This is a genomic window from Pseudomonas sp. GW822-FHT02E03 (assembly GCF_058802325.1).
Genome location: NZ_JBXAOA010000003.1, coordinates 115,344 through 230,686, shown reverse-complemented (window position 1 = coordinate 230,686; position 115,343 = coordinate 115,344). Strand labels below are relative to the sequence as shown.

Genomic DNA, 115,343 nt, shown 5'->3' with positions numbered 1-115,343 from the left:
GAAAACACCACTGCGCAGAACCGCATCATTCTGTTCTGTGACATCGAGCGGCCGATGAAGTATCGCTGGGCGGCGGCGTTCAACCGTTGGTTCAGCCATACGGCTATGGCAGCGGCGGGCGCGCCGAACGATGCGGGTGACAAGACCGGTGCTATCAACCGTTTGTTTGCCAAAATCTACAAGATTCGCCTGCGCGGCAAAGCGCTCAAAAAGCGTAACCGCACTCGCTATTACCTGGAGAAATGGGTGGTTTTTGCTGGGTTGCTGGCGATTTTTGTTTTGATCTGAGTTTTGCGTTGTGGCGCATGACGCCATCGCGGGCAAGCCCGCTCCCACAGTGTCCGCGTCGAATACAAATTTTGCGAACGCCGCCGAACCTGTGGGAGCGGGCTTGCCCGCGAAGAGGCCGGTATTTTCACCGCATAATTTATGAGTGCTATTGTGACCCGTCAGCCACGAGAATGCTTCGTGGCTTTTTTGTCTGCGCTCGTTTTGGCTTTTGCCGCGGGTTTACCGCTGCCCTTGCCACCAAGACTGCGTTTGAGCAGTTCGGTCAGATCGATAACATCGGCGGTTTTACGCACCTCTTCACCCGTCACGGTTTCGACATCTTCGATCTTGCCTTCATTCGCCTTCTTCTCGACCAGCGCCATGATCTTGTCTTCGAAACTGTCGCGGTACTCTTCGGGCGTCCAGTCGGCACTCATGTCTTCCACCAGCCGTTTGGCCATCTCCAACTCACCTTTGGCCAGATCCGGCTTGGTCACTTCACTGCCCAGTTCCAGTTGATCCAGGCTGCGCACTTCGGCGGGCCATCGCAGCATCACCAGCACCATGGCTGACTCCAGCGGCATGAGGGCCGCCAGGTGCTGGCGCGAGTGCAACACCACGCGGGCCAGGGCGACCTTGTCGGTTTTGCTGAGGGTTTCGCGCAACAGCGCATAGACCTTGCCGCCGCGTTTGTCCGGCGCCAGGTAGTAGGGCGTGTCGATGTTCTGCAGGGGGATCTGCTCGCTGCCGACAAAGGCAAAAATGTCGATGGTTTGGGTCGACAGTGGATGAGCCGAGCGAATCTCCTCTTCACTGAGCACCACGTAACGTCCTTTTTCGTACTCGATCCCTTTGACGATGTGCTCTTGGGTGACTTCCTTGCCGGTGGCCTTGTTGATGCGCTTGTAGCCGACCGGGTCCATGCTGCGGCTGTCGAGCCAGTTGAAATCGATCCCGTGCGAAGACGTCGCCGAAACCAGCGCCACGGGAATGTGCACCAGACCGAAACTGATTGCGCCTTTCCAGATTGCCCGTGCCATCGTCGTGACCTCGTCGTTGATGTACTGGTGACCTGTGGCCAAGGGCAAAAGTTTCAGTCGGCGGCGGCCCGGTCCAGCGGGCGGATCGGCGGTGCGGTTAACTCGTGTTACATGTTGTGGGGGAGGTTTTAGTTAACAAATCCGAACCCTGGGCGTAGCGTGGCTCTATTCATCCATGAAGCATGGCACGCTCATTTAGAGAGGTCCCCCATGAACCGATGTGTGCTCGGCGTCATCGCGCTGGCATTGAGTGGCGTGCTAAGCCCTTTGGCTCTGGCAGACGCCGCATCGTCTTCTTCGCCCTTGCTGCTGACGCAGAACCTGCCGGGAAGCAACAACAATCCCTACAACAGCCCGATTCGCCGGGCCAATCCCAACAGCATGCAAGGCACGCAACCCAATATCCCGGTAATCCGCGGGCCCAACACGGTGCCTGTGCCACGATCGCCAACGCTCGATAACGGCGGTATTGGCAACCGCTATCCGCAAGATCGGCAGGCTCCCACCAGCCAACCGAAATTCATTCCCAATCCACCCCCCCGGGGCTCGGACCGTAACTACCGTTGAACGGCAAGACAGAAGTCTTGCCAGCGCTATTGACGACAAAAGGAATCGTGCATGTTGCGTAAAACCCTCTTGGCCACTTTCTGTACCAGCGCGTTATTAACCGTCACGGCACCCGCCTTTGCAGCGCCAACACAGGATTTTAAAAGCGAGCAGGGCACCCTTGAGCTCACGCCGATCGTTAAAGGCCTGGACCACCCTTGGTCGCTGGCGTTTCTGCCTGACCGCCAAGGGATGCTGGTGACCGAACGGCCCGGCAACCTGCGGCTGGTCAGTGCCGACGGCAAACTCTCGGGTCCGCTCAATGGTGTGCCTCAGGTCTGGGCCAAGGGGCAGGGCGGATTGCTCGATGTGGTGTTGTCGCCCGATTTCAAGCAAGACCGCATGGTCTATCTGTCTTACGCCGAAGGGGGCGGTGAGGGCGGCAAGGCCGGCACGGCGGTCGGTCGCGGACGGTTGTCGGAAGACCTGACGGCGATCAAGGATTTCAGGGTGATTTTCCGTCAGGAACCCAAGCTCTCGGTCGGCAATCATTTCGGCTCACGACTGGTATTCGACCGTGACGGTTATCTGTTCATCACCTTGGGCGAGAATAACGACCGGCCCACGGCGCAAGATCTCGACAAGCTGCAAGGCAAGATCGTGCGGCTCTATCCGGATGGCAAGGTGCCGGAAGACAATCCCTTTGTCGGGCAAAAAGGCGTTCGCCCGGAAATCTGGTCTTACGGCCAACGCAACCCGCAAGGCGCGGCACTCAATCCCTGGAGCGGCACGCTCTGGGAAAACGAGCACGGCCCACGGGGCGGCGACGAGATCAACATCATCGAGCGTGGCAAAAATTATGGCTGGCCGATGGCAACCCACGGCATCAACTATACCGGCCTGCCGATCCCGGAAGCCAAGGGCGAAACCGCCGAAGGTACCGTGGGCCCGCACCATGTCTGGGAAAAATCCCCCGGCCTAAGCGGCATGGCCTTCTATGACGGCGATCGCTTCAAGGCCTGGCAGCACAACGTGTTTATCGGGGCGCTGGTGAGTCAGGAGCTGATTCGCCTGCAGTTCGAAGGCGACAAGGTTGTTCACGAAGAGCGGTTGTTGGGTGAGCTCAACAAACGGATTCGTGATGTACGGCAGGGGCCGGATGGTTATCTGTATTTGCTGACCGATGAAGATGACGGGGGGCTGTACAAGCTTGGCCTGAAGTAGCGCACAAGTCCTGTGGCGAGGGAGCTTGCTCCCGCCGGGGTGCGAAGCGCCCCCATGCAATCGACTGCTTCGCACTCGAACGGGAGCAAGCTCCCTCGCCACAGGTTTACTCACGCCGGTAGAGAATCACCGCAGCCCGCAGCTTGCCTCGTCCGAAACTGCACATCTTGTCGAATTCCCCATGGCTGACCGGCAAGTGCTGGCAGTCCATCGGCTGACGATGCTGGCTGTGATCCACATCCGGATCGTGCAGGTAGACGAACTCTTCGTCGCAATCGGTGACGATCACCCAGTGCGGCGCCTTGGAACGGGTCAGGCGATAGCTGCTGATCAATACCAGCGGCTGTCCGCCATCGTGCAGTAACCGTGGCAGATCCAGTGGTCCGCCGATCATTCGTTCCACGTCGGTGGCTTGCAACTGCGCTGTGAACGCCTCGTGTACCAGGCGCATTACGTCTTTTTTATGCGCATCGCGCACGCCGTCAAGAAACAGCGGCCCGGCCATGCTCAGTTGTAGCTGCACTCGAAAGCCACGCCGCCACGCTGCCAGCGCCAGACCTTGAGGGCTGCAGCCACCGTGGCCAGACGTCATGAACACCGTGGTCGCCTCGCGCCAGATTTGCAGTTCTTCGCCGCGCTCCAGCGTTCGATCGTCTTGCAGCGCGCCCATGGCCATCAGCAGGCAGGCCGGGCCGCAGGTGAACTCGGTGGTCTGCGGGTAGTAAGGCACCTTGATGTTGCGTGAATCGCGGTGCTGGAGGATACGTTTTTCCAGGCGCAGCGCGTCGGCATGGTCCTGGTAATAGTCGTGAATCAGCGCAAAACGCCGGTAGCCGTTACGCTCATACAGAGCAATCGCCGTTGGATTGTCGATGCGCACTTCCAGCCGCAGGTAGGCGCAGTCATGCTCAATAGCGCAGGCCTCGACACGTTCGAGCAATTGCTTGCCCAGTCCACTGCCGCGAGCATCAAGGGCTATCGCAATCGAGTACAGGCGCGCCAATGAAGTGCCCCGGTGAAACAGCACCACCGCATAGCCCACCAATTGCTCGCCTCGTTGGGCCACCAGCAGTTGCCCGTGAGCCCGAGTAATCATCCATTGAAAACTGCGACTGTTGAGCCGGTCCGTGGTGAAACATTGCTGTTCGAGTGCCAGCAGTGACGGTATATCTTCAACTACCGCCAAGCGAAAAACAGGATTCATATAACCGCCGTAAAAGTTGCGTAACGAAACGGGACTTTAAAAAAAGTTCGTGCTTAATAGGAAAGGTCTTGTTCTTCAAATGGATCAATCACTATGTCAGCGGTACAAGGTCATTGGCGCGAAGTATCTGAGCAAACGTTACCAACAGCAATAACCTCTACAAACTATTTAAATGGCTCGATCAGAACTTCCAGCCAGTTGATGATCATCGTTGAACGTAAGGAAGACTGGGCCTCCTATTTCCCCAGTGAAGACATCGTCACTGCTCAGGAATACCTCGAACAGACCCGCGATAACGAGCAGGGCAAGCGGGTTCAGGTGATTAACCTGTGCCGCAGCTACAAGTACCTCGGGCACGGCTATTACTGCTCGCTGCTGGCCGAAGCACGGGGGCACAAGGTTATTCCGTCGGTACGGACCATCAGTGAATTGACCCGAAAATCCCTGTATGGGCTGGCCCTGGATGATCTGGATAAAACCCTGGATAAGGCCCTCAGCAATCATCTTTACAGCGATACCGAAGGATTTACCCTGACACTGTATTTCGGCAAAACCGCTATCGAGCCATTACAGGATCTGGCTCGACAGTTGTTCGAGGTTTTTTCATGTCCGATATTGCTGGTTGAGTTTCGTCGAACTAACGGTTGGCACATCGAAGGTGTAAAGTCTGGCGCCTTGCATAAGTTGCGTGAAGATCAGGAAGATCAATTCGCTAATGCGCTTGACAGTTTCAGTCGCAAGATCTGGCGCATGCCGCGCTCCAGGCGATTGGCCCGTTATGACCTGGCCATTCTGCACGATCCGCAAGAAGCATTGCCGCCCTCCAATCCCAAGGCTTTGGACAACTTCGTCAGGGTTGGCAAGACGCTAGGCATCGACGTCGAGCTGATTGAACGCAAGGACTACGCCCGAATCGCCGAATACGACGGGCTCCTGATCCGCGAGACAACGAGCGTTGACAACCACACCTACCGCTTCGCCAAAAAAGCCGAGAGCGAAGGTTTGGTGGTGATGGATGACCCGGCGTCGATCCTGCGCTGCACCAACAAGGTTTACCTGACTGATTTGCTCAAGAGCCATCAGCTGGGCATGCCCGCCACTGAAATCCTCTACAAGGAACGACCGGAAGATTTCGAGCGGGTAGGCGAGCGTCTGGGGTTTCCACTGGTGTTGAAGATACCCGACGGTTGTTTCTCAAAGGGCGTTATCAAGGTCGAAAGCCAGCAAGCCTTGCTTGAAGCCACCGCCGAACTGTTCGAACACTCGGTGTTGCTGCTGGCTCAGGAATTTTTCTACACCGAATACGACTGGCGCATTGGCGTACTCAACCGCAAGCCGATCTTTGCCTGTCAGTACTTCATGTCCAAGGGCCATTGGCAGATCTACAACCACAAAGCCAAAGGCCAGGACATCAACGGCGAATGCCGCACCCTGGCGGTTCACGAAGCGCCGCGAGCGGTGGTTGAACTGGCGGTGAAAACCGCGAATCTCATCGGCGACGGCCTCTACGGCGTCGACCTCAAACAGTCCGGCGACAAAGTGGTGGTGATCGAGGTCAACGACAACCCGAACATGGACGCAGGCATCGAAGACGCCTACTTGCAGGACGATTTGTATTCCTTGGTGCTGGAAGAGTTTGTCCGTCGGCTGGAGCTCAAGCGCCGCGGTCAGGCTTGGTGAGCGGCCGATGATCAAGAGCTTTGAACTGAGCCACGGCGCCCTGCACGCGGTCGAACGGCTGGACGCCGACGTGATGCTGTTCAGCAACCCTGATGCAGCTGAACGGGACCTGTTGCACAGCCATTTCAAGCTCGATGAACACGCTCTGGCCTCGGCCCTGGACCCCGACGAGGTGTCGCGCATCGAGTTCCACCCCGACAACCTGTTCCTGATCTGGAAACGCCCGGAAAACTACTCCGGCGGCGGCAGCCTGGCCTTCGAAGTGTCATCCTGCGGCTTGCTGTTTTCCCCGGGGCGTCTGCTGGTGATCGCCACCGACGACTCTCCGCTCAGCGGCCTCGGCACGCGGCAGTCACTGAAGACGCCACTGGATGTGTTGCTCGACCTGTTGTTCAACAATATTCATCACTATCTGGGGCACCTCAAGGTGATCAAGATGGTTGCCCGGGAATTGCAGCAAAAATTCAATGCCTCGATGCAGAACCAGCATCTAGTCCAGATGTTCAACCTCAGCGAAAGCCTCATCTATTACATCAACGCCATTCACAGCAACGGCGCGGTCCTGACCCGGCTGCGTAATCATGCGGCGAAGGAACACTTCAGCCCTGAAGCCATTGGTTTGATCGACGATCTGATTATCGAGAACAACCAGTGCTACAAGCAGGCGGAAATCTACTCCACCGTGTTCTCCGGGCTGATCGACGCGCGCGGCAACCTGATGAACAACAGCATGAACAACCTGCTGCGCAAACTGACGTTGATCAACGTGGTGTTTCTGCCGTTGAACCTGGTTGCGAGCATTGGCGGCATGTCCGAGTTCAGCATGATGACCGCTGGTACGCCGTGGTGGATTTCCTATCCGTTGTTTCTGATGGCGATGATGTTGGGGGCGGGGGGGATGGTGATTGGCCTCAAGCGCCTGGCGAAGTGATTTCGGCGGCTGTCAGATCGCCTTCGCGAGCAAGCCCGCTCCCACATTAGATCTTCTGTGAACACATCATTTGTGAACACCAGAGATTAAATGTGGGAGCGGGCTTGCTCGCGAAAGCAATCTCAACTGCACAACAACGTCTGGATCAGGCCTCTTGCGCTGCCTCGCCAGAGTTTTTCCGCTCCTGAAGCCCCCGCACCACCAGGTACAACAACGGCCCGAGCGATACAAAAATCGCCGTCACCACCAGATAGGGAGCCACCGACAACCCCGACTGCCCCCGCTGGCGCGCATCCTTGTACATCCAGATACCGGCAAGCGTCGCCAACAGGTATAGATCAATCACCACCTGCGCGGTATCGGGCCGCGACATCAGGCTGATGCCGAAGTCGAGCAACGACTGTTCCGCTTGCAGCATCACCGAAACGGTGTAGCCGGCGAAGGCGATCAAGGCAATGAGGGGCAGGGCGACAGACTTCATGGTTTCCTTCCTTGGGACAATGAGCAGAATCGCCAGCCTACAGCGGCCCTTGAAAATTGGCCATTGACTTGCCATCAGCCTCCGGCTAATTTCCAGCCATGACTTCCACCGTATTGCGCTGCCAGCCAAGCATTATTACCGCCATTCCTTATTTGGCGGGCTAGCTCACGACTGCAGCACCCAACCCGCCCTAGAGGCGGGTTTTTACTTTCTGTCTCTTGGGTTTTGAGCTTACCGGGCGCATGCAGCTCCTACGCCGACCGCGTAAACCCGGATACCAAGGAGACGACCATGAACAGTACCCCCGCCCAGCAGAGTTTGCTTGAGCACTACGTGAAAAAAATCCTTGCCGCGCCGGTTTACGAACTCGCCGTGCGCACACCGTTGCAAGCGGCACCAGCCTTGTCTGAGGCGTTGGGCAATCAGATCCTGCTCAAGCGCGAAGACTTGCAACCGACCTTTTCTTTCAAGATCCGTGGCGCCTACAACAAACTGGTGAACCTGAGCGATGAACACAAGGCCCGTGGCGTAATCACGGCCTCGGCGGGCAATCATGCCCAAGGCGTAGCGTTGGCGGCCCGCGAGCTGGGGATCGGCGCAACCATCGTCATGCCCTGCACGACGCCAGAATTGAAGGTACACGGGGTTCGCAGTCGAGGCGCCGAAGCGCTGCTGCACGGCGAGAGTTTTCCGTTTGCCCTGGAATACGCGCTGAGCCTGGCGCAGCAAACCGGTCGCACCTTTGTCTCGCCCTTCGACGACCCGGACGTGATCGCGGGGCAGGGCACCGTCGCCATGGAAATCCTGCGCCAGCACCAGGGGCCGCTGGACGCGATCTTCGTTCCGGTGGGCGGCGGTGGCTTGATCGCCGGCATCGCCGCGTACGCCAAATACCTGCGCCCTGAAATCCGCATCATCGGCGTCGAGTCGGAACATTCCGCTTGCTTGCAGGCCGCATTGCGGGCCGGCGAACGGGTGGTGCTGCCAACCGTCGGCACCTTCGCCGATGGCGTGGCCGTCGCTCAGATCGGCGCCTATGGTTTCGAGATCTGCCGGTTTTGCGTCGATGAGGTACTGACCGTCAGCAACGACGAACTCTGCGCCGCGATCAAGAACATCTACGACGATACCCGCTCGATCACCGAACCTTCCGGCGCCCTGGCCGTGGCCGGGATCAAGCAGTACGTGGCGCGAACCGGCGCGCGAGGGCAAACCCTGGTGGCCATCGATTCCGGAGCGAACATCAATTTCGACAGTTTGCGGCATGTGGCCGAGCGCGCCGCGTTGAGCGGCGTGTTGGCGTGAGGGCTGGTCCGATTATTCCTGAACGGCTTTCTCGACATGACTCGACGCCGACCAGATCCGGTAGCGCACTTCGACATCCTTGGGCACGTAGAGCACGATTGGCAGCTTGCTGTTGTAACGCAGCCTGAAACCGTCACCGACCACCGGTACGAAGTCCTTTTTGCGCTTGCCATCCGGGCAGGCCATTAGCGTGCTCATTGGGCCGGTGACTTTCTCCAGCCGGTAAAACGGGTAACCCCAGCCCTCAAGGTTCTTTTCTTCAAGCGTGCCGCCCAAGCGCTGACGGTTGCAGTCCACGGTCAGGATCTTGCCGGCAAGAATTTCGACCTGATAACCGTCTTCCTGTTGTTGCGGGGCGAGGTGAATGACCTGGCGGGTAAAACCGCTCTCAGGCTTGGGATACGGCGCGACGTCTTCGAGGGTTGCGGCGTGGGCTACGGACGACAAAATGGCAACTATCAGCCCGACGGTCGTGTTAAGCGGCAAAGCACCCATGATGCCTCCTTGCGTGTGTGTGGGGTCAGCGGATACTGAAGGGATGGGCCGCATTCTCACTGCCGTCCTCAGCCAATGCAAACCCGCCATCGGGGCGTTTGCAAAATGCAGGTCTTGAAACAGACCTTTCTTGCATTTTGCATGACGCGAAGTGTTGCCATTTCTCCCAAACCCTTGATTTGCCGACGAGGCGCAGGGCGAAATCTCGGGCATGTTTTATGCTGAAGCTGTCTTGAGCTGACCACGATCGTTACTGAGTCAGCGCTGAAACAAGAAGACGGTTGGGACGTTGGAACAATGAGGTTCCCCAAGGAAGACAAACAACGGGCGATTTGAGCTCCGACCGACATTGATTTTTGATTGGCAATCTCACAATACCGAGAGGGTGGCCATGTTTCTTTCTGCCTTGGAACTACGCAATATCGTTGAAAGCAGTTTTCTCCCGAAACGCTGCCAATGCACGCTGTCGCCGGACCTGTCGATGACCGTCAAGGTGTATTCGGACGTCGAGACTGACCATCTCGACCTGTTCGTCACCGGCATAGACGCCCATCGCCTCAACGGGTGCCGGGAAATCAATAATCTGATCGCCGAGTTACGCACCGACCTTGAGCACAACAGGCACAGTGAGCTGTTGCACCCGACGTCAAAAGCCCATTAACCGGCCGCTTCACCCATTTCGACCGACACGCGCCGGGTCTGGATAAACCCCAGACCCAGTGCAAACTCAACCAGGATCGCCAGCAAAATGCCCGGCCCGGCATGTCCATTGAGCCATTCGCCGAAGCCCAGTGCCGCCAAACCGAAACACCCCACCATAAAACCGCTGCACATCGCGCTTCGCGCTGCCGAGGGCGGGGCCTGCCGCACCAGATAAAACATCACCCCCAATGCGCCGAACAGCACTGCACTGCGCCTGGCGATAAAGCCCGCCGCGGACGAGTACTCGATACTCCAGATCGCCAGCAACCCTTGCGGCATCAAACCCCAGACCAGCGCCAGCAGAAAACAAAGTGCGGCGGTGAACGTCGACAGCGTGCGAAACGAGAACTGCATGGCGAATCCTGCGGCAGTGAGGGAAGCGCCAGAGCTTAGCGCCAGAACCCTCACAGGCCTACTGTCAGTTCTGATAGCTACACGCCTCAGACAGTTTTTGGTACGTAATCTGCGCAGGCTTACCCGACTTGTCGATGTACTTCATGTTGGCCGTCACCACTTGGCAGTCCTGCGTTTGCGGTTCAGTCAGGGAAATGACCTTGGCCACCCGCAGTTGCATGCCGTAGTGATAAGGCACGGCCTGGGAGGACGACGTTTCGTTGGCCTGAGCAAGCCCGGCGAACGCGGTGCAGGCGAGGGCGGTGGTTATCAGCAGTGTTCGCGTGTTCATGGTGAATCTCCAGTGCAGAGGGGAAATCAGTTCGACTGAAGAACGTCGAACCTGCCGCACTGGGCGTCAGAGGAGCTGAGGGCGTGCGGTCCAGTAAAGTTTTGGACCATGGGGTTAAGCGATGGTTAACCGGGTTGTATGCCGCCTGTCGTGAGAACGGGCTTCGGCTCTTCCTGACCGCCCCACGCCCCGGCATTCACCAGATTAGCCGGCCGCTCCCCAGCCAAAGCCGCCAACAGATTATCCACTGCACAACGGGCCATCGCCTCCCGGGTCTCATGCGTCGCCGACCCGATGTGCGGCGTCGCCACCACGTTGTTCAACTGCAATAACGGCGAGTCATTGCCCAGCGGCTCACGCTCAAACACATCCAGCCCTGCCGCGCGAATCCGCTTGTGCCGCAGCGCCTCGATCAGCGCCGGCTCATCCACCACCTTGCCCCGGGAAATGTTGATGAAGATCGTTTCGGGGCGCATCAGGGCGAACTGTTCAGCACCGATCAACCCTTCGGTTGCAGCGGTCAACGGCAACGTCAGGCAAACGAAATCGGCCTGCTGCAGCAGATCGCTCAAGCTGCGGTATTGCGCATTGAATCGCTGCTCCACCGCCGGTTTCGGCGAATGGCTGTGATACACAACCGGCATGCCAAAACCGAAATGCCCACGTTGCGCCAGTGCCTCACCGATCCGCCCCATGCCAATAATGCCCAGCGTCTTGCCGTGTACATCGCTGCCGAAATGCGTCGGGCCAATGTTTCGGTTCCACTGGCCGGCGCGAACCATGTTAGCCAGCTCCACCACGCGTCGGGCGGTGGCCAGGATCAGCGCGAAACCGGTGTCGGCAGTAGTTTCGGTCAACACGTCAGGGGTATTGCTGAGCAGGATCCGCCGCTCGGTCAGGTAATCGATGTCGTAGTTGTCGACGCCGACGGACACGCTGGCAATGGCTTCCAGGTTCGGCGCCAGATCCAGTAACCCGGCGTCCAGTTTGAGACTGGCGCCGAGCAATCCTTGGGCACGGGGCAGGGCCCGGCGCAGTTGCGCCAAGCCCTCGGCGTCGAGGCTGTCGATCAGCGTCACTTCGGTCTGCTCATGCAAGCGAGCCATCAGCAACGGCGAGAGTTTCTTGTACAGCACAACCTGCTTTTTCATCGTTGTCATCTCTATATCAAATCAAGAATGAGCCGCCATCGGCCGGGGCACAGCGATCCGGTCACTGGCGCCGGGCTTGAGGAAAATCGTCAGCACCACCGACAGCAGCAACGCGCCGCTCATCAGCAGATAAGAGGCACCGGGCGATCCGGTGGAGCTGTTCAGATAACCGACCAGATAAGAGCCGCCAAACGAGCCGAGCGCGCCCATGCTGTTGATCAATGCCATGGCTCCGCCTGCAACGTTGGCCGGAAGAATCTCCGGGACGATGGCGAAAAACGGCCCGTACGGGGCGTACATGCAGGCGCCGGCAATCACCAGCAGCGTGTAGGACCACCAGAAATGTTCAGCACCCAAGGCGTACGAGCCATAGAACGCAATCGAGGCGATCAACAGCGGTGGCCACACGAAGCGTTTGCGTTTTTGCAGTTTGTCCGAGCCCCAGGACACCAGCAGCATGGCGATCACTGCGGCCAGGTAGGGCAACGCCGACAGCCAACCGGCTTCGATCATGTCCATTTTCGCCCCAGCCTTGAGGATCGACGGCAGCCACAGCACGAAACCGTAGACGCCGATGCTCCAGCAGAAAAACTGCAAGGCGAGGATGATCACTTTTGGCGAGCGGAAGGCTTCGGCGTAGTTTTTCACCGCTTTGATGCCGACCTGTTCGGCGGCCAGGGCGCTTTCCAGATCCTGCTTTTCCTGGTCGCTCAGCCACTTGGCCTGAGCCGGACGGTCATCGGCCAGCCGCCACCAGATAAACGCCCACAGCACCGCCGGCAAGCCTTCGATAATGAACATCCAGCGCCAGCTGAAATGCTCGATCAGGTAGCCCGACACCACCGACATCCAGAGCATGGTCACTGGGTTGCCGAGGATCAGGAAAGTGTTGGCGCGCGAACGTTCGGCACGGGTGAACCAGTGGCACAGGTACACCAGCATCGCCGGCATCACCGCGGCTTCGACCACCCCGAGCATGAAGCGAATCACGATCAGCCAGTAGGCGTTGGAGACGATCCCGGTCAAGGTTGCCAGGCCACCCCAGAGGATAAGGCTGACGAAAATCAGCTTCTTGACGCTGTGCTTCTGGGCGTAGATCGCGCCCGGAATCTGGAAGAAGAAATAACCAAGGAAGAACAGCGCGCCGAGCAGGGACGACAACCCGGGGGTAATCATCAGGTCCGCCGCCATTCCGGAGGCGGCGGCGAACCCATAGTTGGCGCGGTCCAGATACGCCAGGCTGTAGGTGATGAACACGATCGGCATGATGTACCACCAGCGGCGGGTGGCCAGTGTTGCGGTTTTCATAGTGATGCTCCTGAGCTTGTTGTTTTTGTCGCAGCAGGTAACGGTTTTGAATCTTCAGTGACTATGCGGGCCTCATCGCGGGCAAGCCCTCTCCCACAGGATTTGCGCGAATCCCTGTGGGAGCGGGCTTGCCCGCGATGGCGCCCTCAAACTCGGCGAACATTTCGAGCCGAGTGGGCAACCCCTCCATATCCCCACGGCTCTGCACCGCGCGGCTACCGATCCAGTTGGCACGCTGCACCGCTTGGGCAACGCTGTGGTTTTCCAGCAAGGCGCTGATCAGGCCGACGGCAAACCCGTCACCGGCACCGACCGTATCGACCACCGTTTCCACCGGCACGCCTGCAACGAAACCTTCATCCAGATGGGTTCGGTAATACGCACCGGCCGGCCCGAGCTTGATCGCTACGGCTTCAGCGCCCTGGTCGAGATAAAACGCCGCGATGTCGGCGGGGTCTTCGAAACCGGTCAGCAAACGCCCTTCGCTCAAACCCGGCAGCACCCAATGGGCGAGGGCGGCCAGACGGTTGATCTCGCGGATCATCTGTTGCTCGCTGGTCCACAGACTCGGGCGCAGGTTGGGGTCAAACGACACGCTGCGCCCGGCATTACGCATGCGGGTCATCAGCTCGAAAGACATTTCCCGGGCCGCTGCCGACAGCGCCGGGGGGATGCCCGTGGCGTGCAAGTGCCGAGCCTCGAGCAGTTGCGGGGCAATGGATTGCACCGACAAATGACTGGCGGCCGAGCCACGACGGAAGTACTCGACAGCCGGATCGCTGCCATCGTCAGTGCGGGACTTGAGTTGAAACCCGGTGGGGTGCGCCGGGTCGATGTCGACATGGCTGCAATCCAGGCCTTGTTTTTCCAGCGTATCGATCACGAACCGACCCAAAGAGTCAGCACCCACCCGGCTCAGCCAGGCGACGTTAAACCCCAACCGCGACAAGCCAATGGCGACATTACTGTCGGCCCCGGCAATGCGCTTGTGGAAGTGGTCGACGTCAGCCAGTTCACCGTTCTGCTCGGCGACGAACATCGCCATGGTTTCACCGAACGACAGAATATCGATCTCAGACATGAGCAGGCTCCTGGCGGGGTTGACCGAGGCGGGCGAGGACGGCCACATGCTCGGAGGTCAACTGCACCAGGTCATCGCCTTGCAGTGGATACTCCGCCGCGCGCATCACGCCCTGGGGCATGTGCCGCAGCAGTTGCCCCCACAGATGCAGGTCGCTGGCGGCCGGTGGCACCGCCACCAACTTGCCGTCGGCCCGGCGCGCCACCGCTTTGCAGTGCACGTAACCGACGTGTCGGCCGAGCAACCGCGCGGCACTGGCGGCGGACTGGTCCTGCCATTGCCAGTTACCAATGTCGAAGGTCATTTTGATCGGCAGGTTGTGCTGCTCCACTTCGGCGAAGAAACGCTGGAAGGGTTCGATTCGGCCGCCGTGCAAGGTCTGGTCGTTTTCCACCAGCAGCTGCACCGGGCTCTGTTGCAACGCAAGCACCAGCGTTTGCAGATCGTTGTTGTCGGTGAAATAGCCCAGGGAGACTTTCAGCCATTGGGCGCCGAATGCCTTGGCACGCTTCAGGGTCGGGAGCAGTTCAGGATTGGGGGTCGACTGCCCGGCCAACCACAATTCCATCGGTGAGGAATACACACTTTCCAGACCCCGGGATTGCGTGGCGCTGGCCAATTGCGTGGGGTCTTCGAGTGTCAGCAGCTCTTCGCGCCATTCAATGTGCGTGGCGCCGGCAGCGGACAGCACCTCGACAAAACTGCCTTGGCCACGTTGGCGGACGAGGTCGGCGCCGTAGCTGGACAGGCTGATGGAAACGGGTGGTTTGTTCATTGTTATTCACCTCTGAAACCGGTTTCATTTTTGGTCAAAAAAATATCGATGTGAGCTGTGGGGTGGTCTTTGTGGCCTCTTCGCGGGCAATCCTCGCTCCTACAGGTTTTGTGAACACCACAGATCCCTGTGGGAGCGGGCTTGCCCGCGATGGGGCCCGAATATTCACCGAAGATTCCCCAGGGTCGACCCCCGAACAATCAACCGCGCCGGAAAATCCAGGTTCCGCACCGGCCCGTCATCCCCACGCAGTCGCTTGAGCAAACACTCGAACGCACTCGCACCCATCTCCGCCGTCGGCTGGGCGAGGGCGGTAATCCCGCTCCCCACCAGCGGATACCAATCCAGATCATCAAGTGCAATCAGGCCGACATCCTCAAACAGGTTGCACTTCAACTCACGCAACGAATGAGTACTGGCGAGCGCGGCGATACCGTTGGCGCAAAACAGCGCTTTCGGGCCAGGGCCAGGCGTTTGCAGAAAGTTTTTCAAATGAGCGGTCAGATCGCCGCCGGTTTCAACCACCGCGCCCGAGAGCTTCGGACGCCGCTCGATCTGTGCCTTGAAACTGCTGACCCGCTCGATCCGCGAACTGGTGCCGTCATACGGCTCGGTGACCATCAGCACATCGCGATAACCGCGTTCTTCAAGGTGGGCAACGGCCATCTCGACAGCGGCCGGATTATCCAGCCCCACCAGATCGCTCTCGAGCTGATCGACCTTGCGATCCACCAGCACCATGGGCATTTCCTGATGCAGTTCGCGCAGCTCATCGCGGTGATGACCGAGGGTGTTCACGATCAAGCCTTCGATGTTGTACGAGCGCAGCAACGCCAGGTGTTGACGCTCTTGCTCATCATCGCGATCGGTGTTGCACACCACCAGGCTGTAGCCGTGCTGACGGCAAGCGGTTTCCACCCCGTGCATCACGGCAATCGAATAAGGGTTACGGATATCGGCCACCAGCATGCCGATCAGACGAGTGCGCCCACGTTTCAGGCCGCGGGCCATCTGGTTTGGGCGATAGCCTAATTCGCTGATCGCCTGCTCGATGCGCAGGGCGATGGCATCGGAGAGCAGGGCGCGGTCATCGCCGATGAAGCGCGAGACGCTGGCTTTGGACACGCCTGCATGTTCGGCGACGTCGAGCATGGTCACGCGGCTGCGTTGGGCGGCGGAGAAATCGTTCACAGTCTGAGTCTTCTTGTTGTCTGAAACCGGTTTCAGATAACACCAGTCTCTTTGGTCACGTCAAGTGAAGATGCTTCCGGCAGTCGGGTAAAAAGTCGCTGTATCCGACAGACGGTAGCAAAACCTGTCAGATCTGACAGTTGGAAATGGCCACGTTGAAGCGCCTAATTTCCTCGCCTGGACAGTAAACAAAAAGACAAAGCCTTTCGAATGTTCCGTATGAGTCGGTGATAGAAAAATGACCTCGATGACATTTAATCAGCCACGAAATGCTGGTGTATTGGCAAAGCCGCTTTCAGTGGAGGGCGTCGCTGACGAGGATCCGGATGGGCATATCCCACGCAAGCTTCTGATTAGCGGGACTCGTATCGTTATTCCATATTGGATTGATCCGGTACCAAACGATGAATTGTGGGTGGTATTGCGTCAGAACGGCGTGGAACGCAGGCTCTACACGGAATTTTATCCAACGCCTCTGACCGTCCCTTTCTTGTATTTCGATTTGACGGCGCAAGACTTGGCAACTGACGGCATCGCATTCCTGTATTACAAAATCTGGAAAGGTTCGGGCGGTACCGATGACCCTTCACCGGAAAGACAACTGACCATCGATCACACGCCACTTTTAACTTCGGCAGAACCCTGGTTTCGGCATGCCAACCGTTGGGGTTATCTGAATAACAATACGAATCCTCCTCTGACAAGTGGCGCCACGGTTGTAATTCCCGATTTTATAAACATCGCTGAGCCCGGCGATGTTGCAAAAATCCACTGGCGGGGATACAGCAGTCTCAACGGCAGTGGACCAGAAGTGCCGGGGACTTACGGTGTTTGGGAAAAAATACTCTCCGCAGCAGATATAGCAAACGGATTTGATCTTGTAGTGCCATTTCGGTCACACATAAGCTTGTTATTTGATGACGACTCGGCCGTTGTAGATTGCGAATTATTCAGGGGCAGGAAACCTATTGCGGAATCAAAAAAAGGATTGGTGAAAATTGACAGAGTAACACCCGGTGAAATTGGCCCTTCCGGCCTAAATACGCAAGGAGAGACGACAATGGCAGTTGAATTGGTAGACAAAAAACAAAGACCCGCTTCTACTCGTACCTCAGGGGTAGGCCCTTTTGCGGATATTTCGGTTGATACATTGACGGATGGTTATATCGCAAAAAGTGTACTGGATTCCGGCACCCTTACTATCAATCTTACTCGTACGCCTGATGAGCTGGATGAAGATGAAGTCGATGTTAAGTACAGGGTGAAAGGGGGGACTTTCACGGACTATGATAAAACTATCAAACTTGGCCCGGTTGCTGATCGGCCCGTGGGCACTATTCCATTGCCCTTGCCCGCAAGCCTGTTTCCGGAGTTGCCTACACCAGAGGCCCCGACTGTTTATGAGCTGATGATCCAGCTTTTCAAAGGCGGTGGCGGTAACAACGAGGACTCCAATACTTTGGAGTTTGTAATCGACAGAACCGCGCCGGTCAATGAAAAGAACCCTCCCAAACTCGTAAAACCGACGCCGGCGCCATCGTTTATCAATCAGCCCGTAGATACACAGCGAACTGTCAATGAGACCTGGATGACAGCGAACCCAATTGCTAACTTTACGGTGGGTGTCACCTATAATCTGCGTCGTGCTGATGACCCACTCAGCGCCTGGCTTTTGGCCGGCGCACAAAAAGTTCGAGTTTGGAACGCTGTCGTCCCTGCTAGCGGTGCATTCTCTTTTCCTAGTAGTGTGCTTCGACAATTTCCGAATGGACGCATCAATATTTCTTATCAGTGGGCAGACCATGTCGGAAACATAGGCGAGGAGTCTGCACCAACTCCCGTTCTGATACTGGCACTCGCGCAACCGCCATTGGCCAAAAAAGCACCTTTGGTGCCAAAAACCGATCCGGATTACAGCACAGCGCTTTACCTGGATGATTTTGTTAGCGGGATCACGGCCATTGTCGAAAATGCCTATATCGAACACGCGGAGACGGGAGATAAAGTTTATATCGAAGTTGAAGATCCCGAGGACGCAGCAAACCTTGTCGAAATTGGCCCACAACCTTGGGCTAACGCTGATTTGACTTTTGATCTTCCCTATGAGGATCTTGCGAAAATATTTGGCGACGCCGATGAACCGAAAGACGCTTGGATTCGATATCGAATAGAGCGCACTGGCACCACAGCAGCTACTTCACCCTCCAGAATTATTTCGCTGGCATTCGATATCGTTGGTACGCCACTTCCAGTTCCCCCTGATCTGGAAAACCGGGATATGCAACTACCGGTTGTTACGGGCGCCTCCAACACTCCGAACAGCCTGCTGCCCGGTGACCGCGACAAACCGGGTAAATTCAAAGTGACGCTTGCTCTTACAGATCCAGACATTACTCCGGAACACACAGTCAAATGTTACCTGAATAACGCTACAACACCGTTTGCAGACTTTACTCCGTTCGGGCCTGTGACAGAGTTTGAGGTTCCGATCCCGGCAAGCGTTATCGCCGCATTACCTACTCCCAGCGTTGAAGCTCGGTGGACGATTCAGAAATCAGGGGTTGATAAAAACGTCAATAAATCCTTTCCGCAGGCGGTACTGGTAGGCGGAATTCCGATCAACTTGCCGCTGCCGACGATTAGAATCCGCAATCAGGCAATTCGCGACTTCATTGAGTGCTATGCGATGACCAGTCCTACCAGCGGTTACGTACTGGGGTTGCAGATTCCGAAGGGTCCGCTGTTACCGCAGGGAAAAGCTATCACGGCGCATTTTGAAGCTCATAGAAATGCCGCGGGTACAGATTTGATTCCGGGTACGGCGGCCTCGGCGCCTTATACTATTAAAGACCCCGCTACGCCTGACGTTGCACCAGTAGGTGGGCCTGCGAACTTCAAGGCAGCACAACCGATACGAGGTGCAGTTGCCTATGGCAAGTACTGGTATACAACTGATATCAATGGCCAACAATCGTCAGTTCCGGTCGTCAAGCGGTTGGATACAATCAATACCAGCTTCGAGTATTGCGATCGGGCAGCTGCTCCAGGAGCGTAATTAATGTCATAGGTTCTATCCGTGTCGCGAGGGGGAGTTGATTGTCTCTCTCGCGATTTTTTACCGTTTGAAAGGAGGGGCGTCGAAGATGTCTGCACTCTGGAAAGATAATTCGCTGTGCATATAAGGATTATTCCTACATCAAGCATTCAGCTTTCTCATTAGGCTGTCGGACGTTTTTTGGGTGGAGTTTCAGCACTGCCAAAAAACATCTTCTGTAATTGTGCAGGTTTTAGGAACTACCCATGTCCATTTATTCTCTTTGCAAATACCCGAACTCCATCAGATTGATGATGGCGGCGACATTGATCACAGCTCCCGAGGCATACAGTCGAACCCTATTGCCAGGCGAAAGCGCAGTGGTCACCAATCCACCTGCACCGGAAGCATGGGGGGTGTCCCAAGGCGGAACACTGACCATCAATAACGCGAATACGCTGACCATCAGCTCACAAAATGCCGCTGTCGTTTTCAACGGCGGCCAGAGCCAGCGAATTGATGCCAACACGTCCGCGCTTAACCTGTCCCGGGCTACGGTCAATAGCGCAACGGGCCGGGGGGCCATGCAATTGATCGACAGCAGCGCCACTATCGACAACTCGAGCATCACCAGTACCAACAGTTTTGGTCTTTTGCTGGGACGTAATGTCAATACACCGGCGTCCTCGAGCGCGACGGTCAAGGGGCGAAGCACCATCACCGGTCTTGTCGGGGGGGCGAATGCCGTGGGTTTCGCGGTGTTGAATGTCGAGGACTCGATTATTCAAGGCACAGGGGCGAACAGCTACGGCGTGCAACTGGGCGGCGCAACACTTTCAGCGACGGGCAGCACGATTACCGGCGCACAAGACGGCCTGCAAATTATGACCGACACGGTAGGTGTCAACGCCAGCACTGTGACGCTCAACAATACCCGCGTTACAGGCGGAACCGGGTCGGCCATCGTACTCGGATCTTCCGGCAGTGCCGGGACTGTCGCCACCATCAATGTCAACGGCAATTCCGAACTGGTCGGCGGCAATGGCTCGGTGTTGCAAGCGATCAACCGGTCCACCGCCAACTTCAATGTCAACGGCAGTACCTTGACCGGCGATGTGGTTGCCGAGACCGGCAGCACAGTTGCACTGCTGATGCAGAACGCTGCCACGCTTAACGGCAATCTGCAGAACGTCACCCAGTCCGGATTCGACACCGGTAGTACCTTGAACGGTAATGTACAAGCGGTCGCGGGAACGGCGGCCACGGTCAGCCTGGCCAACGGCTCTGCCATCAATGGCAATGTCGAAAATGTCTCCAGCCTTTCGTTGAATAATGGCAGCAGCATGACCGGTGACGTGATCACCGACACCAATGGCAGCGTGCTGCTGGACAACGGCTCGGTGCTGACCGGTCAAATCAACAATTCAGGCAACCTGAATATCAACAACGCAGCCCAATGGGTGATGACCGCAGACAGCAACGTGCAGCGTCTTGCCCTGAATGGCGGCGTGGTTCAAATGGGCACCAACGAACAGTTCCAGCAACTGAATGTGGGCGATCTTTCCGGTAACGGTACCTTTGTAATGGGCACCGACCTGGGCAACGGCAACACCGACTTCCTCAACGTGACTGGCAATGCCAGCGGACAACATCAACTGCAAATTTCCGCAACGGGTACCAATCCGGTAACTGCCGAGGCGGTGAAGGTCGGTAATATCGCCGCTGGCGATGCGAGCTTCTCGCTGGGCGGTCGTGAAACCGTGGACGCAGGTACGTTTGTGTACCGATTGGCCAAGGAAGGCCAGGGTTTGTACTTGAATCCAGACAAAGAAACGGTCAGCACCTCAACCAATACCGCACTGGCGTTGGCAGGCAGCGCACGCAGCGTGCTGAATGCTGAAGCGGCCATGCTTAGCGATCAATTGGGCGATCGTAGTCTGAGCGTCCGACCCGAGGCAGCGATGCGCTCGATGGACGACAGTTCGGTAAAACTCAGCAACAGTGTCTGGGTTCGCACTTACGGCAACCAGTACAACGTCGATAACGCCTACGGTGATGGGTACACCCAAAATCAGACCGGTATCACCGGTGGTGCCGACACAACAGTGGACCTGGGCGGCAGGTCGTGGGTGTTGGGTGGATTCGTCGGGACCAGCCACACCAAAATGGATCTCAAGTACGGCTCCAGCGCCACTGTCGACAGTGTGAATGCCGGTGTTTACGGCAGCACATTCGATGTTGAAAGCGGCGTGTTCGTCAATGTCATGGCCAAGATCAATCAGTTCGATAACAAGGCAAAAGTCACCATGAGTGACGGTACACGGGCCAAGGGTGATTACAAGACCTTGGGCGCCAGTGGGTCGGTAGCCATCGGCAAGCATATTCGCTTGAAGGACGACTACTTCGTCGAACCTCAAGTACAAGTATCGACCGGCGTCATTCAAAGCGACAAGTACCGGCTCGACAATGGCCTGGAAGTGAAAAGCGACACCATGCGTTCAGTGCAGGGCAAGGTCGGTGTTCGCGGTGGGCGTGTCATCATCCTCGACAACGGCAGCTTGCTGGAGCCGAGCCTGATGACAGCGGTCAATCACGAGTTTGTGAAAAACAATGAGGTCAAGATCAATGACGACAGTTTCGATGATGACCGCGCCAGTAGCTCCATCGAGTATGGAGCGGGCTTGAAGTGGACCCCGGCTCAACGTAACTGGCAGGTTTCCGGTCAGGTGGGTGGCAGCAAAGGCACGACGGTCAGTCAGGATTGGAGCGGTAGCGTAAGAGTGAGCTATTTCTTCTGATAAAGCTTTTTCAATGAAATGACTTATAAAAATGCCCCTACAGTGTCGGGGCATTTTTGTATCTGTCTGATGGGTTTGTGGCTGGAACGTTTGTGAAGCGATCAGCCGAACAACCCCGCGGCAATATTGATCGAGAACCCCAAAATCGCTGTATTGAACACAAACCCGATCAACGACTGCGCCAGCACGATCTTGCGCAGATCCCGCGTAGCGACGCCCACATCTGCGGTCTGTACCGCCACACCGATGGTGAATGAGAAGTAAAGAAAATCCCAATAATCGGGGGTTTTCAAATTTTCGGCAAAACGCAGCGCCGGCTCCTTGCCGTTCCAGGTGTAATACAACCTTGCATAGTGCACGCTGAAGATCACCCCGATCAGCAGCCATGAGCCGATTACTGTCAGCGCGGTAAAACCGTAGCGCAGCAGTTTGCGGGTGGTTTCCAGATCCCGGCTGCCGGCGAGTTCGAAGGTGATGGTGCCGAGGCTGGCCAGCGCCGCGATGCATACCAGCAGCAATACCAGACCGGCATTTTCATCTTCGACCTCGGCAATGCGTTTCACATCCGGGGCCTTGGCCCGCATGGTGAGCCAGAGCATCAGCACCAGATAGGTCCAGACCCCGGTGTTCCAGCCGATGAGGATTTTGCTGATGATCGAGTCGGCGGGGGCCAGAATGCCTACCGCGATGCCGAGTGTGGCAGCGGCGGACAAGCGAGGGTGGGTGCGGGCGAGTAGGGGCATGGGAACTCGATGGGCCTGGGTGTCTAAACACCTTAGCCCAGCGCAATCCGTTGTGACCACAAAGCTGAGTCCAATGGGGTCGAATGTGGGAGCGGGCTTGCTCGCGAAGGCGGCGTGTCAGCCAACATCAATGTTGAATGTGACGGCCCTTTCGCGAGCAAGCCCGCTCCCACAGGGATTAATGTTGGGTTTAGATGCGTTTGTGCCGTTTGCGCACCAGTTTCATCACCACTACAAAAAACACCGGTACAAACACCACCGCCAAAGTCGCGGTGATCATCCCGCCAATCACCCCGGTGCCGATGGCTTGCTGGCTCGCCGAGCTGGCCCCGGTGGCGATCGCCAATGGCACCACGCCAAGGATGAATGCCAGTGACGTCATGACAATCGGCCGTAGGCGCAGGCGCGCTGCTTGCAGGGTGGCGTCGATCAGGTCGTGACCTTCGTCGTACAGGCTCTTGGCGAATTCGATGATCAGGATCGCGTTCTTCGCCGAGAGGCCAATGATGGTGATCAGCCCGACCTTGAAGAACACATCGTTGGGCATCCCGCGCAACGTCACGGCCAGTACCGCACCGAGCACACCCAGCGGCACCACCAGCAGCACCGAGGTTGGAATCGACCAACTCTCGTACAGCGCCGCCAGGCACAGGAACACGATCAGCAGCGACAGCCCGAGCAGAATGGGGGCCTGGCTGCCGGACAAACGTTCCTGCAACGACAGCCCGGTCCATTCTTGCCCTAATCCCGCCGGCCCTTGCGCCACCAGCCGTTCGATTTCCGCCATGGCTTCGCCGGTGCTGTAGCCGGGTGCCGGTTCGCCGGAAATGCTGATGGCCGGGTAGCCGTTGTAACGGGTTAATTGCGCCGGTCCCTGGGTCCAGTTGGCCCGAACGAAAGCCGACAACGGCACCATGTTCTCGCCGTTGTTACGTACGTGAATCTTCAGCAGGTCGTCGACCTGACTGCGCTGATCGCCTTCAGCCTGGACCACCACTCGCTGCATCCGTCCCTGATTGGGAAAGTCGTTGATGTAGGCCGACCCGACGGCGGTGGACAGCACGTTGCCGATGTCGGCAAACGAAATGCCCAAGGCGTTGGCTTGCTTGCGGTCGACTTCCAGTTGCACCTGCGGCGCTTCGGCCAGGGCGCTTTCGCGCACGTTCATCAAGACCGGACTCTTCTCGGCGGCGGCCAGCAATTGGCTGCGCGCCTGCATCAGCGTGGCATGGCCGAGGCCGCCACGGTCTTGCAGGCGGAACTCGAAACCGCTGGAAGTGCCGAGGCCATCGACCGGCGGCGGCAGGACCGCAAAGGCCATGGCATCCTTGATCTGACTGAGCGCGATGTTGGCGCGGTCGGCAATCGAACTCGCCGAGTCGTCGCTGCCCCGATCCGACCAATCCTTGAGCGTGGTAAACGCCAGTGCGGCGTTCTGCCCGCTGCCGGAGAAGCTGAAGCCGAGAATCACCGTGCTGTCGCCGACGCCCGGTTCGGTGGCGTTGTGCGCTTCGATCTGCTCGACCACCTGCACCGTGCGATTCTTGCTCGCGCCCGGTGGAAGCTGGATGTCGGTGATGGTGTAACCCTGGTCTTCCACCGGCAGGAACGAGGAGGGCAGACGACTGAAGCACAGCCCCAGACCGATCAGCAGCACGCCGTAGATCAACAGGTAACGCCCGGTGCGTTTCAGTGCATAGGCGACCCAGCCCTGATAACGCTCGGTCAGTTGTTCGAAGCGCCGGTTGAACCAGCCGAAGAAGCCGCCCTTGGCGTGATGTTCGCCCTTGGCAATCGGCTTGAGCAGGGTCGCGCAAAGGGCCGGAGTCAAGGTCAGGGCGAGGAATGCCGAGAACAGGATCGACGTGGCCATCGACAGCGAGAACTGTTGGTAAATTACCCCGACCGAGCCCTGCATGAACGCCATCGGAATAAACACCGCCACCAGCACCAGGGTAATGCCGATGATCGCTCCGGTGATCTGTTTCATCGCCTTGCGCGTCGCTTCCTTGGGCGACAGGCCTTCGGTGGCCATGATCCGTTCGACGTTCTCCACCACCACAATCGCGTCGTCCACCAGAATGCCGATGGCCAGCACCATGCCGAACATGGTCAGCACGTTGATCGAGAAGCCCAGTGCGAGCATGGTCGCGAAAGTGCCCATCAGCGCCACCGGCACCACCAGGGTCGGGATCAGCGTGTAGCGGATGTTTTGCAGGAACAGGAACATCACCGCAAACACCAGCACCATTGCCTCGATGAGGGTGTAGACCACCTTGGTAATCGAGACTTTGACGAAGGGCGAGGTGTCGTACGGAATCTTGTATTCAACGCCGGCCGGGAAGTAGCGCGCCAGTTCATCCATCTTCGCCCGCACCAGCGTCGCGGTGCTCAGGGCATTGGCGCCTGGCGACAGTTGCACGCTGACGGCGGTCGACGGTTTGCCGTTCAGGCGCGTGGAGAATTGATATTCCTGACTGCCGATCTCGACCCGCGCCACATCGCCGATGCGCACCGTGGAGCCGTCAGGGTCGGCCTTCAGGACAATGTCGGCGAATTCTTCAGGTGTCGACAGCTGGCCTTTGACCAGAATAGTCGCAGTGATTTCCTGGGTGGTGCGGGTCGGCAAGTCGCCGATGCTGCCCGCGGAAACCTGGGCATTTTGCGCAACGATGGCGGCGTTGACGTCGGCCGGGGTCAGGTTGAATCCGATCAACTTGCGCGGGTCGATCCAGATCCGCATCGCTCGTTCGGCACCGTACAACTGGGCCTTGCCGACGCCGTCCAGACGCTTGATCTCATTCATCACGTTGCGCGCCAGGTAGTCGCTGAGCGCTACGTCGTCGAGCTTGCCGTCACTGGAGGTGAGGGTGATCAGCAACAGGAAACCGGCGGAGACTTTCTCAACCTGCAAGCCTTGCTGAGTGACCGCTTGCGGCAAGCGCGACTCGACCACCTTGAGGCGGTTTTGCACGTCGACCTGCGCCATTTCCGGGTCAGTGCCTGGTTGGAAAGTCGCGGTGATGGTGGCGCTGCCGAGGCTGCTCTGGGATTCGAAATACAGCAGATGGTCGGCGCCGTTGAGCTCTTCCTCAATCAGGCTGACAACGCTTTCGTCCACGGTCTGCGCCGATGCGCCGGGGTAGGTGGCATAGATTTCGACTTTCGGCGGCGCAACGTTCGGGTACTGCGCCACCGGCAATTGCACAATGGCCAATGCACCGGCCAGCAGGATGAACAAGGCGATCACCCAGGCGAACACCGGGCGGTCGATAAAGAACTGCGGCATAAAAAAGCGTCCTGCTTACTGACCAGAAACCTGGGCAAGTGGAAGAGGGGTGTCATCGATCTGGACTTTTTCACCGGGGCGCGCGTGTTGCAGGCCTTCAGTGACAATGCGGTCGCCGGGCTTGAGACCGTTGGTGACGATCCAGCGATCGTTCTGCACCGCGCCCAGTTCGACCGGTTGCTGGCCGACGCGCTGTTCGGCGTCGAGCACCAGCACTTGGGCGATGCCGGCACTGTCACGCTGGATGGCCCGTTGCGGCACGCTGATGCCTTGCTGATTGAACGCTTGCTCCAGACGCACGCGAACGAAGCTGCCCGGCAGCAAGTCGAGGTCCGGGTTGGGGAATTCGCTGCGCAGAATGATCTGACCAGTGCCCGGGTCGACGGTGATGTCGGTGAACAGCAACTTGCCCGGCAGCGGATAGAGGCTGCCGTCGTCCTGAATCAATGTGGCTTTGGCCTGGCCCTGGCCCACTTCCTTTAACTGGCCGGAACGGAACGCGCGGCGCAGGTCGTTGAGTTCACGGGTCGATTGCGTCAGGTCAGCGTGGATCGGGTTCAACTGCTGAATCAGTGCCAGCGGCGTGGTTTCGTTCTGCCCGACCAGCGCGCCTTCGGTCACCAGTGCGCGGCCGATACGTCCGGAAATCGGCGCGGTGACGGTGGCGTAACCCAGGTTCAGTTTCGCCCGCTCCACGGCGGCTTTGTTGGCGGCGACATCGGCGGCGGTCTGCCGGGCATTGGCCCGGGCGTTGTCATAATCCTGACCGCTGATGGCGTTGCCTTCGATCAACTGGGCGTAGCGCTGTTCTTGCAATCTGGCCTGGAATGCATTGGCCTCGGCCTTGCGCAATGCGGCTTCGGCGCTGTCCAGGTCGGCCTTGAACGGCGCCGGGTCGATACGGAAGAGAACGTCACCTTTTTTTACGTCGCTGCCTTCACGGAAGGCCTGCTGCAACACCACGCCGGCCACACGGGCGCGCACTTCGGCGATGCGTGGCGCGACAATCCGCCCGCTCAGCTCGCTGCTGATCGACAGCGGCCGGGCTTCGACGGTTTCAACCCGCACGGTGGCGAGCGGCGCCTGTTCTTCGGCGGTCGAGGACTGATCACAAGCACTCAGCGTCAATGCCAGTGCAATCAGGCTGAGCCGGGCAAGCAGATTCTTTGACATGTAAATACCCCAATATTGACCCCCGTATCCTACGGGGGGCCGACGAGGGTAGCGGTGAAGCTTTGTAGGCGCTGTGTGAAATTGTGTAAGGGTTTTGCTCGCGCGGGCGTGAGGGCGTATATCCTTGGCACCTTGAAATTTATTGCGACAGATGTACCGCTATCGCGGGCAAGCCCGCTCCCACAGTGGTCGGGGATGTACACAAAATCTGTGTCCACATCAAATCCCTGTGGGAGCGGGCTTGCCCGCGATGAGGCCTCGCCAGTCACCACAGCACTTTCTGGAAACACCCATGCCCAACATCCTCCTGGTCGAAGACGACTCCGCGCTCTCCGAACTGATTGCCAGCTACCTGGAACGCAACGGCTATTGCGTCAGCGTGATCAGCCGTGGCGATCATGTGCGCGAACGGGCGCGGCTCAATCCTCCGGACCTGGTGATTCTCGACCTGATGCTGCCGGGGCTCGACGGTTTGCAGGTCTGCCGCTTGCTGCGAGCCGATTCGGCGACTTTGCCGATCCTGATGCTCACCGCCCGCGACGACAGCCACGATCAAGTGTTGGGCCTGGAAATGGGGGCCGACGACTACGTCACCAAACCTTGCGAACCACGCGTCTTGCTGGCCCGGGTGCGCACCTTGCTGCGCCGCAGCAGCCTCAGCGAACCGATGACCGCCAACGATCGCATTCTCATGGGCAACCTGTGCATCGACCTGTCCGAGCGCACCGTGACCTGGCGCGAGCAACTGGTCGAGCTGTCCAGCGGTGAATACAACCTGCTGGTAGTGCTGGCCCGGCATGCCGGCGAAGTACTGAGCCGCGACCAGATTCTGCAACGTTTGCGCGGTATCGAATTCAACGGCACCGACCGCTCGGTGGACGTCGCGATCTCCAAGTTGCGGCGCAAGTTCGACGACCATGCTGGCGAGGCACGCAAGATCAAGACCGTGTGGGGCAAGGGCTACCTGTTCAGCCGCTCCGAGTGGGAATGCTGAGTCGATGTTCAGAATCCTGTTTCGCCTCTATCTGGTGACTATCGTCTCGTTCAGCGCGGCGATCTACCTAGTGCCGGACCTGGTGATCCAGGTTTTCCATGAGCGCTTCGTGACCTATAACCTCGATTATTCCCGAGGCTTGCAAACGCTGATTGCCAAACAGTTTCGCGCCGTGCCGTCAGAGCAGTGGCCGGCGCTGGCAGCTGAGATGGACAAGGAATTCCAGCCGCTGGACATTGTGCTGGCCCGTAACGATGACGCCGAATTTACTCTGGATGAACGTGCGCGCTTACAGCGCGGGGAAAACGTCGTGCGCATCGGCGATTGGGGCTGGCGCACCTTGGCCGTGGCGCCGTTGAACGAGCAACTGGTCGTGAAGATGGTCGTGCCGCCGGACCCGACGGACGTCAGTTGGTTGTACTGGAGCATCAACGTGCTGATCGGCGCGACCATGCTCGCCTGTCTGTTGCTGTGGTTGCGCCCGCACTGGCGCGATCTGGAACGCCTCAAAGGCACCGCCGAACGCTTCGGCAAGGGCCACTTGAGCGAGCGCACACAGATTTCCCCCAGCTCCAACATCGGCAGCCTGGCCAATGTTTTCGACACCATGGCCGGCGACATCGAAAACTTGCTCAACCAACAGCGCGATCTGCTCAACGCCGTGTCCCATGAGTTGCGCACGCCACTGACGCGGCTGGATTTCGGCCTGGCCCTGGCGCTGTCGGACGACTTGCCGGCCACCAGCCGCGAACGTCTGCAAGGCTTGGTCGCGCACATTCGTGAACTGGATGAGCTGGTGCTGGAGTTGCTGTCTTACAGCCGTTTGCAAAACCCGGGGCGGCTGCCGGAACAGGTCGATGTGTCGCTGGATGAGTTCATCGACAGCATTTTGGGCAGCGTCGATGAAGAACTTGAGTCACCGCAAATCGTCATCGATGTACTGCTCAACGGCCAGCTCGAACGCTTCTCACTGGACCCGCGACTGACCGCCCGGGCGATCCAGAACCTGCTGCGCAACGCCATGCGGTACTGCGAAAAACGGATTCAGATCGGCGTGCAGGTGTGCCCCAAGGGCTGTGAGATCTGGGTGGATGACGATGGCATCGGCATTCCGGAAGAAGAGCGGGAGCGGATTTTCGAGCCGTTTTATCGGCTGGACCGCAGCCGGGATCGCGCCACAGGCGGGTTTGGTCTGGGCCTGGCAATCAGCCGTCGGGCGCTGGAAGCGCAGGGCGGCACACTCACCGCGCAAGCTTCGCCGCTGGGGGGAGCGCGGTTTCGACTTTGGTTGCCGACCCCGGTCTGATGCTGGTCAACCAAGCCGAAATCCGACCGTAGCAGCTGCCGAGCTCGCGAGGCTGCGTTCGGCTGCGTAGCAGTCGTAGAATCAGGCAACCGGTTCTTTCAGGAAGAACGTGTTCGCCGGGATTGCGAGGACTTCGTCCTCGAACGCAGCCTCGCAGGCTCGGCAGCTGCTACAACTGTGGCGAGGGGGCATCACTAGCCGCAAGTGCCGAGTATTTCGGTTGATGGAATCAACCCGACCCCAGCCACCTGCATCCGGTCAATTGCCGCCGCCAGCGATCCATCCAGATCAATCGCCCGACACGCATCCATCACCACAAACGCATTGAACCCCGCCGCCCGCGCGTCCAGCGCAGAAAACATCACGCAGAAATCCAGTGCCAGCCCGACCATGTAGACCGTGTCGATGCCGCGCTCTTTAAGATACCCGGCCAAGCCTGTGGTCGTGGTTCGATCCGCTTCCAGAAACGCCGAATAGCTGTCGATGTCCGGATTGCAGCCCTTGCGGATGATCAGTTGGGCGTGGGGCAGGTCCAGTTCCCCGTGGAACTCGGCGCCGGATGTAGCCCGTACGCAATGCTCAGGCCAGAGCGTTTGCTCGCCATAAGGCAACTGAATCACATCGTAAGGTTTGCGCCCCGGGTGGCTGGAAGCGAATGAGGCATGGCCGGGCGGGTGCCAGTCCTGGGCAATGATGACCTGCTTGAACTGGCGCCCGAGTCGGTTAATCAAGGGCACGATCAGGTCGCCCTCCGGCACCGGCAGTTGACCACCGGGAATGAAGTCGTTCTGTACGTCGATAACCAGCAAGGCTGCACGTGAAGAGATTGGCATGGGCGGATTCCTCCTTGGAAAGTCCGGTGCAAGCATAGTGATAACTTTGCTGGTGCGCTAAGTCGGGTTCATGAAATGGCTGCGTTTGTGGCGGTGAAGGGCAGTTGGATCGGCGGTGTGGCCTTCGCGGGCAAGCCTCGCTCCTACGGGGTTATGTATCCGACACCATTCCCCTGTAGGAGCGAGGCTTGCCCGCGAAGAGGCCCGTCCAGACACCACAAAACCCGGAGTAGTCCCGCATTTGGCCGAACCGCTGCCTTACTGCCGGCACGGATGCCTTGTTATAGTTCGGGCCTCATATTCTGCCCGGTAAAGGATCACTGCCATGTCTCAATACACCGCCTTCAGCGTCGAATTGGCCGATAACATCGCCCATGTGCAGATCAATCGCCCGGAAAAGATCAATTCGATGAACGCCGCGTTCTGGAGCGAGATCATCGAGATTTTCCAGTGGATCGACGATACCGATGAAGTCCGGGTGGTGGTGCTCAGTGGTGCCGGCAAGCATTTTTCTTCGGGCATCGACCTGATGATGATGGCCGGTATGCTCAATGAGTTGGGCAAGGACGTCAGCCGCAATGCACGGCTGCTACGACGAACGATCCTCACGCTGCAAGCGTCCTTCAATGCCGTCGACAACTGCCGCAAACCTGTACTGGCGGCGATTCAGGGTTATTGCCTGGGCGGCGCCATCGACCTGATCTCGGCCTGCGACATGCGTTACGCCGCCGAGGACGCGCAATTTTCCATCAAGGAAATCGACATCGGCATGGCAGCCGATGTAGGCACTTTGCAACGCTTGCCACGGATAATCGGTGACGGCATGCTGCGTGAACTGGCTTACACTGGTCGCACCTTTGGCGCCGACGAAGCGCGGTCCATCGGCCTGGTCAATCGCGTCTACAGCGATGCCGCCAGCCTGCTTGAAGGCGTGATGGGCATTGCCCGCGAGATCGCCGGCAAGTCGCCGATTGCGGTCACCGGTACCAAAGAGATGATCAGCTACATGCGCGACCATCGCATCGACGACGGCCTCGAATACGTCGCCACCTGGAACGCCGCCATGCTGCAATCCACCGATCTGCGCGTGGCCATGGCCGCCCATATGAGCAAACAGAAACCCGAATTTCTGGATTGATTAACCATGACTTCACGCTGGACCACCGCAGTACTGGACACCGATCAACCCGGCGGCTGGGCCGTGGCGCGCAGCCCCGAAGGCTTTTTGTTCGATGACAATGGCGCGCTGTTTCCACGCGAATGGCTCAAGCGTCAGGACCTGTCGATTCTCGCCGAGCATGGCATCGGTCACCTGGATGGCGAACCGGTCTACTTGCTGGAGTTGCGCAGTCACAGCGATGTGCCAGGCTGCAACTGGAAAGGCCTGCGAGCGTTCATGCTCGAGGGCGATCACACCGTCTACAAGGTGCTCGGCTACGCCGCGCAAATCGGCACCTGGGCCCGTGAACACCGTTTTTGCGGCAATTGCGGGCAGGTGATGAGCCAGGTGCCGCGTGAGCGGGCGATGTACTGTGAGCCGTGCGATATACGCCACTATCCGCGCATTTCACCGAGCATGATCGTGCTGGTGACCCGTGGCGACGAGGTTCTGCTGGCTCGTTCGCCGCGTTTTGTCGCCGGGGTCTACAGTACGTTGGCGGGGTTTGCCGAGCCGGGTGAGTCGGCCGAGGACTGCCTGATTCGCGAGGTCCGCGAAGAGGTGCAGATCGAGGTCAAGAACATCCAGTACATGGGCAGTCAGTGCTGGCCGTTCCCGCATTCGATGATGCTTGGTTTTCACGCCGAGTACGCCGGCGGCGAGATTGTCTGTCAGGAAGACGAGATCGAAGACGCCCAGTGGTTCAACGTGCACGAGCTGCCGCCGTTGCCGGCGTCACGCTCGATTGCCCGTTACCTGATCGACGTCTATGTGGCGCGGCGCTTAGGCCACGCTGAACCAGTGCTGCCAGGCTAACCGGACGGTCAAGCCGAGCACCACGGTGATGAACACCGGGCGAATGAATTTCGCACCGCCGCTGATGGCGGTGCGCGCGCCGAAGAAGGCGCCGACCATCACCGACAGGCCCATGCTCAGGCCGATGATCCAGTCCACTTGGCCGGAAAATATGAACACCGACAGCGCCGCGATGTTGCTGACGAAGTTCATGCTGCGCGCCACGCCGCTGGCCTTGACCAGGTCGATGGGGTAGAGCAGCAGGCTGCTGACGGTCCAGAACGCTCCCGTTCCCGGACCGGCCACGCCGTCGTAGAAGCCGAGGCTGAAGCCTTGAGTCGATTGCCACTTCTTCTTGATCGGTGCGTCGCTGTCCAGCGGCGCCTTTGGTGTGCCGCCGAACAACAGGTACAGACCGCAGGCGAAAACGATCACCGGCAGCATCTTGTTCAGCCATTCCGCCGGCAGGTAATGAGCGACCACGGCACCGGTGAGTGCGCCCACCAGCGTGCCGACAATGGCGTGCATCCATTGCCGTGGATGAAACAGTTTGCGCCGGTAGAAAGTGAAACTGGCGGTGGCCGAGCCGAAGGTCGAACTGAGCTTGTTGGTGCCCAGTACCAAGTGCGGCGGCAAGCCGGCGGTCAGCAGCGCCGGGGTGGTCAATAGACCGCCACCGCCAGCGATGGCGTCGATGAAACCGGCGATGAAAGCGACGAGAGCCAGAACGGCCAGGGTAGTGAGGTCAACGCTGAGTTCGAAAGGCATGGAATGGGCTTATTCGGCAGGGCGCAGAAGATGGGCTGCGGGGAAGGCCGGTATCTTACCCATATCCAGACTCTGCGGCGACCGGTCTGGCCCGCGAAGACGTCAGCCCAGGCGACACATCAGCCAATTGCCTCTGGTACGCCGAATCCTTGGTGAACACCAAAAAACCTGTGGGAGCCGGGCTTGCCCGCGATGACGGTTTCACATTCAACAAAAATGTTGTCTGTGACATCGCCATCGCGGGCAAGCCCGCTCCCACATGGGAACTCGGTGAAGTTATAGACCCAGATCAGACAAGCCCGGGTGATCATCCGGCCGGCGGCCCAGCGGCCAGTGGAACTTGCGGTCGCTTTCCTTGATCGGCATGTCGTTGATGCAGGCGTAACGGTTGAACATCATGCCGTTCTCGTCGAACTCCCAGTTCTCGTTACCGTAGGAGCGGAACCAGTTACCCGAATCGTCATGCCATTCGTAGGCATAACGTACAGCGATACGGTTGTCGCCATGGGCCCAGAGTTCCTTGATCAGCCGATAGTCCAATTCCTTGGCCCATTTACGGGTCAGAAAACCTTTGGCTTCTTCGCGGTTGTGAGCGAACTCGGCGCGGTTACGCCACTGGGTGTCCAGGGTGTAGGCAAGAGACACCCGTTCCGGGTCGCGGGAGTTCCAGCCATCTTCGGCCAGGCGAACTTTTTCGATGGCCGATTCACGGGTAAACGGCGGCAATGGCGGACGAACTTCGGCAGTAGACATATAAAGTCTCCCTATCAAATTAACGTTCATGCAAGTTGTCGGGCTTATTAAAAGTGTTACAGGTCCAATAACTTTCGCGCCATGCATTGCGCATTATCGGCGGCACTGTGATCACCCATCACAAGCGCAACGGTAATGGCACCGTCGATCAGGATCAGCAGCTGTTTGGCCAGCGTCTCCGGGTCTTTTGCGCCATGTTCGGTACACAGCTCGCACACGTAGTCGAGCAGTTTCTGTTTGTGGTCTTTGGCGACCAGGCGAACCGGGTCTTGCGCATCGCCGGTTTCGCCGCTGGTGTTAATGAATGCGCAGCCGCGAAAGCCTTCGGAGGCGAACCAGGTCTTGAGCACGGTAAACAGGTTGAGCAGCCGGTCGGCCGGGCTCTCGGCCTTGCCGACTTCGCTTCGGTACCAATGCATCCAGCGCACATCGCGGCGTTGCAAGGCCGCGACGGTGAGCTCCTCCTTGTTGGCGAAGTAGCGGTAAATACTTTTTCTGGAGACGCCGGCGGTTTTCACCAGAAGATCCATGCCGGTGGCAGCGATGCCACTTTTGTAGATCAACTTTTCGGTGACATCCAGAATGATGTCGCGTGTGTCGTTGCTAGTGATTTCGTTCATGTGGCTAACAGTAGAATGATCGTTCTCCTTGGTCAAGCGGTTATTTTTGGCGCCCATAAAATTGCCTTCGCGAGCAAGCCCGCTCCCACAGGGGAATGCATTTCAAATGTGGGAGCGGGCTTGCTCGCGAAGAGGCCATTACAGACAGTAACAAGACCCAAACCCATCCATGGTGTAAGCTCTCGGGTTCTTCGGATTCGACCCTTTTGCGAGCCCTATGCCGTCGCTTTTCAAACGCTCTCTGCTGCCTAAACTGCGCAGTTTTCCGCTGACCGCCGATGCCGTCACCATCCTCTCTGGCGCCGCCGAGTTCCGTCGTTGCCTGCTGGAACAAATCGCTCAGGCAACCCGGCGCATCTATATCGTCGCGCTGTACCTGCAACAGGATGAGGCCGGGCAGGAAATCCTCGATGCCCTGCACGCCGCCAAACTGGCGCGCCCGGAACTGGACGTGGTGGTGGTCGTGGACTGGTTGCGCGCTCAGCGCGGTTTGATCGGTGCCGGCAAGCAGCCGGGCAATGCGGCCTGGTATCAGGAAACGACCCGCACCCACGAAAGCGTGGTGCCGGTGTACGGCGTGCCGGTGCAGACCCGCGAGCTGTTCGGCGTACTGCATCTGAAGGGCTTCGTGATCGACGATTGCGTGCTCTACAGCGGCGCGAGCCTGAACAATGTTTACCTGCATAAATTCGACAAGTACCGCTTCGACCGTTATCACCTGCTGCAGAATCACGCGCTGGCCGATTCGATGCAGCACCTGATTCAGCACGGTCTGATCGCCTCCAAAGCGGTGCATCGCCTCGACCTGCCGAACCTGCCGACCACCCGCAGCTTGCGTCACGACATTGGCGACTTGCGCAGCCGTCTCAAGCACGCGGCATACGACACCACGACGGGCAGCACGGCGAAGGGTGGTTTATCGGTCAGTCCATTGCTCGGTGTGGGCAAGAACAACCCGTTGAGTCGGGTAATTTGCGAGCTGATCGCCAGTGCGCAACATCAGCTGACCATCTGCACGCCGTACTTCAACCTGCCACTGGCGGTGACCCGGGAAATCAATCGGGCGCTGGCGCGGGGGGTGAAGATCGACATCATCGTCGGCGACAAAACCGCCAACGATTTCTACATTCCACCGAGCGAGCCGTTCAAGGTGATCGCGGCGCTGCCATACCTTTACGAAATCAGCCTGCGACGCTTCGCCAAGCGCCATCAGCGCAGCATCGACAGTGGCATGCTGAACCTGCATTTGTGGAAGGATGGCGACAACACCTATCACCTGAAGGGCATGTGGATCGATCAGCGCTACACCTTGCTGACCGGCAACAACCTCAACCCGCGTGCATTCCGTCTCGACCTGGAAAACGCGTTGCTGATCGATGATCCGAAAGGTGAATTGCTGGAGCCACGTGGCAATGAGCTAACGGAGATTTTCCAGCACACCCGCCGCATCGAGCGGTATCAGGATCTGGAAGCGCTGCCGGATTATCCGGCGGGGGTTGCCAAGTTTCTCAAGCGAGTGAGTCGGGTACGGATCGAGCGGTTGTTGTATCGGATTTTGTGAGGTTCAACCCGGCGTCGAAGGTGTGTCGCCGGTGATAATGCCTTCGCGAGCAAGCCCGCTCCCACAGGGATCTAGGCTGCCCACAGGGATCTGCGCCGGGCGGGTGGCTGCGCTAATATGCTCACCACTCAAACAAGAACAAGGCTTGCCTCGGTCAATGTCGGAAAAAGACACCATCGCCATTCAACTGGTGCGTGAAGCGCTGTTGCAAAGTTGTGCCCCGGGCGCTGCCACCGCAGAGGTGTTGAACAAGGTCGGCATCGATCCTGCGCTGCTGCAAACCAGCGACGCCCGTGTTCCGGCCACTGCTTATGCAAGGCTGTGGCGCTTGCTGGCACGGCGCGGGGACGATGAGTTTTTTGGCATGGACCCGCGCAAGCTCAAGTCCGGCAGCCTGGAGTTTCTGTGTCGTTGCTCGATGGTTCAGCCAAGCCTGGCTGCCGGGCTGACCTCGGGCCTGAGCTTTCTGTCGTTGATGCTCGAGCGCCTGCCCGCGCAACTGGTGCGTCAGCAAAGCCTGGCGGAAATCGTCCTGCTGGAGGACGACGAAGACCCGCGTCGCGCCTTCACCTATTTCACTTACTGGATGATCGTGCACGGCGTTGCCTGCTGGCTGGCAGGGCGGCGGATTCCGATCCTGGCCATCGAGTTGCGTTGCCCGGCGCCGGATTTTTGTGACGACTACCGGGTGATGTTCTCCGAGAACCTGCGGTTCGACCGGCCGCGCACGCGGATGATTTTCTCGGCTGACTGCCTGGATTTGCCGATCAAGCGCAGCCCTGAAGAACTGAAGCGATTCCTCGCCCATGCGCCAGCGAACATTCTGGTCAAGTACCGCGATCCCGAGAGCCTGGCCAGTCGGATCAAACACGATCTGCGGCAACTGCCCGCCGAACACTGGCCGGAAACCGAGGCGCTGGCGCAGCAACTGTGCATGTCGGCCTCGACCCTGCGTAGGCGCCTGGCTGAAGAGGGCCAGACCTATCAGGGGCTCAAGGACAGTGTGCGCAAGGAACTGGCCATCGTCTGGCTGGCCGAGCCTGCCATCAGCTTCGCCGAAATCGCCACCCGTTTGGGGTTTGCCGATACCAGCTCGTTCTACAAGGCGTTTCGCAAGTGGTCGGGGTCTAATCCGGGGCATTATCGGAGTTTGATTCTTAACGAAGCCAACTAATCCGGATTTGATCGATCGTTCCCACGCTCTGCGTGGGAATGCCTCAATGGACGCTCTGCGTCCGCTTCTGGGACGCTCTGCGTCCCGGGCTGCATTCCCACGCGGAGCGTGGGAACGAGGTAGGTAGTGACCTTGGCCAAACCAGTCACACAACTTGATAACTTTGACCATTGTCCCGCTCCCCGCGCAGAGCGAGTATTTCCCTGTTATTTACGGTTCCCCCAACCTAATAAAAATACACAGGGATTCTGGCAATGCGCGATTACTTGTCTGCTACGTCACAGTTCAATTATCAGCACACCGTCGATGCCGCGCTCACAGGGTCGTTGAGCGCGCTCAATGCCTGCGTCGAGTGTTGCGACCGGCATGCCTTGCCGGGACGCATCGCGCTGTTCTGGGAAGGTCGCGATGGCGCCAGCGCGACTTACACTTTCAGCGACTTGCAGGACAAAGCCGCGCGGTTTGCCAATTTCCTGCTGGCCCAGGGCGTGAAGAAGGGCGATAAAGTCGCCGGCCTCTTGCCACGCAACATCGAATTACTGATCACCGTGTTCGCCACCTGGCGCATCGGCGCGGTCTATCAGCCGCTGTTTACCGCCTTCGGCCCGAAAGCCATCGAACATCGCCTCAATAGCTCCGGCGCCGCAGTCGTAGTAACCGACGCCGTCAATCGCCCGAAACTCGCTGAAGTGGCCGACTGCCCGACCATCGTCACCGTTGGCGGCCCCAAGGGCCAGGGCATCGTGCGTGGCGATTTCAGTTTCTGGGCCGAACTGGCCAATTATTCTTCCGAATGCGAACCGGTATTACTGACCGGCGAAGACCCGTTCCTGTTGATGTTCACCTCGGGCACCACGGGCCCGTCGAAAGCGCTGTCGGTGCCGCTCAAAGCGATCGTCGCGTTCCAGAGTTACACCCGTGACGCGGTGGACCTGCGCCCTGAAGACGCATTCTGGAACGTCGCCGATCCGGGCTGGGCCTACGGCATCTATTTCGGCGTCACCGGGCCCATGGCGATGGGGCATCCGATCACCTTTTACGATGGCCCGTTCACCCTCGAAAGCACCTGCCGGGTGATCAACAAATACGGGATCACCAACCTCACCGGTTCGCCGACCGCCTACCGCTTGCTGATTGCCGGTGGGGACGAGTTTGCCCGCTCGATCAAGGGCAAGCTGCGCATCGTCAGCAGCGCCGGCGAACCGCTGAACCCGGAAGTGATTCGCTGGTTCGCCGATAACCTTGGCGTGGTGATCCACGACCATTACGGCCAGACCGAACTGGGCATGGTGTTGTGCAATCACCACGGCCTCGATCATCCGGTACACGTCGGCGCTGCCGGTTTTGCCTCGCCGGGCCACCGCATCGTGGTGCTCGACGACGAATACAAAGAACTGGGCGTCGGCCAGCCAGGCATTCTGGCCATCGACCGGACCCAGTCGCCGATGTGCTGGTTCGGCGGTTACGAAGGCGCACCGACCAAGGCCTTCGTCGGCAACTATTACCTGAGCGGCGACACCGTCGAGTGGAACCCGGACGGCAGCATCAGCTTCGTCGGCCGCAGCGACGATGTGATCACCACCTCCGGCTACCGCGTTGGCCCGTTCGACGTGGAAAGCGCGCTGATCGAACACCCGGCGGTGGTCGAAGCGGCGGTGATCGGCAAGCCCGATCCAGAACGCACCGAGCTGGTCAAAGCCTTCGTCGTGCTCAGCCCGCAATACCGTGCCGAACCTGCACTCGCCGAAGAGTTGCGCCAACACGTGCGCAAGCGTCTGGCGGCGCACGCGTACCCCCGAGAAATTGAATTTGTCAGCGAGTTGCCGAAAACCCCAAGCGGCAAATTGCAGCGCTTTATCTTGCGCAACCAGGAAATCGCCAAGGCTCAAGAGGCCACCGCGAAGAACGTTTCAGCTTGAATCCAAGGAAACAATGATGCAGATCGAAAACAAGGTTTTTCTCGTCACCGGCGGCGCGTCCGGCCTCGGTGCCGCCACCGCTGAAATGCTGGTGGCTGCCGGTGCCAAGGTGATGCTGGTGGACATGAACGCTGAAGCCGTCGCGGCCCAGGCTGCACGTTTGGGCGCGCAAAGCGTGGTGGCCGACATCAGCAATGAAGCGGCTGCGCAAGCGGCGGTGCAGGCGACGGTCAAAGCGTTTGGCGGCCTCAATGGTCTGGTCAATTGCGCTGGCATCGTGCGTGGCGAGAAGATCCTCGGCAAGAACGGTCCTCATGCACTGGACAGTTTCAGCCAGGTGATCAACGTCAACTTGATCGGCAGCTTCAACATGCTGCGTCTGGCGGCGACGGCGATTGCCGAAACCGAAGCTGACGAAGACGGTGAGCGTGGCGTGATCATCAACACCGCGTCGGCCGCAGCCTTCGACGGCCAGATCGGTCAGGCCGCGTATTCGGCGTCGAAAGGCGCGATCGTCAGCCTGACCTTGCCCGCCGCCCGTGAACTGGCGCGCTTCGGCATCCGCGTGATGACCATCGCACCAGGCATTTTCGAAACGCCGATGATGGCCGGAATGACCCCTGAAGTGCGCGAGTCCTTGGCCGCTGGCGTGCCATTCCCACCGCGCCTGGGCAAGGCGAGCGAGTACGCCGCGCTGGTCAGGCATATCATAGAAAACAGCATGCTCAACGGCGAGGTGATCCGTCTCGACGGTGCCTTGCGCATGGCCGCCAAATAAGGAGGATTAGACATGACACTTTCCAACGATCCGATTGTTATTGTCAGCGCCGTCCGCACCCCGATGGGCGGTTTCCAGGGCGAACTGAAAAGCCTGACCGCACCGCAGCTGGGCGCCGCGGCGATTCGTGCTGCCGTTGAGCGTGCCGGTATTGCTCCTGAATCCGTAGAAGAAGTGCTGTTCGGCTGCGTGCTCTCTGCCGGTCTCGGGCAGGCGCCGGCGCGGCAAGCGGCACTGGGCGCCGGACTGGATAAATCGACCCGTTGCACGACACTGAACAAGATGTGTGGTTCGGGCATGGAAGCCACGATTCTGGCCCACGACATGCTGATCGCCGGCAGTGCCGATGTGGTCGTCGCCGGGGGCATGGAAAGCATGTCCAACGCGCCATTCCTGCTGGACCGCGCCCGCAGCGGTTACCGCATGGGCCACGGCCGGGTGCTTGATCACATGTTCCTCGACGGCCTGGAAGATGCCTACGACAAGGGTCGCCTGATGGGCACCTTTGCCGAGGATTGCGCTGAAACCAACGGCTTTACCCGTGAAGCTCAGGACGCGTTTGCCATTGCTTCGACCACCCGCGCTCAACAGGCGATCAAGGACGGCAGCTTCAACGCCGAGATCGTGCCGCTCACCGTGACCGTCGGCAAAGAGCAGGTGCTGATCAGCCATGACGAACAGCCGCCGAAAGCCAAACTGGACAAGATCGCCTCGCTGAAACCGGCGTTCCGCGATGGCGGCACGGTGACGGCGGCGAACTCTAGTTCGATCTCCGACGGCGCGGCGGCATTGGTGTTGATGCGCCGTTCCGAAGCCGAGAAACAAGGCCTGAAACCGCTGGCGGTGATTCATGGTCACGCCGCGTTTGCCGACACGCCGGGGCTGTTCCCGGTGGCACCGGTAGGCGCGATCAAGAAACTGATGAAGAAAACCGGCTGGTCGCTGGACGAAGTCGAGTTGTTCGAAGTCAACGAAGCGTTCGCGGTGGTCAGTCTGGTGACCATGACCAAACTGGAAATTCCCCACGAGAAGATCAATGTCCACGGCGGTGCCTGCGCGTTGGGTCACCCGATTGGTGCGTCCGGTGCGCGGATCCTCGTGACCCTGCTCTCGGCCCTGCGCCAGAAAGGCCTGAAACGCGGCGTTGCAGCGATCTGCATCGGCGGCGGCGAAGCAACGGCAATGGCTGTTGAGTGCCTGTATTAAGGGCTGACGCCAATCCTTGTGGGAGCGGGCTTGCCCGCGATGACGGTTTTACAGGCGCCAAGGATGTTGCCTGACAGATCGCTATCGCGGGCAAGCCCGCTCCCACAGGTCCTGTGTTTCAACTGACAGGCATTTTGTACGAAGGCAAATTTTTAAGGACTTGGCATGATTCCCAATGACGAACAACTTCAGATCAGCGACGCGGCCCGGCAGTTTGCCCAGGAACGGCTGAAACCGTTCGCCGCCGAATGGGACCGCGAACATCGCTTCCCCAAGGAAGCTATTGGCGAGATGGCCGGCCTGGGCTTCTTCGGCATGCTGGTGCCGGAGCAGTGGGGCGGTTGCGACACCGGTTACCTGGCCTACGCCATGGCCCTGGAAGAGATCGCTGCCGGCGATGGCGCCTGCTCGACCATCATGAGCGTGCACAACTCGGTAGGTTGCGTGCCGATCCTCAAGTTCGGCAACGACGATCAGAAAGAACGCTTCCTCAAGCCTCTCGCTAGCGGCGCAATGCTCGGTGCGTTTGCCCTGACCGAACCGCAAGCGGGCTCCGATGCGAGCAGCCTGAAAACCCGTGCCCGGCTGGACGGCGATCACTACGTGCTCAACGGCTGCAAGCAATTCATCACCTCAGGGCAAAACGCCGGGGTGGTGATTGTGTTTGCGGTGACTGACCCGAGTGCCGGCAAGCGCGGGATCACGGCGCTGATCGTGCCGACCGATTCGCCGGGCTATAAAGTCGCGCGAGTCGAAGACAAACTCGGCCAGCACGCCTCCGATACCTGCCAGATCCTCTTCGAGGATGTGAAAGTCCCGGTGGCCAATCGACTGGGCGAGGAGGGCGAAGGCTACAAGATCGCCCTGGCCAACCTCGAAGGCGGCCGTGTCGGCATCGCCTCGCAATCGGTGGGCATGGCCCGCGCCGCGTTCGAAGCGGCCCGCGACTACGCCCGTGAACGCGAGAGCTTCGGCAAGCCGATCATCGAACACCAGGCGGTAGCCTTCCGGCTGGCAGACATGGCGACCCAGATCGCCGTGGCCCGGCAGATGGTGCATTACGCGGCGGCATTGCGCGACAGCGGTAAACCGGCGCTGGTCGAGGCGTCCATGGCCAAGCTGTTCGCTTCGGAAATGGCCGAGAAGGTCTGCTCCTCGGCGTTGCAAACCCTTGGCGGTTACGGTTACCTGAACGACTTCCCGCTGGAGCGGATCTACCGCGACGTGCGGGTGTGCCAGATCTACGAAGGCACCAGCGATATTCAGCGCATGGTCATTTCGCGCAATCTTTGAGAAGGAATCCACCTATGAACTACGAAACGATTTTGTTGGAAACCCACGGCCGCGTCGGCCTGATCACCCTCAACCGTCCGCAAGCGTTGAACGCGTTGAATGCGCAAATTGTCAGCGAACTGAACCACGCCCTCGATGGCCTGGAAGCCGATTCGAACATCGGTTGCATCGTGCTGACCGGCTCGAAAAAAGCCTTCGCCGCCGGTGCCGACATCAAGGAAATGGCCGAGCTGACGTATCCGCAGATCTACCTCGATGACCTGTTCAGCGACAGCGATCGCGTGGCCAATCGCCGCAAGCCGATCATCGCCGCGGTCAACGGTTTCGCTTTGGGCGGTGGTTGTGAACTGGCGTTGATGTGCGACTTCATTCTGGCGGGCGACAACGCCAAATTCGGTCAGCCGGAGATCAACCTCGGCGTGCTGCCGGGCATGGGCGGCACTCAGCGCCTGACTCGCGCAGTGGGCAAGGCCAAGGCCATGGAAATGTGCCTGAGCGGGCGTTTGATCGATGCGGTGGAAGCGGAGCGTTGCGGCATCGTTGCGCGCATCGTGCCGGCGGATGAGCTCGTGGACGAAGCGCTGAAAGTCGCGGCGCTGATTGCGAAGAAGTCGCTGCCGATTGCGATGATGATCAAGGAAAGCGTTAACCGCGCGTTTGAAGTCAGCCTGTCGGAAGGCGTGCGTTTTGAGCGTCGGGTGTTCCATGCGGCGTTTGCGACGCAGGATCAGAAAGAAGGGATGGCGGCGTTTATTGCCAAGCGGGAGGCGGAGTTCGTCGGCAAGTAACCCACACTGATCGTTCCCACGCTCTGCGTGGGAATGCCTCAACGGACGCTCCGCGTTCGGCTTTTGATGGGACGCGGAGCGTCCCGGGCTGCATTCCCACACGGAGCGTGGGAACGATCATGTCTGCGGCGACTCTCTAGACCAGGTAGTGCTTGAGCTCCCGGGCAATCACCATCCGCTGTATCTCGCTCGACCCTTCATAAATCTGCGTGATCCGCGCATCCCGGTAGTAACGCTCCACCGGGTAATCCTCCAGATACCCATACCCGCCATGAATCTGTATCGCCGACGAGCAGACCTTCTCGGCCATCTCCGATGCAAACAGCTTGGCCTGTGAAGCCTCCGACAGACACGGCTTGCCGGCACTGCGCAACCGCGCGGCGTGCAGGATCAGCAAACGTGCAGCATTCAGACGGGTGTGCATGTCGGCCAGCATATTGGCGATGCTTTGGTGCTCGATGATCGGCTTGTCGAACTGCACCCTATCCCGCGCATAAGCGAGCGCCGCTTCGAACGCTGCGCGGGCGATGCCCAAGGCTTGCGCGGCGATGCCGATGCGGCCGCCTTCGAGGTTGGAGAGGGCGATGGCCAGGCCTTTACCGCGTTCGCCCAGCAGATTGGCCTCGGGAACGGTGCAATTGTTCAGGGTCACGGCGCAGGTATCGGAAGCACGGATGCCCATCTTGTGTTCACTGCGGTCGACAATGAAACCCGCAGTTTCGGTCGGCACCAGGAACGCCGAAATGCCGCGCTTGCCCAGCTCCGGATCGGTCACGGCAAACACAATCGCCAGTTTCGCCCGTTTGCCATTGCTGACGAATTGCTTGGCGCCGTTGATCACCCACTGGCCGTCGCGCAATTCGGCGCGGGTGCGCAGGTTATGCGCTTCGGACCCGGCCTGGGGTTCGGTGAGGCAGAAGCAGCCGATGGCCTGGCCGCTGGCGAGGTCCGGCAACCATTGCTGTTTCTGTTCTTCGGTGCCGTAGTTGAGCACCGGCCCGCAACCCACGGAGTTGTGGATGCTCATCAGCGCACCGGTGGCGCCGTCACCGGCGGAAATCTCTTCCACCGCCAAGGCGTAGGCGACGTAGTCGACATAAGTGCCGCCCCATTCCTCGGGCACCACCATGCCCAGCAGACCCAGTTCACCCATTTTCGCCACCAGACCATCATCGATCCAGCCGGCCTTTTCCCAGGCTTGTGCATGGGGCGCGATTTCGCCGCGGGCAAAATCCCGGGCCATGTCGCGGATCATCACTTGCTCTTCGCTCAATTCGATATCGTGCATGGCTCAGCTCCAGCTTGGGTCGAACCCGGTGAAAAAACTCGCCACGTGCCCGGCGTCCAGCGCCTGCAGAGTCGGCGGGCTCCAGCGCGGGTTCTTGTCTTTGTCGATCAGCAAGGCGCGCACGCCTTCGATCAGGTCGCCGCGTTCGAACCACTGGCGATCCAGGTGCAGTTCGAGGGCGAAGCACTGTTCCAGGCTCAGGTGCCGACCGCGCCGCAGCATTTCCAGGGTCACGCCCATGGCCAGCGGTGAACGGCTTTCCAGCAGGTCGGCGGTGGCCGTGGCCCATTCATGGCTATCGGCGACGGTCACTGCACGCAGTTGTTCCACCATACTCGGCACATCGGGCAGGGCGAAGAAGTGATCGATGGCCGGCCGCAATGCCGCTAGTGGTGCCGCCGGCAGTTGTTGCACGGCGAGTTTCGCCAGCAGACCTTGAAGATCCTTCAATGGCGTTTCGTGCCATTGGAGCTGATCGAGTTGCTCGTCCAGAGTGCCCAGCTTGTTGCTTTCCAGGTACCAGTCGGCCAGGCCGCAATAGAGCGCATCGGCCGCGCGGATTTGCACGCCGCTGACACCGAGGTAAATCCCCAGTTCACCGGGAACGCGCGGCAGAAAATGGCTGCCGCCGACATCCGGGAAATAACCGATGGCCACTTCCGGCATCGCCAGACGGCTGCGCTCAGTGACCACCCGCAAATCGGCGCCTTGCACCAGCCCCATGCCACCGCCCAGCACAAAGCCATCCATCAAGGCCAGGACCGGTTTGCGATAGTGATGGATGGCGAGGTCGAGGGCGTATTCCTCGACGAAGAAGTCTTCGTGCAGGGTGTCGCCGCTTTTGAAACTGTCGTACAGCGAGCGAATATCGCCGCCGGCACAGAAAGCTTTCTCACCAGCGCCGCGCAACACCACCGCATGCACCTGCGGATCCTGTGCCCAGGCATCGAGCTGCTGTTGCAGGCTGCGAACCATGTCCAGGGTAATGGCGTTGAGGCCGGCGGGGCGATTGAGGGTCAGGTGACCGATGTGATTGCGAACCTCGGCCAACACTTCGTTTTGCGTGGCATCCATGGGCTGTGTTGTCGGGGATGAAACCTGAGCAGTCATCACTAACTCCCTGCTTTTATTGTTCTTTCTAGAGAAGCTCGCGCGCGAGCGATGCTGGATCGTATCAGTGCAAATTTGTGATGTACAACCGGGATATGTGCAGGTCCCGTCTGCATTTTTACCTTAGAGCAAGATCAAAAGATCGCAGCCTGCGGCAGCTCCTACGGGATTGGTGTTCATACCGAAAATCGCGGTGGACGCGGTCAATGTAGGAGCTGCCGAAGGCTGCGATCTTTTGATCTTTCCTCTGATCTTTACTCCCATCCGCCAATCAACGACAGAATCGGCTGTTAAAGGCCTTCGTTCAGCGCACTTGAGCTGTCTGAACAGGGACTTACGACACCCGTGCCGTCCGGGCAATTGGCATTCTGGCAATCCATTTCAAGCACTTGCGATCAAGAGCCTGGAACGGACTGACCCCGACGACTGATTAGACCCAGTCGAAAACAACAACAAATACGGCTGCGGTGAATGCCGCATCGACTCTCTGCCCCTGTCAAAAAGTGTGGTGCGGCGCAGGCGCCAAGCCGCGATAAATCCAAATAATCCGGGACTCTAGAAGATGAACATCAAATGGCTGACCTTACCGGCATTGGCTTTGCTGTGCTGCTCCACCGGAGCCAGCGCCAAAGAGTGGAAAGAGCTGCGATTCGGCGTCAACCCCAGTTACCCGCCTTTTGAATCCACCACCGCCGATGGCGGCGTGCAGGGGTTTGGCGTGGACTTGGGCAATGCAATCTGTGCCGAGCTGAAGTTGAAGTGCGTGTGGGTCAGCAATGACTTCGACGGGTTGATCCCGGCCCTGAAGGCGGGCAAGTTCGACGCCATCGAATCCTCGATGACTGTCACCGACGCGCGCAAAAAACAGATCGACTTCACCGATCGCCTGTATGCCGGGCCGACCGCCATCGTCACCCGCAAGGATTCCGGCTTGTTGCCCACCGCCGAATCGCTGCGGGGCAAAACCATCGGTTACATGCAGGGCACGATTCAGGAAACCTACGCCAAGGCCAAACTGGGGCCGGGCGGGGTGAAACTGCGCGCTTATCAGAATCAGGATCAGGTCTACGCCGACCTGGTTTTCGGGCGTCTCGATGCGTCGATCCAGGACAAGCTGCAAGCACAGATGAGCTTTCTGACGTCTCCCCAAGGGGCGGACTTCCAGAACAGCGAAGGCATCAGCGACCCATTGGTGCCATCGGAAATCGCCATCGGCATCCGCAAGGACAACGAAGAGCTCAAAGGCATGCTCAATGCCGCCATCAAGGCTCTGCATGAAAAGGGCATCTACGCACAGATCCAGCAGAAGCACTTCGGCGATCTGGACCTCTACAACAACTGATCCTCGCGCCCCGAGCGCTGCGCCCTGGTAACAGGCGCAGCGCTTGCAAGCGGGCGCCTCAAGACAGGTGACTGGCGTGAATTCCTTCCTGAATCTGATCGGGGTCGATCTTTCGTCCCTGCAAGGCTATGGCCCTTTGTTGCTGCATGGCACCTGGGTCACCCTAAAATTGTCGGCGCTGTCGCTGCTGGTAAGCATGGCGCTGGGGCTGCTCGGCGCGGCGGCCAAGCTGTCGCCGCTGAAACTGTTGAACCTGCCTGCGACCTTCTACACAACGCTGATTCGCGGGGTGCCGGACCTGGTGCTGATGCTGCTGATTTTCTACAGCCTGCAGGGCTGGCTGAGCAGCCTGACCGAAGCCATGGACTGGCCTTACATGGAGATCGACCCCTTTGTGGCCGGCGTCGTCACCCTCGGTTTTATTTACGGCGCGTACTTCACCGAGACCTTTCGCGGGGCGATCCTGAGCGTGCCGCGCGGCCAACAGGAAGCCGCCGCCAGCTTTGGGCTGAACCGCTGGCAGCGTTTTCGTTTCGTGGTGTTCCCGCAAATGATGCGGTTCGCCTTGCCGAGCCTGGGCAACAACTGGCTGGTGCTGCTCAAGGCCACGGCGCTGGTGTCGATCATCGGTTTGTCGGACCTGGTCAAGGTGGCGCAGGAGGCCGGTAAAAGCACGTTTAACATGCTCGACTTCCTGCTCCTGGCGGGGGCGCTGTACCTGCTGATCACCAGCGCGTCGAACTACGTACTGCGAGTGCTCGAGCGGCGTTATAACCAAGGCGTACGGGGGATGGCGCGATGATCGAGTTGATTGCCGAATACTGGAAGCCCTTTCTGTTCAGCGACGGCTACAGCCTCACCGGATTGGCGATGACTTTGTGGCTGTTGGTGGCGAGCATCGTGATGGGGTTCTTCCTGTCGTTGCCATTGGCGATCATGCGCACTTCGCGCTGGGGCCTGCTGCGCTGGCCGGTTCAGCTGTTTACTTATGTGTTTCGTGGCACGCCGCTGTATATCCAGTTGCTGATTTGCTACAGCGGGATCTACGGCATCGCCGTGGTCCGCTCGCAACCGCTGCTCGAAGCGTTCTTTCGCGATGCGATGAACTGCACCTTGCTGGCGTTCACGCTCAACACCTGCGCCTACACCGTGGAAATCTTCGCCGGGGCGATTCGCAGCATTCCCTACGGTGAGATCGAGGCGGCCCATGCCTATGGCTTGAGCGGCTGGCGCCTGTACCTGCGGCTGATCCTGCCTTCGGCATTGCGCCGGGCGCTGCCGTATTACAGCAACGAAGTGATCCTGATGTTGCACGCCACGTCGGTGGCATTCACCGCAACCATTCCCGACATTCTCAAAGTCGCCCGGGACGCCAATGCCGCGACCTTCATGACTTTTCAGGCCTTCGGCATTGCCGGCCTGCTGTACCTCGCGCTGTCGTTCGGTTTGGTCGGCGCGTTTCGCCTGGCGGAGAAGCGCTGGTTGAGCTTCCTCGGGCCGGCGCACTAATTCCTCTTTTCATCCAGAGCAGCGCCGAAGCAGGCGCTGCTGGAGACTTACGCATGTACAAACTCACGGTTGAAAATCTGTACAAACGTTTTGGTGACAATGAAGTGCTTAAAGGCGTCTCGTTGAACGCACGGGCCGGCGATGTGGTGAGCATGATCGGTGCCAGCGGTTCGGGTAAAAGCACCATGTTGCGCTGCATCAACTTTCTGGAGCGGGCGGACGAGGGTGCCATTGTGCTGGACGGTGAGCGAGTCATCACTCGCCCGGGCGCGGGTGGCATGCGAGTCGCCAACCCGGCACAGTTGCAGCGTTTGCGCACACGCCTGGCGATGGTGTTCCAGCATTTCAATTTGTGGAGCCATCTGACCGTACTGGAAAACATCATACTGGCGCCGTGTCGGGTGCTGGGTGTCAGCCGCAAGGCCGCCGAAGAGAGCGCACGGGCGTATCTGGACAAGGTCGGTTTACCGCAACGGGTGGCCGATCAGTACCCGGCGTTTCTGTCCGGCGGGCAGCAACAGCGTGTGGCGATTGCCCGGGCGTTGGCCGTGGAACCAGAGATACTGTTGTTCGACGAGCCGACCTCGGCCCTCGATCCGGAATTGGTGGGCGAGGTGTTGAAGGTGATTCAGGCGCTGGCTGAAGAAGGCCGGACCATGTTGATGGTGACCCACGAAATGGGCTTTGCCCGGCAAGTGTCCAGCCAGGTGTTGTTCTTGCATCAGGGGCGGGTCGAGGAGCAAGGTGATGCAACCATCCTTGACCGGCCAGAGAGTGAACGTTTACAGCAATTCCTATCGGGTCGTTTGAAGTGAGGCAAGACGTACATGGCGGATATCCGCGATCTGTCGATTGTGCTTGATCGTATCGATCAGGCCATTATCGAAGTGCTGCGCCACGAAGGGCGCATCACTTATCAAAAGCTTTCCGAGCGCGTACACCTCACGCCCAGGCCGTGCCTGGAGCGGGTGCGCAAGCTCGAACAGCTCGGGGTTATCCGTGGCTACGGGGCTATTCTCGACGAAAAAAAACTGACGCCGGGCCTGTCGCTGCTGGTGTTGGTTGCGCTGTCGAACCAGAGCGGGCGGGCGGCGCAAAAGGCTTTTGAGGCCAAGGTTCGCGGTTGTCCGCAGGTGCTGGAATGCCGCTTGATCAGCGGCGCGTTCGACTACAGCCTGCGCATGCGTTGCCGGGACATGGAGCATTATCGGGTGCTGACTGAAGTCTGGTTCGACGACCCGGAGTTGCACATCGACAAACTGGTCAGCCATCCGGAACTGGCGATGGTCAAGACCACGATGGAATAGCCTGCACACGCAAGATCAAGATCAAAAGATCGCAGCCTTCGGCAGCTCCTACGTGGACCGTGTTCACCGCAATTTCGGGTATGAACACCGATCCCGTAGGAGCTGTCGAAGGCTGCGATCTTTTGCTTTTCACCCCTCGCCGAATCGGCTGAACGATCCCGGATTTTCAGCCATTTCCATCACCCGCCAAGCCCTTATCAACCGGGTTTTTCCGCCGCCGAAACAGACAATGAGCACCTCTCAACCCTCATTGAATCTGTGCCCATGCAAACCACCAATACCGTTTTGATGATTCGCCCGACACGTTTCTCGTTCAATCAGGACACGGCGGCGAACAACCGTTTCCAGCGCCCGGCCGATGTGTCCGAGGACGTGCAGCTCAAGGCCTTGCAAGAGTTCGACGGCTACGTCGCCGCGCTGCGCAGCCACGGCGTCGAAGTGCTGGTGCATAACGACCTCGAAGCCCCGCATACCCCCGATTCGATCTTTCCCAACAACTGGTGGAGCAGCCACCCTGACGGCACGTTGGTGCTGTACCCGATGCAGGGCCATAACCGGCGCCTGGAGCGCGACAAAGGCGTGCTCGACTGGCTGCGGGACGAATACCGCGTCGAGCAGTTGCTGGACCTGTCCAGCCTGGAACAGCAGGAAGTGTTCCTCGAAGGCACCGGCAGCATGGTACTGGACCGGCAGCAGCGGGTTTGTTACGCCGGCTATTCCACCCGCACCCACGCTCGGGCGCTGGATCAACTGGTCGACCATTTGGGTTACGAGCTGTGTGCCTTTAATGCGGTGGACCGTCAGGGCGTGGCGATCTATCACACCAACGTGATGATGAGTGTCGGCACCCAGCTGGCCATCGCGTGCCTGGCCTCCGTCACTCATCCGGGCGAACGCCTAGCCCTGCGTAAACGTCTGGAAGACAGCGGCAAAAAGGTGATCGCGCTGGACTGGGCGCAGCTGGAATCGTTCGCCGGCAACATGCTGGAAGTCCACAACGCTGCGGGCGAACCCTTGCTGGTGATGTCGCGCACCGCCTGGCAATCGCTGGATGCCGATCAGCGCCGTTTGATCGAAGCCCACACCACGCCGCTGCCGGTGAACATCGACACCATCGAACGCATCGGCGGCGGCAGCGCTCGCTGCATGTTGGCCGAAGTCTTTCTATCTAAACGTCAATCTAAACGTCAGTCCAAACCTGCCCAGGAGCAAGTGTGATGATCGTCCGTCCTGCAACACCGGCAGATTTGCCGGCACTGTTAGCCCTGGCCCATAGCGCCGGAACCGGTTTGACCACCTTGCCGGCCGATGCGGCGCGTTTGACCCAGCGTCTGGAATGGGCGGCGAAAACCTTTGCAGGCGAGGCCGAGCGCGGCGATGCCGACTACCTGTTTGTGCTGGAGAACGACCAGCAAGAAGCGGTCGGTATCTGCGCGTTGGCAGGTGCCGTCGGTATGCGTGAGCCTTGGTACAACTATCGGCTGGGCCTGTTTGTCGCCGCGTCGAAAAACCTCGGGATCAATCAGCAACTGCCGACGTTGTTCCTGGGCAATGACATGACCGGCCACTCGGAGCTGTGCTCGCTGTTTTTGCATGCCGATCACCGCAGCGGTCTGAACGGTCGTTTGTTGTCGAAGGCGCGCTTCTTGTTTCTGGCGGAATTTCGTCAGCACTTCGGTGACAAGGTAATCGCGGAGATGCGCGGTTATTCGGATGAAGAGGGTGTATCACCGTTCTGGGAAGGCCTGGGGCGGCACTTCTTCAAGATGAATTTCGCTGACGCCGACTACCTCACGGGCCTTGGCAACAAAACCTTCATCGCCGAACTGATGCCCAAGTTTCCGCTGCCGACTTGCCTGTTGCCCGAGGCAGCGCGAGCGGTCATCGGTCGCGTGCACCCCAACACCGAACCGGCACTGGGCATGCTCAAGGCAGAAGGGTTCGAGCATCGGGATTACATCGATATCTTTGACGGCGGGCCGCTGATCGAATGCGCAACTGGCGACATCCGCGCGGTGCGCGACAGTCAGGTGCTGCAACTGAGCATCGGCACGCCAGGAGAGCAGGCGGCGACGTACCTGATCCACAACCGCCAGTTTGCCGAATGCCGGATTACCGCTGCTCCCGCACGCGTTGCCGCTGGTACGTTGATTGTCGATGCGCAGACGGCGAAAACGTTGGGGTTGAGTGCCGGGTCGTCGGTGCGCGCGGTGAGTGTGGCAGTGCCGGCGCGGCAGCAGTCTGCTGCATAGTGAACCCTGTGGCGAAATGCGATCTGTAGCAGCTGCCGAGCCTGCGAGGCTGCGTTCGGCTGCGAAGCAGTCGTCAATCCTGTATACGCGGTTCTCCTGAAACACCGCATAGCCTGACTTCACGACGGCTTCGCCGCCGAACGCAGCCTCGCAGGCTCGGCAGCTGCTACAAGGTGTCAGGCTCTGCCGCTCAGCACTTCACCGATGCTACGGCGCCTTGCATGCAACTCGCTGGCATGGATCAACTGCTCGAGGTCTTCAGGGGTGACGTCGTAGAAGGCCTCCATGTCGGCGAGGGCCAGTTTCAGATCCGCGGCAGTGATCGCCTGGCTGTCGGGTACGGGCATCATCGGCGCCGGTTCAGCGGGACGTTTTGGGTAACGAATGCGCGTCAGATTGTTGTACGCCAATGCGCTAAGCAGCATCGTCGAGGCACTGAGCATCACCGGGCCGAGGGCTTTCCACTCCAGGGCGATGGTCGCCGGGTCTGCCACCACCATCAGCAACGCCAAGGCACCGGCCGGTGGGTGCAAGCAACGTAACCAACACATCAGAATCAGCGCCATGCCCGCTGCGAGGCACGCGCTGCCGAGGGTGCGTCCGAGTACGTGAGCGACCAGCAACGAGACCACCCCGGCACTCAAGTAACCGCCAAGAATCGACCACGGCTGGGCAAGCGCGCCCGAGGACACGGCGAACAACAGCACCGCCGAGGCGCCCAGTGGCCCGATCAGATGCAGCGCCACTTGCATGCCGAATACCTGACTGCAGAGCCAGACGCTGAACATCGTGCCCAGTGACATGCCGATGGCGGCGCGGCTCCATTCTGAAGGGCGGGTATTGATGGCAGCAGGTAACCAGCGAGCGAACATGAGGCAAACGGTCCGTATAAAAATCCAGGCAAAAAAAAGGCTTAGCTGGGATACCCAGAAAGCCCTTGAAGTGGTTCCAACTATTGGGGGAGGAACGCCGCACAGTGTGCCGATCATTCCTTATGCTGACAAATTCATATTAATGCTGCTTCAGTGCATTATTTTTGCAGTATTGCCACGCGCCGACCGCTCATGAAGCACAGTAAACCGCCCATTGCCGTCAACGCACTCAGTGCATAAAACATGGTGGGCGCGGGCGTGTGCAGCAGCAGATAGCCACAGATTACCGGGCTCAGCGCACCACCGAGGGCCGCGAGATTCTGTGCGCCGTAGTAGCTGCCGCGCAGTTCTTCCGGGGCCAGGGTGTCGACGAACAGAAATTCGGCCGGGTAAATGATCATTTCGCCAAGCGTGAAGATGAACATCGCCACGCACCAGCTCACCAGGCTGTCAGCCAGGCTGAAACCGATCAACCCGAGGATGAACAGGCTGGTGCCGCCAGCAATCCAGTAACGCAGTTGTTCGCGTTTGAGGAACCGTCCGATCTGATATTGCAGCAGGATCACGCTGATGGCGTTGCAGGCGAGCAGGGCAGCCATGGTTTCCAGGGCACGTTTGGTGTCTTGGGTGACCAGCAGGTATTGCGACAGGTACAGGGTGAAACGACCGTGCACCACGGTGCTGAGCAGGCAGCCACAGGTGAACATGATCAGCGTGCGGTCGTTCTTCAGGGTGATCAGGGTTTTGAGAAAACTCTGGGGCTGGCCGATGGCAGGTGTCTGGGCCGGGTCTTTGGGAATCCCGCTCATCAGGAAAATACTGAAGAACGCGATGCCGCCGGCGATCAGGAACGGCGCCAGCGGCTGCACCCCGGCGATCACCACACCGAGCATCGGGCCGGTGGCGTAGCCGATGTTGGTCAGGGTGTAGCGCAGCGAAAAGGCCTTGGCGCGCTGGCCCACGGGCAGGTTTTCGCTGAGGATCGCCTTGGACCCGATCAGGAACAGCGCCGAGGCAGTTTCGGTGATCACCAGGGTGGCGGTGGTCAGGTAGAGGTTTTCGGCGAAGGTCAGCAACACGAAACCGATGGCGCTGGAGAGCATGGTCAGAATCAGCAGCCGACGTTTTTCGAGGCGGTCGATGATGTAACCGCCGTAAAGCGCGAGCAGGGTGGCGATGAACACCGCGATGCCCAACAACAGGCCGACGTCCTGTTGGTTGAGGCCGAGTTTGTTGCTCAGAAACAGGGTGAGCAACGGGCTGGTAATGGCGCGGCTGACGACGATGGTCAGCGAAACGATCATCAAGCGGCGAATAACGAGGGAGTAAGTGGCCACGGTGGGGCAAATGTCCTTATTTTAGATTTTGTGGTGTTCGACGCGATACCGAGTTGCTGCTAATCGCGGGCAAGCCCGCTCCCACAGGGATCACCTAGATCCTGTGGGAGCGGGCTTGCCCGCGATGAGGCCCGCACAGACAACGCCATACTCAACTCAGCCACCGATCAAGCGCCCGAACCGATTCCAGCTCATCCAGCCGCCACAACTGCTCAAGCAAGCCTTTCGCCTGCTCCTGCGGTATAACCCGCCCAGCCAGACTGCAGAACTTCTCCTCCAGCGCCTCATCACTCAGCGGATTCCCTGGCGCACCCAGTGGCACCTCAACGCACAGGCTCGCGTGCCGACCGTCCACGGTCTGCAGGCTGACCACAGGCTCGCCATCCTCCGACAGTAGCGGGTCGACTTCAAGGTGAATACGCGACATCCAGTGAGCAATTCGCGGGTGGTGGCGCTGTTCATCGTCGTAGGCTTCCAACAGGCAATGCCCATGGACCAGCCGGGCGGCGAGGGCATAGCGCAGGCTCATTTGCGCCGCCGGCAGGGTATTGATGTCCTGACCGCCACACATGTCCTGAAGAAATCCGCACAACGACACCTGAACGCTCTCGACCTGATCCGCACTGACCTGCAATTGATCCAGCAACAGGCCCAATGCATCGATCGCCGAATGCGTCCCCCGGCATGCCGCGTAGGGTTTGATCGAGCAGCGGGCAAGTTTCCACACGTGGCCCAGTTCGGCATCCAGCGCCTCGGGCACGGCGGTATCCGCCGCGAGGGTCTTGAGAAAACCGCCCCAGACATCATCGAACAGTTTTGTCGGCCCGGTGATGCCTTGTTGCGCAAATCGCGCCGCCAGCAATCCACCTTCGGCGGCCCGACCGCTGTGGAGTTTTTTGCTTTGCGAGCCGTCATGAATGAACGCCCAAAGACCGCCGCTGAAGCTGCCGGCAATGCCCAGCGCCGCCAGGGTTTGCTGTGCATCCAGACCCAGCATCCGTGCACTGGCCGCCGCTGCGCCAAACACCCCGCACGTCGCGGTGGAGTGCCAACCGGCGCCGTTGTGGGCCGAATAACTGCCGCAGGCTTCAAGCACCCGGCGGCCGATTTCGTAGCCGATCACCACGGCGGTGATCAATTCGCGGCCGTTTACTGACGCTTCAGAAACCGATAGCTCCGACATCGAGAGCGCAGCCATCACCGCCGGCAGCACCACCGCGCCGGAGTGATCGCAGCCGCCGGTGTCGTCCAACTCCAGGGCATGTGCGGCGATGCCGTTGAGCATGGCGGCCTGCGCTGCGCCGACGCGCTGACCGGTGCCCCAGACCAACGTGCTGCCAGTCTCACCCTCGAAAACCTGACGCGCCTGCTTCGCCACATCACTGCCAGCCCCGGCCAGGGTTACGCCAAAGGTGTCGAGGATGTGTCGCCTGGCTTGCGCAACCAACGCGGGTGGTAAATCTTCAAAACAAGTATCCACACAAAACTGTGCCAACCGCTCCATCCGCATCACCCCATCGTAGGCGCTGCCGAAGGCTGCGATCTCTTGATCTTTCATACGCCGTAATCCCGATAATGACGTTCGTACACGGTCGCCGGATGATCCTCGGCCACGGGCGCTGCCGATTCAGCCCACCATTGAGCGACCTCGGCACCGGTGGCGATCCATACGTCATCGTGTTGTTGAATGCTTTGCAGCAATTCGCGCAACACGCCGATCCGCCCGGGCGTGGCGATGATTTCCGGGTGCAGCCGCAGCACGTAACACAGCCCGAACCGGTGAAACCCGGCGAAGTCCATTTGCAGATTGCCCAGGGTATGGCTGTAGGAAGCGATCCGAGATTGCGCCGGCGGCACCGCCGGGCTGAGGTTGAAGGCGAAGTAGGGTTCGTCTTCCAGTTCGTAGTGCAACGGCAGCTCGATCACTTCGGGTGCCGTCGGGTGAGCGAAGGGCAAATCATCGCCGCGCCATGACGAGTCCCAGCGGATGCCATGCTCCCTTAACGCCTCGATGAAACCCGGCGCACCGTTGCCGGCGGGGATGCGAAAGCCTGTCGGACGCTGACCGGTCAACGCGCTCAATGTCGCGCAACCCTTGGCGACCTCGGCGCTTTGCTCGGCCAGCGTCAGCTTGTCGTAGTTCTGATGGCGATACCCGGCGCAGGCAATCTCATGCCCGCCAGCCTGGATCGCTCGGATGTGCTGCGGGTTTTCCTCGGCGACGATGCCGGGAATGCACCAAGTGCTGGAAACACCCAGTTCTTCGAAAAGCTTGAGCAAACGCTCGACACCGCGTTGGGTGCCGTAGCGCCACACCGACAAAGTCTTGTCGCGCCCGGCGACTTCCGGCGCCTGGGTAAGGATGCCGTGGATGTCGTTGTAATCGACGGTCAGCACCACGGCGCAGCGGTAGCCGTTGGGCCAGACGATGGAATCAGCCATGGTGATGCTCCTTCAGCCACCAGTGGGCGACGTCGCGGCAGGTGGCGAACCAGACGTCGTCGCGTTGGCGCATGTGTTCGAAGAGTTTTTCCAGAAGCAGGATGCGCCCCGGTTTGCCGGTGATCTTGGGATGGAACAGGGTGGTCAGGCACAACCCTTCATCCATGGCACCGTCGAATTCGCGGCACCAGTTATCGAGGGTCAGCGCGTAGCTGGCGGTGCGATCCAGTCCCGACGGAAAGTCCGGCGCGCGGGTGTAGGCGAGGGAGGCGTAGTCGTCCATTTCCCAGCGGCCGGGGATTTCCACCAGTGGCGTATCGAAGCCCGGCACGTTGACCAGATATGGCCGATCATCGCCGCGCATGCTGCTGGAATAAGTCACGCCGGCTTCCACCAGCATGGCCGGCGTTTCGGCTCGCCAGTCGCCGGACGGAGTGCGAAAACCTTCGGCGCGGATGTTCAGATGCTTCCAGAACACCTCGCGGGATTTGTGCATCACGTCCTTTTGCTGATCCAGCGTCAGGGCGTAAAAGGATTCGTGTTTGTAACCGTGGTAAGCGACCTCATGCCCGCGCTCGACGATTGCCTGGCACTGTTTCGGCCAGTTCTCCACGACCCAGGCCGGGACGAAAAACGTGGTCGGGATCCGGAACTCATCCAGTAAATCGAGAATCCGCGGCAGCGCCCGATAGGGGCCATAACCACCGAAACCGAAATACTCGGGTTTACGCCAGATCGAGCCATTGAGCATGGCATCGCCGGTCGGGCCATCGAGGTCGAAGGCCAGGGCGAGGCAGGCTGTGTGCTGGTCCGGCCAGGTGGGTTGGGGTGAGGAGGACATTTGATGCTCCAACTATTTATAAGTACACACCGAACCCTGTGGGAGCGGGCTTGCTCGCGATGAGGGCGGCACATTCAACATTCCTGTCACCTGACAGACCGCCATCGCGGGCAAGCCCGCTCCCACAGGTATTGGAGGTTGCCCCCCAGAATGTGAATCGACATCTAACCCTGTGGGAGCGGGCTTGCCCGCGATGAGGTCGGCACATTCAACATCCATGTCACCTGATAGACCGCCATCGCGGGCAAGCCCGCTCCCACAGGTTTTTCGGTTGGCCACAAAATTGTGATCGACCCGGATCCAGTGTGGGAGCGAGCCTGCTCGCGATGGAGCCGACACATTCAACATCTATGTCATCTGACAGACCGCCTTCGCGGGCAAGCCTCGCTCCTACGGGCAAGCATTACTTGCCGGCGTTAATGGTCACTGTCTTGATCGCTCCCAATTCCAGGTCCCACTTCTTCAGGATCGCCTGGTAGCTGCCGTCATCGACCATGCTCTGCATCGCCACTTTCACCGCTTCACTCAGCTCAGGCTTTTTCTTGCTCACGCCCAAACCGGTGAACTGCTTGGAAATTGGCAGGCCCACGGTTTTGTACATGTCCTTTTCCTGGGTCTTGAGGTACGGCAGGGTTTCGCTGCCTTGCATGGCCGCGTCGATACGGCTCTGACGCAGTTGCGCGCGGGCGTCGGCCGAGCCCTCGGTGCCGATCACGTTGATCGCAGGCTTGCCGGCGGCTTCGCAATTGGCCTTGCTCCACTCGGCGATTTCCGCCGGGAAGGTGGTGCGGCGGCTGGTGCCGACTTTCTTGCCGCACAGGTCGATGATCTCGTTCGTGTCCTTGTTTTTCTGCAAGGTGTAGAACTGCGGGCCGCTGGTGAAGTAGTCGACAAAGGTCACGCTGGCCTGACGCTCAGCGGTGTCGGTCATGCCCGACATCACCATGTCGACACGGTCGGTGGTCAGTGCGTTGATCATTTGTTCGAAGCCGGTTTCCTGCCATTTGATCTTCACGCCCAGCCGCTCGGCCAAGGCATTGCCCAGGTCAACGTCGAGGCCGGTCAGGGTGTTGGTGGCCGGGTCCTTGAAATCCATCGGCGGGTAGTTCGGCATGATCGCTACCACGACCTCGCCCTTGTCCTTGATGCTGGCCGGTAGTTCGGCGGCCCAGGTGAAGCTGGAAGCCATAACGCCTGCGAGTACTGCTGGGATAACTATGTTCTTCATGGTCGTTCTCTTATGAGTGTTATTACGCAGCTCTTGATTTGCGAGGCTGGCGCTTAGGTTCGAACGGCAGAAATGAAGCTTTGGGTGCGTGGGTTTTGCGGACTTATTAGTATTTCTTCGGGGCTTCCAGCCTCCACGATCTGTCCTTCGTCCATGAACACCATGCGGTTGGAAACCTCGCGAGCGAAGCCCAGTTCATGGGTGACGACGATCATGGTCATGCCGGTCTGCGCCAGATCGCGCATCACCGACAGCACCTCTCCGACCAGTTCCGGGTCGAGTGCCGAAGTGGGTTCATCGAACAGCATCAGCTTGGGGCGCATGGCCAACGCGCGGGCAATCGCCACTCGTTGTTGCTGACCACCCGACAGTTCGATCGGGTAGCTGTTGCGTTTGTCGGCCAGGCCGACGCGAGCGAGCAATTCCAAGGCTTCTTCGTGCGCCTCTTTGGGCGAACGCTTGAGCACCTGGCATGGCCCTTCGATGATGTTTTGCAGCACAGTCATGTGCGGGAACAGGTTGAAACGCTGGAACACCATGCCGGTCGCCAGGCGCTGACGGGCGATCTGCGACTCGTTGAGTTCGTGCAACTTGTTGCCGACGATGCGGTAACCCACCAGTTCGCCGTCGACCCACAGGCCGCCCTTGTCGATTTTTTCCAGCTGATTCACGCAGCGCAGCAGGGTGCTCTTGCCAGAGCCGGACGGGCCGATGATGCACAGCACTTCGCCTTGCTCGACCTCGATGTTGATGTCCTTGAGTGCGTGGAAATGGTCGTAGTACTTGTTCAGGCTCACGGCCTTGACGATGCTTCTCATGTGGGGCTCCTCAAGAACGCTTGCCGGCGCCGCGAGCGAAACGACGCTCCAGACGGCTTTGACCAAAGGACAGAACAGTGACGGTGGCCAGGTACCAGATACCGGCGACGATCAGCAGCTCCATCACGCGGGCGTTGGCGTAGTAGATGTTCTGGGCGTTGTAGAGCAGTTCCGAGTACTGGATGACGCTCGCCAGGGAGGTCATTTTCACCATGCCGATGAACTCGTTGCCCACCGGCGGAATGATGATCCGCATGGCCTGGGGCAGGATTATCCGGCGCAAGGCTTGCAGGCGTGGCATGCCGATCGACTTGGCAGCTTCGTACTGCCCGGTGTCGACCGAGAGCAGACCGGCGCGCACCACTTCGGCGGTGTAGGCGCCCTGGTTGATGCTCAAGCCGAGGAGGGCGGCGGCGAAGGGCGTCATCAAGCTCACGGTGTCCATTTCGAACAGGCCGGGGATGCCGATGGTGGGGAAAATCAGCGCCAGGTTAAACCACAGCAGCAGCTGCAGAATCAGCGGCGTACCGCGAAACAGCCAGGTGTAGGTCAGCGCCACATAGCGCAGGATCGGGTTGGCCGACATGCGCATGATCGCCGTGATCACCCCGAACACGATGCCCAGCGCCATCGCCAGCACCGCCATGACGATGGTGTTGAGCAAGCCCCACATAATGGCCTGTGAGGTAAGGAACTGGCCGATGTACGACCATTCGATCTTGCCTTCGGCGAAGGCCCGTACCAGACCGACAATCGCAATCACGATCACCGTGGCGAAGAAAATCCGCCCGTAGTAACGCCGTGGTACATGCTGGTACTGCGTGATATCGAACTGGTTTTCCGCCAGTTTGCGCTCCGCCTGGAGTCGTTCTGCCTGAGTCTGGCTCATGTTGGTTCTCCGTACTCTGATATTTCAGGTCAGCACAGTCCCTGTGGGAGCGGGCTTGCCCGCGATAGCGGACTGTCAGTCAACAAAAATGTGGATGTGATGGCCTCATCGCGGGCAAGCCCGCTCCCACAGGTTTTGTGCTCTGACTTAAAGGCGAAAGCCCTGATAGTTCTCGGTCCATTGCTGCTGGGCGGCGAGGGCGGTTTTCAGTCGGCCGATCTGCTCGCGCACCTGTTGCGGCGCGGTGCCACCCCAGCCGCTGCGGGCGGCGATGGCGGCTTCCAGCGTCAGGCTGTCGCGCACTTCAGGTTTGAGGCGCGAATCGATCTCGGCCAGCAGCGCCGGGGATGCTTCCCACAATTCGATCTCATGTTTCTCACAGGCCTGGACCAGTGCGCCGGTGATTTCGTGTGCTTCCTTGAACGGCACGCCGCGCACCGCCAGCCAGTCGGCCACTTCGGTAGCGAGGGTGAACCCCAGCGGGGCCTGACGACGCAGTTCTTCGACGTTGACCTTCATGGTCGCGACCATTCCAGCCATGGCCGGCAGCACCAGCAGCAGCGTGTCGACGCTGTCGAGCACGCCGTTCTTGTCTTCACTCAAGTCGCGGTTGTAGGACAGCGGCAGGGATTTGAGGGTCGACAGCAAACCGGTCAGGTTACCGATCAGGCGACCGGCCTTGCCCCGAGCCAGTTCGGCGATGTCCGGGTTTTTCTTCTGCGGCATGATCGAACTGCCGGTGGCGTAGGCATCGTCCAGCGCGACCCAGCGAAATTGCCGCGACGACCACAGGCAGAATTCTTCGGCGAGGCGGGAAATGTTGATCCCCAGCATGCTGGCGATAAACAGGAACTCGGCAACGTGATCGCGGCTGGCCACCGCGTCAATGGAGTTTTCACACACGCCGCTGTAGCCCATTTCCTTGGCCGACTGCTGCGGCAGACGCGCGATAGCGGAACCGGCCATGGCCGCCGCGCCGAGTGGCGACAGCGAGGTGCGTACATCCCAATCCACCAGGCGCTGCACGTCACGCAGCATCGATTGGGCGTGGGCCAGCAAGTGGTGAGCAAAGACGATTGGCTGGGCCTGTTGCAGATGGGTGAAACCCGGGCAGATGCTCTCGATGTGTTGCTCGGCCTGATCCACCAGCGCTTGTTGCAAGGCCAGCACTTCGACGGCCAGGGTGCGCACGTGATCACGCAGGAACAGCCGCAGGTCGTTGGCGGTCTGGTCGTTGCGCGAGCGGCCGGCGCGCAGCTTGCCGCCCAGTGCGCCGAGGCGTTCGGTCAGCAGGCGCTCGATGAACGTGTGGACGTCTTCGTCATCCAGCGTCGGCGCGATGCTGCCGGCACGGAAGTCATCACCGATACGCTCCAGGGCGTCGAGCATGGTCTGGGTTTCCTGCTCGCTCAGAAGCCCTGCGCGCTGCAATTCCCGGGCATGCGCCTTGGATCCGGCGAGGTCATACGGGGTGAGGCGAAAGTAGCGCTCGGGGCAACGGGACAGGGCCGCCAGGGCTTCGGACGGGCCGCTCTTGAAGCGGGCACCCCAGAGACGGTCGGTGGTTTGAGACATTGTTGTTTTCCTCGTCGTAAAGCGAATTGAAATCGGTATGCCGAGCCTGAAACACCCGCCGAAAATCATTCGGGCGTGGTTCGGCTCAATCAAATTCAAGGGCAGGGGAAAAGCGCAGTTGCTAAATGGCGAGAGCTGATCGAAGTGTCAGCTTTTAATAGTTCGAAATCAGTGAGTTGGCACTGATCGGCGGGATTTATTAACGGTTGCCAAGCCTTGTTTTCTGTGTTCATTATTATTAGCCAGCACTGTTTTTGTTGTTGGACACAGATTGTTGAATAGGGCGCCAGAGGTAAATAAGCATTATGGAAACCCCACTTTCCAATTCCGGAAACCCGCCGCCAAAATCGGTACATCGGGCACCGCTGGCCCTCAGCGGTCTGGACTTCAAACTGCTCAAAGTATTCAAGGCTGTGGTCGAGGCTGGCGGCTTCAGTGCAGCGCAGAATGAGCTGAATGTGGGCCTGGCGGCCATCAGCAAACAGATATCCGACCTCGAGATTCGCATCGGCATGCGCCTGTGTACCCGAGGGCGGGAAGGTTTTCACCTGACCGAAGAAGGGCGTCTGGTGTACCAGGCGTCAATCGATTTATTTGCCTCGGTCGACAACTTTCGTGACCGGCTTAGTTCGGCGCAGAATGAACTTATTGGCGACCTTGGGGTGGGTGTTATTGATAATACGATTACCGACGATAATTCACCGTTAGTTGCGGCGCTAAGAAAAATAAATGAAGAGTCGCCGAAAGTAAGGTTTCAACTTCAGGCGTCTCAGTTAGATGAGGTGGAAAGGGGCGTCGTCGAGGGGCGGTTAGTGGCCGGGATCGTGCCGGTTTATCAGAAAAGAGAGGAGTTCGATTACTTCCCGCTTTATGAAGAACGCTCGTACGTGTATTGCGCTGTCGGCCATCCGCTGTTCTCGGTGCCGGAGGCGGAGATGGGCAGCAATGTGCTGCAGGATTACGAGTGCATCAACCACCGTTACGCGATCCATCGAGACAAACTGAATTTTGCCCGCTACGACAGCTTTTCTGCCTCGGCGACTCAAGTGGAAGCCGTAGCGCTGCTGGTCAAGACCGGCCGTTTCGTCGGCTTTCTGCCCGAGCATTACGCGGCAACCCTGGTGGCTCAGGGACAGTTTCGGGCGGTGCGACCGGAGCTGATCAACATCGTCACGCCGTTCAATTTGATCCTGCGTCACAACACTGTGCGTAGTCCGCTGGTAAAGGCATTTGCCCAGGCGTTGGGGGTGGATTTGAAGGCGTCGTTTTGACGCTAACGCAGCGTCAAGCGCATCGCACAGCGTCGCTCCCCCGGCAAACCGTGGTTGCTTTCATTGTTCAACACCGCCGTTAAACGTGGGCCGATTTCAGTCCGGCTCAAAGTTTCAAAACCGAGTTGCCGATAAAACGATTCATTCCAGGGCAAGTCGTGAAACGTAGTCAAAGTCAGACCGTGGAGTTCTCGTCTTCCAGTGCCGTTAACAGCAACTAGCGGCCAGCGCCCAGGACAAGACTGCGTACACCGAGTTCATGTAGGAGCTGCCGCAGGCTGCGACCCTTTGATCTTGATCTTCAGCAACTTCAAAGCCGTCAGAAGATCGCAACCTTCGGCAGCTCCTGCAAAGGGGGGCTGGAAGATGGGCGCGTCACGCCACGACCGAGGCCGCTGGCCATTGCTGATGAGGAATCGGCAGGTTGCGTGATTCGCCACGGCCCATCGGGAAGTACAGGAAGCCACTGCGGGCCAGGCGTTCGGCGTCGTACAGGTTGCGCCCGTCGAAGATCACCGGAGCGTTAAGCCGTTGCTGAATCAGGTTGAAGTCCGGCGCCTTGAACTGCTGCCATTCGGTGCAGATGATCAGTGCGTCCGCACCCGCGAGCACCGATTCTGGCGTACCCATGAGCATCAGCTTCGATTCGTCAGGGTAAAGGTGTTGGGTTTCCTGCATGGCCTCCGGGTCGAACGCCCGCACATAGGCCCCGGCAGCCCACAGCGACTCCAGCAGTACCCGGCTCGGCGCATCGCGCATGTCGTCGGTGTTGGGTTTGAAGGCCAGGCCCCACACGGCGAAGGTTCTGCCGCGCAAGTCGCCCTTGTAGAAGGCGTTGATGCGTTCGAACAGTTTGTGTTTCTGTCGCTGGTTGATGGCTTCCACTGCTTGCAGCAGGTCGCTGGAGCAATGGGCCGCTTCGGCACTGTGAATCAGCGCGCGCATGTCCTTGGGGAAACACGAGCCACCGTAACCACAGCCGGGATAGATGAAGTGATAACCGATGCGTGAATCGGCGCCGATGCCCAGCCGCACCGATTCGATGTCGGCGCCCAGGTGTTCGGCCAGCTCGGCGATCTGGTTGATGAAACTGATCTTGGTCGCCAGCATGCAGTTGGCGGCGTATTTGGTCAGCTCGGCGCTGCGCAGGTCCATGAACATGATGCGGTCATGGTTACGGTTGAACGGGGCGTAGAGATCGCGCATCACATCGCGCACGTCATCGCGTTCACAGCCGATGATGATACGGTCCGGGCGCCGGCAATCGGCCACGGCCGAACCTTCCTTGAGAAATTCGGGGTTGGAGACGATATCGAACTGCAGCAGTCGACCGACCTTGAGCAGGCACTTGTCGATATGCGCGCGCAGCGTATCGCCCGTGCCCACCGGCACCGTGGATTTCTCCACCAGAATCACCGGTTGTTCACGGTGACGCGCCACCGCTTCACCCACCGACAGCACGTGGCGCAGGTCCGCTGAACCATCGTCCCGGGATGGCGTGCCGACGGCGATGAACAGCACCTGGCCATGTTGCACCGCGAATTTTTCGTCGGTGGTGAACTGCAAACGTTTGGCTTCCAGGCTTTCGCGCACCAGGCTGGCCAGCCCCGGTTCGAAGATGCTGACGTGGCCTTGTTGCAGCAGCGCAACCTTCTTCTCGTCAATGTCCATGCACACCACGTCGTGGCCGACTTCAGCCAGGACGGCAGCTTGCACCAGGCCGACATAACCGCTACCAAATACGCTGATTTTCATGGAGCTCTCCTGATTGTGGGCGCGTGAGCAGGTCGAGAATTGATGGTGATGACACCGAGGATGACCAACGCCACCCCCAGGGTTTTCGAAAGGCTGAAGGATTCGTTGAACAGCGGCAGGCTGGCGGCCAGCACGTACACCAGCGCGTAGCTGATGCTCAGCAGTGAATACGCCCGCCCCAGGGGCAAATCCCGCAGGGCGGCGAGCCAGGTGAACATCGACACGGCATAGGCAAGGATGGCGGCCAGCACGACGGCCACGGCGAACATATCGACGCTGCCGTTGCTCAGGGCGGGTACCAATTGTTCGGGATGGGGCAAACGGGTCATGCTCCAGCGCATGCCCAACTGTGCGGCGCTGCCCAACATCACGCTGCCCAGGGCGAAGGCGAGTCCGCGACGCAGGCTCATGCGTGTTGCCCCAGCAGCACCACGCCAGCGATCACCAGCGCCACGCCCAGCCAGTGACGGCGGTCGATGGTTTCGTGAAAGACGAAGCGGGCGACCAGGGTGATCAACACAAAATTCAGGCTGAGCATGGGATAGGCGACGCCGACTTCGAGGCGCTGCAACACCAGTAGCCAGACCAGCAAGCCCAAGCCCAGAGAGGCGAGCGCCAGCCACAGCCACGGCGAATGCAGTTTCTCGCCCCAGCCTGATGTCTTGCCGCGCCAACTTTCCACGGCGTACTTCTGGGCGATTTGGCCCAGGCAGGTCAGCAGGCAGGCAGCCAATACGAGCAGCAGGCTCATGACACCCCCTGAGGAAAGATCAGAATCACCAGGTTGCCTTGTTCATAACGTTTGCCATCCTTGGGCAGTCGTTCGATTTCTTGCAGCTCGCCATCGCCCTTGACCCGCATCACCACGCCGACCGAACCACTCTGGCGGGCTTCGCGCATCCACTGTTGCACCTTGTCCGGGTCGACCCGCTGCTTCACTGAATCAGCATAGGCGAGGTCATATTTCAATTCGCCTATCGTGTTGTATAACGCCACGTCGGGGCGTTTTCACGTGCCAGGTCAGGCCAGGGCTGAAGCGGCGCCGGCCAGCATAATGGTCTCGCTCGTCACACCCGTTGATATCCAGTCAAGCAGACGTTTGGCATTGGCGAGGCCATGTTTGTTGGCCAGTGTGTAGAGCCGATCGAGGTCGAACGCCGCGCCAGCGTAATGGACCGGAATGATTGGCGATAAGCCAAGAAGCCATCAATTGACTTTTTCGACCATGACCGGCAGCGTGACGGCCCCTCGGGCTGGTCGAATGCAAGTAATAGCCTGACAGGAGTTCCTCGTTTTTATATTAAGTACATTTCATTGTTCAGTTGTTTTGTTGAACTTTATTCATTTCAAGGCCGTTTCATTGATTGACTTACCTGCTACTGAATCCATCGCTTCAAAAGCCAACCCGTTAACCCTGTACCTGGCGCGTCTGGCACCGTCCAGCCAGTTGACCATGCGTTATGTATTGCAGGACGCCGCCGACCGTCTGGACTTCGAAGACATGAACATCGAAGAGATTCCCTGGCATCAACTGCAGCCCGAGGATGTCGTTGCACTGGTGGCGACCTTGCGCGAAGACGGCTACGCGCCCAATACCTCGTCGCTCTACGTTAATGCGGTGCGCGGGGTGATGAACGAAGCGTGGCGCATGAGCCTGATCAGTCAGGAGCATCTGCTGAAAATGCGTTCGGTCAAAGGCATTGCCGGCACGCGGCTGTCCCAGGGGCGCAACCTCAAGCGCACGTTGATTCGCGACTTGATGGAGGTCTGCGCCGCCGATCCTCGGCCACAAGGGCTACGGGATGCGGCAATCATCGGGATTCTGTACGGTTCCGGGATGCGCAAATCGGAATCGGTGAATCTGGATCTCGCCCAGGTGGATTTCACCGAGCGCAGCCTGTGCGTCACCGCCAAGGGCAACAAACAGCTGATCAAGTACGCGCCAGCCTGGGCCTTCGCCAAACTGGATGCGTGGCTGGAGTTGCGGCGTTCGCAGTTAAAGGAGGGCGAGACGGATGATCCGTTCCTGTTCAACCGCATCCGCCGTGGCAGCCACATTACCCGCGAGCGCATCACCAAGCATGCGATCTACTACATTGCCCGGCAACGCGGTGCGCAAGTCGGGGTGAAAATCATGCCGCACGATTTCAGGCGGTCATTCATCACCCGAGTGATTGAAGAGCACGACCTGTCGATCGCGCAGAAACTGGCCCACCACAGCAACATCCAGACCACGGCCAATTATGATGTGCGCGACGACAATGAACGCCGTCGGGCAGTGGACCGCTTCGACCTTTGACGGCGGGTTTCAGACGATATCGTCGATCAGAATGTGGCTTTGGGCACGGCTGCATTTCTCGATCCGCGCTTTGACTTTGTAGACCTCGCGTAGCATCTGCTCAGTGATCACTTCATCGCTGGGCCCGCTGCCGTGGCTGGTACCGTTGGCGATGACCAGCACCTGATCGGCAAAGCGCAGGGCCTGATTCAGGTCGTGGATCGCGATGAACACAATCACCTCGCGTTTGCGCGCCAATGCCCGCATGAAGTTCAGCACTTGCACCTGCCGATGCATGTCGAGGGCGCTGGTCGGTTCGTCCATCAGCAGGATTTCCGGCTCGCGCACCAGGGTTTGTGCAATCGACACCAGTTGTTGCTGGCCGCCACTGAGTTCGCCGAGGTTACGGAAAGACAGCTCGGTGATCCCCAGCGCGCCAAGGATATCGTCCACCAATCTCAACTCGTCGTCGTGCACGACCCAGCCAGGCGTCAGTTGTTTGCGCGCCAGCAATACTGACTCGTAAACCGTCAGGCGGGCGCTGGCGTTCAGGCCTTGCGGCATGTAGCTGATGCCTTGTGAGCCCTTTTTTGAGTCTTGCAAAATGACTTGGCCTGGCCCATCGATCAGCCCGGCGATGCGCTTGAACAGGGTCGACTTGCCCGCCGCGTTCGGCCCGACCACGGCGACCACCTGGCCACCGGAGAAGGTCGCGGTGGTCACGCCGCAAATGATCTCGCGCTGGCCGTAGCGGGCGCCGAGGTTCTCAAGCTGGATCTTCACCATGAGTTTTTCTTCCCGCTGAGAATCAGAAATATGAAGAACGGCACGCCAATCAACGAGGTGACCACGCCAATGGGAAATATCGCGCCCGGGATCAGGGTTTTACTGACGACCGAACTGGCGGACAGGATCAGCGAGCCGGTCAACAGCGAGGCGGGTAAAAAGAAGCGCTGATCTTCGCCAATCAGCATCCGCGCGATATGCGGCCCGACCAGGCCGATAAAGCCGATGGTGCCGACAAATGCCACCGGAAACGAGGCGAGCAGACTGACCATGATCAGCGTCTGAAAGCGCAGGCTGCGCACGTTGATCCCGAAACTCGCGGCCTTGTCATCACCCAGGCGCAGGGCGGTCAAAGCCCAGGCGCGTTTGGCGAAAATCGGCAGGGTGATCAGGATTACCAGGCAGATCACCCCGAGTTTTGGCCAGGTGGCTTTGGTCAGGCTGCCCATGGTCCAGAACACCACCGCCGCGACCGCTTGTTCGGTGGCGAAGAATTGCACCAGCGCCAGCAGCGCATTGAAGGTGAACACCAGCGCAATGCCGAGCAGCACGATGGTTTCCGCCGTCACGCCACGGCGCATGCTCAGGAAGTGGATCAGCAGGGCGGAAAGCATCGCCATGATGAAGGCATTCACCGGCACCATGTACTGCGCCGCCAGCGGGAACAACGCCACGCCGAAGGCCAGGCCCATGGCCGCGCCGAAACTGGCGGCGGCAGAAATGCCCAAGGTGAAAGGACTGGCGAGGGGGTTGTTGAGGATGGTCTGCATCTGCGCGCCGGCCAGCGACAACGCCGCGCCGACCGCCACCGCCATCAGCGCCACCGGCAGACGGATTTCCCACATCACCACCCGCACTTGCGCCGATGCGGTGTCCGGTGAAAACAGCGCATTGAGCACTTCGCTCAAGCTGTAACTGGCGGGGCCCAGGGCCAGATCCAGCAACACGCTGCACACCAGCAACACCACCAACGCCGCGAGGATCAGCCGTTTGCGCAGCACCAATTGGCGGTAGGTATCGCGCTGCACGATCTGTACTTCACCCAGAGAACTCATTGACGGCTCTCCTTCAGGCTGACGAAGTAACCCGACTCGTACGGTACCGGCAGGAATCGTTCATGCAGTTCGCGAAATGAGGCGTCGGGATCGAGGTCGGCAAACAGTGTCGGGTGAAACCATTTGGCGAGTTGCTGGATGGCCACGAATTGGTAAGGGCTGTTGTAGAACTGGTGCCAGATCGCATGAAACGCCTGAGTGTCCTGAGCCTTGATCCCGGCATATGCCGGGCGCTGGGTGTACCAGGCCAGTTTGCGTCGGGCCTCTGTGAGGTCGGCGCCCGGGCCGACGCCGACCCAACGCCCACTGGGCGCGAAGGCTTCCCAGTTGGCACTGGTCACGACCACGTGATCCGGGTTGGCGACGATTACCTGTTCAGGGTTCAACTGGCCGAAGGTGCCCGCAATGATGCCTTTGGCGATGTTGTTGCCGCCGGCCATCTCGACGAAACGACCGAAGTTCTCATTGCCGAAACTCAGGCAACAGTCGTCGGTGTAACCGCCGATACGCTCGATGAACACGTTCGGGCGCGGCGCTTGACTGGCCTTGATGACGTCGGTGACGCGGCGGATCTGCTGGTTGCGAAAATCGATGAACGCGTCGGCACGCGCTTCCTTGCCGAACAGCTTGCCGAACAGGCGCATGGTCGGTTCGGTGTTGTCCATCGGGTTGTTGCGAAAATCGACATAAACCACCGGGATGCCCAAGGCGTCGAGTTTCTCGATGTAGCGAGCGTCTTCAGTGGCATGTTGGGCTTCGATGTTGAGGATGATCACGTCGGGCTGCTGCGAGATCGCTTGCTCGATGTCGAACGTGCCGTCTTCAAAGCCGCCGAAGGTGGGGATCTTTGCGATGTCGGGGAATTTGCGCAGGTAGGCGCCGTAGGTGTCCGGATCGGACTGGATCAAGTCCTTGCGCCAACCGACGATGCGCTCGATCGGGTTCTGCGTATCCAGTGCGGCGACCAGGTACAGCTGTCGACCTTCGCCGAGAATCACCCGTCTGACCGGCAGGTGCACCTTGACCTCGCGGCCCAGCAAGTCAGTCACCGTGACTGCTGCAGGGTCCTGAGCGGCGGCGACCGCATTGCGCGGCGACAGTGAAAAAAACAACGCCACGCCCAGTACTCCTGCCAATAGCAGGGCAACGAAGGCGTGGCTGCGTCGATAAACAGATGCCATGGTTAAAGCCTTTACAGGGCCAGCCCCAGCAGCAGCTCAGGCCACTGCTCGGGCTGAACGTTTTCAGAAATCGACGGAGGCCGACAATTGCAGGGTGCGCGGCGAACCTTGGGAGAAAGCGCCGTAAGACGCGACACCGGACCAGTACTCACGATCGAACACGTTCTGCACCGTCGCCCGGAACGTGGTGGGGCGTTCTGCGATGCGGGTGGCGTAACGCGCGCCAACATCGAAGCGAGTCCATGGGTCGAGTTCCTGGGTGTTGGCCTGGTTCACGTATTGGCTGCCGGTGTAGATCGCGCCGCTGGTCAGCGTCAAACCTTCGACCCACGGGGTGTCCCATTCGGCCCAGAGGTTGGCCTGAACCTCGGGCACACCCACCGGTTTATTGCCGCGATTGGCGGCGGTGCCGGTTTTGGTCAGTTCGGCGTCGAGCAGGGTCACGCCACCGAGCAGGCGCGTGCCTTGGGCGATTTCACCGAACACGTTCAACTCGACGCCACGGTTGCGTTGCTCGCCTTGCACCGAGAACACGCCGTTGGCCAGTTCGCCGCTGGGCTTCTTGATCTGGAACAGGGCGAGTGTAGAGGTGAAGGTGCCGTAGTCGACCTTGACCCCGACCTCCTGTTGCCGGGAGATGTAAGGTGCGAAGATCTCGCCCGAGTTCGAGGCCGTGGCAGGCGCAATGTCGCCTTTGCTCAAGCCTTCGATGTAGTTGTAGTAGAACGAAACGTGATCCCAGGGTTTGACCACCACCCCGAACAGCGGCGTGGTTTCGCTTTCATCGTACGAGGTGGTGACCGCGCCGGCGGTGTTGTAGTTATCGGACTGGATATTCTGTTTGCGCAAGCCGAGGGTGACCTGCAAACGTTCGTCCATCATCGACAGGGTGTCGGCCAGGGCCACGCCGGACAGTTCGGTCTCGGAGACTTTCAGCGCATCGGGGCTGGCAATCGATGGTTTCGGACGGTCGACCGGGTGATACATGTTCGACAGAACCGCCGGGCCGGAGTTGATGCCCCTGGACAACTCGTCACGGTAACGGGTGACTTGCACGGTGGTGCTGTGGCTGATCGGGCCCGTGTCGAAGCGCACGCGGGCACCGGCATCGACGGTGTAGCGCTCGACTTCGAATTTGTAATAGCCGGGGACCGAGCGCGTATCGCCAGCGCTGTTGAGGATGGTCGGGGTCTGGTCGGACATCCGCGCGACATCCGACTTGCCGCCGCCAGCGTGGGCGAACACGGTCAGGGTGTCGTTGAGGTCGTACTCGGCGCCGAGCAAGGCGGATTTATCACGGGTTTCAGACCAACCCCAGTCCTGGCTGACGTTAGTACGGCCATTGGCTGCGGACGGAATCTCCACGCCGGAAGCAACGAGGAACGGTCGTGACGCGGCGTCGAATTGTTCCTTCTGGCTGATCAGGTCCAGGGTGGTGCGCAGGCGGTCACCCTGATAATCCAGCGAGATCGAACCGATATCGACGTCACGGGATTGATCGTCGATGGCGGTGTCGCCTTGCTGGGTGCTGCCGTTGATGCGCACGCCGAACTGGCGTTCCTCACCGAAGCGCCGACTGACGTCGATGTGCCCGCCGATCTGCGAGTTCATGGCGTAACTGGCGGTGAACCGGGTCAGGTCTTCATCGAGAGAGCGCTTGGGCACCACGTTGATTACGCCACCGACGCCGCTGTTGGGTGACATGCCGTAGAGCAGGGCGCCAGGGCCTTTGATCACTTCGATGCGTTCGGCGTACTCGGTGAATACCCGATAGTTGGGGGCCACGCCGTACACGCCGTCGAACGCCAACTCACCGAGATTGCCTTCACCCACCGGGAAGCCGCGGATGAAGAAGGAATCGACGATGCCACCGGTCTGGCCCGTGGAACGCACCGAGGAGTCGCGCTCCAGCACATCGGCCACGGTAACCGCCTGCTGATCCTTCATCAGTGCCGAGGTGTAGTTGCTGACGCTGAAGGGCGCGTCCATTACATCTTTGTTGCCCAGCATGCCGAGGCGCCCACCGCGGGCGACCTGACCGCCTGGATAAGCTGGCGGCAGGCTATTGGTGCGAGCGTCGATGCCGTTGACCGTGGTTTCGTCAAGGGTCAACCCGCCTGCACTGTCGGCCGGACGCGGTGCCAGGGTATAGCTGCCGTCATTGCGCGAGACGATTTCCAGCCCGCTGCCGGCCAGCAATCGGCTGAGCGCTTCCTGCGTCGAGTAAGTGCCCGACAGGCCCGGGCTGGTCAGGCCTTCGGTCATCGAGGGCTGAAATGACAGGGCAATGCCGGCGTCCACGGCAAATCTCGACAACGTTGCACCCAATGGCCCCGGTGCAATGTTGTAGGCGCGGGTAGCTGCGGCATCCAGCTGTACCGGCGCGGCGGCCGAGGCTGTCGGGCTGACGGCACCGGTCAGGGCAAGGCTTAGCAACGCGCTACGGACAGCCAGTTTCAACGAGCGATCCGAACACTGAGGGCGTGCAACGAACATGGAGTGATGACCCTTTCGACGAGGTTGAGAAGTTCTTCCTTCCCTAGCCAGTCGAGATCAAAAAAAGTATCACCCGCGCCGCAATATTTTTTTGCGAGCTCAGGCGGGAGAAAGCGTGACCCAATAGCCGCTTAAATGCCCGGTGGCGATTACTGGGTACGTCTGCACGAGCATGTTCAGGGTGCGTTGTGTGTCGCTGATGGGGAAGGCGCCGGAAATGCGCAGATCGGCAATGGCCGGGTCGCAGCGTACGAAGCCTTTGCGATAGCGCGCCAGTTCGGCGAGGAAGTCGGCCAGACGTACGTTGTCAGCCATCAACATGCCTTGAGCCCAGGCGCTGACGGCGCTGTCCACCGGGTTCAACCGGCCAAAGGCTTGCGCGGAAAAGTCGGTGCGTTGCCCGGCATTGACGATCAATGGGGCGACGTGACTGTCACGGGGCAACTCGACTCTGACCGCGCCGTCCAGCACGGCAAGGTGGGTGCGGGTCTGCCATTGGCGAACGGTAAACCGTGTGCCCAAGGCCTGCATGCGCCCCTGACGGGTGCTGACCAGAAAAGGTCTGGCCAGGGGCAATACATCCGGCACGGTCTGCACCAGAATTTCACCTTCGCGCAAGTTGATCAGTCGCTGGTTGGTGTCGAACAGCACATCGATGGCGGTGTCGGTATTCAAGGTGATGTGCGAACCGTCGGCCAGGGTCATTTCACGACGTTGGCCCACGGCAGTCCGATAGTCGGCCGTCCATTGTTGCGACTCCAGCAGTTTCCAACTGCCCCAGCCGGTGGGCAGTACCGCGAGGATAGTCGCCAGTTTTGCCAGCGCGGTGCGTCGTTCAGGGTTGCTTGGGCGATCCAGCGTCGACATCGCCAGTGACGGCGGCAGCCCGCCGAGCTTGCTTTGCAGCAATTGCGCACGAGCCCAGGCGCGATGGCGCTCGGGGCTGCTGACGCGCCAGCACTCCCATTCGGCACGCTGGGTTTCGTTGAAGTCGCTTTCGCTCAGACGCATCAGCCATTCGGCGGCTTCTTCGAGAATTCGCGGATCGATTTGCGCGTCACTGTGGCGAGTCGACATTCATTCCACCAGCATCAGGCATTGCACGAAAGCCTGCTTCATGTAGCGCTTGACGGTAATCAGCGAGACGCCCAGTTGCGCGGCGATGTCCTCGTACTTCAACCCGCCGATCTGCGACAGCAAGAACGTACGCTTCACCAGCGGCGGCAGGGAATCGAGCATCGCGTCGATTTCGTGCAGGGTTTCCAGCACCATGAAGCGCAGTTCGGGGGAGGGCGCTTCGGGCGTGGGCAGCAACGCCAAGGCGTCCAGGTAGGCGCGTTCGAGCGCCTTGCGCTGATACCAATTGACCAGAATGCCCTTGGCCACGCAGCTCAGGTAAGCCCGAGGCTGCTCAATGACCGCGACCCGGGAAGCGAGTATGCGAGTAAAGGTGTCCTGTGCAAGATCGGCCGCATCCATGGCGTTGCCCAGTTTTTTGCGCAGCGTGGCATACAGCCAGCCATGATGGCCGCTGTACAGGGCTTCGATCATGCGCAGGTGATTGTTGTGAGTTGCGGGCAGGGTATCGCTCATGGATGATAATTTTTAGCGATTGAGAAGTATTCCCAATGCTAGTTGACTGTGACCCTGCGGCGCAAGAGGCGCCTTCAGGATCAATCGCCGGGAGGGACCTGGCTCGGTTGCATCACCACTGGCCAATAGCGCAAGGCGACAATCGGAATCAGCGCGACTACGTAGGCCAGGCAAACAAACAGGTAGGTGTATTGCAAACCATAGACCTGGCTGAGCAAACCACCGGCCGAGATGCCCGCGATGGAGGCGAATTGCGCGGTACTTTGGGCAATCCCCAGCACGTAACCCTGCTGTGAGCTGTCGGCGGTTTTCGAGATCAGTGCCATCAGCACCGGCGTCGTCGCCCCCAGCAGCACGCCCCACACGAAGTAGGCAATGACAAACACCACCGGGTTGCGGGTGATGCCGGCCACGGCGGTCAGGCCGATGCAACCGATAACAATGCAGGTGATGCGGTGCAGGGTGTCTTGCTGGCTACGGTGCTCGAAGTAGCGCGACCACGGCGCCGCCGAGATGATGAAACCCAAGGCCAGTAAGCCATAGCACAGGCCGACCACCGAGTTGCGGACCTCGAACACCGAGCTGACATACAGCGAGAACGAAGTCTGGGGCAGCATTCGCGCCAGCAACAAAATTCCCATCACGCCCAGCAACGACAGCAGCGGCGAGCCTTGCCACACGTTACGTGAACGCTTGACCGGTGCAGTGGCATCCACCACCGGTGCTTTCTTCACCGGCGGCACATCCGGCAAGGTCACGGCCGCCACCACGGTGCAGATCGCACAGAGGGCCGAGGCAATGATGTTGATCCAGAAGAAGGTCGCGTAATCGAGGATCAGCCCGCCGACTACGGCACCGAGCAACGAACCGACGTTGGTGGATATTTGCAGGATTGCAAACAGCCGCGCCCGGCGTGAAGGCGCTTCAATGCTGACGCCGTAAGCCTGGGCCGGGGCGATGTACCCGGCGAACGCGCCCTGCAAGAAGCGCAGGAGCAGGATCACCCAGATATCGCTGCAGAGGGCCAGCCCAAGCTGGGTCAATGACAAACCGGCCAGGGCGCGGATCATCATCAACTTGTGGCCATACCGGTCGCCGATACGGCCCCAGAAGGCGCTGGTCAGCATAATCCCCAGCATCGGCCCGACGTAGACGGCGATACTGGCGAAGCTGAACACCGACTCCGACGACGTCAGCCCACGCAGATGGACGGGCCAGAACGGCCCGCTCATTTCCATCGCGCCCATGGAGATGAGCTGGATCGCGAACAGAAGATAAATCAGGATTCTTACGCTTGAACCCTGAAGGGTACCTGTATGGGACATCGGTCAGCCTCGGTGGTTGGGCGGCATCCTACGTGCTTTGCCACCGAGGGAAAACCGCGCACTGGCTACTTGACCGACGGACAGCCCCGTGAAGATCCGATTGCAGCCTGGCTAATGGCGGCAGCTAACCGTTTCACATTGTTCTGATGGGCGACCACCAGCTCATCAATGCTCGGGCCGGCGGGGGTCTGCAACGTGCTGCGACAGGTGATCAGCGCAGCATCGCCGGGGCCGAGATTGCGCAGGCGCCATTTGACATCGATCAACGCGTATTGACCGGGGATCGAATCAAAGCGCTGCACGTCCAGTCGCAACGACACTCTGCGTTGCAGATTGCTGGTGACCAGTTGATCGACCAAGGCGCTGCGCAATTCATCCACCAGACTCGCCGCCCACCATTCGGTTTCGAGGATCGCCAGGCCACTGTTACCTTGGCGAATGACAATCTGCGGCCGATCGACCTGGGGCGGCACCGTGATGCCTTCAATCTGAATCTCCGCGCCGCCGCTTGCGCCGCTCAGTTGGGTCGGGGTCAGGGTATGGAACTGAATCGGATCGCTGCGGCAAGCGGTGAGCAGTAACAGCACAGTGACCAGCGAGATCTTCAGCGGGAAAGCCATGGGTATTGCTCCTGTGGTCAGTTGCGCGGTGGCGCCTTCATATCCATCGGTGCGGCGTTGTCGGGACGACCGCGAATCAGCGATTCCGGATGCCGGCCCAGGTAATCCGAGAGTTCACGCAAGGAGCGTGACATGCGCCCGAGTTCGTCCAGGGTCTGGGTCAACTGCTCCCGTTGCGGCGAATCCTCGGCCAAGGTCGAACTGGCCGATTGCAAGGCCTTGCTGACGTCCCCCAAGGTGGTCTGCACGCCGGGCAGGGTCCTGGCGTTGAACTGTACGAGGCCCTTGCGCAGTTCGACGAGGTTGCTGTCGAGATTGCCGGCAATGCGATCGATCGGTAGCTGGTTGATCTTGTTGACCATGTTTTCCAGTTTTTCCTGCAACTGCTCGAGGCTGCCAGGAATGGTGGGGATGGTGACGGGGCGGGCGGTTGGATCGAACACGACTTTCTCTGCGTCGGGGTAGAAGTCGAGCGCGATGTAGAGCTGGCCGGTCAACAGATTGCCGCTACGGGCCTGGGCTCGCAGGCCATTTTCGATGAAGCTGCCCATCAGCCGCACGCCAGCGGCTTCGTCATTCGGGTCATGCTTCAAGGCCTCGAGCATTTTGGTATGAGCCTGACCGAGGCGTTGCGGGTAGATCACGATGCCGACATTGACCGGGAAGCTGCGCTTTTTCGCGTCGAAATCCAGATTGACCGAGACGACTCTGCCAAATTCGATGCCGAGGAACTCCACAGGCGCATCGATCTTCAGCCCGCGCAGTGCCTGATCGAAGCGCAAACTCAGGTACTGACCCTTACCAAAGGGGGGCGCGAGGGCGGTTTGCTGGTCTTCGAACAGGTCGAAGGCTTTATTCTCGCTGGCCGGCTGATCATTGGGGCTGTATTCCGGCGCGCGAAACGCGATGCCGCCCACCAACAACGAAGACAGGGATTCGGTACTCACCGCAAAACCATTGGCACCCACGCTCACATCGATACCACTGGCGTTCCAGAATCGGGTGTTCTGCGTGACGAAGACGTCATTGGGCGAATGCACGAAAATTTCGATGTTCACCCCTTTGCCGTCGGCATTCAGCGCATACGCCACCACTTGCCCGACTGGAATCTTGCGGTAATAGACGGGGGAGCCGATGTCCAGCGAGCCAAGGTCCTGGGTGTGCAGCATGAAGCGCTTGCCCGGCTCGCCATAGGTAATGGGCGGTGGGTTTTCCAGACCAATGAAGTGTTTGGAACGGATATTGGCCACGCCGATGTCGGCACCAATGTAATCGCCTGACAGCAGGGTATCGATGCCCGAGACGCCGCCGGCACCAATGCGCGGTCGCACGACCCAGAATTGCGAATCTTCGCGGGTGAAGTTCTCAGCCTGTTTGTCGAGTTTGATCGTGGCGTTAACGCTTTTTTGATCGTTGCTCAGCTTCACTTCCGAGACATGGCCGATGACCACGCTGCGGTATTTGACCTCGGTCTTGTTGGCCGTAAGACCGCTACCTGTCTTGAACGTGACGGTGATGGTCGGGCCTTCCTGCATCATGCTGTGTATCACCAGGGAGATCCCCACCAGCACCGCAACGATCGGCACAATCCACACCAGCGAAACGCTGAAGCGACGGGTCTTGATACTGGCCTGGCAGGGGTCTTGCGGCCCATCAGTGGCTTGCGACTTCATCCATGACCTCCTCGTTGGGTGGGTTGTTTCGCTTGTTATCCCGCTCGTTATCCCGCTCTTTATCCCAAATCAGCCGCGGGTCGAAACTCATGGCAGATAGCATGGTGAATACCACCACCAGACCAAAAAACAGAATACCCGGGCGCGGTTGAATATCGCCCAGGGCCTGGAATTTCACCAGGGCGGCGACCAGTGCGACAACAATCACATCGAGCATCGACCAGTAGCCGATCAGCTCGACGAAACGGTAAAGCTTCGAACGCTCCTTGCGCGCCCAAAGGCTGCCGCGTTGCACGGTGATCAGCAGCAGGGAGAGGGCAACGAACTTGATGCCTGGCACCGCAATGCTGGCGATGAAAATAATCAGGGCAATGTCCCACGCACCGTGTGCCCAGAACTCCAGCACACCGCTCATGATGGTGCTGTCGGAGCCGCTGCCGAACAGACTGGTGTTCATCACCGGCAGCAGATTGGCCGGGACATAGAACACCAGCGAGGTCAGCAAGTAGGCCCAAGTGCGGGTCAATGAATTGGTTTTGCGAGCATGCAGGGGCGCGCCGCAGCGTGGGCATTCGTGAGGGTTATCGGTGATGTCGCAGGCCAGGCCGCAGCTATGGCACAGGCACAGGTTGAGTTCGCTGGCGAGCGGTGGCCTGTTCATAGGGTGTCCCACAAATCACGTACATCGCGCCCGGCGATGCGGATCAGCAGCAGGCTGAGGACAGCCAGGGCAAACAGGCCAAGGCCGGGTATTACATCGAGCAAACCTGCCAGTTTGAACACCGCCACCATTGCCCCCAGCAGACAAACCTCGAGCATGCTCCAGGGCCTGAGGGTTTCCAGCCAGCGCATGCACAGCTTGAAGCCTGGCGAGCGCCGATGCACGAGGGCGAAGCTCAGGACCCAGATCAGCAACACCAGTTGAAAAAGCGGCGCGATGATGATGGATATCGCCGCCACCAGCGCAATAAAGGTGATCGGCCCTTGGCTCAACGCCAATACCGAATCCCATAGCGTCGCACTGTTTTTCAGGCCCTTGAGGCTGATGCTCATGACGGGATAGAAGTTGGCGAAAATCCACAGCACCGTTGCCGTGAAGGCCAACGCCAGACGCTGCTCCACCGACAGTCCGTTATAACGCTGCAGCACGCCGCCGCAGCAGGTACACAGGGCTTTCTGATGTTTGGCGAGCGTGACTTTTTCATACACGCAGTCGCAGTGCTCGCAGATGATCAGTTGGTCAGTCGTAGCCATAGGCCGCACTCGCCAGGAGGCAGGAAATTCAGAGCACTCCCTCAATATAGAAGTGACTTGCGATTGAGCAAATTAAAAGACTGATCAAGAGGACGGGGACATAAAGTCTGATCGACCGCGTCATCGTTCTTCGCGAGCAAGCCCGCTCCCACATTCGACCGCATTCCTCTGAGAGAACTCGGTCAATTGTGGGAGCGGGCTTGCTCGCGAAGACGGCCTGACACTCAACCAATAAGTGGCTGACATGTCGCCCTCGCGAGTAAACCAGTACCCACGATGGCACCCCCTTCAGCCGAGCAATTCGCGCAGGCGATACCAGAACATGCCGAGGGCCAGCAGCGGTGAGCGCAGGGCTTTTCCACCGGGGAAGGTCATGTGCGGGACGGCGCTGAAAACGTCGAGCCCCTTGCTGTGCCCGGCATGAATCGCTTCGGCCAGCAACCGTGCGCACCAATGGGTCACGTTCAGGCCATGACCGGAGTAACCCTGGGCGTAGAACACGTTCGGGTACTGGCTCAAGCGTCCGGCCTGGGGAAAGCGGTTGGCGGTGATGCCGATCATGCCGCCCCATTGATAGTCGATGCGCACATCAGCCAATTGCGGGAAGACCTTGAGCATTTTTGGCCGCATATAAGCGCCGATATCCCCCGGATCGCGCCCGGAATAATGACAGGCACCGCCGAACAACAAGCGTCGATCCGCCGAGAGCCGGTAGTAATCGAGGCCGACTTTCTGGTCGCACAGTGCCAGGTTCTGCGGGATCAATTGTGCGGCAACCTCAGGTGCCAAAGGCTCGGTGGCGATGATGTAACTGCCTGCCGGTAGCACCTTGCCGCTCAGGTGTGGTTCGAGTTCTTCCAGGTGCGCGTTGCAGGCCAGCACCAGACTACCGGCGCGCACCGTGCCGCCCGCGCAGCGAATCTGAACGGTGCTGCCATGGATCAACTCCAGCACCGGGCTTTGTTCGAATATTCGCACCCCGAGGGATTCGGCAACGCGCGCTTCGCCAAGCACCAGATTCAGCGGATGCAAATGACCCGACCCCATGTCGATCAGGCCGCCGGCATAAACATCGGAGCCCACCACTTGCTGGCGGATCTGTTCGGGGCCGACGAGTCGGGTTTCATGGCTGTAACCCAGTTCGGCAAGGTTTTGCAGTTCCGCCTTGAACGCCTCGTACTGCGCCGGGGTGTTGGCCAGCTCGCAAAAGCCCCAGCGCAGGTCGCAATCGATCCCATGCTCACGGATGCGATTGCCCACCAGTTCCACCGATTCGATGCCGGCACGCTCCAAATAGCGCACGCCGTCCTGACCGACATATCGGGCGAAACCGCTGACGTCATGGCCGATGCCGCGGATCAACTGCCCGCCATTACGCCCACTGGCGCCCCAGCCGATCCGCCGGCCTTCCAGCAGAATCACCGAGAGCCCGCGCTGCGCCAGTTCGATCGCGGTGTTAACCCCGGTAAAGCCGCCGCCCACCACGCAGACATCGGCCGTGAGGTCGGAAGCCAGCACGGGGTAGGGCGCCAAGCTGTTGGCCGACGCGGCGTAATAGGAATGAGCGTGTTCGTTGTCGTACTGATTCATTGGTTGGACTTCACTTTGCTCCAGGAGCGGGTCATCAGACGCATGATCGGCTGGGGCGGGGTGGTGGAAATGTAGAGCTTGTCGAGCACTTCCTGAGGAGGATAGACCTCTGGATTATTGACCAGCTCCGGGTCCATGTATTGCTTGGCCGCCGGGTTTGGATTGGCGTAACCCACCGAGGCGCTGACCTTGGCGATTACCTGCGGATCCAGCAGGTTGTTGACGAACGAGTGGGCCTCTTTCGGGTTGCTGGCGTCGGCAGGAATCGCCAACAGGTCGAACCAGAGGTTACTGCCTTCCTTGGGGATCGCGTAGGCGATGTTCACGCCGTTCTTCGCTTCCTTGGCACGGTTCGCCGCCTGGAACACATCGCCCGAATAGCCGAACGCAACGCAAATGTCGCCATTGGCCAGGTCCGACACGTATTTGGACGAATGGAAATAGGTGATGTAAGGCCGGATGGTCAGCAGTTTGGCTTCGGCCTTTTTAAAGTCCTCGGGGTTTTCGCTGCGTGGATCCATACCCATGTAGTTCAGGACCGCCGGGAACACTTCATCGGCCGAATCCATCATCGACACGCCGCACTGACTGAGCTTCTTCAGGTTCTCTGGCTCGAAAAACACCGCCCAGGAATCGATGCGATCGATGCCCAGCACTTGCTTGACTTTGTCGACGTTGTAACCAATGCCGTTGGTACCCCACAGGTACGGCACCGAATGTTCGTTACCCGGATCGCTTTTTTCCAGTAGGGCCAATAGCTTCGGGTCGAGGTTTTTCCAGTTGGGCAGTTGCGAGCGATCCAGTTTGAGGAACGCGCCGGCCTTCACCTGGCGTGCGAGGAAATGGTTGGAGGGCACCACCACGTCATAACCCGTACGGCCGGCGAGCAGTTTACCCTCCAGGGTTTCGTTGGAATCGAATACGTCGTAGATCACTTTGGTCCCGGTTTTTGCCTGGAAGTCGGCGAGGGTGGTCTCACCGATGTAATCGGTCCAGTTGTAGACGCTCACACTTGATTGAGCGTGTGCAGTTACGCTGAAGAGCAAGGCCAGCGAGGCCGGAACCACGGATTTCAGTAGACGCATATCGACACCTCTTAGAGTTATTGGATTTGTTCAGGCGTTTCTTGATGATCGTTCCCACGCTCTGCGTGGGAATGCCTCGACGGACGCTCCGCGTCCGCTTCTGGGACGCAGAGCGTCCCGGGCTGCGTTCCCACGCGGAGCATGGGAACGATCAGGATCAGACGCTGAGCAGCAGGAACTCGCGCTCCCAGGAGCTGATCACGCGCTTGAAGTTTTCGTGTTCGGCCCGCTTGACCGCGACGTAACCGCGCACGAATTTGCTGCCCAGATAACGCTCGATGGTTTCGCACTCTTCCATGCGTGTCAGTGCGTCCTCGATGGTGATCGGCAGGCGCAGATTGCGTCGCTCGTAGGCACGGCCCTGCACCGCGGCGCTCGGCTCGACCTTTTCGACCATGCCCAGATAACCGCACAAAAGGCTCGCGGCAATCGCGAGGTAAGGGTTGGCATCGGCGCCCGGCAAGCGGTTTTCCACGCGCATGGCGTCGGGGCTGGAGGTCGGTACGCGCAGGCCAACGGTGCGGTTCTCTTCGCCCCATTCAACGTTGACCGGCGCCGAGGTGTCGGGCAGGAAGCGGCGGAACGAATTGACGTTGGGCGCAAACATCGGCAGCACTTTGGGAATGTATTTTTGCAAGCCGCCGATATGGTGCAGGAACAGTTCGCTCATCTGCCCGTCGGCATCGGCGAAAATCGGCTGGCCGGTGGCAATGTCCACCACGCTCTGGTGCAGGTGCATGGCACTGCCGGGCTCGTCGCCGATCGGTTTGGCCATGAAGGTCGCGGTGACGTTGTGCTTGAGTGCCGCTTCGCGCAGGGTGCGTTTGAACACGGTAATCTGGTCCGCCAGATCCAGCGCGTCGCCGTGACGGAAATTGATTTCCATCTGCGCCGGGCCGTCTTCGTGGATCAGCGTGTCGAGGTCCAGGCCCTGGAGTTCACACCAGTCATAAACGTCTTCAAACAGTGGATCGAACTCGTTGGCGGCGTCGATGGAAAACGACTGACGACCGCTTTCCGCACGGCCGGAGCGTCCCAGTGGCGCTTTGAGCGGCAAGTCCGGGTCTTCGCAGCGCTGGGTCAGGTAGAACTCCATTTCTGGCGCGACAATCGGCTTCCAGCCTTTGTCGGTGTAGAGCTGCAGGACTTTTTTCAGTACGTTGCGCGGCGACAGTTCGATGGGATTGCCGAACTTGTCGAACGTGTCATGGATCACGATGGCGGTGGGTTCGATGGCCCATGGAATGACGTAAACCGCATCGGCGACGGGCTTGCAGACCATGTCGATGTCGGCCGGGTCGAGCAGGTCGTAGTAGATGTCGTCGTCAACAAAGTCCCCGGTTACCGTTTGCAGCAGCACACTTTCCGGCAGGCGCATGCCTCGCTCATGCAGGAATTTGTTGGTGGGTGCAATCTTGCCGCGAGCGATGCCGGTCAAGTCGCTGACCACACACTCGACCTCGGTAATCTTGTGATCTTTCAGCCACGTGAACAGCTGATCGAAAGGGGCATTCATAAAAACCTCATTATTGGTTTGATTAACGCCGGGGAGGGACGCGGCTTCATCCACCGAACACTTCCCCTGTGGCGCGTTGACGACTATCTTGGGTGAGCCTTGGCGTTCCATCTATCCACTTTAAACAAGCACAAAGCGCACCAAAAGAGTGCGTAAGGCGTCCCATGACAGCGTGCAATCCATTACAGGTTCAAGCGTTCAACACCGCCGACGTGGCCGAGCAAATCCGCGCCACACCGGGTTGGGTGCAGCACTATCAGCAAATGTCCCCGGGGCATTTCGCCGGGCGGGTGCGCTATCTGGATTTGCAAGGCGTCGAGATTTACGAGGAGCAGATGAACACCCGGGTCGAGCAGAATTTCAGTGCCCCCGAAGGCGCGCTGGCATTCTGTTTCGATCGCAATGACAACTCGCTGTACGTGCTGAACGGTGAAAGCCGCAACATCTGGATCACCCCGGAGAACTACCAGGAAATCGCCGTGGTGTTCGGTCCGGAATTTGTTCAGCGCCATGGCCTGGACGTGGCGCGACTTGAAGGCTTGTTCATGTCGCCGCTCAATTCAGGTCAGAACGCACTGTTCAGCCGCTGGTTGAGCGGGACGTTGACGCGGCTGACGCAGACGCTGGATCCGCCGAGCAAAGAGGCGTTGACCCAGCAACTGTTGGAGGACTGTTTGTACATCCTCGATAACGCCTGTGTGTGCCTGGACCGCGCAGGTTTGCAGCGCCGGGCGGAGGAGCGAACGATCATGAAACGCGTCGCCGAATGGGCCGCCGATACACCGGAAGAAACCCTCAATTTGCTTGAGCTGTCTCAGGTGGCCGGGGTTTCGCTGCGTCAGTTGCAGCATGCGTTCAAGGCGTATACCGCAATGACTCCCACGCATTGGTTGCGCTTGCGTCGGCTCAACAGCGCGCGCCGCGAATTGCTCAGGCGAACGGCCGGGGAAACGACGGTCGCGCAAGTGGCGATGAATTGGTCGTTCTGGCATTTGGGACGATTTTCCAGCAGTTATCGAGCGTTGTTCCAGGAACTTCCCAGCCAAACACTGGCTCGCAAACACAGTGGACCGTGTCGGAGATCATCATGAGTCGGTTATCGTCTTTCAGCCTGTGTGCCGTCATGTCGATGGTCTATACGCCGGTTCAGGCAGAAGCGGTCGTGCCCTTGAACGGGCAGAGTTCGCAACAAATCCAGCTGGACATCAACGATTGCAGCAACGTCACGGCCAGCCAGAGCACCTCTAGTCCGCCAGCCTCGGAGGGTGCTGCGGTGGATGCTACGCAGGTACTTGGACGTCAACATGACGAGTTTTACGAGCCGGTCGAGGCCGATGTGAAACAGCACTATCACGGCTGCCTGCAAGGGCGGGGTTATCAGGTAACGCCATGAGCGTCAGTGATCGGGTTGGCTGACGCCTGGATTACGCCGCCGCTGATCGAGTAGATAAACCATCAGGCAGGCATAGAGCGTGAGGGCGATAAACAATCCCATGCGCACGGCGAAGGCGGTATAGACGTCTTTCCCGGCGAGGCTGTCCTGAACCGACTGACCCAGCAGGATAATCAGCGTGACCAGACTGTTGAGCCAGAACCCCGGGGTTTGTCGGGTCGGGCTCAGGGCATAGAGCTTGCGCGCCAACAGCAAGCCGAACAGCAGCATCCACAGAAAGAACATCCACAAGTGCACAAACAGGCTGAGCGCGCACCAGAACCCAACAGCCAACAGCCCGCCCATGAAGGTCGAACCGAGCAATTCATGAGCAGCGTTGCGCGTCGTTGTCGTCGAACTCTGTTGACCAAGACTGACCGCTTTCAAAATGATCGGCAGATAGCTCGCCGGGTCGATCAGGGCCAACAGGAATGCCGGTATGACAATCAGGGTCGCACGCAGTGCAACTCTGCCCACTTCTTGCTCCGGCAAAGCGCTGGCGGCGGGTGGGGACGGCGCATTGGCGGGGTCGGGAAACAGCCAGTGACTAATCCCCACAACGAGAACGGCGAGGATCAACCCCTTGACCAGGGCACCGATGACCATCATCGCCAGATCGAACTCGGCGACGCCGGCCGAAGAAATCATCGTCAGGCCAATGATCATGAAGGTCATGATCAAGGCGTTGCCGCCACGCAGGCCAAAACCAAACGCCAGGAACATACTGACGCCAATCAGCAGCACGCCGGTAATCGGGTAGTAACGCAGGATCGGAATCAACAACAGGCCGACGCCGGTGGTTAACATCGCAGCCAGAGCGAGAATCAATCCAGCCTTCAATGGCAGCGGCCGATTGAGGGAAGCCAACAGCAACACGGCCAGCACCGGCGCGAGAAAAGGGATCGGCAAGCCCAGGCCGAAGCTGGCCGCCAGGCACAATGCGGTGCCTGTGCCCATACGCAACGCACGCTGAACCCGGGGCGTGCGCTGGGTAGGCACGCCCTTAGTAGGCATAGCTCAGCCAGCTCATGAGTCCCACGAACAAACGACCGAGCAGGTTCAACGGGTTGTCTTGAGTCGGGAATGCCATCACTTCAGCCTGCCCACCGGCACGGATGGCGCGGCTGGCGAACAGCGTTTTCCTTGAGTCCTCGGAAAACTCGATAATCACTGGAAAACGCTGGGCCGGACGCAGCCAGTCGCGGCTGTTCTGCACACTGGGAAGGCTGCCGGGCGCAGTGCTCTGACCGACGCTGACACCGTAGCCGACACTGCGCACACGACCCTCGAAAACCTTCCCCGGCATGGCATCCAGAACGATCGAAACAGGGGTGCCGACCTCGACCAGGCCGAGGTTGTTTTCGGTCATGTCCGCGCTGATCCACACATCGTGGATGGCAATCAGGGTCATGACCGGGCTGCCGGCAGTGGCGAACTGTCCGACATCGGTGCGCAGATCGGTGATCAGCCCCGCCGACCGTGCGCGTATCTGCGTGTTGGACAAGTCCAGTTCGGCTTTTGACAACGCCGTGGCGGCGCTGCGCAACAGCGCGTTGTCTTCCTCGCTGCCGCCTTCCTGTTCCCGTGCTCGCTGGACCTCGGCATGGGCTGCGGCGACCTGGCTGACAGCCTGTTCACGGTTGGCCCGAGAGACTTCAAGCAAGCGCACGGAAATGGTGCCGGGATCTTCGCGGTACAAACCTTCAAGACGCTGATTGTCCTGCCGCGCCTTGAGTTCATTGGCCTGGGCTGCGCGCAAATTGGCTTGAGCCGAAGCAATGCCAGCGGTGCTGGCGCCGATCTGGCGGCGTGTGGACTCAAGGTCTGCACGTGCGCGGTCGACGGCTATTTGATAGGGCTGCTGGTCCACTTCAAACAGCACATCGCCCGCCTTGACGTCCTGGTTGTTGCGCACATCCACACGGATCACCCGGCCGGCCACTTCGGAGGCCACCGGAATGACAAAGGCGCCCACCCGAGCCTGTTGCGTATACGGTGTGAAACGGTCAGCCAACAAGTACCAGGCCAGGCTCAGGACGATCAGCAGCAATACCCATTTGATGCCCTTTTTTGCAGGATCGGCGGCAGGCTCGGATGCCTTGGGGGAGGGCGCCTCAGTGACGGGCGGCGAGGGTTCAGTCATCGGCTTTAACCTTCTGGCTCGGGATAGGATGCTTGCGAAGGGGCCGGCTCATTCAGCAGGTTGCCCCAGTCGGTACGTTGTTCCATTTGCTGGCGAGTGTTTTGATCGACTGTCGGCTGGGCGCTGTACCACCCACCGCCAAGGGCTTTGTACAGAGCGATCAGGTTGCTCACGGCATTACTGCGGCTGAGCAGGTAATTGTCCTGCTGTTCGAGCAATGCGCGTTGAGCGTCCAGCACGCGCTGGAAGTCCGAGTAACCTTCCCGGTATTGGGTGTTGGCCAGGCTCAACGAACGCGCGGCGGCGACCTGTGCCTCACCCAGAATGCGCTCGCGTTCCAGCGATTTGATCAAGCTGCTGGCAGCATCATCGGCCTCTCGTGCGGCCTGGCGGACTTTCTCGCGATAAACCTCAATCAGCTGCTGCAACCGCGCATCCTGTATACGCACATTGTTGCTGATCTGGCCGTGGTCAAACAGGTTCCAGCGCAAACTGGGACCGCCGATCAGGTCCAGGCTGTTGGAGGTGCCGCTCAACGTATCGGTGGTCCAGACGATGCTGCCCAGCAAGGTCAGCGACGGATAGAAGTCGGTTTGCGCGACACCGATCAGAGCCGACTGGGCCGCGACATTGAGTTCGGCAGCGCGCACGTCCGGTCGACGCAACAACAGGTTGGCCGGCACGTCTTGCAGCACGGCTCGGTCCACCAGCGGGATCAGTCCCTCGTGTTCAAGCAATTGGGGCAGGGCGCTGGGGGGCTGTCCGATCAGCACAGCCAGCGCGTTACGGGTGCGCACTACTTGCGCCTCAAAATCCGGAATGCTGCTCAAGGTGCCCAGGTATTGGGTCTTGGCTTGTTGCACGTCGAGTTCGGCGCTCTGGCCACTGTTGAACAGTTTTTCGGTGATCTCAAAGTTGCGCTTTTGCTGCTCGGCGTTTTCTCGAGCGACGCGCAATCGCGCCTCGGTGGTGCGCAACGAAAAGTAGGTATCGGCCACCTGAGCACGCAGCAGTACCAGGACGTCTTCATAGTTGGCCTGAGCCGCGAAGTAACTGGCATCGGAGGACTCGATGGCTCGACTGAAACGCCCCCAGAAGTCCAGTTCCCAGCCGACATCAAAGCCCGCGCTGTGTTGCCAGAAGTGGCTGTCTTGCGGGTTATTGCCGCCGGACTGCTTGCGGTTGAAGTACAGGCTGTCGGCGCTGGCCTGTTGCAGTTGCGGATAACGCCCGCTTTGCGCAATACCCAACCGGGCGCGGGCTTCCATGACGCGAAGGCCGGCAATTTTCAGGTTGGAATTGTGCGCATCCGATTCGGCGATCAGCGCGTCGAGGACCGGGTCGGCGAACACCTGCCACCACTGGCGAATGTCGGGGTTCAGGCTTCGTTGGCTGGCTTGCTCCAGCGCGGGGCTGCTCCAGAGTTTTGTCCAGGCTTCGCCGGGGGGCTGAAAATCCGGCCCCAGACGGACGCAACCGCCAAGGCCAAGGACGAGCAGCAGAAGCAATGGGCTAGAGCGCGTCAGCATCGGTGCACTGATAGTAGATCTTGGGAAAACGTCATCCGAACATACCTGATATTGAAATGGCGTTGGTTACTGGTTCGCTTAGGTTAGTACAGCTGCGACAAATACAAGGTCATGTTGAATGATCTGGGATCGACTAACTGCTACGCTTCTGAAGATCCATTAATCCAGGCCAAAAAATGAAGGTTAAGAAGACCATGAGCAACCCTCAGGATGATAATGCACCTAGTTCCGCTGGTTGGCGCTTCAAACTGGGCATCGCGATTATTTGTTTGATGCTAGGCTCCTGGCTGCTGGTGCCTCTCGCTGCGGCAGTGGATGTGCCCGGCTCAAAGATCGCAGCACTGACAGGCGTTTTGTTTATCAGCAACAAAGTTCTGTTGATTCTCGTCATTGCGATCATGGGCAAATCCGGCTTTCAGCAACTCAAGCGCAGTATGTTCGGTTACGTCTCCACACTTGCACCGGCAGACGTGGAAGTAGGCCCGGCTCGCCATAGAATTGGCCTCGTGATGTTTTGCCTGCCACTGATCTCGGGATTTCTCGAACCTTACATAGATACTATCTGGCCGGGGCTGAGACCCAATATCTGGCAGCTCCAGGCGCTGGGCGATGCCATGTTGATCGGCAGCATTTTCGTGCTGGGGGGGAATTTCTGGGACAAGGTACGCGCGTTGTTTATTCGCACGGCACGTGTCGTTAATACGAGCGCGGTGTGAATCGCCTCTAGCGCGAAATGATCCCATGATCGATCGCGTACTTTACAAGGGCGGCGGGTTTGTCGATGTTGAGCTTGCGACGGATGCTCAGGCGATGAGTTTCTACAGTCCGCACACTGATGTCCAGTTCGCGAGCCATTTCCTTGTTGTTCAGCCCCTGAGCCATCTTGTACAGCACCTGGCTTTCGCGCGGAGTCAGCTCGTTGTCGCTACTTTTATCGGCAATGAGCCGCTGTGCGATCTCGGCACTGTAGAACGTCCCGCCGCTGACAATGGCTTCGATTGCCGCAATGATTTCCCGTGAAGGCGCATTCTTCAGCACATAGCCGCTGGCACCCGAGCGAACGGATTCACTCACGTATTCATAGTTGTCGTACATGCTCAGCACCAACACCTTGAGCGACGGGTATTGGCTGCGTAACAACCGCGTCAGCTCAAGGCCATTGATGTCCTTCAGGCTGATGTCGACCAGCAACAGATCCGGCTGGCAGCGCCCGACCATTTCAATGGCATCGGCGCCATTCTCGGCTTCTCCCACCACTTCCAGCTGCGTCATGACCCCCAGCAGCGATTTGATTCCGTCGCGGACCAGGGAGTGATCGTCAACCAGGGCGACGCGGATCGGGTAGGGCAGGTTCATCGCAGGCATTCACTCTAATTGTTATGGGCTGAGTCAGCGTTCTGTACCGGGCAGTTTCATCGGCAGCAGCACGTCCAGCTCACTTCTTCCCGGCGTCGAGGTCAGGTCGAATCGACCGCCAAAATGCTCGACACGCTCACGGATGTTGCGCAGGCCAATGCCCGCGTGACGACGTTCAACTTGGGCGACGTTGAAACCGATACCGTCATCGACCACTGTCAAACGTACGGCCTTTTCAGAACCGTGTAGGGTAATGATGACGTTTTTTGCTTGTGCGTGGCGTTCGATATTGGTCAGGCCTTCTTGCACGATGCGAAACAACGAGACGGCGGCGCCATCGACCAGATGACAGTCGAATTCGTTATCGTTGAAAATCACGACCAGACCGCTGCGCTGCTCGAATTCTGCGGCGAGTTGACCGATTGCCGCCGGCAGGCCAAGGGTGTCGAGCAGCGACGAACGCAGGTCGTGAGACAGGCTGCGAACTTCACCAATCGCTTCCCCGAGGCGCTGCGTGGCGTCTCTTAAAATGCTCAACCCCTTGTCTTGTCCGTTCTCCAGCACATGGCTGGCCAGTTCGAACTGAAACTTGATCGACACCAGTAGCTGACTGATGCCGTCGTGCAGCTCTCGGGAAACCCGCGACCGCTCTTCTTCCTGCAAGCTGACGATGCGTTGAGTCAGGCGCTGGAGTTTCTTGTCGGCCAGGCGATGTTCGCTGACGTTCAGCGTCATGCCGCTGGCGAAGACAAACAACACTGCCACAAGGGCCACCGCGGCAATCGCCAGCATGGTTTTGCGGATACCCTGAGCCACCTCGGCACGTGCTTGTTGGGTGGCGCGTTCGACGTCTTCAAGGTAGATGCCGGTGCCGAGCATCCAGCCCCAACGGTCCAGCATCACCACGTAAGCGAGCTTGTCGGTCACTTGGCCGGAAGAGGGTTTGTTCCAGGCGTAACGTTGAAAACCTTCGCCCGATTGCGCACTTTTGAGCAACGCCTGGATCACCGGCAAACCGTGAGGGTCAGTCATGTCCCACAGGTATTTGCCTACAAGCTCTGACTGGCGCGCGTGCATCAGACTGCGGCCTTCGCGGTCGTAGACGAAGAAGTAGCCGTTGATGCCAAAGCTGAGCTTGCGCAGTTCTTCGAGCACTTGTTGCTGCGCGCGCGCGTCACCCCGACCGTTGTCGTACAGCGGCGCGATCAGGCTCTGGGCCATTTCGACGTAGTTTTTCAGCTCTGCGCGCTTGCTGGCCAGAATGCTGTCTTCGATCAGTTGCGCCTGTTGATCACCCAGTTGACGGTTCAGGGAAATCACCAGTGCGCAGATGACCGCGATCGCCAACACCAGCGGCAGAATCCCGAGCGCGACGATTTTGTGTTTGAGCTGCATCTCTACTCCTGGCCAGACCGAGGGAAGGCGAAGGCCCGGCATCATATGCCAAAGTTACGCGCCTCCAGTAGCAATGCTGGACAGAATGACCTGCGGCTGTGATGAAAACGCAGAACCTTGTGGGAGCGGGCTTGCTCGCGATAGCGGTCTGTCAGTCAACGGTTGATGTTGAATGTACTGGCCTCATCGCGGGCAAGCCCGCTCCCACAGGTGTTGCATTTCATCCAAGAGATCAGCGGCGCCTACGTAGAACTACGTAGACGCCGCGTACGTAGTAACGCGGATTTATTTGTCGACAGCATGGGCGGATATTGGGCCCGCTCCGCACTGCGGACACAATTATAATAATTACCGCCGCAGCCACTGGCTGTCGGCAGGAGACACGCTATGCCCCGTCTGGCTAAACACCTCGCCTGGTTTGCCGTGGCTGTCCTGGGAGCGTTTGCGCTAAGTGTCGTGGCCCTGCGCCGCGGCGAGGCCATCAACGCCCTCTGGATCGTAGTCGCAGCAGTCGCTATTTATCTCGTCGCATACCGCTATTACAGCCTGTTCATCGCCACCAAGGTGATGCAGCTCGATCCCAATCGAGCCACTCCCGCCGTACTCAACAACGATGGTCTGGACTACGTGCCGACCAACAAACACGTGCTCTTCGGACACCACTTCGCAGCGATCGCTGGCGCGGGGCCGCTGGTCGGTCCGGTCTTGGCGGCGCAGATGGGCTACCTGCCCGGTACGCTGTGGCTGATTGCCGGGGTGGTGCTGGCCGGTGCGGTTCAGGACTTCATGGTCCTGTTCATGTCCACCCGCCGCAACGGCCGTTCCCTGGGCGACATGGTCCGTGAAGAAATGGGCCGCATCCCCGGGACCATCGCGCTGTTTGGCTGCTTCCTGATCATGATCATCATCCTAGCGGTGCTGGCGCTGATCGTGGTCAAGGCCCTGGCCGAAAGCCCGTGGGGCATGTTCACGGTGATGGCGACCATCCCGATCGCGATGTTCATGGGCATTTACATGCGCTACATCCGCCCGGGTCGCATCGGTGAAATCTCGGTGATCGGCGTGGCGTTGCTGCTGGGTTCGATCTGGCTGGGCGGGCAGATTGCCGCTGACCCGGTGTGGGCCAAAGCCTTTACCTTCACCGGAATCCAGATCACATGGATGCTGATTGGCTACGGTTTCGTCGCGGCGGTACTGCCGGTGTGGCTGATCCTCGCCCCTCGCGATTACCTGTCCACCTTCCTCAAAATCGGCACCATCGTCGCGTTGGCGATCGGCATTCTGATCACCATGCCCGACCTGAAAATGCCGGCATTGACCCAGTTCATCGATGGCACCGGGCCGGTGTGGAAGGGTGGTCTGTTTCCGTTCCTGTTCATCACCATCGCCTGTGGCGCGGTGTCGGGTTTCCATTCGCTGATTGCATCCGGCACCACGCCGAAGCTGCTCGCCAGTGAAGGCCATGCCCGTTACATCGGTTACGGCGGCATGCTGATGGAGTCCTTCGTGGCGATCATGGCCATGGTGGCCGCTTCGGTGATCGAACCCGGCGTGTACTTTGCGATGAACAGCCCGGCGGCCCTTGTCGGCGCGGATGCTGTTTCAGTGGCGCAGACGGTCAGCAGTTGGGGTTTCGCAATTACCCCGGAAGCGCTGCAAGCAGTGGCCAAGGACATCGGTGAAGCCACCATCCTGGCCCGGGCCGGTGGTGCGCCGACCCTGGCGGTCGGTATCGCGCAGATCCTGCACCAACTTCTGCCAGGTGAAAACACCATGGCGTTCTGGTACCACTTCGCGATCCTGTTCGAAGCGTTGTTCATCCTGACGGCGGTGGATGCCGGCACCCGTGCCGGGCGTTTCATGCTGCAGGATTTGCTCGGCTCCTTCGTGCCAGCGCTCAAGCGCACCGAATCCTGGACCGCCAACCTGATCGCAACCGCCGGTTGCGTGGCGATGTGGGGTTACCTGCTGTATCAAGGCGTGATCGACCCACTGGGCGGGATCAACACCTTGTGGCCACTGTTCGGCATCTCCAACCAGATGCTGGCGGGTATCGCGCTGATGCTGGCAACCGTGGTGCTGATCAAAATGAAACGCCAACGCTACGTCTGGGTCACCATGCTGCCAGCGGTGTGGCTGCTGATCTGCACCACCACCGCAGGCTTCATCAAGCTGTTCGACGCCAACCCGGCAATCGGCTTCCTGGCGCTGGCGAAAAAGTACAGCGACGCCTTGGCCAACGGCCAGGTCCTCGCGCCGGCCAAAAGCATCGAGCAGATGCAGCACGTCATCTACAACGCCTACACCAACGCAACGCTGACCGCGCTGTTTTTGCTCGTGGTGTTCAGCATCCTGTTCTTTGCACTTAAGGTCGGTATAGCCGCCTGGGGCACCAAAGAACGTACGGATAAAGAAGCGCCGTTCCAGGCTTTGCCGGATGCTTGATGGAGGAGGGTGCCCATGTTCAATGACCTGAGTCGCCTCGGTAAATACCTCGGTCAGGCTGCACGCCTGATGGTCGGCATGCCCGACTACGACACTTACGTCGAGCATATGCAAACCAAACACCCGGACAAACCGCTGATGAGTTACGAAGTGTTCTTTCGGGAACGTCAGGAGGCTCGTTACGGCAGCAAGGCGGGACCGAAGTGCTGTTGATGCGAAACATTTAAGCGGTATTTTGCTTTAGGAGCCCGGCCTGCCGGCGATAGCGACCTTCGAGACGCTACCGTTGGCAAGCCGGGCTTTTTTTTGTTGTTGTACTTTCTGATATTGGCCGAATTCCTCCTTGAAGCGGGCGAAACACTCCATGACCTTTTGCTTGTTTTCAAGCAAATAGCCCTCTTTGAAGTACACCGTAGCGATCAATTCCAGCCTGATGACTGGGGTGTTATCCGGCAATTCAAAGGCTAGGTCAGGAGCCTTCTCGTTTAATCTTTCCGGTCTGACGCGCACCTTCAAAAACAAGCCTGCCTCCTGCGGGCAGGCTTTGAAGCTAGATGTCCGACGGTGATGTATTCAATGGGATGATGCGCTCATTTCAGGCGTAAAACCTTGAACCCATGGGTATCTGGCCGAACATCAACACTACCTGCTTCCTCTGGTTGCCCTTTTTCCGCGAAATAGTCATAAACCAGGAACTTTCCTGGGACCTCGTTCCCGATATTTGGAATGACCAACCGCATTTGCTCTTGTCCAAGATAAAGCCAGCGGGGCAGGGACTTCTCTGCAAAATCGATTCGTTCGTTCGATCGAATGACTGACGGGGTTTTTGCGTAAAACAACACCCTTCAAATACGGCGAGCCGTAGTTGAGCGCAAATATAAAGCCGGAGGAAATGCACTTTGCCAGGACCACCTGCCCGACAAAGTCGGTATCAGGCATGTCCGTAAATGCAGTTTGTGTTTTCTGATCGAGCTCAAGAAACAAGCGCTGACCCTCTGCAGTTGACTCGGCCAGTAAAGACACCCGTGTTCCATCAGACAAAGGGCAGCCGAGAATTGACTTGGGCGGCTCTGCATAGGCAGCCCCTATAAACAAGACAGTGATTAAATACAGCCGCACGGTTTTCATTTTATATTATCCCTGAGTACGGTCTGTTTTCTCGAGAACTGTTTTTCGTTGAATTAGTGGCGTATATACATCGTGATACCACTCGTCTACATCGTGTCGATTTGGCATTACCTTATTCAATAAGAGTTCATAAAGCGTGTCATCACCTTTTATCTGCTGTGTTTGGTTCGCTGTAATTGCATGCGGTAAGAAAGGCGGAGGAGATGATAAGCCAATAAAATTTCATTGCGCGCTCGCCTAGGCGGAGAGCCTCGCCGCTCTGGTCGAACTGGACATCAAGGTCGCGGTGTTTGACCCGGTGCTTTGTTGCAATCTGTTGACGGTTGCTCAGCAGCGGATGATGGTGTGGAAGGCGCCGGTTTGAGGTCACCGCATTACAAACAAGCCAGTCTCTCGTGGACGCTGGCTTGTTTGCGGGACGCACTGAAACCTAAGCCGTTCTCAAGTTACTGCTACTCGCTTGAGGAATCATCGCTAGCTGGACCTCGACTTTGTTTTCTTTTTTTGCCATCCAGCGATCGACGTTGATTTTATGTTCCGGCGACTGGGTGGCAGAGCCGTAAATATCTTCGGGGGTCAGTTTAAGGAAACTCAAGGCATGCAGCCGTTGCCGGGCTGTATTCAACCGACCTATTTCCGCTCTCAGTAAACTTGCTTCTCGCTGGTTCGCCTGACGGTCATATTGAAAGGCGTTGTTCAGTTCGGCTTCCTTCGTCTTCAAACGGTCCTGCATTTCTTGCAGTTGATAGTAGACCTGATCGTACTCAGTCTTGGTCACCACCGTGGTTCCGCTTTCCTGGGTTTGCTGCCAGCGACGCAATGTTGCCCAGGCGTACGGAATGTAGGAGGGCACCATGTAGTGATCACTCATGTGGAACAGTTGCTGCACAAAAGCGGCACGGTCGGGCAAGTCTCCGAACTTTTTCAATGCTTTGGTGCAGGCGGCCTCTTCGATGGAGTCGCAACCTGGATCCCAGAGAACGGCGGATTGCTCACGTCCTTTAAACTGGACGGGCATGAAGTGGTGCAAATTACCATGGTGCTCGTATGGCGAACCGCCCGTTCGCGACAGGCCTATAGCGAAAATAAGTGCGCCTAAAGGGGCGGTGACAAAACTGATGATTACGCCAGGCACCCAGATACTTTTGCGAGTGTTCATCCATGGCGCGGGAACGCTCGGGATCGGGTCGTTGTTGTTGACCATGCGGTGATGGGCCAACTCTGCAGCGCCGTTGATGAAGTCGGCGTCGCCGGCTCTTGGGGAGCCGTAGGTGTAGAGAAGGACGTCGTATTTTTTGGTGCCGCGTCGAAGCGCTTCTGCAAGTAACGTTGCAATGGCACCTCCCAGACTATGACCGCAAATAATGACTTTTTGATTAGTGTGAAACTGCTGGAGGTAAACCTGAACAAATTCACTCATCGCCTTATAGGCTTCGTAGAAACCTTTGTGCGCTTTACCTACACCCTCTTCAAATGGAACTTGCTCTGCATCGGTGTCTCGCAAGAAGTCCGCGCCTTCTAAAGTCCCTCGGACCGAGATTATAATGATTTCGTCATGGTGGGTTATGAACGCCTGGGTATTGGTGCCGCCCTCGGCTTTGCCATCGTCGAAGAAGTGCCACGTGGCGGGGGACTCTTGATTTGGACCCAATTCAGGTTTGTTTTGTTTGTACAGTGTAGGGTCGAATGGCAGGATCTCGAAACGCTTCGAATAAGGTACATCTTCATAAAGCGGATAATAAGCAGTTGTTTGGTCTTTATTGACTTTCCAGGTTTCTATGAAACTGGCAAGGCTATTGCCAAACATGTACCCGACGCTCGGGTCCGACGGGAATGATACCGTGTCGGTAGGTTGTTCAGCTGGTTCTTGGCCGAAGTTGCTGTAACTCAAGCTGGCAAACAAAGATAATTGATACAAATTCAAGGCGCTGAAATTATTGTCTTTCGATAACATGGGGCGGAAAGCCCGTAGCGGACGAACTTCAAGGGCCGTGTGTTTATCTGGAAGAAGAACAATGCCCCGTAACTCTGATTTTTCCGGACCAAATCCGAGGTCACCCATTACCTTTAGGAGGTTGTAGTTTGGCGGGTGCGCGCTTTTTGAAAGGGGAGGAAGATGAGCGGATTTCTCAACTAGATCTCTCACTTCGACATGAAAGAACTGGTCTGCTTTTACTTTTGCAGGGTTGTTTTCAACTCGCAGACCATCCTTGCGCAGGAAGCGGGTTTTTTCGGCCCGTACCTGCAGTTCGGTGATTTTTAGTGGATAGTTCAGTCGTGTCATTAGCCATTTGTAGTCCTTCTCATCTCCTTTATAGGCACTATCAACGGTGAGGACCACGGGCCCTTCGTAAGTGTCACAAATTTTGGCGAAACCTTCAGAGTCTAAAATCCCTTCATGAGATTGATCGGTACTATCTACAAGTTTGTAAGCTAAACCTGCATAAGGTTTACCATTCCCTGACTCATCCACCAGTTGAAAGCTAATCCAAGTGCCCCTGAGTGGGCAGGCTTGTTTAGTGTCGGTCAGTAGCGGTTGTACTGGTTTCTTTGCCGGCATGTGTGAATTTCCTTATTCGGTGCAAGCCGGATAGACGGTGCAGTCACGTCCATCTGGCATTTTGAAAGGTTTAAAATTTGTTTTATTGTCTCCGCAGAACGCGTAGGGGTCTTCAAGGCTGTCACCCATGCAGCGTTTCCAGCCTGCTGGGAACTTCACCCAGTTATCAGCTACGGCCGGGCTCTCCTCGCTTGAAATAGCGAAAATTACTTTTATTGTCTTACCGGCAAACTGAGCACGTTGCATGGGACCTTTAACATCTGAGTCACTTGCCTGATCCGGTGTTTCCACAGATTTACATTTCAGAAGCTTTACAATGTAACGGTCAGGTCCAGCAGTGCGAAAGAACCATTGGCACTGCTTCTGCAATACTAGGACTGGGGGAGGAGTTGGACCGTCTGCGGTTCCATCCCGGAATGATACTCCTGTGAAGGCCCTACCTAAATCGAGCCGGGCAGCTCCATACTTTGCGTTAACTTCATATCCGAAGGTATCAAGTACCAAGGGGCAGCCACCTTCGCTGCTGGTTAGTGGCACTTCGAAACGCGCTGTCTGAGCATCGTTATTAAGCTTTTGCTCAAAGAACTTCAAACCAGGATAGCTTCTGCTTTTTCGAGGAGGGACTGTGCAACTCTCTCCCGTACGAGGTACATAGGATGCCTCCCCTTTAATGCTGAATCCGGGTGGCAGTTCAGTGATCAGCGTAAAGCTATCCTGTTGCACGACTGAGCATCCTGTAGCCCCGAGCGCACCTAAGCCGATGGCAGTTGCTCGAACAAGCCCAGTGAGAAAGTCTTGAGAAAACATTTTATTTTCCTTGTTCGGTGCAGTTGGGGTAGACGGTGCAGTCACGTCCATCCGGCATTTTAAAGGGCTTGAAGTCGGTAGTATTGTCGCGACAAAACGCATAAGGGTCTGCGAGGTTTTTCCCCATGCACCGCTTCCAGCCTTCAGGAAATTTAACCCATGTATCTCCCATATATGGGGTTTCCTCCTTTGCAATTGAAAAGATGACTTTTATCGTCTTTCCTGCGAACTGAGCACGTTGCATGGGACCTTTAATATCTGAGTCACTTGCCTGATCCGGCGTTTCCACAGATTTACATTTCAGAATTTTTACAATGTAACGTTCAGGTCCAGCGGTGCGAAAGAACCATTGGCACTGCTTCTGCAATACCAAGACAGACGGAGGAACGGGACTGGCTGCATTTCCATCCCGGAACGAAATCCCTGTGTGGGCCCTACCTACATTCCGGAAGTCAGCACCATATTTGGCGTCAATCTCATAGGCGAAGGTGTCAAGCACCAAAGGACAGCCACCTTCCTTGCTCGTCAGCGGAACTTCGAAACGCGCCGTTTGTGCATCGTTACTCAGCTTCTGCTCAAAAAACTTCAAGCCCGGGTAGTTCCTGCCTTTCCGAGGAGGAACCATACAAGCCTCTCCCGTTCTAGGCACATAAGACGCCTCACCTTTAATGCTGAACCCCGGTGGCAATTCCGTCAGCAACGTAAAGCTGTCAGTAGACTTGATGGCCGAACAACCAGAAGCCGCCATCGCACCAGCAACAGCGAACAACCAAAGCAAACGTCCCGAAAAGGTTGCGTTAGACGCCTCAATCTCACCCACGCTCTGACTGCCCTAATTGCGCATCAAACACCCGCTGACACCGCGCAAAATGCTGCTCCGGTGTCTCCCCCGGCAGAGGCTTCCAAGCCACATCGTCCGCGCACGTCGGATCAAGCCTCAGGCTGAGCATGAACTCGCGCTGTTCCGGCGTGTTCCATTGCCAGGCCTCAAGCAGGTCCATCTGTTCTTCCAGCCATTCGCGCACATTGCGGGTTTCGTTGAGTTTGGCTGCGGCCTCGACGTGGTACACCAGCAACCAGCGTTTCAGGTTTTCGCGCAAGATGCTGCGCGTACGCTCCGGCGAGTTTGGAATTCGCAACCATGGTGCGGGGTTTGGTACTGGGTACATGCCGGGCCTGGCGTTATCTGCGCTTTTCCACTGCTCCTCATCCCAATACAGCACGCTGCTGATCGGGCCTAACAGCAAGGGGCGTTCGGCCTCGCTCAGGTTGGCAAGGCAGCGAGCAATCACACGATTATCCTGAAAGCGGAACAACGAGCGTTCGCCGTCTTCCTCAATAACCATTCGGGCTTGCCAGTGTTGGGTCAGGCCGTCGAGGTCGGCTTTGTCCATGCTGCCGATCCAGCCCCAGTTGCGCTGTGGGTCGTCCAGCAGTTTGCGGAAGGCATCGGCGCCGGGATTGTGCAGTTCGGTCAGCCAAGGGCTGATGGCGGCGAACTCGGCGTATTGGGTGCGCCGATAGAGTTGCACCGAGCGCTGCATCAGGCCTGCGCTGTACAGCGAGGTGACGGGGTTCGGTTCGGCGAGGCTGTCGAGGGCCAGGATCAGGACGCGATTGAGTTTTGCCTGTTCGCCGAGCCAGTTGTTGAGTGCGTCGCTCATGCTGTTGCCCCCAAATCACATTTTCCTTCACGGCAGGCTTCGCAAATCGGGCAGCGGATATCACCGGCTGCCCGGGCCGCTTTGGCCATGGCCATTTGCACGGCGGCCGGGACGAGCAGGGCGCCGGCCTTGTCTTTGGCGGCAGCCCATGGGATTACCGGGTCGAGAATCTGGATTCCCGTACCGGCACCGGGAGCACCCCCGGAATTAACCTTCACCTCAGCCCCGCTAATCGTCACCCCACCCGCATCAATCTTCACAAAACTCCCGCCAGCCTTGGCCGTCAGCTCCATGCCACCCTCAACCACCACCTTCTCCCCGGCGTGGTAATGAATCTCCGTCCCGGCCTCGACAAACTGCGCCGTCCCCACTTTCACATGCCGGGTCACGCCGACGGTGAGGTGATCATCCGCCCGCGCTTCGGTCGTGCGGTCCAGATGGGTGAGGCGGTGCTCTTCCACCTTGAACTCGCTGAACGCGTTGGCTTCGACCGTGTCATGCCGTTCGTTGCCGATGCGGATTTTCTGGTCGTGCTCGATGTTTTCATCCCAGTCTCGCTGGGCGTGCAGGTAGATCTGTTCCGCGCCTTTCTTGTCTTCGATGCGAAACTCGTTGTAGCCCTTGCCGCCCGGTGAACTGAGGGTCTTGAAGGTGCTGCGGGTTTTGTTCGCCGGCAGGTCGTAGGGGACGACGTTTTCCTTGTGGTACAGGCAGCCGGTGATCAGCGGCTGGTCCGGGTCGCCTTCGAGGAAGGTCACGAGCACTTCCATGCCGATTCGCGGGATGGCGATGCCGCCGTAGGCGTTGCCGGCCCAGCCGGTGGCGACGCGCAGCCAGCAGCTGCTGGTGTCGTGGCCCTGGCCGTCGCGGTCCCAGTGGAATTGCACTTTGACGCGACCGTATTCATCACAATGAATTTCTTCGCCCGCCGGGCCGGTGACGATGGCGGTCTGGCTGCCCAGCACTTTGGGTTTCGGGTGTTCCAGGGCGGGGCGGTAATGCGCGTCCCACGGCGTGGCGAGGAAGCGGTTGCGGTAGCCCTGGTGGAAGTCGTCCTTGTTATGGGTGACGTCGCTGGTGATGTTCTCGCCGAGCACTTGCGGCTGCTTGCCTTCGTGGACGATTTCCAGCAGCAGCCAGAGGTCGTTCCACTCGGCGCGCGGGTGTTCGCTCAGGGCCATGAAGTGGCCGCTGACCAGGGTCGGTTCGTCGCCTTTGCCTTCGGCCAGTTGGTAGTCGCTGCGATGGCGTTCCAGGGCACGGGTCGCCAGTTGCTTGCCGCGCGCACGGTCGATGAAGCGGCCGGGGTAGTCGTAGTCTTCGAGGTCCGGGGCGAACGCGCTTTTGGCCGCGCCCTCAGGCAGCAGGCGCGGTTTTTCGAAATCGTAGTCGCGGCGACTGACGCGGGTGGTGCGGGTTTCCAGGCGCAGGTTGAAGCGCTTGATCACCGGTTTTTTGGCAGCCATGCCGGAGTCTTGCTGGTAGCTCACCGGCGCGAGTTTGCGGAACACTGTCTGGTCATCGCCGAACACCAGTTTGTGGCCGCTGGTCGAGTGCTGGAAGTGGAAGTGAATGCCTTCCTCTTCGCACAGGCGCTGGATGAAGTGCAGGTCGGATTCGTCGTACTGCACGCAGTACACGCGCTCGGGGTAGATCGCACCGAGCTGGAAGCTGTAGGCGTCGGCCAGAATGCCCCGGGCTTCGAGAACCTGAGCGATGATCTTCGGCACGCTGAGCTGCTGGAAGATCTGCTGGTCATGGTTATGGCGCAGATAAGCGAGTTGCGGCACCAGGCTGATGCTGTAGCGGGTCAGGCTCTTGCCGGAATCGCCTTGCTCGATGCGGTACACCAGGCCATGGATTTTGCCCTGGCCGGTGGCGCCGAAGGTCAGGCAACCGGACTTGTGCAGCAGCTCTTCGAGTTTCAGGTCGGGGCGGGCGCTCACCAGTTCGATGTCGAAACAGAACGGCTGGTTGAGGGCTTCGCGGCCGACGAAGCTGAGCACCTGAAGGTCAACGGAAACACCTTCAAGGGTGAGGGAAATATGGGTTGCGTTCGCGTCCAGCATGCCTTGAATTCCGTCCTTTGAAAAAGCAGGCGCGGATGGTGCAGCATTAAAGTGCCATGTTCAAGGTTGAAATGCCGTAGGCCCGGGGCCTGACGGGTATCGGGCTTTCCCCTATAGCCGAGGTTTTGCGCAATGAATACAGGCATTTTTTGAGGCGATTGGGGCCGTCACACCAAATAAAAGAAGGCCCCACAGGGTGGAGCCTTCCTTTATTACTCAGCCAGCAAATTCAAAGCGATTGCAAGGATATGGTCGCGCTCTGAGAATCTTGCGGGCTGTCAGCATCCATCCACACCCATTGCGTACCGTCGCCTTGCAGATTATTGGTGATGCTCTGAATCTGCGAGTAAACGATCTTGACGTTCCCAGCCGCACTGGCAGTAGGCCCAATGTTGGTCACCTGATTGGCAAGGAGGCCGTTTGAAGTCTCATTGACAACAAAGACGGTCGCTTGCGCCTCACGGAACTGGCAGGAGAGGAACTGTGAAATGGTGCTGGTGATCGTCAGGTTCATCCACTTCGATGGGGGTACCGCATAGTAACGGGCATACTTGTTGAACGGATGCTGCTCACCATCGGCTTGCAGCGGATAATTGCTCAGTCCCGATGTATTGGTCGGCATACTGACACTTCCCAACCAGATTTCGACCTGGGATTTACCGGCGTTGCTAGGCAGTGAAACCGACACGGTTTGAGTATCGGTACCCGAGACAAAACCCAACGATGCCAGGCCTGCATTGGCCGTGGTGCCAGGAACTGTGATCGGTACGGGTGGCTGGCTATTGCTCCAGTTCACGGAGACAGTCGAATTGGTATCATTTTGAGCGGAGTTGTAGATAAAGATGCCATAAAGCTGGCCGGGGCTAAGCGCGGTACAGGTGGCTGTATCTCCTGCGGTGAGCGTAATGCGTTGTCCGCCGTTCCAGTTTATTTGGGCAGCTGAGATAGCGACACTTTCCATGTTGGAGTTCCTTTTCCTGTTGTGGGGTATAAGGATGGCCGCACAGCAATTTCCTTACCTGCGCTGTGCGTGGAAAGGATATTAGTTGAAGGCATGTAGCGGTCAAGTAACGGGCTGGTTATTTTTATTGAGCGCACATTATCTTCAGTGGCCGCTGGATTGTTTTGTTGGTGATTATCTATTTATTAATATGATTCAATAAGATAAGAATCAGCTATGTATCCGACGATGGTGCTGCTTGGAGAAATAGGAGTTGATTTTTGGAATAGCTAAAATCAGGAAGCGCTATAACTGGGTACATAATTTTAGAATCTATAAAACTGTCAATATCCGCTCGTCTTTTATTTGGATTGAAGACTCGGTACATATTTACAATCGAAATAAAAATATATCAAAACAATATTTAATCTCTACCGGCAGGTCCTGAAATCAGCACCTGCGGTAGTGAGAAGGCATGAGGTCCGGATTTCAGCTCAACTGCCGCCGATACGGCAAATCCGGTCCGGTCTTGCTGCAGGTCAACGCTGCGGCGCTCACCGCAAACCTGAGCATCGCGTCAATTTGCTCACGGCTCAGCTGTTGCAACCCTTCAACCGAATCCAGCTGCTGCTCGGTCAACCAGGTAATCAGCGCCGCCTGGAAGGTATCCCCGGCACCCACAGTGTCCGCAATCTTCACTGAACAGGCCGGTACCGACCACGTGCCGTGGGCACGGCTGAACACCGTTGCGCCTTCGCCGCCTCGGGTGAGGAACACCAACTGGCAGCGATGCTCCAGCCAGCCTTCGATGACGCGCTGAGGATCCTGCTCGGGGTACAACAGGCTCAAGTCTTCGTCGCTGACCTTGATCAGATCCGCCAGCTCCACCAGCTTGGCAATCCGCGAGCGCCACAATTCGATGTTCGGCTCGGGATTCAGGCGCACGTTCGGGTCGAGGCTGATCAGGCGTTTGCCGCTTTCCCGTTGCACCAATGCCAATAACGTATCGGCAATCGGTTGTACCACCAGCGAAAACGAGCCGACGTGCAAACCGCGCACTTCAGGCCCTAGCTCTGGCAGGTGCGCCAGGCTCAACTGCCGATCGGCGCAGCCTTCGCCACGAAAGCTGTAGTGGGGCGAGCCATTGGCACCGACCGCGACCATCGCCAAGGTGGTCGGTGCGGCAAAGTCCACGAGGTAGTCCGGGCGCACACCTTCATCCTGCAACACTTGCTGCAAACGTCGGCCGAGGTAATCGGTCGATAGGCCGCCAAACAGCGCGGCGTCCACGCCCAAGCGGCGCAAACCTACGGCCACATTGAACGGCGAGCCGCCGGCAATTGCCTTGAAATTCACTTTGGATGCCAAGCCGCTGGCATCGTCTTCGCTGAAGAAATCGAACAGCGCTTCGCCACATACCAGATACATAGTTTCTCGCTCTTTAGAGGGTTGCGACATGCTGTCGATAGCGTTCATAGGCCTGCTGACAGGCCGCCACATTTTCTGCAATCGGTAAGGTTTCACTGGCCAGATCGAGCTTTACGCAACGCTCGCACAAGGCCGCCAGGCTGTCTTCCTGACCGTTTGCCCAGGACTTGCACCACGCCGCCTGAATCGCTGCGCCGAGGGCCGCGGCTTCACTTTGCTCGGTACAAATCACTGGCGTATTCATGATGTCAGCGACGATCTGTCGCCACACCGGGCTCTTCGAGCCGCCGCCGATCAGGCAGATGCGCAGGCTTTGTAAGCCATTCTGGCGCAGGAGGTCCAGCCCGTAACGCAAACCGAAGGTAGTGCCTTCTACCACGGCGCGGCACAGGTTGGCCCGGGTCAGGTTGGTCATGGTCAGCCCCAGCAGACTGCCGCCGGCATGAGGCAGGGCAGGGACGCGTTCGCCATTGAGGAACGGCAGCATGCACACGCCGCCGGCACCGATCGGCGCTTGCGCGACCAAGGCGTTGAACGCTTCGATATCCAATTCGAACAACTCGCGAATCGCGCCGGTCGCGTTGGTCAGGTTCATCGTGCAGATCAGCGGCAGCCATCCACCGCTGGAGGAACAGAACGTCGCGACCGAGGCGTCCGGGCTGACGTTCGCTTGCTCGGCATAGGCGTAGACCGTGCCCGAGGAACCAAGGCTCATGGTGATCGCGCCAGGCTTTATATTGCCGGTGCCGATCGCGCCCATCATGTTGTCGCCGCCGCCGCTGGAGACCAGCGCGTGTGGGTTGATGCCCAGATGTTCGGCGATACTCGGCAGGATTGTGCCGACCGGTTGATGGGCGTCGATCAGCTCCGGGAGCGCGGCTTGCAGGCGCCCGGTGGGGTCGATGTCGCGCAGCAGTTGCAAGTCCCATTGGCGGGTGCGCACGTTGAAATACCCGGTACCCGAGGCATCACCGTACTCGCTGCAACTGCGGCCGGTGAGCCAATAGTTGAGGTAGTCATGGGGCAGCAAAATGCGGGCGATCCGGGCGAACACTTGCGGATGTTGTTCTTTGGTCCAGAGCAGTTTGGACACGGTGTAGCCCGGCGCGATGACGACGCCGAGGCGTTCCAGGGAGCCTTTTTCGCCGCCCAGATGGGCGAGCAAGCGGTCGTTTTCCAGCGTGGACTCGGTGTCGCACCAGAGCTTGGCCGGGCGCAGCGCCTGGCCGCGATCGTCGAGCAGTACCAGGCCATGCTGCTGGCCGGAAACACCGATGCCGAGGATGGCCTGACCGTCTACATTTGCGGCGAGCAACGCGCGACGAGTGGCCTGGGTGAAGGCTTCCAGCCATTGGGCAGTGTCTTGCTCACGACGACCATTGGCGCCGCTGATGAGGCTGTGGGCCGCGGCGCCCTGACCGAGCACCTGGCCGCTTTGCGCGTCGAGGATGACGGCTTTGGTGCCTTGGGTGCCGCAGTCGATACCGAGGAATAGTTGTTGGTTTGCCATGGAAACACCCTACCGAAGATCGTTCCCACGCTCTGCGTGGGAATGCCTCAATGGACGCTCTGCGTCCGCTTCTGGATGGGACGCGGAGCGTCCCGGGCTGCATTCCCACGCAGAGCGTGGGAACGATCAGGCGGCGAGCACTCTTTCGAGGGTCCGCGTCACTCCAACCTCCCTCAAGCTGTTACAGCACCACTCGAACGCAGCGACAAACTCCGGAGAGCGCGGTATCGCCGTCCCAAAGATTTCCTCCACTTCCAACAACCGCTGCGTGATCAACACATCATCGGCCACCAGTGCCTGACAGAACGCCGCCCGTGGATCCGGAATTGCATAGGTCTGGCCATTCTCATCCACACCTTTGAGGTACAGCGCCCACGCCGCGACCACCAGCGCCGCACGCTTGGTCTCCTGCCCGTCGGCAATCAAGCAATTGATCGTCGGCACAGTGAACTTCGGAAACTTCGACGAGCCATCCGAACATACCCGCTCCAGCTGATCGGCAATCGCCTGGTTGGAGAAGCGCGCCACCAGGGTGTTTTTGTACTCGGTCAGGTCGATCCCCGGCACCGGCGCCAGTTGCGGCGTCACGTCCAGGTCCATGTAGGCGCGCATGTAGCGCACGAACAGCGGGTCGTTCATGGTTTCGTGAACGAAGCGGTAACCCTTCAAAAAGCCCAGATAGGTCAAGGCCAGATGGCTGCCGTTGAGCAGTTTGATCTTCATCTCTTCGTAAGGCGTGACGTCATCGGTGAACTGCACGCCGACCTTTTCCCAGGCCGGGCGACCGTTGACGAATTTGTCTTCCAGCACCCATTGCACAAACGGTTCGCAGACCACCGGCCAAGCGTCGTCGATGCTGTGTTTGTCGTGCAGTTGCAGACGATGCTCGGTGCTGGTCATCGGCGTGATGCGGTCGACCATCGCGTTAGGGAAACTGACATGGCGCTCGATCCAGTCGCGCAGATCGGCATCGCGCAGGGCGGCGAATGCGAGCAGGGCTTTACGGGTCACCGCGCCGTTGTGCGGCAGGTTATCGCAAGACATCAGCGTGAACGCGGGCGTGCCGGCTGCACGACGTTTGGCCAGTGCGGCGCAGAGGAAACCGAATACAGTCTTTGGCGCGTTCGGGTGAGCCAGGTCATGCTGGATCTGCGGCAGGTGCGCCATGAACTCGCCGTTGCTGTCGTCGATGCAATAGCCGCCTTCGGTGATGGTCAGCGAGACGATGCGGATGTCTGGATCGGCGAGTTTGTCGATCAGCACTTCGGGGCTGTCTTCGGCCAGCAACATGTCGCGGATGGCACCGATGACCCGGACCTCGGCGTCGTCGGCGTCACCGAGTTCGAACAGGGTAAACAGATAATCCTGCTCTTTGAGATCGTCCCGGGCGCGGCGGTCTTCGGCGCGCAGGCCGACCCCGCAGATGGCCCAGTCCAGCGCTTCGCCGGTATTCATCAAGGCATCGGTGTAATACGCCTGATGCGCGCGGTGGAAGCCGCCAACGCCAATGTGCGCGATGCCTTGGCGGGTATCGCTCAGGGTGTAGGCGGGCAAGGCCACCTCGGGGGCGAGGCGGTTGAGGTTCTGTTTGTTCAGTTTCATCGCATGCTCTCGGATCAGGCTGCGGCGCGCAGTGGACGGGTCAGCGCCACGCCGTCGGCATCGAATAAATGGCAGTGTTCGGCATCCAGGTGCAGGCTCAGGGTTTCGCCATAACGACTGGCCAGATCGCCGCGAACGCGCATGGTCAGCGCTTCGCCGGATGACGTCAGGACGTGGCAGAAAGTGTCGCTGCCCAAGCGTTCGCTGACGTCGGCAGTGACTTGCAGGGTGCAGTCGCCGGGTTGCGCCAGTTCAAGATGTTCCGGACGAATCCCTAAAGTCACCGCACCGCCGACACTCAGATTCGCCCCGCTCAGCGGCAGGGTAATGCGGGTGCCGGCGTCTAACAGCACTTCGCAGCTTTGGCCGTTAACGCGGGTGACTTTGCCCTTGAGGAAGCCCATTTTCGGCGTGCCGAGGAAGCCTGCGACAAACAGGTTGGCCGGCTGGTGATACAGGTCCAGTGGCGAACCGACTTGCTCGATCTTGCCACCATTGAGGACGACGACTTTGTCGGCCATGGTCATCGCTTCGACCTGGTCGTGGGTCACGTAGATCATCGTGGCTTGCAGTTCTTTGTGCAGGCGCAACAGTTCCAGGCGCATCTGCACCCGCAGGGCGGCGTCGAGGTTGGACAGCGGTTCATCGAACAAGAAAATTTTCGGGTTGCGCACGATCGCCCGCCCGATGGCCACGCGTTGACGCTGACCACCGGACAGTTGCTTGGGCTTGCGCTCCAGCATCGGCCCGAGTTCAAGGATGCGCGCCGCTTCGCCGACTTTTTTCTCGACTTCGGCTTTCGCTACACCGGCCAGGTCCAGCGCGAACGACATGTTTTTGCGCACGCTCATGTGTGGGTACAAGGCGTAGGTCTGGAACACCATCGCCAGGTCGCGCTTGGCCGGGCTGACTTCGGTGATGTCGCGACCATCCAGTTCGATGGTGCCGCCGCTGACTTCTTCAAGGCCGGCGATCAGCCGCAGCAGGGTGGATTTGCCACAGCCCGACGGGCCGACGAACACCACGAATTCCTTGTCATTCACTTCCAGGTCAATGCCTTTGATGATGGAAAAACCTTCGAAGCCTTTTTGCAGATTTTTGATTTTCAGGTTGGCCATGATGATGGGCCTCCACATGTTGTTATTCATTTCACGGCGCCGAACGACAGGCCGCGGACCAATTGTTTCTGGCTGATCCAGCCGAAGATCAGGATCGGCGCACAGGCCAGGGTCGACACCGCCGATAACTTGGCCCAGAACAGACCTTCGGGGCTTGAGTACGAGGCGATCAACGCGGTCAGTGGCGCGGCCTGGGACGAGGTCAGGTTCAGCGACCAGAACGCCTCGTTCCAGCACAGGATCAGCGACAGCAGAACCGTGGAAGCCAGGCCGCCCTTGGCGATCGGCAGCAACACCCGGACCATTTCCTGCCACAGCGTTGCGCCGTCCAGGCGTGCGGCTTCGAGGATGTCCTTGGGGATGTCTTTGAAGTAGGTGTAAATCATCCAGACCACGATCGGCAGGTTGATCAGCGTGTAAATCACGATCAGCGCGATGCGCGTGTCCAGCAGGCCGAAACTCTTGGCCAGCAGGTAGATCGGCATCAGCACGCCCACTGGCGGCAGCATTTTGGTCGAGAGCATCCACAACAGCGTGCCTTTGGTGCGCTGGGTTTCGTAGAACGCCATGGAGTAGGCCGCCGGCACCGCGATCAGCAGGCACAGGGCCGTGGCGCTGAAGGAAATCACTACCGAGTTCCAGGCGAAGCTGAAGTAGTCGCTGCGCTCGTTGATGTGCAGGTAGTTCTCCAGCGTCGGCGTAAAGATGAACTGTGGCGGCGTGGCGAACGCATCGATTTCGGTTTTGAAACTGGTCAGCACCATCCAGAAGATCGGGAAGAAGATCAGGATCGCGATGGCCCAGGCCAGAGTGCCGAGCAGCAGGCTTTGCAGGCGGCGGGATTGTTGAAGAGTCATGGCGCAGGCCTCAGGCTTTGTCTGTCAGGTTTTTGCCGATCATTCGCACCAGCACGATGGCCGCAACGTTGGCAATCAACACCGCGATCAAACCACCGGCGGACGCCATGCCGACGTCGAACTGCACCAGCGCCTGGTTGTAGATCAGGTAGGCGAGGTTGGTCGAGGCGTAGCCGGGGCCACCGTTGGTGGTGGTGAAGATTTCGGCGAACACCGACAGCAGGAAGATGGTTTCGATCATCACCACCACCGCAATCGGCCGGGCCAGGTGGGGCAGGGTCAGGTGCCAGAAGATCGCGACCGGACCGGCACCGTCCAGGCGTGCGGCTTCTTTCTGTTCCTGATCGAGGGACTGCATGGCAGTCATCAGGATCAGGATCGCGAAGGGCAGCCATTGCCAGGACACAATGATGATGATCGACAGCAGCGGGTAGTGCGCCAGCCAGTCCACCGGTTGCGCGCCGAACAGTTTCCAGATGTAGGCGAGAATCCCCGACACCGGATGGAAGATCAGGTTCTTCCAGATCAGCGCACCGACGGTGGGCATGATGAAGAACGGTGAAATCAACATCACCCGCACGATGCCGCGACCGAGAAACTCACTGGCCTCCAGCAACGCGCTGATCAATACACCGAACACCACGCTGATCAGCAACACGCTGCCCACCAGCAACAGGGTGTTGGTGGCGCCGGGCAGGAACCCTGAGTCACTCAAAAAGTAGCTGAAGTTTTCCAGCCCCACGAACTGGTTTTCACCGGGGTAGAGCAGGTTGTAGCGGATCATTGAAAAATAGACGGTCATGCCCAGCGGCACGATCATCCACAGCAGCAACAGCGCCACCGAGGGGCTGACCAGAAACCAGCCGGGGTTGGTCAACCGGCTTTTACGCACCGGTTGGGCAATGTCCATGTGAGCTTTGACAGTTGAAATATTCATGGCGTTAAAACCGATTAAGAACAGACAAATGAAGATCCAATGCGGGAGCGGGCTTGCTCGCGAAAGCGGTGTATTAATCGCTGAAGATGCATCGGATGTACCGGCCTCTTCGCGAGCAAGCCCGCTCCCACAGTTGTTATTGCGCGGTTACTTTGGGATAACCGGCGCGCTTCATCTCACGTTCGGTGGTTGACTGGGCGGCGGTCAAAGCCTGGTCGACCGTGGTCTGGCCGATCAGCGCTGCCGAGAACAGCTTGCCGACCTGGGTGCCCACGGCCTGGAATTCTGGAATGGTCACCAGCTGGATGCCGATGTAGGGCACGGGCTTGAGGGAGGGTTTACTCGGGTCCGCAGCCTTCAGCGATTCCAGCGTCACCTTGGCGAACGGCGCGGCATTCATATAAGCCTCGGTGTAGGTCGAGGCGCGAGTGCCTGGTGGCACGTTGGCGATGCCGTCTTTTTCCGCGACCAGCGCACCGTATTCCTTGGAGGTGGCCCAGGCGCTGAAGGTTTTCGCCGCGTCCTTGGCCTTGGAACTGGTCGGAATGGCCAGCGCCCAGGAATACAACCAGGCCGACCCTTTGTCGGTGGTTTCATGCGGTGCGTAGGTGAAGCCGACGTGATCGCTGACCTTGCTTTGGGTCTTGTCGGTGACGAACGAGCCGGCGACGCTGGCATCGACCCAGATCGCACACTTGCCGCTGTTGAACAGCGCCAGGTTTTCGTTGAAACCGTTGCTGGAAGCGCCCGGCGGGCCGGATTTCTTCATGGTGTCGACGTAGAAATTCAGCGCGTTTTTCCATTCGGGGCCGATGAATTCCGGTTTCCACTGCTCATCGAACCAGCGTGCGCCGTAGGCGTTGGCCACGGTAGTGATCAGCGCCATGTTCTCGCCCCAGCCGGCCTTGCCACGCAGGCAGATGCCGTACTGCTCTTTATCCTTGTTGGTGAGTTTGCTGGCGAATTCGCTGATCTGGGTCCAGGTCGGGCGTTCGGGCATGGTCAGCCCGGCGTCCTTGAACAGGTCGGTGCGGTAATAGGTGATGGAGCTTTCCGCGTAGAACGGCAGGGCATAGAGCGTGCCCTTGACCGAAAGGCCTTCACGCACCGAAGGGAACACGTCGTCTAGGGCATAGCTGGCCGGCAAGTCTTTCATCGGTTCCAGCCAACCCTTGGCGCCCCAGAGTGCGGCTTCGTACATGCCGATGGTCAACACATCGAACTGCCCGCCTTGTGTAGCGATGTCGGTGGTCAGGCGTTGGCGCAGGACGTTTTCTTCGAGCACCACCCAATTGAGCTTGATCTCCGGATGCTCGGCCTCGAAGGTTTTCGAGAGTTTTTGCATGCGGATCATGTCGCTGTTGTTGACGGTGGCAATGGTCAGGGTCTGGGCGCCGAGGCTGACGCTACTGAGGGTCATGCAGGTGAGAGCAAGCAGAGCTTTTACAGAAGGTTGCATCGTGCACTCCTTTTCTGCACCCGGCGGGTACAGAAGGACAGTTATTGTTTTTGTGTCTTCCTGGGCAGGAAGAATGTGCACTGATTACAGCCTTCAATTGATGGGGTGACAAATCATCCATCGCACTGTGACCGATACTTTTTTGCACTGGGCTTTGGGGCGGGAGGTGCGTGGTACGGTTTATTAGCCGTTAGCGCCGTTGGAATCTGTACAGGTTTTTAGCTTGAATACAAAACCTTGTGGGAGCGGGCTTGCCCGCGAAGAGGCCGTCAGATCCACCATATATATCGGCTGACAGTCTGCTATCGCGGGCAAGCCCGCTCCCACAGGGGTAGGTATTAACCCAGGTTTTGCTCAGTCAAGCGCTGCACCGCCAACCGCCGGTAGTGCGACGGCGTCATGCCCTTGAGCTGTTGAAAGCGCCGGTTGAAGTTGGAAATATTATTGAAGCCCGATTCGAAACACACATCGGTCACCGTTTTGTCGCCATCGGCCAGCAGCTCACAGGATTTGCTGATGCGCAGGCGATTGACGAATTCGATGAAGCAGCGCCCGGTGGCCTGTTTGAACACTCGGCTGAAGTAGGTCGGCTTCAGGCCCAGGTGCTCGGCGACTTCTTCCAGCGGCAGCTCCCGGGCGTAGTGGGCAAAGATGTAATCCACCGCCCGGTTGGTGCGGTCGATGTTGTGTTCATCGGCCAATTGCGGCGTCGTGGCACCGGACAGCAACTGATAGTCATCGGACGCCGCCAGCAACTCCAGCAGAATGAAAAAATGCCCGAGCCGGGTCATGCCCTTGGTATCAGCGATGCGCTGCATCAAGGTCATGGCCTGGCGGATCGTGCGCTTGCAGCGAAACTCGATGCCGTACTGCGCGCGCTCCAGCAAGGGTGCAAGCGTCTTGAGCTCGGCGAACACCTGATGGCCGCTTTCGAACAGTTCGTCAGTGAAATTGACCAGCATGTCGCGCTTGGGCACCACTTCATCTTCAGCCACTTGGCTGATCCAGTTGTGGGGCAGATTGGGGCCGGTCAGGAACAGCGTTTCCGGGTAGAAGTTACCGATGTAGTCACCGATGAACACCTTGCCGGAGCTGGCGACGATCAGGTGCAGTTCGTATTCCTTGTGGAAATGCCAGCGCACCAAAGGGCAGGGGAAGCCGTGCTGACGATAGATGATGGACAACCCGTTATGGTCGTCCATCAATTCGTAGGAAGGATCGGTAACTCTGGCTGGTCGGCTCATGTCAGGGCACTTTTATTGTTATCGCCTGTTGATCATGCCTCTTTCCAGGCTCTCTGCGCCAGCGAGGCGGCGAAGGGCCACGTCCGGATTGTCAGGCTGTCAGAACGACTAGTTAAGAAACCAGCATAGGTGTGCTCGGCAGTATTGCCAGCGATAGAAATATCTCCACAAATATGGTGGCTGACGGCGCGTCGGGGTGGGGCTATTTGATTTTGTTGTTCGCTTTTATCAAGCTCGCGGCTCGGCAATAAGAAACTATTTTTGAATCTTCAATGAAATCGACATTGATTATGTTGCATTGGGTAGCCCAATCGCGTTTGGCGAGATCGAACCACCAATTGAGATGTCCTTTGATGTTGACAGGACCACCGAGAGCACTGTAACTCGTTGCGGAAAGCGACCATGGCGCCCATGTGCCTGGCGGGCTTTTCACAACTTCGATGATGTGTTTTTCCAGTTCAGCGACACTCGTTGTACTGATGCCCGCCCATTTATGCTCGATTTTTTTGCAAAACCAGGTTCGATCAAGCTCCCAGTACCCTTCGGCAGCGACCAGGACTCTTTGGACGTTGCTGAGTTTCCTGAGTTGACCGAGGCTAAGGTGCAAGTTGTTGGAAGGAATCATTCTTTCGCCTAGAAATCTGAGCATCATCGCGTTAAAAAAATGATAGTCAAAGGGGTGTTGGCTGCTGCCATTAAGTTCATGGAAGTCCAGGATGATAAACTCGTCTGGGTTTTCCCGAAGAAAAAGGTCCACGTCTGTAACAAGGCTCCCCAAGGTACGGGAAGAGCGGTAGCCGTTGTGCTGAACACGAAATTTGCCAAGCCCCGGTTCACCGAAGATAAAATCCAATCGAATATCCAGAGCCCGCGCGCCGTTGTTCAGTTGGGCATAAAACGAGTCGTGCTGACATGCCAGCCAGTGGGCGCCAGGAATAAGTGCATAAGAGGCTTTCCAGTCGCAGCCCGCGTTGTGGGCGCCTGGCAGAGTCAATTCGCAGAGCGATAATGTATCGAGAGCCTTGGTGGCGGTCATCCAGTTATTGAGTGCGTAACTATCTAAAGTGTCATTGTTCATTAATGCATCCTTGCATCGATTAATAGAAAAAGTCACCCCTCCGAATATCCAGGTATTTGAGGGGTGGCTTGCCCGTGTTTATAACGATGAAAGTGTCACTGGCCAATCATTGGATTGATGCAAGGTATGTGGTTTGGATGTTCGTTAGTTGGAGGCTGTTGAAAGCCTGGTTATTGATTTCGGTTCTTTGCCTCGATCCACTGTGCCATATACTGAGTACTTTTATGTTGGTGGTGACGTAACATGCTGCCGGTGAAGTTATCCCTTCTGAGTTGTGTCAGGTGTTGCTGGCAATACAACAACTTCTCGATCAGCGCCGGGCCATGTACTGCCGGCTGATAGCGATCGGCTAATAACGTCTGCCCATGGGATTGGGCGCTCATCCAGAGCTCTTTGTCTTTATAAAGACGAACCGCACAATCGGCGAACTCGCGCGCGGTTCGGGTCACGGCGCCCGGCCACGGCTGTTCGCGGTGCATCGCTTCTGCGCCAATCGGAGTGGTGACATTGGGCGTGCCACACAGCATGGCATCGACAATCTTGCCTTTGATACCCGCACCAAAGCGTAACGGCGCCAGGCACACCCGCGCCGCGGACATGACTTGCAATGCATCTTCTGCCCAGTTCATCACATGAAACCCTTGGGCCGCATTGTGCAGGGCGGTGGCTTTGGGCGGCGTATAGGCGCCATAGATATGCAGTTGCGCCTCTGGCAGTTGCGCACGGATCAGCGGCCAGATCGTGGTTTTCATCCAGAGCACGGCATCCCAGTTGGGCGCGTGGCGGAAGTTACCGATACTGAGGAAATGCGCACGGTCTTCAAAGGCTGGCGATGCGGTGGCCAGCGGTTCGACCATCAACGGGCACCAGTGCAGCAGTTGTTGTGGTAACCCGAACTGCTCGACCAGCAATTCAATCTCCACTTCGGAGATCATCAGGTTCAAGTCGCAGCGATACAGCGCGGCGATCTCCCGTTTTGCCAGATCGGTATCGGCCATGAGCTCGAACTCTTCGCGCAATGCTGGGGCGAATAACTCGCTGAAATCATTGGCGTCATCACTGGCTTTCAAGCGGTCCTTGAGGCGCTGGTGCCGGGCATGTCGCAGGCTTTGCAGGTCGGAGGTCTCCAGCACGCGCAAGGCGTCGGGGCAGTGTTTCTCTACTCGCCAGCCGAACTGTTCTTCCATCATGAACTGGTCGAACAACACGATATCCGGTGCCAGCTCACTGACAAAGGTGTCGAAACTGCTGTTATTCAACTCGATCGGCACTTCGCGAATGCCCAGCTCGGTCAGATCGGC

102 protein-coding genes and 4 pseudogenes (2 of these 106 cut by a window edge) are annotated in these 115,343 nt (G+C 58.8%); 34 read left to right on the top strand and 72 right to left on the bottom strand.

The genetic code is table 11. From position 1 onward, the window contains the following. Positions 1-288 carry the 3' end of a lipid A hydroxylase LpxO gene (lpxO, locus tag AC1RQB_RS04125; RefSeq protein ID WP_063343957.1) on the top strand. The gene continues 612 nt to the left of window position 1, outside the view, so the window shows 288 of its 900 coding nt (coding positions 613-900); its start codon lies off the left edge, out of view; the stop codon is at positions 286-288. Positions 289-449: 161 nt separating this feature from the next. Here lpxO and ku read toward each other — a convergent pair whose 3' ends face one another. Then, entirely contained in the window at positions 450-1,310 is an 861-nt protein-coding gene (gene ku, locus AC1RQB_RS04120; protein ID WP_063343958.1) for a non-homologous end joining protein Ku, read from the bottom strand. Positions 1,311-1,520: 210 nt separating this feature from the next. Between ku and AC1RQB_RS04115 the strand changes: the two genes are divergently transcribed. Together AC1RQB_RS04115 and AC1RQB_RS04110 are read left to right on the top strand one after the other, a co-directional pair. After that, positions 1,521-1,877, top strand: coding sequence for a hypothetical protein (locus tag AC1RQB_RS04115; RefSeq protein ID WP_063343568.1), 357 nt, complete (start codon positions 1,521-1,523; stop codon positions 1,875-1,877). Between the two features lie 51 nt (positions 1,878-1,928). After that, on the top strand, positions 1,929-3,080 hold the full coding sequence (locus tag AC1RQB_RS04110; protein ID WP_063343569.1) for a PQQ-dependent sugar dehydrogenase: 1,152 nt from the start codon (positions 1,929-1,931) through the stop codon (positions 3,078-3,080). A 106-nt stretch (positions 3,081-3,186) separates the two neighbouring features. On the opposite strand, the gene rimI is transcribed toward AC1RQB_RS04110, so the two are convergent. After that, positions 3,187-4,284, bottom strand: a complete 1,098-nt coding sequence (gene rimI / locus AC1RQB_RS04105; RefSeq protein ID WP_008069400.1) for a ribosomal protein S18-alanine N-acetyltransferase — start codon at positions 4,282-4,284, stop codon at positions 3,187-3,189. A 201-nt stretch (positions 4,285-4,485) separates the two neighbouring features. On the opposite strand from rimI, the gene AC1RQB_RS04100 reads away from it, so the two are divergent. Both AC1RQB_RS04100 and AC1RQB_RS04095 read left to right on the top strand, forming a co-directional pair. After that, a complete protein-coding gene (locus AC1RQB_RS04100; protein ID WP_198537219.1) occupies positions 4,486-5,964 on the top strand; it encodes a RimK family ATP-grasp domain-containing protein in 1,479 nt (492 codons plus the stop codon). A gap of 7 nt (positions 5,965-5,971) precedes the next feature. After that, entirely contained in the window at positions 5,972-6,895 is a 924-nt protein-coding gene (locus tag AC1RQB_RS04095; RefSeq protein WP_063343571.1) for a magnesium transporter CorA family protein, read from the top strand. A gap of 145 nt (positions 6,896-7,040) precedes the next feature. Here the strand turns inward: AC1RQB_RS04095 and AC1RQB_RS04090 are convergent, their stop codons facing one another. Beyond that, positions 7,041-7,376: a DUF2834 domain-containing protein gene (locus AC1RQB_RS04090; protein ID WP_063343572.1), complete on the bottom strand. Its 336-nt coding sequence runs from the start codon at positions 7,374-7,376 to the stop codon at positions 7,041-7,043. A gap of 291 nt (positions 7,377-7,667) precedes the next feature. Here AC1RQB_RS04090 and ilvA point away from each other — a divergent pair. After that, positions 7,668-8,663 (top strand): annotated as a pseudogene (gene ilvA / locus AC1RQB_RS04085) (threonine ammonia-lyase, biosynthetic); the annotation flags it as partial. A gap of 30 nt (positions 8,664-8,693) precedes the next feature. Here the strand turns inward: ilvA and eco are convergent. Continuing rightward, a complete protein-coding gene (gene eco, locus AC1RQB_RS04080; RefSeq protein WP_063343573.1) occupies positions 8,694-9,176 on the bottom strand; it encodes a serine protease inhibitor ecotin in 483 nt (160 codons plus the stop codon). Positions 9,177-9,567: 391 nt separating this feature from the next. Between eco and AC1RQB_RS04075 the strand changes: the two genes are divergently transcribed. Next, entirely contained in the window at positions 9,568-9,837 is a 270-nt protein-coding gene (locus tag AC1RQB_RS04075) for a DUF1652 domain-containing protein (RefSeq protein ID WP_063343574.1), read from the top strand. Here AC1RQB_RS04075 and AC1RQB_RS04070 read toward each other — a convergent pair. The 7 genes from AC1RQB_RS04070 to AC1RQB_RS04040 form a co-directional block, all read right to left on the bottom strand. Then, on the bottom strand, positions 9,834-10,232 hold the full coding sequence (locus AC1RQB_RS04070; protein ID WP_063343575.1) for a hypothetical protein: 399 nt from the start codon (positions 10,230-10,232) through the stop codon (positions 9,834-9,836). The two genes, AC1RQB_RS04075 and AC1RQB_RS04070, sit on opposite strands and share 4 nt — an antisense overlap. 64 nt (positions 10,233-10,296) lie before the next feature. After that, on the bottom strand, positions 10,297-10,563 hold the full coding sequence (locus AC1RQB_RS04065; protein ID WP_063343576.1) for a DUF2790 domain-containing protein: 267 nt from the start codon (positions 10,561-10,563) through the stop codon (positions 10,297-10,299). A gap of 125 nt (positions 10,564-10,688) precedes the next feature. Next, on the bottom strand, positions 10,689-11,714 hold the full coding sequence (locus tag AC1RQB_RS04060) for a 2-hydroxyacid dehydrogenase (RefSeq protein WP_063343577.1): 1,026 nt from the start codon (positions 11,712-11,714) through the stop codon (positions 10,689-10,691). A 21-nt stretch (positions 11,715-11,735) separates the two neighbouring features. Further along, complete coding sequence (locus AC1RQB_RS04055; protein WP_008069418.1) at positions 11,736-13,022, bottom strand: MFS transporter; 1,287 nt, start codon at positions 13,020-13,022, stop codon at positions 11,736-11,738. 61 nt (positions 13,023-13,083) lie between these two features. After that, complete coding sequence (locus AC1RQB_RS04050; protein WP_063343578.1) at positions 13,084-14,103, bottom strand: sugar kinase; 1,020 nt, start codon at positions 14,101-14,103, stop codon at positions 13,084-13,086. Beyond that, positions 14,096-14,878: a sugar phosphate isomerase/epimerase family protein gene (locus AC1RQB_RS04045; RefSeq protein ID WP_063343579.1), complete on the bottom strand. Its 783-nt coding sequence runs from the start codon at positions 14,876-14,878 to the stop codon at positions 14,096-14,098. The genes AC1RQB_RS04050 and AC1RQB_RS04045 overlap by 8 nt, the downstream gene beginning before the upstream one ends. A gap of 165 nt (positions 14,879-15,043) precedes the next feature. Then, positions 15,044-16,069: a LacI family DNA-binding transcriptional regulator gene (locus AC1RQB_RS04040; RefSeq protein WP_063343580.1), complete on the bottom strand. Its 1,026-nt coding sequence runs from the start codon at positions 16,067-16,069 to the stop codon at positions 15,044-15,046. Between the two features lie 238 nt (positions 16,070-16,307). Here AC1RQB_RS04040 and AC1RQB_RS04035 point away from each other — a divergent pair, with 238 nt between their 5' ends. Both AC1RQB_RS04035 and AC1RQB_RS04030 read left to right on the top strand, forming a co-directional pair. Then, on the top strand, positions 16,308-19,124 hold the full coding sequence (locus AC1RQB_RS04035) for a hypothetical protein (protein WP_198537220.1): 2,817 nt from the start codon (positions 16,308-16,310) through the stop codon (positions 19,122-19,124). Positions 19,125-19,369: 245 nt separating this feature from the next. Continuing rightward, positions 19,370-21,901 carry an autotransporter outer membrane beta-barrel domain-containing protein gene (locus AC1RQB_RS04030; RefSeq protein ID WP_241824488.1) on the top strand — a complete coding sequence of 844 codons (2,532 nt, stop codon included), beginning with the start codon at positions 19,370-19,372 and terminating at the stop codon, positions 21,899-21,901. 101 nt (positions 21,902-22,002) lie between these two features. Here the strand turns inward: AC1RQB_RS04030 and AC1RQB_RS04025 are convergent, their stop codons facing one another. The 3 genes from AC1RQB_RS04025 to AC1RQB_RS04015 all read right to left on the bottom strand — a co-directional run bounded on the left by AC1RQB_RS04025 (position 22,003) and on the right by AC1RQB_RS04015 (position 27,106). Continuing rightward, on the bottom strand, positions 22,003-22,644 hold the full coding sequence (locus AC1RQB_RS04025; protein ID WP_063343583.1) for a DUF1345 domain-containing protein: 642 nt from the start codon (positions 22,642-22,644) through the stop codon (positions 22,003-22,005). A 190-nt stretch (positions 22,645-22,834) separates the two neighbouring features. Continuing rightward, positions 22,835-25,933 (bottom strand): multidrug efflux RND transporter permease subunit, encoded by a 3,099-nt coding sequence (locus AC1RQB_RS04020; RefSeq protein ID WP_063343584.1) that lies wholly within the window; start codon positions 25,931-25,933, stop codon positions 22,835-22,837. Positions 25,934-25,948: 15 nt separating this feature from the next. Next, complete coding sequence (locus AC1RQB_RS04015) at positions 25,949-27,106, bottom strand: efflux RND transporter periplasmic adaptor subunit (protein WP_032830177.1); 1,158 nt, start codon at positions 27,104-27,106, stop codon at positions 25,949-25,951. Positions 27,107-27,398: 292 nt separating this feature from the next. Between AC1RQB_RS04015 and AC1RQB_RS04010 the strand changes: the two genes are divergently transcribed. Both AC1RQB_RS04010 and AC1RQB_RS04005 read left to right on the top strand, forming a co-directional pair. Next, on the top strand, positions 27,399-28,100 hold the full coding sequence (locus AC1RQB_RS04010) for a response regulator (protein ID WP_007900125.1): 702 nt from the start codon (positions 27,399-27,401) through the stop codon (positions 28,098-28,100). A gap of 4 nt (positions 28,101-28,104) precedes the next feature. Next, entirely contained in the window at positions 28,105-29,406 is a 1,302-nt protein-coding gene (locus tag AC1RQB_RS04005) for an ATP-binding protein (protein WP_008067920.1), read from the top strand. Positions 29,407-29,600: 194 nt separating this feature from the next. Here the strand turns inward: AC1RQB_RS04005 and pncA are convergent, their stop codons facing one another. Beyond that, entirely contained in the window at positions 29,601-30,239 is a 639-nt protein-coding gene (gene pncA / locus AC1RQB_RS04000) for a bifunctional nicotinamidase/pyrazinamidase (RefSeq protein WP_063343585.1), read from the bottom strand. 325 nt (positions 30,240-30,564) lie between these two features. On the opposite strand from pncA, the gene AC1RQB_RS03995 reads away from it, so the two are divergent. Then, positions 30,565-31,377 carry a crotonase/enoyl-CoA hydratase family protein gene (locus tag AC1RQB_RS03995; RefSeq protein ID WP_008067918.1) on the top strand — a complete coding sequence of 271 codons (813 nt, stop codon included), beginning with the start codon at positions 30,565-30,567 and terminating at the stop codon, positions 31,375-31,377. Positions 31,378-31,383: 6 nt separating this feature from the next. Next, on the top strand, positions 31,384-32,214 hold the full coding sequence (nudC, locus tag AC1RQB_RS03990; RefSeq protein ID WP_063343586.1) for an NAD(+) diphosphatase: 831 nt from the start codon (positions 31,384-31,386) through the stop codon (positions 32,212-32,214). Here nudC and AC1RQB_RS03985 read toward each other — a convergent pair. The 3 genes from AC1RQB_RS03985 to AC1RQB_RS03975 form a co-directional block, all read right to left on the bottom strand. Then, positions 32,182-32,961, bottom strand: a complete 780-nt coding sequence (locus AC1RQB_RS03985) for a TSUP family transporter (RefSeq protein ID WP_008067915.1) — start codon at positions 32,959-32,961, stop codon at positions 32,182-32,184. The genes nudC and AC1RQB_RS03985 overlap by 33 nt on opposite strands. 276 nt (positions 32,962-33,237) lie before the next feature. Beyond that, on the bottom strand, positions 33,238-33,714 hold the full coding sequence (locus AC1RQB_RS03980) for a nuclear transport factor 2 family protein (protein ID WP_063343587.1): 477 nt from the start codon (positions 33,712-33,714) through the stop codon (positions 33,238-33,240). Positions 33,715-33,770: 56 nt separating this feature from the next. Further along, positions 33,771-34,334 (bottom strand): TetR/AcrR family transcriptional regulator, encoded by a 564-nt coding sequence (locus tag AC1RQB_RS03975; protein WP_063343588.1) that lies wholly within the window; start codon positions 34,332-34,334, stop codon positions 33,771-33,773. A 217-nt stretch (positions 34,335-34,551) separates the two neighbouring features. Here AC1RQB_RS03975 and pssA point away from each other — a divergent pair, with 217 nt between their 5' ends. The 7 genes from pssA (at position 34,552) to AC1RQB_RS03940 (ending at position 43,053) form a co-directional block, all read left to right on the top strand. Continuing rightward, positions 34,552-35,895: a CDP-diacylglycerol--serine O-phosphatidyltransferase gene (pssA, locus tag AC1RQB_RS03970; RefSeq protein WP_063343589.1), complete on the top strand. Its 1,344-nt coding sequence runs from the start codon at positions 34,552-34,554 to the stop codon at positions 35,893-35,895. A 157-nt stretch (positions 35,896-36,052) separates the two neighbouring features. Beyond that, positions 36,053-37,069 carry an AraC family transcriptional regulator gene (locus AC1RQB_RS03965; RefSeq protein ID WP_063343590.1) on the top strand — a complete coding sequence of 339 codons (1,017 nt, stop codon included), beginning with the start codon at positions 36,053-36,055 and terminating at the stop codon, positions 37,067-37,069. A 254-nt stretch (positions 37,070-37,323) separates the two neighbouring features. Further along, a complete protein-coding gene (locus AC1RQB_RS03960) occupies positions 37,324-38,988 on the top strand; it encodes an AMP-binding protein (RefSeq protein ID WP_050683241.1) in 1,665 nt (554 codons plus the stop codon). A 16-nt stretch (positions 38,989-39,004) separates the two neighbouring features. Further along, complete coding sequence (locus AC1RQB_RS03955; RefSeq protein WP_063343591.1) at positions 39,005-39,766, top strand: SDR family NAD(P)-dependent oxidoreductase; 762 nt, start codon at positions 39,005-39,007, stop codon at positions 39,764-39,766. 12 nt (positions 39,767-39,778) lie between these two features. Further along, complete coding sequence (locus AC1RQB_RS03950; protein ID WP_063343592.1) at positions 39,779-40,972, top strand: acetyl-CoA C-acyltransferase; 1,194 nt, start codon at positions 39,779-39,781, stop codon at positions 40,970-40,972. A gap of 165 nt (positions 40,973-41,137) precedes the next feature. Next, positions 41,138-42,265 carry an acyl-CoA dehydrogenase gene (locus AC1RQB_RS03945; protein WP_063343593.1) on the top strand — a complete coding sequence of 376 codons (1,128 nt, stop codon included), beginning with the start codon at positions 41,138-41,140 and terminating at the stop codon, positions 42,263-42,265. Positions 42,266-42,279: 14 nt separating this feature from the next. Then, entirely contained in the window at positions 42,280-43,053 is a 774-nt protein-coding gene (locus tag AC1RQB_RS03940) for an enoyl-CoA hydratase (protein ID WP_063343594.1), read from the top strand. Positions 43,054-43,189: 136 nt separating this feature from the next. On the opposite strand, the gene AC1RQB_RS03935 is transcribed toward AC1RQB_RS03940, so the two are convergent. Next, on the bottom strand, positions 43,190-44,341 hold the full coding sequence (locus tag AC1RQB_RS03935; protein WP_063343595.1) for an acyl-CoA dehydrogenase family protein: 1,152 nt from the start codon (positions 44,339-44,341) through the stop codon (positions 43,190-43,192). Positions 44,342-44,344: 3 nt separating this feature from the next. Then, complete coding sequence (locus tag AC1RQB_RS03930; protein WP_063343596.1) at positions 44,345-45,451, bottom strand: enoyl-CoA hydratase/isomerase family protein; 1,107 nt, start codon at positions 45,449-45,451, stop codon at positions 44,345-44,347. A gap of 562 nt (positions 45,452-46,013) precedes the next feature. Here AC1RQB_RS03930 and AC1RQB_RS03925 point away from each other — a divergent pair. The 7 genes from AC1RQB_RS03925 (at position 46,014) to astA (ending at position 51,861) form a co-directional block, all read left to right on the top strand. Next, complete coding sequence (locus AC1RQB_RS03925) at positions 46,014-46,793, top strand: transporter substrate-binding domain-containing protein (RefSeq protein WP_008072414.1); 780 nt, start codon at positions 46,014-46,016, stop codon at positions 46,791-46,793. Positions 46,794-46,869: 76 nt separating this feature from the next. Further along, positions 46,870-47,595, top strand: a complete 726-nt coding sequence (locus AC1RQB_RS03920) for an ABC transporter permease (protein ID WP_008072415.1) — start codon at positions 46,870-46,872, stop codon at positions 47,593-47,595. Then, positions 47,592-48,302: an ABC transporter permease gene (locus AC1RQB_RS03915; protein WP_008008584.1), complete on the top strand. Its 711-nt coding sequence runs from the start codon at positions 47,592-47,594 to the stop codon at positions 48,300-48,302. Before AC1RQB_RS03920 ends, AC1RQB_RS03915 begins: the two co-directional genes overlap by 4 nt. Positions 48,303-48,355: 53 nt before the next feature. Continuing rightward, positions 48,356-49,117, top strand: a complete 762-nt coding sequence (locus AC1RQB_RS03910; protein WP_008072416.1) for an ABC transporter ATP-binding protein — start codon at positions 48,356-48,358, stop codon at positions 49,115-49,117. Positions 49,118-49,129: 12 nt separating this feature from the next. Then, positions 49,130-49,609, top strand: coding sequence for an Lrp/AsnC family transcriptional regulator (locus AC1RQB_RS03905; RefSeq protein WP_007900194.1), 480 nt, complete (start codon positions 49,130-49,132; stop codon positions 49,607-49,609). Between the two features lie 264 nt (positions 49,610-49,873). Continuing rightward, entirely contained in the window at positions 49,874-50,827 is a 954-nt protein-coding gene (ctlX, locus tag AC1RQB_RS03900) for a citrulline utilization hydrolase CtlX (RefSeq protein WP_063343597.1), read from the top strand. Beyond that, positions 50,827-51,861 (top strand): arginine N-succinyltransferase, encoded by a 1,035-nt coding sequence (astA, locus tag AC1RQB_RS03895; RefSeq protein ID WP_063343598.1) that lies wholly within the window; start codon positions 50,827-50,829, stop codon positions 51,859-51,861. Before ctlX ends, astA begins: the two co-directional genes overlap by 1 nt. Before the next feature lie 176 nt (positions 51,862-52,037). Here the strand turns inward: astA and AC1RQB_RS03890 are convergent, their stop codons facing one another. The 9 genes from AC1RQB_RS03890 to argH all read right to left on the bottom strand — a co-directional run bounded on the left by AC1RQB_RS03890 (position 52,038) and on the right by argH (position 61,863). Further along, positions 52,038-52,733: an HPP family protein gene (locus AC1RQB_RS03890; protein ID WP_063343599.1), complete on the bottom strand. Its 696-nt coding sequence runs from the start codon at positions 52,731-52,733 to the stop codon at positions 52,038-52,040. 158 nt (positions 52,734-52,891) lie between these two features. Continuing rightward, positions 52,892-54,070, bottom strand: a complete 1,179-nt coding sequence (locus tag AC1RQB_RS03885) for an MFS transporter (protein ID WP_063343600.1) — start codon at positions 54,068-54,070, stop codon at positions 52,892-52,894. Positions 54,071-54,221: 151 nt separating this feature from the next. Continuing rightward, complete coding sequence (locus tag AC1RQB_RS03880) at positions 54,222-55,628, bottom strand: MmgE/PrpD family protein (RefSeq protein WP_241824489.1); 1,407 nt, start codon at positions 55,626-55,628, stop codon at positions 54,222-54,224. Further along, on the bottom strand, positions 55,625-56,512 hold the full coding sequence (locus tag AC1RQB_RS03875; protein ID WP_063343601.1) for a polysaccharide deacetylase family protein: 888 nt from the start codon (positions 56,510-56,512) through the stop codon (positions 55,625-55,627). The genes AC1RQB_RS03880 and AC1RQB_RS03875 overlap by 4 nt, the downstream gene beginning before the upstream one ends. Further along, a complete protein-coding gene (locus tag AC1RQB_RS03870; RefSeq protein ID WP_063343602.1) occupies positions 56,505-57,353 on the bottom strand; it encodes a polysaccharide deacetylase family protein in 849 nt (282 codons plus the stop codon). Before AC1RQB_RS03870 ends, AC1RQB_RS03875 begins: the two co-directional genes overlap by 8 nt. Positions 57,354-57,756: 403 nt before the next feature. Continuing rightward, positions 57,757-58,581, bottom strand: coding sequence for an ABC transporter substrate-binding protein (locus AC1RQB_RS03865; protein WP_007900204.1), 825 nt, complete (start codon positions 58,579-58,581; stop codon positions 57,757-57,759). Positions 58,582-58,634: 53 nt separating this feature from the next. After that, a complete protein-coding gene (locus AC1RQB_RS03860; RefSeq protein ID WP_007900205.1) occupies positions 58,635-59,399 on the bottom strand; it encodes an amino acid ABC transporter ATP-binding protein in 765 nt (254 codons plus the stop codon). 10 nt (positions 59,400-59,409) lie between these two features. Beyond that, positions 59,410-60,288, bottom strand: a complete 879-nt coding sequence (locus AC1RQB_RS03855) for an amino acid ABC transporter permease (RefSeq protein ID WP_063343603.1) — start codon at positions 60,286-60,288, stop codon at positions 59,410-59,412. A 147-nt stretch (positions 60,289-60,435) separates the two neighbouring features. After that, positions 60,436-61,863, bottom strand: a complete 1,428-nt coding sequence (gene argH, locus AC1RQB_RS03850; RefSeq protein WP_063343604.1) for an argininosuccinate lyase — start codon at positions 61,861-61,863, stop codon at positions 60,436-60,438. Positions 61,864-62,168: 305 nt separating this feature from the next. On the opposite strand from argH, the gene AC1RQB_RS03845 reads away from it, so the two are divergent. Beyond that, positions 62,169-63,134 carry a LysR family transcriptional regulator gene (locus tag AC1RQB_RS03845; RefSeq protein ID WP_063343605.1) on the top strand — a complete coding sequence of 322 codons (966 nt, stop codon included), beginning with the start codon at positions 62,169-62,171 and terminating at the stop codon, positions 63,132-63,134. A gap of 375 nt (positions 63,135-63,509) precedes the next feature. Here AC1RQB_RS03845 and AC1RQB_RS03840 read toward each other — a convergent pair whose 3' ends face one another. From AC1RQB_RS03840 to AC1RQB_RS03820, 5 genes and pseudogenes are all read right to left on the bottom strand, one after another. Further along, positions 63,510-64,889, bottom strand: a complete 1,380-nt coding sequence (locus AC1RQB_RS03840; RefSeq protein WP_063343606.1) for a UDP-glucose dehydrogenase family protein — start codon at positions 64,887-64,889, stop codon at positions 63,510-63,512. Beyond that, complete coding sequence (gene arnF, locus AC1RQB_RS03835) at positions 64,886-65,299, bottom strand: 4-amino-4-deoxy-L-arabinose-phosphoundecaprenol flippase subunit ArnF (RefSeq protein ID WP_063343607.1); 414 nt, start codon at positions 65,297-65,299, stop codon at positions 64,886-64,888. The genes AC1RQB_RS03840 and arnF overlap by 4 nt, the downstream gene beginning before the upstream one ends. After that, positions 65,296-65,640 carry a 4-amino-4-deoxy-L-arabinose-phosphoundecaprenol flippase subunit ArnE gene (arnE, locus tag AC1RQB_RS03830; RefSeq protein WP_063343608.1) on the bottom strand — a complete coding sequence of 115 codons (345 nt, stop codon included), beginning with the start codon at positions 65,638-65,640 and terminating at the stop codon, positions 65,296-65,298. The genes arnF and arnE overlap by 4 nt, the downstream gene beginning before the upstream one ends. Further along, a pseudogene (locus AC1RQB_RS03825) lies at positions 65,637-65,897 on the bottom strand (lipid IV(A) 4-amino-4-deoxy-L-arabinosyltransferase); the annotation flags it as partial. The gene arnE and the pseudogene AC1RQB_RS03825, both read right to left, overlap by 4 nt. Positions 65,898-65,996: 99 nt before the next feature. Then, positions 65,997-66,074: pseudogene (locus tag AC1RQB_RS03820) on the bottom strand (DegT/DnrJ/EryC1/StrS family aminotransferase); the annotation flags it as partial. Positions 66,075-66,249: 175 nt separating this feature from the next. Between AC1RQB_RS03820 and AC1RQB_RS03815 the strand changes: the two are divergent. After that, positions 66,250-67,188 carry a site-specific integrase gene (locus tag AC1RQB_RS03815; RefSeq protein WP_032830466.1) on the top strand — a complete coding sequence of 313 codons (939 nt, stop codon included), beginning with the start codon at positions 66,250-66,252 and terminating at the stop codon, positions 67,186-67,188. Between the two features lie 9 nt (positions 67,189-67,197). Here AC1RQB_RS03815 and AC1RQB_RS03810 read toward each other — a convergent pair whose 3' ends face one another. The 14 genes from AC1RQB_RS03810 to AC1RQB_RS03745 form a co-directional block, all read right to left on the bottom strand. After that, complete coding sequence (locus AC1RQB_RS03810) at positions 67,198-67,953, bottom strand: ABC transporter ATP-binding protein (RefSeq protein ID WP_063343610.1); 756 nt, start codon at positions 67,951-67,953, stop codon at positions 67,198-67,200. After that, complete coding sequence (locus tag AC1RQB_RS03805) at positions 67,947-69,008, bottom strand: FecCD family ABC transporter permease (RefSeq protein WP_063343611.1); 1,062 nt, start codon at positions 69,006-69,008, stop codon at positions 67,947-67,949. The genes AC1RQB_RS03810 and AC1RQB_RS03805 overlap by 7 nt, the downstream gene beginning before the upstream one ends. After that, entirely contained in the window at positions 69,005-70,189 is a 1,185-nt protein-coding gene (locus AC1RQB_RS03800; protein WP_063343612.1) for an ABC transporter substrate-binding protein, read from the bottom strand. The genes AC1RQB_RS03805 and AC1RQB_RS03800 overlap by 4 nt, the downstream gene beginning before the upstream one ends. A 63-nt stretch (positions 70,190-70,252) precedes the next feature. Then, positions 70,253-72,685, bottom strand: coding sequence for a TonB-dependent receptor (locus AC1RQB_RS03795; RefSeq protein ID WP_063343613.1), 2,433 nt, complete (start codon positions 72,683-72,685; stop codon positions 70,253-70,255). A 99-nt stretch (positions 72,686-72,784) separates the two neighbouring features. Next, complete coding sequence (locus AC1RQB_RS03790; RefSeq protein ID WP_063343614.1) at positions 72,785-73,762, bottom strand: FecR domain-containing protein; 978 nt, start codon at positions 73,760-73,762, stop codon at positions 72,785-72,787. Continuing rightward, entirely contained in the window at positions 73,763-74,278 is a 516-nt protein-coding gene (locus AC1RQB_RS03785; protein WP_063343615.1) for a sigma-70 family RNA polymerase sigma factor, read from the bottom strand. Between the two features lie 80 nt (positions 74,279-74,358). Next, positions 74,359-75,603: an MFS transporter gene (locus tag AC1RQB_RS03780; protein ID WP_063343616.1), complete on the bottom strand. Its 1,245-nt coding sequence runs from the start codon at positions 75,601-75,603 to the stop codon at positions 74,359-74,361. Between the two features lie 65 nt (positions 75,604-75,668). Beyond that, the gene (locus AC1RQB_RS03775; protein WP_063343617.1) at positions 75,669-76,223 is read right to left on the bottom strand and encodes a PqiC family protein; all 555 of its coding nucleotides are present in this window, start codon (positions 76,221-76,223) and stop codon (positions 75,669-75,671) included. 17 nt (positions 76,224-76,240) lie between these two features. Continuing rightward, positions 76,241-77,896: a PqiB family protein gene (locus AC1RQB_RS03770; RefSeq protein ID WP_063343618.1), complete on the bottom strand. Its 1,656-nt coding sequence runs from the start codon at positions 77,894-77,896 to the stop codon at positions 76,241-76,243. Further along, the gene (locus AC1RQB_RS03765) at positions 77,877-78,557 is read right to left on the bottom strand and encodes a paraquat-inducible protein A (protein WP_063343619.1); all 681 of its coding nucleotides are present in this window, start codon (positions 78,555-78,557) and stop codon (positions 77,877-77,879) included. Before AC1RQB_RS03765 ends, AC1RQB_RS03770 begins: the two co-directional genes overlap by 20 nt. After that, a complete protein-coding gene (locus tag AC1RQB_RS03760; protein WP_008072349.1) occupies positions 78,554-79,150 on the bottom strand; it encodes a paraquat-inducible protein A in 597 nt (198 codons plus the stop codon). The genes AC1RQB_RS03765 and AC1RQB_RS03760 overlap by 4 nt, the downstream gene beginning before the upstream one ends. 288 nt (positions 79,151-79,438) lie before the next feature. Next, positions 79,439-80,740 carry an NAD(P)/FAD-dependent oxidoreductase gene (locus AC1RQB_RS03755; protein ID WP_063343620.1) on the bottom strand — a complete coding sequence of 434 codons (1,302 nt, stop codon included), beginning with the start codon at positions 80,738-80,740 and terminating at the stop codon, positions 79,439-79,441. Next, on the bottom strand, positions 80,737-81,825 hold the full coding sequence (locus AC1RQB_RS03750) for a polyamine ABC transporter substrate-binding protein (protein ID WP_063343621.1): 1,089 nt from the start codon (positions 81,823-81,825) through the stop codon (positions 80,737-80,739). The genes AC1RQB_RS03755 and AC1RQB_RS03750 overlap by 4 nt, the downstream gene beginning before the upstream one ends. Before the next feature lie 157 nt (positions 81,826-81,982). After that, entirely contained in the window at positions 81,983-83,341 is a 1,359-nt protein-coding gene (locus AC1RQB_RS03745; protein WP_007900282.1) for a glutamine synthetase family protein, read from the bottom strand. Between the two features lie 164 nt (positions 83,342-83,505). On the opposite strand from AC1RQB_RS03745, the gene AC1RQB_RS03740 reads away from it, so the two are divergent. Both AC1RQB_RS03740 and AC1RQB_RS03735 read left to right on the top strand, forming a co-directional pair. Then, positions 83,506-84,432: a helix-turn-helix domain-containing protein gene (locus AC1RQB_RS03740; protein ID WP_063343622.1), complete on the top strand. Its 927-nt coding sequence runs from the start codon at positions 83,506-83,508 to the stop codon at positions 84,430-84,432. Next, entirely contained in the window at positions 84,429-84,734 is a 306-nt protein-coding gene (locus AC1RQB_RS03735) for a hypothetical protein (RefSeq protein WP_063343623.1), read from the top strand. Before AC1RQB_RS03740 ends, AC1RQB_RS03735 begins: the two co-directional genes overlap by 4 nt. A gap of 3 nt (positions 84,735-84,737) precedes the next feature. Here the strand turns inward: AC1RQB_RS03735 and AC1RQB_RS03730 are convergent, their stop codons facing one another. Genes AC1RQB_RS03730 through AC1RQB_RS03720 form a run of 3 tightly spaced genes read right to left on the bottom strand, consistent with a single transcriptional unit; the run spans position 84,738 to position 88,445 of the window. Beyond that, a complete protein-coding gene (locus AC1RQB_RS03730; RefSeq protein WP_063343624.1) occupies positions 84,738-85,787 on the bottom strand; it encodes a DUF2955 domain-containing protein in 1,050 nt (349 codons plus the stop codon). After that, entirely contained in the window at positions 85,777-86,916 is a 1,140-nt protein-coding gene (locus tag AC1RQB_RS03725) for an HlyD family secretion protein (protein WP_008072343.1), read from the bottom strand. The genes AC1RQB_RS03730 and AC1RQB_RS03725 overlap by 11 nt, the downstream gene beginning before the upstream one ends. Before the next feature lie 5 nt (positions 86,917-86,921). Continuing rightward, entirely contained in the window at positions 86,922-88,445 is a 1,524-nt protein-coding gene (locus AC1RQB_RS03720) for an efflux transporter outer membrane subunit (RefSeq protein WP_207267310.1), read from the bottom strand. Between the two features lie 194 nt (positions 88,446-88,639). Between AC1RQB_RS03720 and AC1RQB_RS03715 the strand changes: the two genes are divergently transcribed. Further along, entirely contained in the window at positions 88,640-89,161 is a 522-nt protein-coding gene (locus AC1RQB_RS03715; RefSeq protein ID WP_032830465.1) for a transporter suffix domain-containing protein, read from the top strand. A 7-nt stretch (positions 89,162-89,168) separates the two neighbouring features. On the opposite strand, the gene AC1RQB_RS03710 is transcribed toward AC1RQB_RS03715, so the two are convergent. Together AC1RQB_RS03710 and AC1RQB_RS03705 are read right to left on the bottom strand one after the other, a co-directional pair. Then, a complete protein-coding gene (locus AC1RQB_RS03710; RefSeq protein WP_008072339.1) occupies positions 89,169-89,801 on the bottom strand; it encodes a response regulator in 633 nt (210 codons plus the stop codon). 33 nt (positions 89,802-89,834) lie between these two features. Next, positions 89,835-91,196 (bottom strand): cache domain-containing protein, encoded by a 1,362-nt coding sequence (locus AC1RQB_RS03705; RefSeq protein ID WP_063343625.1) that lies wholly within the window; start codon positions 91,194-91,196, stop codon positions 89,835-89,837. Between the two features lie 387 nt (positions 91,197-91,583). Between AC1RQB_RS03705 and AC1RQB_RS03700 the strand changes: the two genes are divergently transcribed. Both AC1RQB_RS03700 and AC1RQB_RS03695 read left to right on the top strand, forming a co-directional pair. Beyond that, entirely contained in the window at positions 91,584-93,641 is a 2,058-nt protein-coding gene (locus AC1RQB_RS03700; RefSeq protein ID WP_063343626.1) for a carbon starvation CstA family protein, read from the top strand. Positions 93,642-93,656: 15 nt separating this feature from the next. Continuing rightward, positions 93,657-93,854, top strand: coding sequence for a YbdD/YjiX family protein (locus AC1RQB_RS03695; RefSeq protein WP_008069978.1), 198 nt, complete (start codon positions 93,657-93,659; stop codon positions 93,852-93,854). 27 nt (positions 93,855-93,881) lie between these two features. Here the strand turns inward: AC1RQB_RS03695 and AC1RQB_RS03690 are convergent, their stop codons facing one another. The 19 genes and pseudogenes from AC1RQB_RS03690 to AC1RQB_RS03600 all read right to left on the bottom strand — a co-directional run. Further along, a complete protein-coding gene (locus tag AC1RQB_RS03690) occupies positions 93,882-94,163 on the bottom strand; it encodes a hypothetical protein (RefSeq protein ID WP_008069969.1) in 282 nt (93 codons plus the stop codon). Positions 94,164-94,322: 159 nt separating this feature from the next. After that, positions 94,323-94,769: a hypothetical protein gene (locus AC1RQB_RS03685; protein ID WP_241824490.1), complete on the bottom strand. Its 447-nt coding sequence runs from the start codon at positions 94,767-94,769 to the stop codon at positions 94,323-94,325. A 48-nt stretch (positions 94,770-94,817) separates the two neighbouring features. Continuing rightward, positions 94,818-94,916, bottom strand: a pseudogene (locus AC1RQB_RS03680) (PoNe immunity protein domain-containing protein); the annotation flags it as partial. Between the two features lie 283 nt (positions 94,917-95,199). Continuing rightward, the gene (locus AC1RQB_RS03675; RefSeq protein ID WP_063343628.1) at positions 95,200-97,329 is read right to left on the bottom strand and encodes a lipase family protein; all 2,130 of its coding nucleotides are present in this window, start codon (positions 97,327-97,329) and stop codon (positions 95,200-95,202) included. Positions 97,330-97,341: 12 nt separating this feature from the next. Beyond that, the gene (locus tag AC1RQB_RS03670; RefSeq protein ID WP_081235331.1) at positions 97,342-98,136 is read right to left on the bottom strand and encodes a hypothetical protein; all 795 of its coding nucleotides are present in this window, start codon (positions 98,134-98,136) and stop codon (positions 97,342-97,344) included. A gap of 1 nt (position 98,137) precedes the next feature. Beyond that, complete coding sequence (locus AC1RQB_RS03665; RefSeq protein WP_241824491.1) at positions 98,138-98,956, bottom strand: hypothetical protein; 819 nt, start codon at positions 98,954-98,956, stop codon at positions 98,138-98,140. Then, complete coding sequence (locus AC1RQB_RS03660) at positions 98,949-99,800, bottom strand: DUF4123 domain-containing protein (RefSeq protein WP_063343629.1); 852 nt, start codon at positions 99,798-99,800, stop codon at positions 98,949-98,951. Before AC1RQB_RS03660 ends, AC1RQB_RS03665 begins: the two co-directional genes overlap by 8 nt. Next, positions 99,797-101,869, bottom strand: a complete 2,073-nt coding sequence (locus AC1RQB_RS03655) for a type VI secretion system Vgr family protein (RefSeq protein WP_063343630.1) — start codon at positions 101,867-101,869, stop codon at positions 99,797-99,799. The genes AC1RQB_RS03660 and AC1RQB_RS03655 overlap by 4 nt, the downstream gene beginning before the upstream one ends. Before the next feature lie 229 nt (positions 101,870-102,098). Next, entirely contained in the window at positions 102,099-102,830 is a 732-nt protein-coding gene (locus AC1RQB_RS03650) for a hypothetical protein (protein ID WP_008069964.1), read from the bottom strand. A gap of 468 nt (positions 102,831-103,298) precedes the next feature. After that, positions 103,299-104,237, bottom strand: coding sequence for a carbohydrate kinase family protein (locus tag AC1RQB_RS03645; RefSeq protein ID WP_063343631.1), 939 nt, complete (start codon positions 104,235-104,237; stop codon positions 103,299-103,301). Between the two features lie 13 nt (positions 104,238-104,250). Beyond that, positions 104,251-105,747 carry a xylulokinase gene (gene xylB / locus AC1RQB_RS03640; RefSeq protein ID WP_063343632.1) on the bottom strand — a complete coding sequence of 499 codons (1,497 nt, stop codon included), beginning with the start codon at positions 105,745-105,747 and terminating at the stop codon, positions 104,251-104,253. Positions 105,748-105,873: 126 nt separating this feature from the next. After that, positions 105,874-107,349, bottom strand: coding sequence for a mannitol dehydrogenase family protein (locus AC1RQB_RS03635; protein WP_063343633.1), 1,476 nt, complete (start codon positions 107,347-107,349; stop codon positions 105,874-105,876). Between the two features lie 14 nt (positions 107,350-107,363). Continuing rightward, positions 107,364-108,467 carry an ABC transporter ATP-binding protein gene (locus AC1RQB_RS03630; RefSeq protein WP_030130272.1) on the bottom strand — a complete coding sequence of 368 codons (1,104 nt, stop codon included), beginning with the start codon at positions 108,465-108,467 and terminating at the stop codon, positions 107,364-107,366. Positions 108,468-108,493: 26 nt separating this feature from the next. After that, positions 108,494-109,324: a carbohydrate ABC transporter permease gene (locus tag AC1RQB_RS03625; protein WP_007905617.1), complete on the bottom strand. Its 831-nt coding sequence runs from the start codon at positions 109,322-109,324 to the stop codon at positions 108,494-108,496. 10 nt (positions 109,325-109,334) lie between these two features. Further along, on the bottom strand, positions 109,335-110,261 hold the full coding sequence (locus AC1RQB_RS03620; RefSeq protein WP_007905615.1) for a carbohydrate ABC transporter permease: 927 nt from the start codon (positions 110,259-110,261) through the stop codon (positions 109,335-109,337). Positions 110,262-110,397: 136 nt separating this feature from the next. Next, on the bottom strand, positions 110,398-111,720 hold the full coding sequence (locus tag AC1RQB_RS03615; RefSeq protein WP_063343634.1) for an ABC transporter substrate-binding protein: 1,323 nt from the start codon (positions 111,718-111,720) through the stop codon (positions 110,398-110,400). Between the two features lie 338 nt (positions 111,721-112,058). Further along, positions 112,059-112,964, bottom strand: coding sequence for an AraC family transcriptional regulator (locus AC1RQB_RS03610; protein WP_063343635.1), 906 nt, complete (start codon positions 112,962-112,964; stop codon positions 112,059-112,061). A 202-nt stretch (positions 112,965-113,166) separates the two neighbouring features. Then, complete coding sequence (locus AC1RQB_RS03605; protein WP_063343636.1) at positions 113,167-114,042, bottom strand: phosphatidylinositol-specific phospholipase C domain-containing protein; 876 nt, start codon at positions 114,040-114,042, stop codon at positions 113,167-113,169. Positions 114,043-114,212: 170 nt separating this feature from the next. Further along, positions 114,213-115,343, bottom strand: the 3' portion of a protein-coding gene (locus AC1RQB_RS03600; protein WP_063343637.1) for a glycosyltransferase. The gene runs 162 nt beyond the window's last position; only the last 1,131 of its 1,293 coding nucleotides appear in the window; its start codon lies off the right edge, out of view; its stop codon occupies positions 114,213-114,215.

Bases quoted from the DNA above. Each gene is read 5' to 3' on its own strand.
- AC1RQB_RS03660 (WP_063343629.1), bottom strand. From the start codon at position 99,800: ATGAGCGACGCACTCAACAACTGGCTCGGCGAACAGGCAAAACTCAAT.
- AC1RQB_RS03720 (WP_207267310.1), bottom strand. From the start codon at position 88,445: ATGCTGACGCGCTCTAGCCCATTGCTTCTGCTGCTCGTCCTTGGCCTT.
- AC1RQB_RS03995 (WP_008067918.1), top strand. From the start codon at position 30,565: ATGTCTCAATACACCGCCTTCAGCGTCGAATTGGCCGATAACATCGCC.
- AC1RQB_RS03730 (WP_063343624.1), bottom strand. From the start codon at position 85,787: ATGCCTACTAAGGGCGTGCCTACCCAGCGCACGCCCCGGGTTCAGCGT.
- AC1RQB_RS04050 (WP_063343578.1), bottom strand. From the start codon at position 14,103: ATGTCTGAGATCGATATTCTGTCGTTCGGTGAAACCATGGCGATGTTC.
- pncA (WP_063343585.1), bottom strand. From the start codon at position 30,239: ATGCCAATCTCTTCACGTGCAGCCTTGCTGGTTATCGACGTACAGAAC.
- AC1RQB_RS03845 (WP_063343605.1), top strand. From the start codon at position 62,169: ATGGAAACCCCACTTTCCAATTCCGGAAACCCGCCGCCAAAATCGGTA.
- AC1RQB_RS03965 (WP_063343590.1), top strand. From the start codon at position 36,053: ATGTCGGAAAAAGACACCATCGCCATTCAACTGGTGCGTGAAGCGCTG.
- AC1RQB_RS03770 (WP_063343618.1), bottom strand. From the start codon at position 77,896: ATGAAGTCGCAAGCCACTGATGGGCCGCAAGACCCCTGCCAGGCCAGT.
- AC1RQB_RS03745 (WP_007900282.1), bottom strand. From the start codon at position 83,341: ATGAATGCCCCTTTCGATCAGCTGTTCACGTGGCTGAAAGATCACAAG.
- AC1RQB_RS03870 (WP_063343602.1), bottom strand. From the start codon at position 57,353: ATGTCCTCCTCACCCCAACCCACCTGGCCGGACCAGCACACAGCCTGC.
- AC1RQB_RS03930 (WP_063343596.1), bottom strand. From the start codon at position 45,451: ATGACTGCTCAGGTTTCATCCCCGACAACACAGCCCATGGATGCCACG.
- AC1RQB_RS04005 (WP_008067920.1), top strand. From the start codon at position 28,105: ATGTTCAGAATCCTGTTTCGCCTCTATCTGGTGACTATCGTCTCGTTC.
- AC1RQB_RS03705 (WP_063343625.1), bottom strand. From the start codon at position 91,196: ATGCAGCTCAAACACAAAATCGTCGCGCTCGGGATTCTGCCGCTGGTG.
- AC1RQB_RS03725 (WP_008072343.1), bottom strand. From the start codon at position 86,916: ATGACTGAACCCTCGCCGCCCGTCACTGAGGCGCCCTCCCCCAAGGCA.
- arnE (WP_063343608.1), bottom strand. From the start codon at position 65,640: ATGAGCCTGCTGCTCGTATTGGCTGCCTGCCTGCTGACCTGCCTGGGC.
- rimI (WP_008069400.1), bottom strand. From the start codon at position 4,284: ATGAATCCTGTTTTTCGCTTGGCGGTAGTTGAAGATATACCGTCACTG.
- AC1RQB_RS03915 (WP_008008584.1), top strand. From the start codon at position 47,592: ATGATCGAGTTGATTGCCGAATACTGGAAGCCCTTTCTGTTCAGCGAC.
- AC1RQB_RS04025 (WP_063343583.1), bottom strand. From the start codon at position 22,644: ATGCCCCTACTCGCCCGCACCCACCCTCGCTTGTCCGCCGCTGCCACA.
- AC1RQB_RS03785 (WP_063343615.1), bottom strand. From the start codon at position 74,278: ATGAGCGATACCCTGCCCGCAACTCACAACAATCACCTGCGCATGATC.
- AC1RQB_RS03630 (WP_030130272.1), bottom strand. From the start codon at position 108,467: ATGGCCAACCTGAAAATCAAAAATCTGCAAAAAGGCTTCGAAGGTTTT.
- AC1RQB_RS03840 (WP_063343606.1), bottom strand. From the start codon at position 64,889: ATGAAAATCAGCGTATTTGGTAGCGGTTATGTCGGCCTGGTGCAAGCT.
- AC1RQB_RS04060 (WP_063343577.1), bottom strand. From the start codon at position 11,714: ATGAAAAAGCAGGTTGTGCTGTACAAGAAACTCTCGCCGTTGCTGATG.
- AC1RQB_RS04010 (WP_007900125.1), top strand. From the start codon at position 27,399: ATGCCCAACATCCTCCTGGTCGAAGACGACTCCGCGCTCTCCGAACTG.
- AC1RQB_RS03980 (WP_063343587.1), bottom strand. From the start codon at position 33,714: ATGTCTACTGCCGAAGTTCGTCCGCCATTGCCGCCGTTTACCCGTGAA.
- AC1RQB_RS03945 (WP_063343593.1), top strand. From the start codon at position 41,138: ATGATTCCCAATGACGAACAACTTCAGATCAGCGACGCGGCCCGGCAG.
- AC1RQB_RS03860 (WP_007900205.1), bottom strand. From the start codon at position 59,399: ATGAGAAGCATCGTCAAGGCCGTGAGCCTGAACAAGTACTACGACCAT.
- AC1RQB_RS03765 (WP_063343619.1), bottom strand. From the start codon at position 78,557: ATGAACAGGCCACCGCTCGCCAGCGAACTCAACCTGTGCCTGTGCCAT.
- AC1RQB_RS03760 (WP_008072349.1), bottom strand. From the start codon at position 79,150: ATGGCTACGACTGACCAACTGATCATCTGCGAGCACTGCGACTGCGTG.
- AC1RQB_RS03605 (WP_063343636.1), bottom strand. From the start codon at position 114,042: ATGAACAATGACACTTTAGATAGTTACGCACTCAATAACTGGATGACC.
- AC1RQB_RS03620 (WP_007905615.1), bottom strand. From the start codon at position 110,261: ATGAATATTTCAACTGTCAAAGCTCACATGGACATTGCCCAACCGGTG.
- astA (WP_063343598.1), top strand. From the start codon at position 50,827: ATGATCGTCCGTCCTGCAACACCGGCAGATTTGCCGGCACTGTTAGCC.
- AC1RQB_RS03985 (WP_008067915.1), bottom strand. From the start codon at position 32,961: ATGCCTTTCGAACTCAGCGTTGACCTCACTACCCTGGCCGTTCTGGCT.
- ku (WP_063343958.1), bottom strand. From the start codon at position 1,310: ATGGCACGGGCAATCTGGAAAGGCGCAATCAGTTTCGGTCTGGTGCAC.
- AC1RQB_RS03625 (WP_007905617.1), bottom strand. From the start codon at position 109,324: ATGACTCTTCAACAATCCCGCCGCCTGCAAAGCCTGCTGCTCGGCACT.
- AC1RQB_RS03670 (WP_081235331.1), bottom strand. From the start codon at position 98,136: ATGTTTTCTCAAGACTTTCTCACTGGGCTTGTTCGAGCAACTGCCATC.
- AC1RQB_RS03875 (WP_063343601.1), bottom strand. From the start codon at position 56,512: ATGGCTGATTCCATCGTCTGGCCCAACGGCTACCGCTGCGCCGTGGTG.
- AC1RQB_RS04035 (WP_198537220.1), top strand. From the start codon at position 16,308: ATGACCTCGATGACATTTAATCAGCCACGAAATGCTGGTGTATTGGCA.
- AC1RQB_RS04055 (WP_008069418.1), bottom strand. From the start codon at position 13,022: ATGAAAACCGCAACACTGGCCACCCGCCGCTGGTGGTACATCATGCCG.
- AC1RQB_RS03750 (WP_063343621.1), bottom strand. From the start codon at position 81,825: ATGCGTCTACTGAAATCCGTGGTTCCGGCCTCGCTGGCCTTGCTCTTC.
- ctlX (WP_063343597.1), top strand. From the start codon at position 49,874: ATGCAAACCACCAATACCGTTTTGATGATTCGCCCGACACGTTTCTCG.
- AC1RQB_RS04090 (WP_063343572.1), bottom strand. From the start codon at position 7,376: ATGAAGTCTGTCGCCCTGCCCCTCATTGCCTTGATCGCCTTCGCCGGC.
- AC1RQB_RS04045 (WP_063343579.1), bottom strand. From the start codon at position 14,878: ATGAACAAACCACCCGTTTCCATCAGCCTGTCCAGCTACGGCGCCGAC.
- AC1RQB_RS04030 (WP_241824488.1), top strand. From the start codon at position 19,370: ATGTCCATTTATTCTCTTTGCAAATACCCGAACTCCATCAGATTGATG.
- AC1RQB_RS03880 (WP_241824489.1), bottom strand. From the start codon at position 55,628: ATGAAAGATCAAGAGATCGCAGCCTTCGGCAGCGCCTACGATGGGGTG.
- arnF (WP_063343607.1), bottom strand. From the start codon at position 65,299: ATGAGCCTGCGTCGCGGACTCGCCTTCGCCCTGGGCAGCGTGATGTTG.
- AC1RQB_RS03800 (WP_063343612.1), bottom strand. From the start codon at position 70,189: ATGGCATCTGTTTATCGACGCAGCCACGCCTTCGTTGCCCTGCTATTG.
- AC1RQB_RS03890 (WP_063343599.1), bottom strand. From the start codon at position 52,733: ATGTTCGCTCGCTGGTTACCTGCTGCCATCAATACCCGCCCTTCAGAA.
- argH (WP_063343604.1), bottom strand. From the start codon at position 61,863: ATGTCTCAAACCACCGACCGTCTCTGGGGTGCCCGCTTCAAGAGCGGC.
- AC1RQB_RS03710 (WP_008072339.1), bottom strand. From the start codon at position 89,801: ATGAACCTGCCCTACCCGATCCGCGTCGCCCTGGTTGACGATCACTCC.
- AC1RQB_RS03795 (WP_063343613.1), bottom strand. From the start codon at position 72,685: ATGTTCGTTGCACGCCCTCAGTGTTCGGATCGCTCGTTGAAACTGGCT.
- AC1RQB_RS03615 (WP_063343634.1), bottom strand. From the start codon at position 111,720: ATGCAACCTTCTGTAAAAGCTCTGCTTGCTCTCACCTGCATGACCCTC.
- AC1RQB_RS04020 (WP_063343584.1), bottom strand. From the start codon at position 25,933: ATGCCGCAGTTCTTTATCGACCGCCCGGTGTTCGCCTGGGTGATCGCC.
- AC1RQB_RS03950 (WP_063343592.1), top strand. From the start codon at position 39,779: ATGACACTTTCCAACGATCCGATTGTTATTGTCAGCGCCGTCCGCACC.
- AC1RQB_RS03960 (WP_050683241.1), top strand. From the start codon at position 37,324: ATGCGCGATTACTTGTCTGCTACGTCACAGTTCAATTATCAGCACACC.
- AC1RQB_RS03975 (WP_063343588.1), bottom strand. From the start codon at position 34,334: ATGAACGAAATCACTAGCAACGACACACGCGACATCATTCTGGATGTC.
- AC1RQB_RS04095 (WP_063343571.1), top strand. From the start codon at position 5,972: ATGATCAAGAGCTTTGAACTGAGCCACGGCGCCCTGCACGCGGTCGAA.
- AC1RQB_RS03695 (WP_008069978.1), top strand. From the start codon at position 93,657: ATGTTCAATGACCTGAGTCGCCTCGGTAAATACCTCGGTCAGGCTGCA.
- AC1RQB_RS03940 (WP_063343594.1), top strand. From the start codon at position 42,280: ATGAACTACGAAACGATTTTGTTGGAAACCCACGGCCGCGTCGGCCTG.
- AC1RQB_RS04115 (WP_063343568.1), top strand. From the start codon at position 1,521: ATGAACCGATGTGTGCTCGGCGTCATCGCGCTGGCATTGAGTGGCGTG.
- AC1RQB_RS03790 (WP_063343614.1), bottom strand. From the start codon at position 73,762: ATGTCGACTCGCCACAGTGACGCGCAAATCGATCCGCGAATTCTCGAA.
- AC1RQB_RS03685 (WP_241824490.1), bottom strand. From the start codon at position 94,769: ATGAAAACCGTGCGGCTGTATTTAATCACTGTCTTGTTTATAGGGGCT.
- AC1RQB_RS03865 (WP_007900204.1), bottom strand. From the start codon at position 58,581: ATGAAGAACATAGTTATCCCAGCAGTACTCGCAGGCGTTATGGCTTCC.
- AC1RQB_RS03805 (WP_063343611.1), bottom strand. From the start codon at position 69,008: ATGAGTTCTCTGGGTGAAGTACAGATCGTGCAGCGCGATACCTACCGC.
- AC1RQB_RS03925 (WP_008072414.1), top strand. From the start codon at position 46,014: ATGAACATCAAATGGCTGACCTTACCGGCATTGGCTTTGCTGTGCTGC.
- AC1RQB_RS03610 (WP_063343635.1), bottom strand. From the start codon at position 112,964: ATGAGCCGACCAGCCAGAGTTACCGATCCTTCCTACGAATTGATGGAC.
- AC1RQB_RS03715 (WP_032830465.1), top strand. From the start codon at position 88,640: ATGAGCAACCCTCAGGATGATAATGCACCTAGTTCCGCTGGTTGGCGC.
- AC1RQB_RS03735 (WP_063343623.1), top strand. From the start codon at position 84,429: ATGAGTCGGTTATCGTCTTTCAGCCTGTGTGCCGTCATGTCGATGGTC.
- AC1RQB_RS03810 (WP_063343610.1), bottom strand. From the start codon at position 67,953: ATGGTGAAGATCCAGCTTGAGAACCTCGGCGCCCGCTACGGCCAGCGC.
- AC1RQB_RS04015 (WP_032830177.1), bottom strand. From the start codon at position 27,106: ATGTCAAAGAATCTGCTTGCCCGGCTCAGCCTGATTGCACTGGCATTG.
- AC1RQB_RS03755 (WP_063343620.1), bottom strand. From the start codon at position 80,740: ATGAATCAGTACGACAACGAACACGCTCATTCCTATTACGCCGCGTCG.
- AC1RQB_RS03645 (WP_063343631.1), bottom strand. From the start codon at position 104,237: ATGTATCTGGTATGTGGCGAAGCGCTGTTCGATTTCTTCAGCGAAGAC.
- AC1RQB_RS03855 (WP_063343603.1), bottom strand. From the start codon at position 60,288: ATGAGCCAGACTCAGGCAGAACGACTCCAGGCGGAGCGCAAACTGGCG.
- AC1RQB_RS04075 (WP_063343574.1), top strand. From the start codon at position 9,568: ATGTTTCTTTCTGCCTTGGAACTACGCAATATCGTTGAAAGCAGTTTT.
- AC1RQB_RS03650 (WP_008069964.1), bottom strand. From the start codon at position 102,830: ATGGAAAGTGTCGCTATCTCAGCTGCCCAAATAAACTGGAACGGCGGA.
- AC1RQB_RS03780 (WP_063343616.1), bottom strand. From the start codon at position 75,603: ATGTCCCATACAGGTACCCTTCAGGGTTCAAGCGTAAGAATCCTGATT.
- AC1RQB_RS03675 (WP_063343628.1), bottom strand. From the start codon at position 97,329: ATGCCGGCAAAGAAACCAGTACAACCGCTACTGACCGACACTAAACAA.
- eco (WP_063343573.1), bottom strand. From the start codon at position 9,176: ATGGGTGCTTTGCCGCTTAACACGACCGTCGGGCTGATAGTTGCCATT.
- AC1RQB_RS03910 (WP_008072416.1), top strand. From the start codon at position 48,356: ATGTACAAACTCACGGTTGAAAATCTGTACAAACGTTTTGGTGACAAT.
- AC1RQB_RS03905 (WP_007900194.1), top strand. From the start codon at position 49,130: ATGGCGGATATCCGCGATCTGTCGATTGTGCTTGATCGTATCGATCAG.
- AC1RQB_RS03635 (WP_063343633.1), bottom strand. From the start codon at position 107,349: ATGAAACTGAACAAACAGAACCTCAACCGCCTCGCCCCCGAGGTGGCC.
- AC1RQB_RS03935 (WP_063343595.1), bottom strand. From the start codon at position 44,341: ATGCACGATATCGAATTGAGCGAAGAGCAAGTGATGATCCGCGACATG.
- AC1RQB_RS03655 (WP_063343630.1), bottom strand. From the start codon at position 101,869: ATGCTGGACGCGAACGCAACCCATATTTCCCTCACCCTTGAAGGTGTT.
- nudC (WP_063343586.1), top strand. From the start codon at position 31,384: ATGACTTCACGCTGGACCACCGCAGTACTGGACACCGATCAACCCGGC.
- AC1RQB_RS04070 (WP_063343575.1), bottom strand. From the start codon at position 10,232: ATGCAGTTCTCGTTTCGCACGCTGTCGACGTTCACCGCCGCACTTTGT.
- pssA (WP_063343589.1), top strand. From the start codon at position 34,552: ATGCCGTCGCTTTTCAAACGCTCTCTGCTGCCTAAACTGCGCAGTTTT.
- AC1RQB_RS03775 (WP_063343617.1), bottom strand. From the start codon at position 76,223: ATGGCTTTCCCGCTGAAGATCTCGCTGGTCACTGTGCTGTTACTGCTC.
- AC1RQB_RS04100 (WP_198537219.1), top strand. From the start codon at position 4,486: ATGATCATCGTTGAACGTAAGGAAGACTGGGCCTCCTATTTCCCCAGT.
- AC1RQB_RS04065 (WP_063343576.1), bottom strand. From the start codon at position 10,563: ATGAACACGCGAACACTGCTGATAACCACCGCCCTCGCCTGCACCGCG.
- AC1RQB_RS03700 (WP_063343626.1), top strand. From the start codon at position 91,584: ATGCCCCGTCTGGCTAAACACCTCGCCTGGTTTGCCGTGGCTGTCCTG.
- AC1RQB_RS03740 (WP_063343622.1), top strand. From the start codon at position 83,506: ATGACAGCGTGCAATCCATTACAGGTTCAAGCGTTCAACACCGCCGAC.
- xylB (WP_063343632.1), bottom strand. From the start codon at position 105,747: ATGGCAAACCAACAACTATTCCTCGGTATCGACTGCGGCACCCAAGGC.
- AC1RQB_RS03955 (WP_063343591.1), top strand. From the start codon at position 39,005: ATGCAGATCGAAAACAAGGTTTTTCTCGTCACCGGCGGCGCGTCCGGC.
- AC1RQB_RS04110 (WP_063343569.1), top strand. From the start codon at position 1,929: ATGTTGCGTAAAACCCTCTTGGCCACTTTCTGTACCAGCGCGTTATTA.